The sequence below is a fragment of the Cupriavidus sp. UBA2010 genome, assembly GCF_002335265.1.
GTDB classification, from domain to species: domain Bacteria; phylum Pseudomonadota; class Gammaproteobacteria; order Burkholderiales; family Burkholderiaceae; genus Cupriavidus; species Cupriavidus metallidurans.
The window spans coordinates 78,015-193,357 of record NZ_DDCI01000020.1 but is presented as its reverse complement, the minus strand read 5'-3'; the positions used below and the strand labels follow the sequence as shown (position 1 = coordinate 193,357).

Below are 115,343 nucleotides of genomic sequence, written 5' to 3'. Positions count from 1 at the left end.
ACCTCGCCGAGACCCAGCGTCAGGTCGGCGATCAGGTGGCGTGCTTCGACGATTTCAAGAACCGGAAGATCGGCAACCGGTGCGAGGGCATGGGGAGATAACTGCAGTGACGAGGGACCGGTCCAGGCCCCTTTCATCGTGATGTTTTCGAGGTAGTAGCGCACCAGTTCGCAGACGCGAGGGGAGCCGTCCACGTGAGGCACCACTTTCAGCAGGAAGTTCGGCATGGCAAGCCGCCTGGCCTGTTCCGCAAGATCGAGCTCGCGGTGCTTGTAGCCCATCGTGCCGGTGGCAATCCGGACCGGGCCGTAATCGAGTGTGCCAACGAGGGTGTCGATATGCGTTTCGAGGGCTGGCGAAGCCAGCTTCTTGGGAAACCCCCAGAGTTCCCGGCCGCCCGCAATCGGCGGATGATCATTCAGGTACATCGCATGGGTGTAACTGCCTGCCACGCCTTCGTACTCGACGGGGATGACCTGGCCACTTTCCGTGTAGTTGCCAAAGCCGGTCGAATCCGGCATCCGGATGAACTCGTAGCTCACCAGGGGCGAGGTGACTTTCAAGGGTTCGGGGACAGCCTCGCGCAACCGATCCATGTCCGTGCGATAGGTCACGATAAAGAACTCCCGATTCACGAAGCGATACGGCCCCATCGGGAACGCTGGGCTCGTGATTGGCATGGCAAACGCACGCGAAGCTACGGAGTCTATTTTCATGACATTCCTGTGTTCAGATCACATCGGGATGATTTGGATGATCAGGCCACCACGCACCATCACGGCAAACGGTGAATGCACTGTCAGGCTGCGAGCCGGAAGGTTTTGAATCGTCGCCGAACCGCGTGGCTGTACGCAAGGGGGAGCGGTGTTAGCGGTCACGCGCGCGGCGCAGAGCAGGGGATTGAAGCAAGCGAGCCACAGTCAAGGCGGACAGGCCAATGGCGCAGAGGAGGGGGAGGGTGAAAGTAAAAGCAGAAAGGAGGAATTCCATTGCTGTGCCGTTCTCTGAAACCTGGCAAGAACTTGCGGTGGGTTGCGCATGGCTTCCAGTGTAGGTTTCAAGATGCATCGTAAAAAGGGAGAGGTCGCCGACATACTGTTCAGTAATACGAACAGTTGTTTGGAAACTCTCCTGTCTGGTGTCCGACGACACGTATGCCGATCTGACAACGGGCCTCTGGTTTGATTCATTTTTTTCTTAAAAAGAAGGCGCGGAACTCTTATGCAAATCTGCGCTTGATCAATGAAGCTTTCGTGAAACCGTGGCGAAGGCTGCCTGGCCTTGCATCACTGGTCTGCCTTTCCACCGCGCGTCAGAAAGCGCACAAGAATGCTCTTGGGTTCAAGTAGCACTACACAGCGATACGCAGAATCCAGATCCACGCGCCAACCAGATTCCATTCCCACGTTTTCACGTAAACCCCAATTTTCGATGTTGATGTACCACATGGTACATTTCACGTCATCGCGGCCGATGGTGGCGGCGAGAGAACTCATCGGGAAGCAACATGGATTTGCGAAAGCTATTGGGAAGGATGGCCAGCATGGCCGTGGCGATGGCGCTGCCACTGATCGGACAGGCGCAGACATTTCCGACGAAACCAGTCCGGCTGGTGGTGCCGCAGGCCGGCGGCACGGGGAATGACGTACTGGCGCGCGCGCTGGCTGAAAAGCTCAGCCAGGCGTGGAAGCAGCCAGTAGTCGTGGAGAACAAGCCGGGCGCGAATGGGACGCTGGCGATTTCCTACGTACTGGGGCAGCCGGCCGATGGATACACGCTGTTCTTCGCGGGTGTTTCCAACCTCAGCTTCAACCCGTACCTCTATCCCAAGCTGCCCTATCAGCCGGCCAAGGACCTGACCGGCGTGGCAATGCTGGCGAACTCGCCATTCGTGTTCGTCGCATCGCCGTCACTGCATGTGCAGACCTTGCAGGACTTCGTGCGCCTTGCCAAGGCGCGACCCGGCGAGATCAGCTTCGCGTCGGGCGGTATCGGCAATTCCACGCATCTGGCGATGGAACTGGTGGCGGAGCGCACTGGCATCACGATGCAGCATGTGCCGTTCAATGGCACGGGTGGCTCGACAAGCCTGATGAACGGGCAGACGCCGGTGATGATGAACGTGGTGGCCGGCGTGCAACCGTTTATCGCGGGCAAGAAGCTGGTGCCGCTGGCGGTCACTGGCGATCGGCGACTGGCGGCATTGCCCTCGGTGCCTACCTTCAAGGAACTCGGTTACGACGTCCAAGTGCCGGGTTGGTATGCCATCGTCGCCCGCGCGGGCACGCCGCCAGCCGTGGTGCAGCAGATCAATGCCGATATCAACCATATCCAGGACGATCCGCAGTTCAAGGAGAAGCTGGGCTTCCAGTTCCTCGATGCGATCAAGGGACCGCCTTCGGAGGTGGAGCGCTACATGAAGCGCGACGCCGATGCCTGGGGGCCCGTCATTCGCCGTCTCAACATTTCTCTCTGACTACCCTGACCGCTCTGATAAGAAAACCATGCCACATCTGACCAAAGCCGTGCATGACTATCGCCTGGCCGCGATGCATCGCCTGATGGACCGCCTGCGCGTGGATGCGCTGGTATTCGGCTCGCCGGACTTTTTCCAGTACGCGACCAATTTCCAGCTTGACGTGTGGCCATGGGAGCGTCCCGTGTTCGTCGTCGTGCCGCGCAACGGCGAGACGTTTGCCGTAATGAACGAGCTATCGACCAACCACATGCGGTTTGCCGCGGAGAAGGGCACGGTGTGGCTCTCGGACGTGACGTACTACGCCGAGCATCCCCGCGTGGCCAACCGGTTGGCCCTGCCGTCGCAACTGCCCGAAGTCGTGGCCGCATTGCTGGCCGCGAAGGGCCTCGGGATGTCGCGCATCGCCGTCGACGTTCAGCATCCGATCCTGACCGGCGCGCAGCGCTATCTTCCCGAGATGACGTTGCGTCCGGCGATGGCCGAGATGCGCAGCCTGCGATGGGTCAAGCACGCCGAGGAGCTGCAGACCATGCGAGACCTCGCGGCCTTGACGGACTGGGTTCAGGATCGCTACCGAGAGAACATTCGTCCCGGCCGGCTAGTGCAGGAGCTCGATCACGCCATGGCGGCGCTGATGGTGGAAGAGGCTGCGCGACGTTTCGCGGGAGAGGACTTCGAGATCATGAAATGCTGGACGCTCACCGGCCCTGCCTCGGCGTCCCCGCATGGCGACGGCGCGGCGTGCGGCTCGCGCATCGCGAAGGGCGACACCATCGTCAACCTTGTATTGCCGAGATTGAACGGCCTCTACGTGGAGAACGAGCGCACATGGTTCTGCGGTCAGCCCAGCGATGAGCAGGCCAGGTTCTACAGCGTTGCGGCGCTGGCCACGGACGCTGCCGTGGCTGCGGCGGTGGTGGGCCGGCGTGTCTGCGACATGGACGCCGCCGCGCAGGCGGTGATCGAAAGCGCGGGGTGTGGCGATTACGTGTTCCACCGGACGGGCCATGCCGTGGGTCTGATGCTGCACGAATATCCCGAGGATATGGCGTTCAACACCCGGCCGCTGCTCGCCGGCGAAGTCTATTCGTCCGAGCCCGGACTGTATGTGTACGGCCTGGGTGGCTTCCGCCTGGACGATACCGTCGTCGTTGGCGAGGTGCCGGAAGTCATGGTCAAGACGCCGAAGACGCTGAGCTACGCCACCGTGAGCCTGTAATGGGCGCTGGCCGGGCGGCCATGACGACTGCCCATCGCCTGCATGGTGCCTTAGCGCCGGTCCACGTCGAGCACCGCCTGCGCGAACGCGGCGGGCGCTTCCTGCGGCAGGTTATGGCCGATCCCGCCGGTCACGTTGCGGTGTTCGTACCGGCCCGTGAACTTGCTGGCATAAGCGCTTGGCTCGGGGTGAGGCGCGCCGTTGGCGTCGCCTTCCATGGTGATGGTGGGCACGCTGATGGTGGGCGCGGTGGCGAGCCGTTTCTCGATATCGTCGAACCGGGCTTCTCCGGTGGCCAGCCCTTGCCGCCAGCGATAGTTGTGCACCGTGATGTCGACGTGATCGGGGTTGCCGAACGCGGCGGCACTACGTTCGAACGTGGCGTCATCGAAATCCCACTTCGGTGATGCCAGTTTCCAGATGAGCCTGGCGAACTGGTGGGTGTACTTCTGATAGCCGGCGCGGCCACGGTCCGTGGCGAAGTAGAACTGGTACCACCACTGCAGCTCGGCCTCGGGCGGCAGGGGGACCTTGCCGCCGGCCTGGCTGCCGATCAGGTAGCCGCTGACCGAGACCAGCCCCCGGCAGCGGTCTGGCCACAGTGCGGCCATGATGTCGGCGGTGCGCGCGCCCCAGTCGAAGCCGGCCACCACGGCGTTCTGGATGCCGAGCGCATCCAGCAGCGCGATCATGTCGGCGGCAATCGCCGAGGGCTGACCATTTCGCATGGTGTCGGAAGACAGAAAGCTGGTGGATCCGTAGCCGCGCAGGTAGGGAATGATCACGCGATAGCCGCGCGCCGCCAGTAGCGGCGCTACGTCGACGAAGCTGTAGATGTCATACGGCCAGCCGTGCAGCAGCAGCGCGACGGGCCCGTTGGTCGGGCCGGCCTCCGCGTAGCCGACGTTCAGCACGCCGGCCTTGATCTGCTTGATCGGCGCAAAGCTCGTATGAGTGCCTGGCCGGGGTGAGGGCAGTGGCGTTGCGTGCGGCTGGCTGGTCTGGGCCCGGGCCGTCTGTGCCCCCCCGAATTGCGCCGCGGCCAGCGTCGCCGCAACAACTCCCATAAAGCCCCGTCGAGGCAAATTGACGATCTCCGGCATCTCTCGCTCCTGTGTGTGATCAACCTGTGCATGACTTTAGGTGGCGCAAGTAACCGGCATGTAGCGGCGGGCGGGGGGATTTGTATCGCAATGTATATGCCCCGGGGATTCCGGACAGGCCGATACACGCCTGCACCAGCTACGGCGTCCACGGCGGGCCGACCGGGGGAGATGGGCAAAACGGTCGCACTTGTCATCGTCAATCTTGGTGATGCGCCCCCGGCCGTTGCCACGTACGCTCGCCGGCACAAAACAAGACAACAGCCGGAAGGGAAGATCGAGCCATGACAAAGACCAGGAGATTCGCCGCAGCCACGCTATTCGGCATCCTTGCCGTGACCATCGCCGCGTGCGGGGGCGGCGGCGACGCAGCGGGGACGGGCAGCGCCACCGACGCCACGCCCGCCGCATCGTGCACGGTTGCCAAGCCGCAGTGCACGGTGTCGAGTTCGCCCGCGACATCGGCGGACAACCCGGTGCCGGCGGGGACGAACGTTGTGTTGACCGCGAAATGCGATACGTCCGTGACGCAGGCGGACTGGTTCACGAATGCCAAGACCTTCGCGAGTGGCATGAACGTCACGGTGAATCCCAGCGCGACCACCAGCTATGGCTTCGCCTACAAGAATTGCGCCGGTGGCGACGCGACGGGTCTGTGGGTGTATGTCGGCAGTGGGTCGAGCAGCGGAGGCAGCTCGGGAACGTCAACCGGCACGGGCGGAAGCGCCACGGTCGACAGCGGCGCGTCCGGGTCTGGCGGCCTCAAGTCCGGCGTCAGTGCCATGAACTGCGTGCGGATGGGCCACAACGCATCGGGTAGCACGACGATCACCAATACGTGCGGCGGGACGATTTCCTATACGTTCTGCAACCTCTACGCCGCTCCGGCCGGCGACACGGGCACGCTGTTCGTTTGCAAGGGCCAGCGCGCCACCTACAGCCCGAGCGGCTACGTCTATGAGCAGGGCTCCGATGGCCTGGGCGCCGGCAACACCCAGGTCATCCTGGGGACCCGCGTCAACAATCAGGTCACGTGGGTCATCGCCTGCGCAACCGGGCTGCCCCACATCACGAATTTCGACACGAGCACCATCGGCCCGAACTCGAAGGCCACTGGGATCTGCCTGCTCTGAGTCGGATCGAGAGTATTTTTTCAATACAGACAGCACGGAAGGGGAAATATGAAGCTCACGCCCATTGCGCTTTGCATCGCAGTGCTTGCCCTGTCGGCATGCGGTGGTGGTGGCGATTCTTCAACGGGGGGGACTACGACCACGACCACGCCACCGGGCACCACTGCGCCCACCAAGCAGGTCGTCAGCGGCGTTGCGGCGACCGGCGCGGCGATGCAAGGTGCCACGGTGACGCTGACGGACGCCTCGGGCAAGTCGGCAAGCTGTCCTGCCGATGCCACCACTGGTTCGTTCCAGTGCGACGTGACCGGTCTGACTGCGCCGTTCGTGCTGGCCGCCACGGGCAATGTAGCCGACTCGCAGGCCACGCTGATCAGCCTGAGCGCGACAGCTGGTACTCAGACGATCAACATCACGCCGCTCACCAACGCGATTGCAGCGACGATCATTGGCGACAACCCGACCAAGTTGCTGGCCGATACCAGTCTCCTGCAGTCCAAGGTCACGGCATCGTCGATCAGCACCACGGTGAAAGCGTACTCGGACGCGCTGGCCGCTCTGCTGGCCGCCACCGGCAACACCGGCGTGGATCTGATCTCCGGTCCGTTGACGGCCGGTGCGCCCGGGCTGGACCGTCTGCTCGATCAGGTAAAGGTCAACGTGCTGCCCAATGGCGGCGTGCAACTGACATCGGTGGCGGGCGCATCGAGCGATACGCCGACAATGCTCCAGCTTGCGCCCGGTGTTGCGCCGACGGCGGCCGACACCGCAAGCCTGCCAAGCGTGGCGACGATCGGCGGCCAACCGGTTTCCAGCTTGCCCAGCGCCAGCGATCTTGCCGGGCTGCAGGCGGCATTCAATCAGTGCTTCGCGGCGTCGACAACCGCTTCCGCCCGGTTGAGCGGAAGCGTGGCCGCCTGTGAGCAGATCATCGTCGATGATGTCGCGCCGGGCGCGCTGATGGCGGGTGTGCCCAGCAGCTACCTTAGCAACGGCGCGAATGCCGAGCAGGATCTGGGCTCCAGCATCGTCGGCGACGACGGCATGACTGGCGCGGTCTTCAGCCTGCCGGAGATCATTCGGGTCCAGTCGACCGACAAGGTCTGGATCAAGGTGTCCTGGACACGCGCCGATGGCATCCGCGATGGCATGCAGCAGATCGCGCAGATCGCGTTGCAGCCGTCGGCTCGGACGACCAGCGACAATGGCTGGCGTCTGGTCGGCAACCAGCGTCACGTGCTGAGCAAGGTCACGGGCAATGCGCAGCGCTGGGACTGGTTGAACGCCCCCAAAGCGACCACCGGCACCAATGCCTTCGTCAGTTCGCTGAGTTTGCAGGTAGGTATCACGGACGACCAGAACGTGCCGGTCGACTTCGCCGTGGTGACAGGTCCGGGGCTGCGTGCAGGGGTGCTCCTCAAGCCGAGCACCGGTGCGTGCGACACGCTCAATATCCACGCGCAGCTTGTGCCGGGTGACATGCAAGGTGTGGACGCCAGCGCGATTCCGGGCAAGTACTCGAGCAAGCTGAACAGCTGCCGCAACAGCTACCGTCTGGCCGGCGTTGCCCAGGATCCGGCCGCGCAGGCGCAGTTCAAATGGCCGGGCAGCAACGCCGCGTTCTCGAATCCGCAGTTGAGCGCCACGGAACTCGCGAACGTGACGCCGTTCGGTGTCTACACTTTCGCGATCTACCAGAAAGACAATGCGGCGGCCCCGGCCTACAGCTACGCGGTGCGTTTGCGCACACCGCCGCCGTCGCCAGATACGCTGCGCCAGTATGCGTGGCAGGAAGTCAGCAAGACCGCGCGTGATGCCCTGACGCCGGGTTCGGGCTCGGAGTTCGCTGGTGGGGCCACATTCCCGATGAGCTGGACCTCTGCATCGGGCGTGCCGTTCGTGAAGAAGACCAACGTGCAGATCCGATCGACCATCGGTGGCGCCCCGCAGGTATTCGTGAGCGGCAATGCGCGTGCCAGGCCGGCGGCCGCTAATACGGTGGTCAACGTGTCGGTGCCGGGCGATCAGGGGGCGGCGTTCCCGGCAGTTGCCGGGGCGACTGGCACAAGCGATATGTCGTTCGCGAACCTTAGCTGGTCTGATACGTTCGATCTGAGTTTCAGTACCAGCGTGGAGTACGACCACTAAAGTACGACGACTAAAGTACGACGACTAAAGTACGACCACCAGGCCAATCCCGGCGCGCCAGCCGCCGGCCACGGACCCCGCGTCTCGCAGTCGAGGCGCGGGGTTTCTTGCGTCGGCAGGCCGGGTATTTCCATGCCCGGCTTTACCCCACGCGAGGAGCGAGTACCAATAGCCCGGCATTTGCGATAATGCTGGCAATTGTCTAATCATGTATAGGTGCGCGAATCGATCAACGCTTCGCGCTTTATCCTTGCCCGGAGCTGGAGAACCCCAAGAATGCCGCGTCAAACGCCTGAGCTGACGATGGACAGCAGTGCCGAGGACGCGCCAATGCCGCTCTATCTGCGCCTGAAGCAGATGATCACCCGACAGATCGATACGGGCGCATGGCCGGCACATCATCGTGTGCCGTCCGAAAACGAACTGGTGGAACAGTTCGGCGCCAGCCGGATGACGATCAACCGCGCATTGCGCGAACTCACCGCCGAAGGCCGGCTCGTGCGAATGCAGGGCGTGGGCACGTTCGTGGCGGAGCCGAAGATGCAGTCTTCGCTGCTCGAGGTCAACAACATCGCGGACGAGATCGCGGAGCGTGGACATCGCCATCATTCCGAGGTGATCCTGGTGCGCGAGGAGCCCGCCGGCCCCGAGCGCGCGGTGGCGATGGATCTGCGCGAAGGCGAGAAGATCTTCCATTCCATCATCGTTCACTACCAGGACAACGTGCCGGTGCAGATCGAGGACCGCTACGTCAATCCGGGCCTGGCTCCCGACTACCTGAAGCAGGACTTCAGCGTCGACACGCCGAATGCCTATCTGCAAAGCCTTGCTCCCCTGACGGCGGGCGAGCATATCGTCGAGGCCGTTGTCGCCACCGCCGACGAGGCAAAACTCCTGCAGATCCCGCGCGCCGAACCGTGCCTGCTGATCCGACGCCGCACATGGTCGGGCAAGCGCGTCGTGACGTTCGCCCGCCTGCTGCATCCGGGGTCGCGTCACCGCCTGGAAGGGCGGTTCGGCCCCGGCGCCTGACGCCCCCTTTCGTTATTTCCTTGCTCCGCTGAGCCTCTGACCTTGCCGCGCCACTGTGCGGCAAGGTCCACTCCCGTCCTCTTGTCGCGCTATCCGCTCCCCCTGAAAACGGGGTAAACCCCAGTACAAATCAACTTGTCTATACAATACTGTACAACCCCATCGGATGGCGCTGTGGCGTCATCGCCGTCGTGAACAAACCGTGGATGAGGAACAACCGTGAGCACCCCCAATCGTTACCGTGACGTAGAGATCCGCGCGCGGCGCGGCAATCAGCTTCAGGCCAGGAGCTGGCTGACCGAGGCGCCGCTGCGCATGCTGATGAACAACCTCGACCCGGAAGTGGCGGAGAACCCCAAGGAACTGGTGGTCTATGGTGGCATCGGCCGCGCTGCGCGCAACTGGGAGTGCTACGACAAGATCGTCGAGTCGCTTGTGACGCTGGGCGACGACGAAACACTGCTGGTGCAGTCGGGCAAGCCGGTGGGCGTGTTCAAGACGCATGCCGATGCGCCGCGCGTGCTGATCGCCAACTCCAACCTGGTGCCGCATTGGGCTAGCTGGGAGCACTTCAACGAGCTGGATGCCAAGGGTCTGGCGATGTACGGTCAGATGACGGCAGGTTCCTGGATCTATATCGGCAGCCAGGGCATCGTGCAGGGCACCTACGAGACCTTCGTCGAGGCAGGCCGCCAGCACTATGACGGCAACCTGACCGGACGCTGGGTGCTGACCGCGGGCCTGGGCGGCATGGGCGGCGCCCAGCCGCTGGCCGCGACGCTGGCCGGCGCATGTTCGCTGAACATCGAATGCCAGCAAAGCCGTATCGACTTCCGTCTGCGTACGCGCTACGTCGACGAGCAAGCCACGGATCTGGATGACGCGCTGGCCCGTATCGCGAAGTACACCGGGGAAGGCAAGGCCATCTCCATCGCGCTGTGCGGCAATGCGGCCGAGATCCTGCCGGAACTCGTGCGTCGCGGCGTGCGCCCGGACATGGTGACCGACCAGACCAGCGCCCACGATCCGCTCAATGGTTACCTGCCGATCGGCTGGACCTGGGACAAGTACCGCGACCTCGCGCAGACGAAGCCGGCCGAGGTGGTGAAGGCCGCCAAGCAGTCGATGGCCAAGCACGTCGAGGCGATGCTGGCCTTCCAGAAGATGGGCGTGCCCACCTTCGACTACGGCAACAACATCCGCCAGATGGCCAAGGAAGAGGGCGTGTCGAACGCCTTCGATTTCCCGGGCTTCGTGCCGGCCTATATCCGTCCGCTGTTTTGCCGCGGCATTGGCCCGTTCCGCTGGGCCGCGTTGTCCGGTGATCCGCAGGACATCTACAAGACCGATGCCAAGGTCAAGGAACTGATCCCCGACGACGCGCACCTGCACCGCTGGCTGGACATGGCGAAGGAGCGCATCAGCTTCCAGGGCCTGCCGGCGCGGATCTGCTGGGTTGGCCTGGGCCTGCGTGCCAAGCTGGGCCTGGCCTTCAACGAAATGGTGCGTTCGGGCGAACTGTCCGCGCCCGTGGTGATCGGCCGTGACCATCTGGACTCGGGCTCGGTGTCGAGCCCGAACCGCGAGACCGAATCCATGAAGGACGGCTCGGACGCCGTGTCTGACTGGCCGCTGCTCAACGCGCTGCTGAATACCGCCAGTGGCGCCACCTGGGTGTCGCTGCACCACGGCGGCGGCGTCGGCATGGGCTTCTCCCAGCACTCTGGCGTGGTGATTGTCTGCGATGGCACCGATGCCGCCGCCGCCCGTATCGCCCGCGTGCTGAACAACGATCCGGCGACCGGCGTGATGCGCCACGCCGATGCCGGCTACGAGATCGCCATCGATTGCGCCCGCGAAAACGGCCTGAACCTGCCGATGCTCGGCACCTCCAAGTAACTCCGGATTTGAACCATGTCGTACCAAGAAAATCAGCCAGTCTTCGCCCTGCATCTGCAACCCGGTGAGCTCACGCTCGCGCAACTGCGTGCCGTGCATCAGCAGCCCGTCAAGATCACGCTCGACGAGCGCGCCTTCCCCGCCATCGACCGCAGCGTGGCGTGCGTCGAAAACATCATCGCCGAGGGCCGTACGGCCTACGGCATCAACACCGGATTCGGCCTGCTGGCGCAGACCCGCATTGCCCGCGAGGATCTGGAGAACCTGCAGCGTTCGCTGGTGCTTTCCCACGCTGCAGGCGTGGGCGAGCCGATCGACGACGCGCTGGTGCGCCTGATCATGGTGCTCAAGATCAACAGCCTGGCGCGTGGCCTGTCCGGCATCCGCCGCAAGGTGATCAACGCGCTGATCGCGCTGGTGAACGCCGAGGTGTACCCGTGCATCCCGTTGAAGGGCTCCGTTGGCGCGTCGGGCGATCTGGCGCCGCTGGCCCATATGTCGTTGCTGCTGCTGGGCGAAGGCCGGGCACGACATCGCGGCGAATGGCTGTCCGCTCGCGAAGCGCTGGCCATTGCCGATTTGCAGCCGCTTACGCTCGCCGCCAAGGAAGGGCTGGCGCTGCTGAACGGCACGCAGGTTTCCACCGCGTATGCGCTGCAGGGTTTGTTCCAGGCGGAAGACCTGTACGCGGCGGCCAGCGTGTGCGGCGCGCTGACCGTCGAGGCAACGCTTGGCTCGCGCGCTCCGTTCGATCCGCGCATTCACGCTGCCCGTGGCCAGCGCGGCCAGATCGACGCGGCGGCGGTCTATCGTCACCTGCTGGGGGAGACCAGCCAGCTCGGCCAATCGCACGCGCATTGCGACAAGGTGCAGGACCCGTACTCGCTGCGCTGCCAACCCCAGGTCATGGGCGCCTGCCTGACGCAGATCCGCAATGCGGCGGATGTGCTGGGTGTCGAGGCGAACTCGGTTTCCGACAATCCGCTGGTATTCGCGCAGGAAGGCGATATCATCTCGGGCGGCAATTTCCACGCGGAACCGGTGGCAATGGCCGCGGACAACCTCGCGCTGGCCCTGGCCGAGATCGGCTCGCTCTCCGAGCGGCGTGTGTCGCTGATGATGGACCAGCACCTGTCGCAGTTGCCGCCGTTCCTGGTCGCCAATGGCGGCGTGAACTCCGGCTTCATGATCGCGCAGGTCACGGCCGCCGCGCTGGCATCGGATAACAAGGCGCTCGCGCATCCGGCCAGTGTCGACAGCCTGCCTACGTCGGCGAACCAGGAAGACCATGTGTCGATGGCGCCCAACGCTGGCAAACGTCTCTGGGAGATGGCCAGCAACGTCAAGGGCATCGTGGCGATCGAATGGCTGGCGGCCTGCCAGGGCATGGACTTCCGTGAAGGCGGCAAGACCACCGAAGCGCTGGAGCGCGCGCGCGGCCTGCTGCGTCAGTCGGTGCCGTTCTACGACAAGGACCGGTACTTCGCGCCGGATATCGAAGACGCCAGCGTGCTGATCGCCGAGCGTCACCTTACGGCCTTGCTGCCTGCAGGCATCCTGCCGAGCGTCTGACGGACGCTCGCGCCGGCGCCAAGCGGGCAAAGATCCGCGCGCCATGGGCCTTCGGTCCCAATCTAGACATCCTCCTGGAGACAGCTTGAAAAACCTGCAACGCAATCTGAGCGCGCGGCATATCCGCTTTCTCGCGCTCGGCTCGGCCATCGGCACGGGCCTGTTCTACGGTTCGGCATCGGCGATCCAGCTGGCCGGCCCGGCCGTTATCCTGGCGTACATCGTGGGCGGCGCGGCGGTCTACATGGTCATGCGCGCGCTGGGCGAGATGGCCGTGCGCGAGCCGGTGACCGGCTCGTTCGGCCGCTACGCCAGCGAGTACCTGGGGCCGCTCGCGGGCTTTCTTACCGGATGGACCTACATCCTCGAGATGATCATCGTCTGTCTGGCGGACGTGACCGCATTCGGTATCTATATGGGATTCTGGTTCCCCGAAGTGCCGCAATGGATATGGGTGCTCGGCATCGTCATGCTGATCTGCGGGCTGAACCTGTGCAATGTGAAGGTGTTCGGCGAGCTCGAGTTCTGGCTGGCGCTGGTGAAGATCCTGGCCATCGCGGCGATGATCATCGGCGGCACGCTGATCCTGTTCCTCGGCGTGAAGATGAATGGCGAGCATTCGCCGGGCCTGACCAATCTGTGGGCGCATGGCGGCTTCCTGCCGCACGGCGCGGGCGGGTTGATCGCGTCTCTGGCGGTGGTGATGTTTGCTTACGGCGGCATCGAGATCATCGGCATCACCGGCGGTGAAGCCCAGAATCCGGAGAAGGTGATTCCGCGCGCGATCAACGCCGTGCCGGCCCGCATCCTGCTGTTCTACGTGCTGACGATGACCGTGCTGATGGCCATCTTCCCGTGGACCGGCATCGGTAGCCAGGGCAGCCCGTTCGTGCAGATCTTCTCCGGGCTGGGGATCAAGTCGGCAGCGGCGGTGCTTAACCTGATCGTCATCTCGGCCGCCATCTCGGCAATCAACAGCAATATTTTTGGCGCTGGCCGCATGATGTACGGCATGGCGGAGCAGGGCCAGGCGCCGCGCCTGTTCGCCACTACCTCGCGTCATGGCGTGCCCTGGGTGACGGTGCTGGCGATGGCTGCTGCCTTGCTCGGCGGTGTGGTGCTGAACTACCTGATCCCCGAACAGGTGTTCGTGATCATTGCGTCGATCGCGACCTTCGCCACCGTGTGGGTCTGGCTGATGATCCTGCTGTCGCAGGTTGCCATGCGACGCCGCCTGTCGGCCGAAGAGGTCCGCGCCCTCAAGTTCAAGGTACCGCTGTGGCCGGTCGGTCCGGCGCTGGCGATCGCCTTCATGCTGTTCGTGATCGGCGTGCTGGGGTATGTCGAGGACACGCGCGTGGCACTGTACGTTGGCGCGGGCTGGGTCGTGCTGCTGTCGTTGGCCTGGTTCCTGCGGGCCAAGCCGAAGGCGGACGCGCTGCTCGCCCGGGAAACCCGTGTTTCGTGAAACGGACGCACGGCAAATGACGGCATTGACGCAAGCCGAGGCCCCTGATGCGGTCTGGCAGGGGCGCGCCGATACCGGCGAGCGCGGGGATACGCGGCGGCTGTTCAATATCGTCCAGCCGCTGGCCGTAGCGGCTACCGACGATCTGGCCGGCGCTGCCGTGCTGGTTGGCTTCGCGTGCGACGCAGGCGTCAGGCGTAACCAGGGCCGTGTTGGTGCGGCCGATGGCCCGCGCGGCATTCGACGCGCCCTGGCCAGCCTGCCGGTTCATGACGTGGCCGCGCTCTACGATGCAGGCGACGTGCGCTGCGAGGGCGATGCGCTCGAAGATGCGCAGCGGGCGCTCGGTGAAGTCGTCAGGGCGCAACTGGACCGTGGCGCGCTGCCCATCGTGCTCGGTGGCGGGCACGAAGTGGCCTGGGGCACCTGGCAGGGCCTCAGGGCGCATCTGGATGCGGCGGGCGACGCGGGCCGCGTCCTGATCCTCAATCTCGATGCGCATTTCGATTTGCGGACTGCGCGGCCCGGCAGTTCCGGCACGCCGTTCGACCAAATTGCGGAGGCGTGCCGTGCCGCAGGCCAGCCGTTCGACTATGTGTGTCTCGGCGTCAGCCGGCTCGGCAACACTGCATCGCTATTTGCCCACGCGCAGGCGCTGGGCGTGCGCTACGTTGAAGACACCGAGATGCAGGAGCGCCATCTCGACCACAGACTGGCCGAGGTCGACGCGATGCTGGCGCAGGCCGCGCATGTCTACCTGACGATCGATCTCGACGTGCTTCCGGCAGCCGTCATGCCCGGTGTCTCCGCGCCTGCGGCGTATGGCGTGCCGATCAGCGTGATCGAGGCCATCGTCACGCACGTGCGCGGTAGCGGCAAGCTGCGCGCGGCAGACCTTGCGGAGTTCAATCCGCAGTTCGACCGTGACGGTCAGAGCGCCCGCGTTGCCGCGCGGCTGGCGTATCGACTGATCCGCTGATCCGCTGATCCGTTGATCGGTTGCATGGCCGGCGTGTGCCGCGCCGAGTAACCAGGCGTGGTGCGATGCTTGCGTCGCAAAGTCTGTGGAGCGCAGACAACATCGGTGAAACTTCTGTCCCTTCGTCGTGTCGGTTACTTGGTAACCGGCATCACGCCTCCCCTGATGAAGGACGCCGATGAATCTTCCTCTTCTTCTCGATCACCCCTGGTTTGGCACGTGGACGGCGGCCCTGGTTGCGGTCGTTATCGTGCTGCTGGCACATCGCATCGGCAGCCTGCTGCTACTGCGGATCACGCGTTCCGCCCAGGTACTCCATCCCACGGTCGTCAAGGCGCGGGTCCCGTCGAAGGTGGTTCTGCTGCTGCTCGCGTTGCAGACCGTCTGGCAGGCCGCTCCGGACGAACTGCGCTGGATCGACAATGTGCGGCATGTCAATGGCCTGCTGTTGATCGCCGCCATGACATGGCTCGTGGCGCGGGTTATTGCCGGCTTCGCGCAGGGCGTGCTGGACCGGCACCCCGTGGATGTCGAGGACAACATGAATGCCCGCCGCATCCATACCCAGACACGCGTGCTCTCGCGCATTGCGATGGCGTTGGTGGTGGTGATCGGGGCGGCGATGTTGCTGATGACGTTTCCCGGCGCGCGGCAGGTCGGCGCCAGCCTGCTGGCCTCGGCAGGTGTGGTCGGGCTGGTCGCCGGCCTGGCTGGCAAGACGGTGTTCAGCAATATGATCGCGGGGTTGCAGCTTGCCTTGACGCAGCCGATCCGGCTCGACGATGTGCTGATCGTCGAAGGCGAGTGGGGCCGAGTCGAGGAAATCACGGCGACGTACGTGGTGCTGCGGATCTGGGACGAGCGCCGCCTGATCATCCCGCTGCAGTACTTCATCGAGAAGCCATTTCAGAACTGGACTCGCAACAACTCCCAGCTATTGGGCTCGGTGTTCTTCCATGTCGACTACGGGATGCCGCTGGCGCCGCTGCGCAAGGAGCTGGAGCGCATCGTGAACAACGCGCCCCAGTGGGATCGGCGGTTTTTCAACCTGGTGGTCACCGACGCAACGGAACGCACGATGCAGATTCGCGTGCTGTGCACCGCCGCATCCTCGGGTCTGGCGTGGGATCTTCGCTGCGTCGTGCGCGAGGGGCTGATCGACTTCATGCAGCGCGAGTATCCGCAGTTTCTGCCGCGGATGCGCATTGATGGCGAGGCGGGACGAACGGGAGGCAATGGCGCGCAGGACTAGGTGCCTGCCACCAGTCGGTTCTCCGTATAGATGCCGTATTCCAGATCGATCAGACGTTGACGCTTCCAGGCCTGCGGACCCGGCCGGTCAGGCCGGGTTTCGCCGCCAGGAGGTTACTTGCCGCCTGGCTTCATCAGGCTTTTCGCTTCCGCGATACTCTGCTCGGCACGTTTGGTGATCACGGCCAGTGCCTCGGCTTGCGATTTCTGCGCCATTTCCGCCAGTTCGCGCATGTTGTTGAAGGCTGTCTGCAAGCCTTGCTGCACGAGTTCGCCCTGTCTGGTCATGGCCTCTGCGGGATTGCCGCTCGTGGCCATCTTCTGGGCCGTGGCCTGAATCTCCTGCATGCTCTTGCTCAGGATTTCGGTCTGCTTCTGCACGAGTGCCTGCATGCCCTCGTAGGCGATCCTGTTGGCCTCCGCGAGGGCTTCAATATCCTTGCGCCGCGCTTCGATGATCGAAGTCATGTCGACGCCGGGGAGCTTGTACTGTTCCAGCAGTTTGGTGATGTCGGTGAACGGATTGGGCGCGGTAGCCATGACGGATCTCCTTGTTGGGATAGAGCAAGCAGAAGTCGAGCGGCGCTGGCACACGGGTGAAGTCGCCCGATCGCCACGCGGCAGGCTAAGTGTAATGCGTGCCGCAAGGGAACTGGGGAATGAATAGGGGGGGTATCGCCTGGGCGCGCCGAGCGGCTGACACGGCACTTGGGTCCGCGTGTCGTCCAGGCCGGGCAAGCGGCCTGATAGCCGGGCCCGATCCCGTTGCATAATGCCCTCCGGCGCGAACGCCGCCAACACTATGGAAATACGACATGACGATGAAGACCGAAGAGCAGGTGCAAGCCGAGATTGCTGCCCTGAAGGCGCTGCAGCCGCAACTGCCGGAGCGCGCCCGCAAGGCCGTTGACGCCGCGTTGATGGTGTTGGAGAAGGGGCTGTCGCACGACAACGTCTACGACATGTTCGAGGAAGGTACCGAGGAATTCGAGGACGCCTTTGCGGCGCGCATGTGGCGCGAAGGCGCTCCCGGTAGCGAATCGCTGTCAGTGCTGTATCGCGAGCTGATCTGACAGGCAGGAGGTTTCTGCCAGGCAGATCAAGGATTGAGGATTCTTGCCGGCTGCCAGGCCGTAATAGGAGACAATGGCGCACATTCAATGACCGCCGGGCCGACTGGTCGCCCACGCGCTTATGTCCGAAGCAGACGTCGAAATGAGTTTCGCTGTTGATCCGGTTCGGGTCGAGTTCTCGGATCCGGGGCTCGAGCGGGAGTTTCAGCAACACCATCTGCGGACCACGCGCGCGTCGTTGCGCGTCACCTTGGTGTTCTGTTCGCTGTTTTATCTGGCCTTTTCCCTGACTGATCTCGCCGCGCTGGGCTTTGGGACGTCGTTGCTCGTGCTGTTGCTGGGGAGAATCGCCGTCGCGCTGACTGCCTGCGGCGGTCTGTATCTGATTCGCCGGAAAACCGAGTCGGTGCTGGCCCACCGGGCGGTGGCCAGCGCGGCGGAGGTCGTCGGGATGGCGATCTTCATGCTGGTCGTCTGGTTCCGTCCCGGCGAGTTGCCCTGGCACGCGATGTCGCTCTGCATCATGCTGATCGTCATCTACGTCTTTATCCCGAATCGGCTCATCACCGCAATTGGCATCGCCCTTGGCGCGACGGCGGCCTTCATCGCGCTGGCCGTGATGAGGGGGGAGTCGAGATTCTCCGACGAGGTCACGATGGCGATGCTTCTGCTGCTGACCAACAGCTTCGGCATCATCGCGGCGCGCCGCTATCACCGGCTGTGGCGCGACGAGTATCGGGCGCTCAGTACATTGAAGGCGCTATCCATCCGCGACCATCTCACAGCCTGCTTCAACCGTCGCCATCTGCACACGACGCTGCTGCCGCAGGTGCTGGAGCGGGCTCGCGCCGAGCGTCGCTGGCTGACGCTGATGGTTTGCGATATCGACCATTTCAAGCGCGTCAACGACAACCACGGCCATCAGGGTGGCGATGCCGTGCTGATGCACGTCGCCATGCTGCTGCAGGACCGCATCCGCGAGCCACGGGACAGCGTCGTTCGCTACGGCGGGGAAGAGTTTCTACTCGTCATGCCGCAGATGGACTTCGAGTCGGCCGCCAGCCTGGCCGAGGATATGCGCGCCGCGGTGGCGGACAGCGAGGTGCCCGGCCCCGATGGCAAGCGCATGCGCGCCACGGTCAGCATCGGGGTGCTCTCCGTCGATTTCTCGGCCAGCGATACCGAGGTCACCGAAAGCGCGTTGATTGCCGCTGCCGATATGCTGCTCTATGAAGCCAAACGGGCCGGACGGAACAGCATCCGGACCCGGCTTTGGGCGGATATGGTGTCCACCCACGCTGTCTTGAGTATGCGAACGGCCTGATTGAGCGCCGAACGCATGGGCCGGCATCCATCCGCTTCAATCGGCTTCAGTCCGCTTCTCCCTCCAGATAGACGCGCGCCAGGCCCTTCTTGATGGCGTCGACGATCTGCTCGCGGCGTAGCGCGATATGCGAGGTCAGGTGGGCCTCCGCGCGTTGCCAGTCGTGCGCCTTCAACGCGTCGACAATATCGGCGTGCTCGCTCTGGGTGGAATCGCGCCCCACGTTCTCCATGTCGATCCAGCGGATGAAGCGAATGCGTTCGTTCAGGCTGGCCAGCATCCGGCGCAACTCCGCATTGCCGGACAACTCCGCGATACGCAAATGAAAGCCCTCGTCCAGTTCAACGAGTTGCTGTGCCGGCGTATCGGGCGAGACCGAACGGCTGTGTTCCAGGTATCGGGCCAATTCCTCGACCCCCTCCGCTGACGCACGCTCGAACGCAAGCCGCAGGCATTCGCGTTCGACGGCGACGCGCGCCTCATACAGGTCCTGCATCTCGCGGATGTCGAGCGGCCGGCGGACGTAGCCACGGCTCGACTCCTCCAGGAAGCCATGCGTGGCCAGCCGCGCCAGTGCCTCGCGCACCGGCGTGCGGCTCACGCCAAGTTGCTCCGCCAGTTCGATTTCGTTGAGACGCTCGCCCGGTTTCAGCGCGTAGGAGATGGCCATGTCGCGCAGCGTCTGGAACACGTCGGAACCGCGCTTGCGCCGAGTCGTGGAAATAGGCGAATTCATGCTTGTTTCTGCCCGATGGGATTCTTGAATCGCACGGATCATACCGCGCGCGCTACCAGATGCCCTTGTCAGCACCCGGCATCGGCAATTGCTGTCCGGATTCTTGCATACGTTTCAGTATACTTAAAAGTATTCTTTCGAGTATGCTCCATCGGACGCCGGCGCTCCCTTCACCCGGCCGATCAATGGAGATCAAGCGGATGACCAAGATGAACGGCGCCGAAGCGATGGTGCGTATGCTCCAGCTCAACGGTGTGAAGCACATTTTTGGCTTGTGTGGCGATACCAGCCTGCCTTTTTACGATGCTCTGGCCCGCCTGGACCACGGCATGGATCACGTGCTGGCGCGCGACGAGCGCAGCGCCGCCTACATGGCGGATGCCTACGCCCGCGTCACGGGCAAGGTCGGCGTGTGCGAGGGTCCGAGTGGCGGTGGCGCTACATATCTGTTGCCGGGGCTGGTGGAGGCCAACGAATCGTCGGTGCCGGTGCTGGGCATTACGTCCGATGTATCCGTCAACTCGCGCGGCAAGTACCCCCTGACCGAGCTGGACCAGGAAGCCCTGTATCGACCACTGACCAAGTGGAACACCACGATCGACCGTGCCGATCAGATTCCGGACGCCGTGCGCGCAGCCTTCCGCGCCATGACGACCGGCAAGCCGGGCTCGGCGCATCTGTGCCTCCCCTACGACGTTCAGAAGCATGATGTGGACCCGGCCGGGATCTGGGCCCAGGCCGGTCACGATCGTTTCCCGGCGCTGCGCTACGCGCCGGACCCCGACGAGGTGGATCGCGCCGCGCGCCGTCTGACCGAAGCGCGCGCGCCGCTGATCATCTGCGGCGGTGGCGTGGTGATTTCGGGCGCCTGCGGTGAGTTGGACACGCTCGCGACTTCGCTCAACGCGCCGGTGTGCACTACGGTCAGCGGCCAGGGCAGTCTGGCCGATACGCACCCGCTCAACGCCGGCGTGGTAGGCGCCAATGGCGGCATCCTGGCCACCCGCGATCTGGTGGCCAATGCCGATGTCGTGCTGTTCATCGGTTGCCGCGCCGGCTCCACCACTACCGAGCACTGGCGCTTCCCCGGCCGCAACGTGCCGATCCTGCATATCGACATCGATCCAATGGTGATCGCGGCCAACTACAACACCGACGTCGGCATGGTGGGCGATGCCTTGCTGGCCCTGCGCATGTTGAACGCCGCGGTGCGTGACCGACTGCCGACGCGCCGCGCCGACACCGCCGACGGGCGCGCGCTGGTGGAAGTCGCGCGCGCGGCCAAGCGTGCGGGCTTCGCACCGCTGGCGGCCTCGCTGGAGCGGCCGATCAAGCCCGAGCGCGTGGTCGACACGCTCAACCGCCTCTTGCCCGAGGACGCCATCGTGGTGGCGGACCCCGGCACGCCTTGCCCGTATTTCTCCGCCTATCACGAGAGCCGACACGCCGGCAGGCAGTTCATCACCAATCGCGCGCATGGCGCGCTGGGCTTCTCGCTGGCGGCCGGTATTGGCGCATCGCTGGGTCGCCCCGGCACCACGGTTGTCTCCGTGATGGGGGATGGCAGTTTCGGCTTTACCTGCGGCGAGATGGAAACGCTGGTACGCCGCCGCATCCCGCTGAAGATGATCGTGTTCTCGAACTCGGTGTTCGGCTGGATCAAGGCGAGCCAGAAGGCCGGCTACGACCGCCGCTACTTCTCGGTGGATTTCAGCCGCACCGATCACGCGCGCGTGGCCGAGGCCTTTGGCGTGCGCGCGTGGCGCGTGGAAGATCCCGCGATGCTCGACGCGGCCATTCGCGCCGCGCTGGAGCATGACGGTCCCGCGTTGGTGGACGTCATCACGCAGGAGTTGCAGGACGCCGCGGCACCGGTCAGCCAGTGGATGGGCTGAGTCGATATCTGCTTTGCATCTGGATGACAGGAGGGCCGTACCATGCTGTTCCCTTGTTTTTCCTCGCGCCGGCAAACCACGCCGGCCGCTTCTGGCGGGATGCCGCGCGCGCAATGCGGCAGGCTTGCCGTCATCGCCGCGCTGTCCGCGCTGTGTCTGCCCGGTGGCATGTTGCCGACTTCCGCCTGGGCGGATAGTGGAACGCCATTGAAGCTCGTCGTCACCTTCCCGCCCGGGGGCAGCACGGATATCGCCGCGCGCATCGTGCAGCCCAAGCTGGCGGAGGTGTTGGGGCGTCCCGTGGTGGTGGAGAACCGTCCCGGCGCCGCGAGTCAGGTCGCGACGCAGTACGTGGCGCGCTCCGCGCCGGACGGCAACACCTTGCTGATCAGCTTCGATACCCATGCGATCAATCCCATCGCGAAATCCCGGCTGCCGTATGACACCTTCAAGGATTTCTCCGGTGTCACGCTGGCGCTGCGTTTCCCACTGGTGATCGGTGCCAATCCGTCGGTGCCCGGCAAGGACCTGCGCGGATTCCTGGATGCCGCGCGGCGCGCGCCCAATCAGTACAGCTACGCGTCCACGGGTCTTGGTTCGATGAACCATCTTGTCGCCGAGGACTTGAAGCGTCAGGCCGGGGTGGAACTGCTACACGTGCCTTACGCCGGCGGGGGGCCGGCTGTGCAGGCCGTGCTGGGGAACGTGTCGAGCCTGACTCTGCTGAGCTACGCCGCGCTCAAGGGCCAGATCGCGGCGGGGCGCATCAAGCCCCTCGCTGTCACCGGCGCCACGCGACTGCCTGATCTGCCCGATGTGCCGACGGTGGCGGAGTCCGGATTCCCGGGCTTCGAGGCGTACTCGTGGATTGGCGTGTTCGCACCGTCCGGCACACCGCCGGCCGTGGCGCGTAAGCTGACCAGCGACTTCCAGGCTGCCCTCAATGATCCGGAGACCCACCGCAAGCTGACGCAGGCAGGGTTCGAGGTGATGGCCACCGACGGTCCGGCGCTTGATCGTTACGCGCGCGAGCAGTATGAGCGCTGGAAAGCCTTCGTCGCGAAGACGGGGCTGAAGCTGGAGGAGTAGGAGAGTAGGGGAGCGGGGACGCTCCGGCTCGCCAGGCGGTTTCCATGCCACAATCCTGCGCACACGACAACGCACAAAAGGAGACGGCACGGTGACACCCGCCAACGCAAACTTCGTGGAAGCTGTCCAGGCGAGCTTTCAATCCCAGAACGTCATGCATCTGATCCGCGCCACGCTGCCCGTGGTGGAGGCGGGCAGAACCGAGATTCATGTGCCGCACTGGGACGGCATCGAACAGCAGCATGGTTACGTTCACGGTGGCGTGGTCGGTACCATCGCCGACTCGGCAGGCGGTTACGCCGCGATGTCGCTTGTGCCGGCGGGCGCGTCGGTCCTGACGGTCGAGTACAAGCTGAATCTTCTAGCGCCCGCCAATGGCGACAAGCTGATTGCCCGGGGCAGCGTCGTCCGCGCGGGACGCACGCTGATCGTGACGCAGGCCGAAGTGTTTGCCGTTGAAGGATCGAAGGAGACGCTTTGCGCGCTGATGCAGCAGACCATCATGGTCATGCATGGCAAGGCGGAAAAATAGCGCCTGTATCCATACTCGACATTGCCTGATTGCATCCCTGATCGAAGCCGATAGTGGTCTGCGACAGTGGCCCGTTTTCGTGCTGACGGTCCAGTCGGTTCGCATGGCGCCGTGACGGACGCACCCCTTCTCGCAGAATAGGAAAACGTCCTACATCGCTGCCCGCGGATACCGAGTAGAACTTATTCATACCCACTTCTACCGGATCATGCATGTCGACATCTATCGTGAAGGTGCTGGTCACCCAGGACAACCACTGGGCCGTGGAATCCGAAGGCCAGCTGAATGCATACGCGTCTCGTGGCGCCGCGATTGCCGCGGGGGTACACAAGGCCATTAAAGAACGTGCAATGTTGATGATCTATGAGCGCGAAGCCCACGCAAGCGAGCCGATCGAGCCGATCGAACCAATCGAGTCAAGCGACGTGGGTGTGCTTGCCAGGGTGCCGGCATAGCGCCATAGAAGTCAACGGAGACGCAGCATGTCAGGCGACATTCATGTGCTCCCTCACGGCAGTGAGTGGGCCATCGCAATCGAAGGGACGGGAACCCGCACGCGATACCAGACACGAGAGGCAGCCATCGACATCGCCACGCAACTGGCGAAGCGGACAAGGGCTGAGTTGCTGATACACGGGCGCGACGGCCAGATCCACGAACGGAGCACGTTCGGTCACGGATCGCCTGACACCAGGGGATAACGAAAGTCCGAGGACTCCTTCTTTCGAACAAGCCCCCTTTTCGGCCGCGACCGCGATGGTCGCGGCGACTTTTTTTTGCCGGGATGGCAAGCCATCCCGGTCGTCGGCGCGGCTCGATCGCGCTATTTGCGCAAGTCGGTGACCGTGATTTTTCCGTCCACGTTGTCGAACGTTGCCGACACCTTGTCGCCTTCCTTCAGGTTCGCCAGCATCGCCGGGTCCTTGACCGGGAATGCCATCGTCATCGGGGGCATGCCCAGGTTCATGATCGGGCCGTGCTTGAGCGTGACCTTGCCGGCTGCGGGATCGACTTTCCGGACTTCGGCGGAGACGGGCTGTGGCGTCTTCATTGCCTTGGCGGCGGGCTTCATGTCCATACTGCCGTCCATTCCGGCTGCGAACGTTGGAGGAATCAGGCCAACGGCGAGCGCGAAGACGGCTGCATGGAGAGAGGTGAGAGAGGTGAGAGAGGTTTTCATGCTTGCTCCTTGATGGGCGTGTGAGTGAATGATGGGGAAGTCTTCGTTTCGCGACGGCGGATCAACAGGTACACGGCGGGCACCACGAACAGCGACAGCAGAGGCGCCGTGACCATGCCGCCAACCATCGGCGCGGCAATGCGCTGCATGACTTCGGAGCCGGTGCCGTGTGACCACATGATCGGGATCAGGCCTGCCAGGATGACGGCGACGGTCATCGCCTTGGGCCGCACGCGCTGCACGGCGCCTTCCTGGATGGCGGCGAGCAGGGCATTGATGTCGGTGATGCCGCGTGCCTGGCTATCCTCCCAGGCGTGCTTGAGATAAAGCAGCATGATCACGCCGAACTCCGCGGCCACACCGGCCAGCGCGATGAAACCGACCACGCCGGCTACCGACAGGTTGTAGCCGAGCAGATAAAGCAGCCAGAAGCCGCCGATCAGCGCCAGCGGAAGCGTGCCCATGATCAGCAGTGCCTCGTCGAGCCGACCGAAGACCAGATAGAGCAGCACGAAGATGATCAGCAGCGTGAACGGCACCACTACCTTCATCTTCGCGGTGGCACGTTCCAGATACTCGAACTGACCGGACCAGCTCAGCGAATAGCCTGCAGGCATCGGCACTGCCTTGCTCACGGCCGCCTGCATATCGTGCACCGCGGAGCGCAGGTCGCGCCCACGGATGTCGACGTAGATCCACCCCGACAGCCGCGCGTTCTCGCTGCGCAGCATCGACGGGCCCTGTTCCACTCGGATGCGGGCGACGTCGGAAAGCACGATCTGCTGGCCGCGGTCGGTCACGATGGGCAGGCTCCGCAGCTGTTCGACCGAATCGCGATAGTCGCGCGGGTAGCGCAGGTTGATGGGATAGCGGGCCAGCCCGTCGACCACTTCGCCGATGTTGTCGCCACCAATCGCCGAGGAGACGATGGCCTGCACATCGCCGATATTGAGCCCGTATCGGCCAGCGGCCGCGCGGTCGATGTCAACGTCGATATAGCGCCCGCCGGTCAGGCGTTCCGCCAGCGCCGACGTGACACCGGGAACGGTCTTCACGGTTTCTTCGATGCGGGTGGCTAGCCGGTCGATCTCCTTCAGGTCGGTGCCCGCCACCTTGATGCCAACCGGGCTCTTGATCCCGGTGGCCAGCATGTCGATGCGGTTGCGGATCGGTGGCACCCAGATGTTGGAAAGTCCCGGAACCTTCACCACGCGATCAAGCTCCTCGACGAGTTTGTCGGGTGTCATGCCCGGGCGCCACTGGTCGCGTGGCTTGAACTGGATCGTGGTTTCGAACATCTCCAGCGGGGCCGGGTCGGTGGCCGAATCGGCGCGACCGGCTTTGCCCTGCACCGTGTCGACTTCCGGCACCGACTTGATCAGCCGATCGGTCTGCTGCAGCAATTGCGCCGCCTTGCCAGCGGAAAGGCCGGGCAAAGCCGAGGGCATGTAGAGCAGATCGCCTTCGTCGAGCGGGGGCATGAACTCGCCGCCAATCCGCATGATCGGCCAGGCAGTGGCCACCAGCGCGACAACCGCCAGTGCGATGGTCGCGCGCGGATAGGCCAGCACGCGGGTCAGGATTGGCTGGTAGGCGCGGATGAGCCAGCGGTTCAGCGGGTTGGCCTGCTCGGCGGGAATGCGGCCGCGAATCAGGTAACCCATCAGCACCGGCACCAGTGTCACCGAGAGGCCTGCCGCAGCCGCCATCGAGTAGGTCTTCGTGAAGGCCAGCGGCGAGAACATCTTGCCTTCCTGTGCTTCCAGCGTGAACACCGGGATGAAAGACAGCGTGATGATCAACAGCGAGAAAAACAGCGCGGGACCGACTTCGGCTGCGGATGCGCCAATCACGCGCCAGCGGTCTTCGCCGGAGAGTGGCCGCCCGGGGTGATCGACATGCCAGCGTTCCAGGTGCTTGTGCGCGTTCTCGATCATTACCACTGCGGCGTCGACCATGGCGCCGACTGCAATGGCGATGCCGCCGAGCGACATGATGTTGGCGTTGACGCCCTGATACCGCATGACGAGGAAGGCAGCCAGCACGCCTAGCGGCAGCGATACGATGGCCACCAGCGCGGAGCGCAGGTGGAACAGGAAGATCAGGCAGACCAGCGCGACGACCACGAACTCTTCGGCCAGCTTGTACGAAAGGTTGTTCACCGCGCGATGAATCAGCGCGGAGCGGTCGTAGGTCGTGACGATCTCGACGCCGGCGGGCAGGCTCTTTTTCAGCACTGCAAGCTTGGCCTTGACGGCGTCGATCGTCTCCAGCGCATTCTTGCCCAAGCGCATTACGATGACGCCGCCCGTCACTTCGCCTTCGCCATTGAGATCGGAGATGCCACGTCGCATCTCGGGCCCGAGCTGGATCGTCGCGACGTCGCCAAGGCGCACAGGAACACCGGCCGCGCTGGTCTCGATTGGAATCTGCCGGAAATCCTCGAGTGTCTTCAGGTAGCCCGATGCCCTGACCATATACTCGGCTTCGCCTAGCTCCAGCACCGAGCCGCCTGCCTCCTGGTTGGCGCCTCGAATCGCGGCGATCACCTTCGATTGCGGGAGGTTGTAGGCGCGTAGGCGGTCAGGCTTCAGCACCACCTGGTATTGCCGCACCATGCCGCCCAGCGAGGCCACCTCGGAGACGTTCGGCAGCGACTTCAGCTCGAAGCGCAGGAACCAGTCCTGCAACGCGCGCAACTGGCTCAGGTCATGCTTGCCGGTGCGATCGACCAGCGCGTACTCATAGACCCATCCCACACCGGTGGCGTCGGGCCCCAGTGCGGGCCTGGCGGCCGCCGGCAGACGCGACTGCACCTGATTCAGGTACTCCAGCACGCGGGAGCGGGCCCAGTATGGGTCGGTCCCGTCCTCGAACAGCACGTAGACAAAGGAATCACCGAAGAAGGAATAGCCGCGCACGGTCTTGGCCCCCGGCACGGACAACATCGTCGTGGTGAGCGGGTAGGTGACCTGGTTCTCGACGATCTGCGGCGCCTGGCCCGGGAACGGGGTGCGGATGATGACCTGCGTATCGGAAAGATCCGGCAACGCGTCGAGCGGCGTGGTGCGGACTGCCCACAGCCCCCAGGCCGTCAGCATGACCGTGGCCAGCAGCACCAGGAAGCGGTTGCGGATCGACGCGAGGATGATGCGCGCAATCATTGCTGACCTCCTTCGGCGCCTGCGGGCTGCACCGACGACAGCATGGCCGTGCCGTCTTCGGCCAGATGAAAGCGGAAGCGGATACGGTCACCCGGTTTCAGTCCCTTGAGCTGGGCGCCATCATGTGCGGCGAAATCCATGCTCATGGCGCCCCACTGCGCCGAGGGCACTGGGCTATGGGAGATCGTCAGGCTGTCGGCGTTCACGGCTTCGATGCGACCCGTGGCTTCGTGTTCCTGTGTGGTCGCCGATGGTGCCGATGGTGCCGATGGTGCCGATGGTGCCGATGGTGCAGATGTTGCCGACGGCGCAGAAGCTGCCACCGGGGTTTCCAGCCGCTCCGACGTGCCGCGCAGGCTGGCTTCGGAATCGATCAGAAACTGGCCGGACGTTACGACGCGCTGTCCGGCGCGCAGTCCGGCGGTCACCTCGGTCATGCCGTCGACCTCGCGTCCGGTGCGGATCTCGGTAGAGGCATAGCCCCGCTGGCCGGCATCGACCATGACGAGAGTCCGTTGGCCCGTGCGGATCACCGCCTCTGTCGGGATCTGCAGCACGTCTTGCCGGTCGCCACTCTCGAAGCGGACGCTGGCGAACATGCCGGGCACAAGGCGACGCTGCTTGTTCGGCAGCACGATGCGGACCTTGATGGTGCGCGTGGCAGGGTCAACGTCGGGCAGAATCGCGTCGACCTTGCCTTGCACGGGATCCGGCGCGGCGGTGGCAGACACCGTCACGGTCTGGCCCGGTGCGATGCTGCGCGCCTGGGCTTCCGGCACTTCGGCAATCACCCAGACCTGGGCAAGATCGGCCAGGCGGAACAGCGTCATGCCCGGGCTGATCGTCATCCCTTCGCGTACCGCGATTTCGGTGACCAGGCCATCCAGCGGACTGGCGATGCTCTGTGCCGATTGCAGCTTGCCGGTGCGGGTGACCGCATCGGCCTGGCCCTGCGTCATGCCCGACTGCAGCATCCGCGCCTTGGCGGCGCTCGCCAGATCGTTCTGAAGGCTGGCGGGCAAGCGCATCACCGCCAGGTACTCTTCTTGCGCGGCGACCCAGTCTGGCGCGTAGAAAGTGACCAGCGTCTGGCCCTGCCGTACCGGATCTAGGGTGGCGCGCACACCAACGTGCTGCACGAAGGCGGTGGTGCGAGCCTGGATCACGCGGATGCTGCGCTCGTCGATCGCCACGTTGCCGGGTGCCTCAACCACTGCGCCCATATGGGCGGATTTCACTTCCGCCGTGCGGATGCCAAGGTTCTGTGCGACGCGGCTGTCGATGCTGACGCCGCCCTTATTCACGCCATTCCCTGCGTCATCGCCGTCGGCATAGACCGGCACCAGCGGCATATCCATGAAGGGTGACTTGCCGGGTTTGTCGAATCGCTGGCCGGGGACCATGGGATCGTGCCAGTAGAGAATGTTCCTGTCGCCTTGCGTGGCGGACGTTGCCGGCATGGTGTGCGATGCGCCAAGGCGATAGCCGCTGTAGCCGGCCACACCAATCAGGACCAGGCAAGTCGCTGTGATGGTCAGTCGTGCCTTCATGGAAGATCCTTGTTGGCGGGTTCGGTTTGCGCGGTAGGCAGCGGCATCAGGAAGGTGAGTTCGGCCCAGAGTCGGGTCGTGCGTTGTTCCAGCGATAGCCGCTCCAACGAGGTATCGATGACACGGTGATTGGCATCGGCCACGGCTTGCAGGGACCCGGCATTGGCGCGATAGGCCGTCAACGCGGCCTCCGCCTGGGCATTGGTAAGCGGCAGCGTGGCGTCGTCGTAGCGTTTCAGGCGTTCCAGGTTGCGGCGCAACTCGGCGAGCCTGGCGCCGACCACAGCATCGGTGTCGCGCCGGATCATCTCCGCTTTCGCACGTGCCGCCGTGGCCTGCGCGAGCCGGGCAGCGACTTCGCGGTCCTGCCGGTTGGCGCGATCCCAGGGCAAGGGGATGCTCACATTGATCGAGGCGAGGTTTGAATAGGCCGAGCCGCGCTGGCTATACATCAGTTCCAGGGAGACGTCAGGCTTGCGGGCCTCGTCCGCCACGCGGATCTCGGACTCCGCGAGTGCGACGTCGCGCTGGGCCGCAGCAACCTCGGGGACACCGTCGAAATGGTTCTGGGCAAGTTGCGCGACGCGATCTGGAACCGCCAGCGTGGGGGGATCACCCAGGGGACGGCTCGCATCGGTGCCGATCCAGCGGGTGAGATTCACGTTGGCGGTGTCGAGGGCTGCCTGGTTTTCGTTCTCGCGGTCGCGCAGCTTTTGTACTTCGAGTTGCGCGGACAACACGTCGGCGCGGGTGCCGCGGCCGCTGCGGTAGGCGGCGTTGGCCGCTTCCAGCGTCAGGCTCAGGGGTTGCTCATGACTGGCAAGGAGTGCCGCCGCCCGTTCGGCGTACCAGCGGTCGATCCATGCCGCCACGGCGCTGCGCTGGACATTGGTCATGCCGACCATGCGTTGGGCGTCGGCCGAGGCGGCCTCGGCCTCGAAGCGTGCCGAACGGGCCCGGCGTTTGTCCGAGCGCGTGAACTCCTGCATCACGCTGATCGACCGCATGGTCATGCTCTCGCGGGTCAGCGAGAACTTGTCGGGGCCATCGGTTGGGACATTGTTCAGTCCAACTTTCAGGACGGGATCGGGCAACTCCCCGGCCGCCACGGCCATCTGCACGGCAGCGTCTACGGCGCCGCGCGTGTTTTCTGCGTCGTGCGCATGTGTCGTGGCAAGAGCAGCGGCCTCTTCAAGCGACAGGGAAGGGGCGGCGTGTGGTGACGCGGCGTGCGACACCGACATGCCGAGGGCGGACGCGCAAAGGAGCGCCAGCCTCAGGCGAAGCGGGAATGACATAAAGCCTCCGGAAACAACGGCCACCGCGCCCGAGGTTTCGGGGGCGGAACGGATTTTGCGTTGCTTCGGAGGCTACGTACGGAAACAGCAGTGAAGAATGGCGTGCGGCGGAGGCGGGGCGCGTGGCTGGCTCTGCGCGCGCTCGGCAAGCCTTGGTGCGTCGTCCAGTACGGCGGGCTCGACGACGATGCTGACGAGGAACGGGATAAATGCCGGAATCTGCGGCGTGGCGTGGTCGGCGTGCTTCGCGTTGGCCTGGCAATGGCTCATGCAAAGCGCCTTCTGGCCGTCGTTCTGCGCGGCATCCTGCTCGGCCATGTCGGCGCAGGACATTGTCGCTTCCATCGACGGATGTTCATCCGTCGAGTTCATCCCCATCGTGCAGGCATAGGCTGCGGTCGCCAGTTGCACCGACAGGAACAAGATCAGAAGGAATCCGGCAATCCATGAATGCCGGCGGGCCAGATGACGCACGATCTACGAGGATGTCAAAACAGCGCCAAGCATAACGGCTTTTTCATTGAAAGCAATAGCGGGATTTGATTGGCATTCAGGATGCTTGAACGTTCCCACGGCAGGAACGTTCAAACGGCATGTGACTGGAGCATGTGTTGCATCAACGCTTGTGCCGGCAACTCGTGTAAAGGGCGGCCGCCGCGGCGTTTCGCCGCAGCGGGATCTCACGCCTCGCGGGCTGCGCATCACTCGAATGCTGTTGTCATGCCTGCATTCGCCGCGCGCAGGGCGACGTGGTCAAGGACTGAGGGGCAGTTGCACGGAGGGATCGCTCCCGGTCACTGCGGTACCTCCATTTCCTCCCACTCTGCCAGCAACTTCACGTACTTGAGCAAGCTGGCTTTCGGCAACGTCTGGGTTCCCCAGACATCGCTACGGCCCGCGTATTCGCCCATCAGCCAAAACTGCCGTACCGCGACAAAGAGCCCAATGGCGGCAAAGTCTGCTGGCCCGATTGGCCGAACGCTGCGATAGCCTGCGATGTAGTGCTCCCATCGTTCCCGGGACTGGGCATCCAGTCCCGCACCTTCCGTTCGCGGCAGCATGGCCCAGAGGCAGACCGCCAGTTCATAGGCAAGCCAGCCGGGTCCAGCGTCGTCGAAGTCGAAGAACGAGGCGATACGAGTGTCTGCGGGGCCATCGGTCACGAAGTTGTTGGCACCATGGCAGTCGCCGTGGCAGTACACGCGGGTCATGCCGGTGATTGCAGCGATGCGGTCGTCCAGTCTGCGGGCGATGGCGGAGAACGTCGCGCGTAGTGCATCGTCCAATGTCGGCGCGGAGCACAGGCGGTCCAGCGATGCGTGCAGCAATTGCGGAAGCTCCAGCGTGTAGCGGCTGGGTGGGCCATCGTAGCCATGAGCGGCGTCGTGCAGCAGTGCCAGGCCGCGTCCGGTTGCCTCGAAGTCGGGCAGTGAATCCGGCAGGTCTCCATCGAGATGTTCGAACAGCATCAGTGTGCGACTGCCTTCGGGCAGTGCCATTTCCGTCGCCACTTCACCGTTAGCGGTCGGCAGCGACGCGGCGACCTGCGCGCCGGCCGCCTTCAGGTGACCGAGCAGCGCGGCCTCATACATGCTGTTCGGTGCGCCGCGCGGGCGGTCCGCGCACAGTCGTGCCACAGCCCGTCGCCCATCGAGGAAGCGGAGGCCATAGACGTGATTGAACCCGCGTCGCAGCAACTCGCATTGCGTGACGTCGCCAAGCGCGTACGCCTGGCGGATTCTGTTTGCGATGGCATGACTGGTGGGGGTGGTTTGGGCGATGTCGGTGCCGCGGATCATGGCTGGAAGGTGTCTCCCGTTACGTCACGCCGGCCCCGTACCGGAATGACTGTCGTGAGAATAGCGCAGTGCCGCTGCCAGCCGCTGTTCCTCGGCACCGGATCGCAGAGGAGTCAATTACTGCGCTAACAGATTGTCGGGTGGAGATTCATGGGCCGAAAGTCTGAGTTCCGGATCCGATATCCGCGACAGAGGTAATTCAAAAGATGGATGCGAAATTAGGCCCTCTGGCGGAGTGCCGCCGTGCTCACTTCATGCAAATAATTAAAAAAAAGAAAGGAGAACGGGATGAAATCAAAACTTGCTGCTTTGTCGATGGCCCTGGCGGTCGGACTCGTATCTGGCTGCGGAGGTGGTGGTGGGGATGGAACAACGCAGGCGTCGGGCGGCAGCTCCGGCACCGCGAGCCCGGCAGCACCGGTCACCACGCCATCGACGCCGGTAACGCCACCGACCACTACCAATCCGCCGGCGACGGTGACGGAGTTGCAGACCACCAAGGCGCTGCTCAAATCGGCCCTGGCGGATGGCGGGGCGCCAACCACCATGACGTCGCCACCGATCATTACGGCTGGCACGGCCAACATGCCGTCGACGATCACGGATAGCACGCTGGTGCCACCAAACGATCCGTCGCTGCGATACATCGGCGCCATGGAAACGGCCGGCACCGCTTTCCCGGACAATCTGCTCGTCAAGAATACGGCAGTGAACTATGGCGGATTGGGCCGTGATTCCAACGTCTACTACATCGAGTTCGTCACCGATGCGCCAACGTTCGAGATCCTGGTGAAGGGCAACTACCAGATATCGGCGCACCGGATTCTGGTGGATGGGCAGTATGCCTCCACCACACCGGTTGCGTACCCGGACGACGGCAACCTGTACCTCACGCGCGTCGATTTCCAGGGGGTGAGGAAGTCCAGAAAGATCCGTATCGAGACGCCTAACATGCGATTTGGCGGACTGCGGATCGCCCCCGGGGATTCCGTCACGGCGCCACCGGTGGTGCCGAAGGTGCGGGCTGTGATACTGGGCGACTCCATCACGGAGGGGATGTCCGGACTAGGTTACAGCTTCGACAATTACGCGGCCAAGCTTGGCTATCTGGTGGGCTGGAACGACATGTATCAGTCCGGTGTAGGCGCCACCGGCTATCTGGCCGCGCCAGCGCCGAAACTCAAGTTCCGCGACCGTGTCGCCACCGATATCTATCCGTTCAAGCCGCACGTGGTCGTCATCGCCGGCGGGGTCAATGATGCCTGCTCACCGACGGACGAGTTCCAGGCGGAAGCCACCGCCCTGTTCGATGATGTGCAGAAGAACCTGCCCAACACCGTGGTGTTCGTTGTGGGGCCGTGGACGCCCGGTTGCGAGCTTCAGGCGCATCAGGACGCCATCAAGGCGGCCGTTGGCACCCGGCCCAACTTCTACTTCATCGACAACATGGCGGAGCAGTGGCAGACCGGCACGGGGACCGTTGCCAACCCGAAGGGGGATGGCAATAGCGATATCTACATGTCCGCCGATGGGGTGCATCCGACTCCCGCGGGCCATATCTACCTGGCGGGCAAGATGGCAGACGCGGTGAGGAAGGTGGTGGAGACGTTCTGACGTTTGTCACGCTCACGAAAAAAGCCCCGGCCGCAAACGAACGGCCGGGGCTTTTTCATTGGTGCCGACGCCTGCGCACGACGGTTAGTCATGACTGGTGCCGGCACGCTTCAGATCAACAGCGTGCCTATTACTGCAGGTTACCGGCCACGGCGATGGTCTGGCCCGTGATGTAGTTCGAATCCGGCGAGCAGAACAGGTAGACGCCGCCAGCGGCTTCTTCCGGCGTGCCGCCCCGGCCGAGCGGATTGCGCTGGGCGTGCGACTTGAGCATCTCCGGATTCAGACCAACGCGAATTTCGCGGCCTTCGATGTTCACGGTGGCGCCTGCATTCGCATCGGCCGAGGTCATACGCGTATGGATCAGGCCGAATGCCACGGCGTTCACGTTGACGTTGAAGCGGCCCCACTCGCGTGCCATAGCGCGCGTCATGCCAATCACGCCGGCCTTGGCGCCCGAGTAGTTGATCTGCCCGGCATTGCCGTTCAGCGCCGATGTCGACGAGATGTTGACGATCTTGCGATAGACCTCGCGGCCCGCTTCCTTGTCAGCGGCGTGCAGCGCCTTGAGGTGCGGATACGCGGCCCGCAGGATACGGAACGGGGCCGTCATGTGGCAGTCGAGAATCGCATACCACTGCTCGTCGCTCATCTTCTGCACCACGTCGTCCCAGGTGAACCCGGCATTGTTGACGATGATGTCGATGCCCTTGAACTCGGACATTGCCGTACCGATAAAGCGGTCGGCGAAGTCGGGCGCCGTCACGTTGCCTACGCAGGCCACCGCTTCCACGCCCATCTTGCGCAACGCTTCCACGGTGGCGTGGGCGGGCTCCGCGTCCAGATCATTGATGACCAGGCGAGCGCCTTCGCGCGCCAGGCGTTGTGCGATGGCGTTGCCGATGCCGCGGCCGGAACCGGTGACCAGTGCCACCTTGCCTTCGAGTGCTCCCATGTCTTGACTCCTTTGGTGATGATGAGTGGCTTGAACAGCTTGTTACAGGGCGACGACGGCGTCGCCCAGGATCCTCGTTTCGTCGTACTGGTTCGCGGTGCGCAGTTCGACCTTCACGCGGCGCTCGCCGTCGGCTTCGAACTTCTCGACCACGTGGCCCGTGCAGGTGATGCGATGGCCCAGATGGGTGATGCCGACGAAGCGCACGCCAAAATTGCGGATCTGGCGCTGGTCAACCCAAAGGGTCAGCAACCGGCCCAGGTACGCCATCGACAGCATCCCGTGTGCGAACACGTCCGGCATGCCTGCCATGCGGGCGTAGTCGATGTCGATATGGATCGCGTTGTGGTCGTTCGACGCGCCGGCGAACAACGCCAGCGTGGTGCGGTTGATCGGCTCCAGCGTCAGGGGCGGCAGCGTGTCGCCCACCTGGATCTGTTCAAAATTCGGAATACTCATGGAACCCCTCCGCTTATCCGTTGCGCTGTACCAGCACGCCGCGCAGGTCCGCCACGTGCTCGTTGTCCTGGTTGGTGACACGGGTCTCGCGCACCACGAAGTCCAGGGCGCCATTCCGCTTGTCGTAGATGTCGGTGATGGTGGTGCGGAAGTGCAGCACATCGCCGGCGTAGGCCATGCGGTGATACGTGAACGATTGCTCGCCGTGCAGGATGCGCTCGGTGCGAATGCCCAGTTCCTCGCGCCAGCCGCTCGGCGGGTTCACCAGTTCCAGCGAGAACAGGAACGTCGGCGGCAACGGCAGGCCGCGATGGCCGGCGTCGCGTGCGGCTGCCTCGTTCGTGTAGATCGCGCGCGTCTCGCCGGTGGCCTTGGCGAAGAAGCGCAACTGGCTCGCGGGCGCCGACGTGCGGAAGTCCGCGATGACCTTGCCGATATGCTTCTTGTCGATCATGGGGGGCTCCTTCAGTCGTGTTTCTGGTAGAGCGTCACCACGCAGGCGCCGCCCAGGCCAAGGTTGTGCGCGAGCGCGTTGCGTGCGCCGGCCACCTGGCGCTGATCGGCATTGCCGCGCAGCTGCTGGACCATCTCGTAGCATTGCGCCAGACCCGTGGCGCCAAGCGGATGGCCCTTGGAGAGCAGGCCGCCGGACGGGTTGACCACCCACTTGCCGCCGTAGGTGTTGTCGCCGTCATTGACCAGCTTCTCAGCGCCGCCTTCGTCGCACAGGCCGAGACCTTCGTAGGTCAGCAGTTCGTTCTGCGCAAAGCAGTCGTGCAGCTCGATCACGTCGACGTCCTGCGGACCGATGCCGGCTTGCTCGTAGACCTGGCGCGCGCCTTCACGCGTCATGTCGAAGCCCACCAGACGGATCATGTCGCTCTCGAAGCTGCTGGCGCGATCGGTCGTCAGCGACTGGGCGGCGATCAGCACATCAGTGCGCAGCCCATGCTTGCGGGCGAAGTCTTCCGATACGACGATGGCAGCGGCCGCGCCACAGGTCGGCGGACAGGCCATCAGGCGAGTCAGCACGCCATCCCAAAGCATCGGGGCGTTCATCACGTCTTCGGTGCTGACCACAGTGCGGAATACCGCCAGCGGGTTGTTCGCGGCATGGCGGCTGGCCTTGGCGCGGATCTTCGCGAACGTTTCCAGTTTGGTGCCGTACTTGCGCATGTGCGTCTGGCCGGCGCCGGCGAACTGGCGGATGGCATTGCTCATGCCTTCGGTCTTGCCGACCAGCTTGTCGGTCAGATTGAGCGCGCGCTCGAGCGCGCTGGCTCGGTCGGTCCAGACCGACTTCAGCGCGCCGGGGCCCATGTACTCGAAGCCGAGCGCCAGCGCGCATTCCACGGCACCGCTTGCCACGGCCTGGCGGGCCAGGAACAGTGCCGACGAACCCGTGGCGCAGTTGTTATTGACGTTGATCACCGGAATACCGCTCATGCCAACGTCGTAAAGCGCCTTCTGGCCGCAGGTGGAATCGCCGTAGACGTAGCCGACGTAGGCCTGCTGCACGAGGTTGTAGTCGACGCCGGCATCGGCCAGCGCCTGGCGCGTGGCGGTGGCGCCCATCACGTCATAGGTGTCGCTGGTGCCCGGCTTCTTGAACGGGATCATGCCGGCGCCGGCAACAAAAACCTTGCGAGTCATGGAGAGTCTCCTGTCAGGTGTATGGCTTTAGGGTTGTCTTGGGGGGAGGGGTTCAGAGCTTGCGGGAGATGAGGTCGCGCATCACTTCGCTGGTGCCGCCGTAGATGCGGGTGACACGCGAATCGGCGAACGCGCGCGCCACCGGGTACTCGAGCATGTAGCCGTAGCCGCCGTGCAGCTGCACCATTTCGTCGAGCGCCTTGCCCAGCGCTTCGGTTGCGTAGAGCTTCGCAATGGCGGCTTCTTCAAGGGAGAGGCGGCGGCGGATATGCTCGCTGAGGTAGTAATCCACCATCACGCGCACGGCAACGGCCTGTGCCTTGATGTCGGCGAGCTTGAACTTGGTGTTCTGGAAATCCCACACGGTCTGGTTGAAGGCCTTGCGCTCCTTCACGTAGGCGATCGTGTGTTCGAGGCACGCCTCGAGCTTGGCGGCGGCGCTGACGGCGATCGACAGACGTTCCTGCGGCAGTTCGCCCATCAGATAGGCGAAGCCCTTGCCTTCCTCGCCCAGCAGGTTCGCCACCGGCACGCGCACGTTGTCGAAGAACAGCTCGGCCGTATCCTGGGCGTGCTGGCCCACTTTCTCCAGCTTGCGGCCACGGCGGAAACCCTCTCGGTCGGCTTCCACCATGATCAGGCTCACGCCGCGCGAGCCGGCCGCCGGATCGGTCTTGCAGACCATGATGATCAGGTCGCAGGTCAGGCCGTTCGAGATGAAGGTCTTGCTGCCGTTGATCACGTACTCGTCGCCGTCGCGAATGGCCGTGGTGCGTACGGCCTTCAGATCGCTGCCGGTGCCCGGTTCGGTCATGCCGATGGCGAGAATGGCCTCGCCCGAGCACACCTTGGGCAGCCAGCGTTGCTTCTGCTCTTCGTTGGCGATGCGTGCGATGTACGGGGCGATGATGTCCGAATGCACGCCGAAGCCCAGGCCGCTGACACCGACGCGCGCCAGTTCTTCATTGAACACAGCCGAGTGGCCGAAGTCACCGCCACCACCACCGTACTCCGTGGGCAGCGTCACGCACAGCAGACCTTCGCGACCGGCCTTGAGCCAGGTTTCGCGATCCACCTTGCCAGCCTTGTCCCAGGCGGCCTGCTTGGGCAGGCACTCGCGCTCCAGGAAGCGGCGGGCGGTTTCGCGGAACATCTCGTGATCTTCACGGTAAACGTTACGTTGGACTTGCATGACAGTCTCCTCTTGAGTTGTTGTCGTGTGTGCGGACTTACCGCGCGCAGGCAATGTGGCTTTCGGGTTCGGGATGGAACAGGGCTTCGACCAGATGGGCGCGGCGCGCCCGCGTGGCGGCCTGATTCACGTAGCCCTTGTCGGCGATTTCGTTCGCGTCCATCGACGGTGGTTCCGCCATCAGCATCACGCGACGCACGGACAAACTTGCGCCGTTGCCGCCCGCCGGTGCTTGCAGCCGCGCGCGAATGGCCTCGACGACGACGGGGTGCCGGACCAGCGCTTCGGCATCGAGCGCCGCCAGTTCGGGCGCAAGGCTCCGGCAGGCTGCGACATTGGGCCAGGCCAGCGCCGCCAGGTAGTCGTGGTCGTGGCCGCAGATCACCGCGTCGTTGAGCAGCGGCGCGCATCGTTCGACCAGCGTAAGGCGCACCGCGCCGGTACGGACCCAGGTGCCGTTGGTAAGCTTGAAGTCCTCGGCCACACGGCCGGCGAACGACAGGCCGCGTGCGGGATCGGATGGGTCCTGCAGGCGCACCGCGTCTCCCATCTTGAAGAAGCCCTCTTCATCGAACGCGGCAGCAGTCAAGTCGGGGCGCTGCACGTAACCCTTGAACACGCTGGGGCCTTTGATGCGGATCTCGTAGCGGCCATCGCCGCCTTCGAGCGGGACGAGCTTCGCGGAAACGCCGGGCATGGGCACACCGATGTTCCCTGTGGTCTCGCTCGGCCACGTGCAGTAGAGGCCCACACCGCTCGACTCGGTGCAAGCGAGGCCCGAGCAGAACGCCACGCGCTCGCCGATCGTGCGTTCGGACAGCGCGTGGATGCGGTCCCAGACATCGCGCGGCAGGCTGGCGCCGCCGTAGGAGAAGTTCACCGCCTCGGAAAACAGGTTGCGCGCGACTTCCGGATCGCGCTCGGCCGCAGTCACCAACATCGTCCAGGCGGCTGGCACGGCGGTGAACACGGTCGAAGCGACATCGCGCATATTGCGCACGGTGCGCTCGAACTGACCCGGCAGCGGGCGTCCATCGTCGATATAGTGGCTGCCGCCCAGCGTGACCACGCGCGTCATGTTCAGCACGCCACCCAGGCCGTGGTGCCATGGCAGCCAGTCGAGGTAGCGGGACGGGCGTTCCAGCAGCGGCCGATAGCTCTCCAGGTAGTAAGCGGCCACGGCGCGGAGATTGCCGTGTGACAGCGCCACGCCCTTGGGCACACCGGTGGATCCGGACGTGAACAGCACGCGGCCCAGGTCGTCTTCGCGGATGGCATCGTGCGCGGCCTGCACCGCCGCGCGGCGTGCAGGCGTCACGGTGGTGGCGACCAGCGAGGCCCAGTCGTGCTGGCCGTCGCGCGCGCCGTGTACCGCGATGACGGGCACATTGGGCTTGCCGATGACGTCGAGGGCGCGGGCGAAGGCGGCGGCATCCTGCGCGAAGATCGCACCCGGTGGCACCAGGCTTACCACGTCGCGGAGTCGCGCGAAATCCTTGCTCACCAGCGAATAAGCGGGCGATACCGGCGCCATGGGCACGCCGACGTGCTCGGCTGCCAGGGCCAGTACGGCGTGTTCGATCGAGTTGCCGGAGAGGATCAGCAGCGGACGGTCGGCGCCCAGGCCCATCTCGAGCAGGGCGGCGCCCACGGCCTGGATCTGCTGCCACATCTCGGCCCAGGTGATCATGCGCCACGGGGCGTCCGGACTGGTCGATTCGCGCTCGGCGAACGCGCAGGTGTCGCCGCGTTGAACCGCCCAGTGGGCGGCAAACTCGCCGAGTCCGCGCTGTGCGGGGTCGGCCGGCGGGGTGGCGCAGCGCAGGAGGATGGTGCCGTCGGCGCGCTGTTCGACGAGCGTAGGGCGCGGCGGGAATACCGTTGGCCGGAACTTGGGCACGGTGTCGCTGCGGACAGCGGACGTAGCGGTCATGGAACGCGTCTCCTCGGTCAGCGGCACACGGGTGCCGCAGGGCGTTTGTCGCCTGCCGATCCAGCGGGATCGGACGTGCGATCGAATGACGCTAAGTTACGCCGGGGGAGGGGGCGGCCACTACCACCCATGTCAGGTGGCGCGGCCGCTTGTAGTGGTCAACTCTTGCGAGGGAGCGAGCGCCGGGATCAGCTCGGGCGGGAGAGGTCGCGCACACGCGCGACCGCTTCGTCGCGCGATGTTACGCCAAGCTTGCGGAAGATGTTGCGGAGGTGCCACTTCACGGTCTCGGGCGAGAGGCCGAGCGTGCGGGCGATCTTCTTGTTGGGCAGGGCCTGTCCGAGCAATTCGACCACATCGGCTTCGCGTTCGCTCAGTGGCTCTGCAAGCGTGCGCAGCGTGGCTGGCGCCGCAGCGCCGGCTGATGCCACCGGGTTGGCAGCACCGGTCGCGCGCAGGCGGCTGATGTAGAACGCGAGCAGCGGATCGGGCGCTTCACCGGGCTGCTGCGCTAGTGCAGCAATCTCGTCGAACGCGCCCGGGTCGACATCGAGCAGGCTGCGCACCAGGCCGAGCCGGTGGCTCGCGCGCAACGCAGCCAGCACGCGCTCGCGCACGGACGCAGCGTTGCCGAGTCGATGGTCGGCCAGTGCCGCCATCCACTGTATTTGCGCGAGATGGCGTTGCCATCCGCGTCGTTGACACTGGTCGATCAGCGGGCCGACGGCAGCGGCCGCCTTCGCGGGATCACCGTCCAGCAGGTATCCCATGACGCGCGCGCGGCCTGCCACCAGAAGGATCTCGTCCACGGTGCCAGGGCCCGCGCCGCGGTGGCGTTCGGCGATGGCCTCGAGCCGCGACCGGCAGGCATCCGCTGCGGCACGGTCGCCGGCTCGCCGATGCAGCCGGACCTGGCCGGCAAGGCTGTGCGCGAGCAAACGATCGAGCTTGCGTCGCGCGGCATGTTCTTCCAGCCGTTCGAGGTAGGCAAAGGCATCCAGATGGTGACCACGGACGGCATGGCACTTCGCGAGCGTCATGATGACGCGCAAAACCGAATCGGGAATCGAGATGCGCTCCAGCACGTCCACCCGGGGTTCCAGCATGGCCAGCGCGGCTTCGATCTGGTTTTGCTCGTAGAGCACCTCGCCAAGCATGGCTGCCGCAAAGTACTCGGGCTCGGTCCCGAATGCGCCGACCTGTTCGGTTTCGCGTAGCACGTCACGGCAAATGCGCTCCACCTGCGTGATCTTGCCTTCGATCGCGTAGCTGAAGGCGGCCATGCATCGGCCGTTGAGCATGCCGGCCGCGCTGCCGAGCAGCGGCGCGCCCTCGACGATCAGTGGCGCGTTGTCAGACTGGATGGCGCGGGCGCGCTCGTAGTTGCCCTGATGCATGTAGAGCCACGTCAACAGGTTGTTACGCGCGCCCACCAGCAAGCCGCCGACGTCGCCCGGCATGGATTCGAGCAGCGGCTGCAGCCGCTGCGCACTCTCGGCGTCGTCGGTCAGCACCATCCGCATCATCTGGAGTTGCCTGAGGCGCTGGCGCAGCTCCCCTTCGGCTGGCAGTTCGCCATCGAGCGCGTCGAGCTCGGCCCGCGCGGCATCGACTTCGTGCGCATAGAGTTGCATCTGCACCGTGAGCAGGCGCAACGCCAGCCGGGCACGGACCTCGGGTTTGGGAAGCTGCTGCAGCAGACCCGCCACCTTACGCACCTCGCCACGTCCGATCAGGGTCGATGCGTAGCGTTCGACCAGATCGGCGGCGGTACCGGATTCGCCGGCCAGCACCGCGTGCCTGACCGCTTCGACGAGCAGCCGGTGATCGCGGAACCACTGCCAGGCCGCCATATGGACCTGATGCCGCACCGATTCGCTGCGCTGGCGGAACCGCTCCGCCAGCGTTTCGCGCAGGAGCGGATGCAGCCGGTACCACGGTGCCCGGTCGGGCCCCTGTACCGGTTCGATAAACAGGTTCTCGTTGTCGAGCCGCGCCAGCAGCGCCGAAACCACGGGTTCCGAATCGGCGCGCCCCCCGGTCAGGGCGACACATAGCGATGCGCAGAAGCGCTCGCAGGCGGCCGCGTGCACCAGCAACTCGGCTTCGTCCGGGGCCAGGCGTGACAGCACCTCGCGCTCGAAATAGGCCGAGAAGGCGCCCGCATTCAGCACATTGGCCCGCACGAAGTCGTTGGCGAACGACAGGCTGTTGGCGTCCTGCTTCTTGCGCTTCCAGTGCGTGGCGAACAGTTGCAGGCCGGCCACCCATCCGTCGGTCAGCTCGTGTAGTACCCGCGCATCGCGCGCGTCAATCCCGGTCAACTGCGTGGCCAGAAAGCGCCGCGATTCGTCGGCGGTCAGCCGCAGGTCGCGCTGGTCGAGTTCAAGCACGAGGTCCTGGTCGCGCAGGCGTCCCAGCGAGAGCGGCACCTGGCTGCGCGAGGCCAGCACCACGTGCAGGTTTGGCGGCGCGTAGTCCAGCAGCCACTGCATGGCTTCCAGCACGCGGGGGTTGGTCAGGCGATGCAGTTCGTCGATCACCAGCACGATCTCGCGCGGGCACGCCGCGATGCCGCCCACCAGCGCGATCACGGTGCGCTCGATGGCCTCGCTTTCCAAGTCGCCCAGACCGCCGAGCAGGGCGGCCTCGCGCGTGATGGCGGGGCTGACCTGCGCCAGGCTCGACAGCACGTGGTCGAGCCAGTGGGTCATGTCGTTGTCGTCGTCGGCCAGCGTCACCCAGGCCATGTCGAAGCCCAGGGCGCGCAGGTCTAGCCGCCAGGCCACCAGCACGGCCGTTTTGCCGAAGCCGGCGGGTCCCTGGATCACGATGCAGCGGCGGCGGCGAGCCTCGGTGAGCTGGGCAAGCAGCCGTTCGCGCGCCACCACGCGCGCCGTGCCGCGCGGATGCGCGCGCGCAGCCGATAGCGGCGAAACGTCAGGAGAAACGTCGGGAGAGATATCCGCGAAGACGTCGGTCGATGCGGATTCAGCCGGCGCGGGAAAAGGCTGGGACATGGGTTTGACCAGCGCCGGATGCGGCGGCGCGCAGGAGGGGCAAGGCCCGATGCCAAGCGATTCTACTCGCCCCCCCGGTGGCGCGGGACGACCAAAAGCGCACGACCGTGCGCTTTGCGTCGTTCCCACCCGCTTCAGGTGGGCCAGGGTGGCTGTCGGCCGCAACGCGCGCGTGCGGGCATATCCTGCTGGTCATACGGTCTGCGAGCGGTCTGCGAGTGTGGGCCGGCAGGTACGGAGCGGATGTCCATGGATTGCAGTGTGCCTTCCCACAAGCTCATGCCGCCAAGGCTGGGCGGCGGCATCGCCATGCGCGATGCGCTGCTGGCGCGGCTGCATGAGGCGCGCCATGCGGCGCTGGTGGTGCTGGCCGCCAGCCCGGGGTATGGCAAGACCACGCTGTTGGCGCAGTGGCGCCAGCAACTCGTGGGGGCGCGCGCGCGCGTGGGCTGGCTCTCGCTCGGCCCGGAGCTTGACGCGCCGGCCCGGCTTTGCGCGGCCATCGAGGCAAGCGTGGCCAGCGTGGCCAGCGTGGCCAGTGTTATACAGGGCGACGTGTCGCCATCACCCCGGCACGACTCGACCGAAGCCCTGATCGCGGCGCTGGCCGCCGTGCCCGACGAACTCTATCTGATGCTCGATGGCGCGGAGTACCTGCGCGACACGGGCGCATGGGCCGTGTTGCAGGCCTTGATCGACGCGCGCCTGCCGCGCCTGCATCTGGCGCTGGCCACGCGCTGCCGTCCGGCCCTGCGTCTTGGCCAGCTTGGGGCGGAGGGCGTGGTGGTCGAACTCGACGACGAATCGCTGGCCTTTACCCTGGCCGAAACCCGCGCGTGCCTGCCGCCCGAATCGGGCCAAGCCGCGAGCGTGCGGTTGCTGGAGGCTACGCGCGGCTGGCCGGCGGGTGTGCGAATGCTGGCTGGGGGGCGCGCGGCGGACGAATCGCGCGCGGCGCTCGACGCGTACTGGACCGAAGTGGTCGCGCCAGGGCTGAGCGCGGGACAGGCGCGGCTATTGCGCTGGCTCGCATGGCTCGACCGCTGGACGCCGGAACTTGCCGCCGATGTCACGGGTGTGCCGCGCGCCGCCGAATGCGCGCGGAGTTTGGTCGGGCAGGGCATCTTCATCGGCCCAGCCCGGGCGCACGCTGGCTGGCATACGCTCCATCCGCTGTTTGCCGACTGGCTGCGGCGGTCGATGCCGCTCGCCGGTGCCGACCGGCTGGCGCTGCACCGGCGAGCCGTCGCCGCATGGGTGCGGGTGGGTAGCAGCGGCGAGGCGCTGGACCACGCCATGCGTGCCGACGATGCCGGGCTCGTGGCGCACGTCGTGCGCGAAGCCATGCCGGCGATGCCGGCGCTGAGTCAACTTCGCGCGTTACCGGTCTGGATCGATCAGGCTGGCATCGAACGTGTGGTCGACGAGCCCGCCATGCTGCTGGCGGCGGCCTGGGCTTGCACCGTTGCGGCACGCCTGGACGATGCGGAGCGCTGGTTGGCCATGCTCGCCGGGCGCGACGATGTTGCCGCGCAGGTCGTGCTGATCCGCGCGAGCATCGCATTCCAGAAGGATGACCCTGCCGCCATGGATGTGTGGCTGGCCCGGCTCGGAGGCCATGCACTGCCGCATCCGTCGCTGGAGCACATTCGCGCCGCGCTGGCGGTGCGATGCGGGGCCATGCTGCATCGGCCCGAGTTCCCGTCGGTGCCAAGGCTGGAAGCGGCACCTCCTGATGAACTGGTGGCGATGGCGCATGGCGCGGCCGCGCTGACCATGCTGATGCGCGGGGATGCGCGCAGGGCTCAGGCTATCGGGATGCCGGCGGCACGCATGGCGCAGCAGATTCACGGCAGGCGTTCGGTGAGCGCTTGCGTATGCGCGGTGCCGGTCGCGGCCGCCCTGCTCGAACAGGATCGCGCCGAAGAAGCTGCCGAGATGCTGGCCTGCTGGCTCGACCTGGCCCATCACTCCTCGCCGGACGTGATGATCGTGGCCACGCTGTGCCAGGCGCGGCTGCAGTGGCTGGCCGGTGACCAGCATGGCGCACGCGCGACCCTGATAGAAGCGCAGGCCCGAGCGGCGGGGCGGGGGCTGATACGGGTGCAGGTGCGTTTGCTGGCGCAGCGGGTGTTATTCGCCATTCAGGCCGGGGACTTGCGGCATGCTGGCCTGCTGCAGGACGAGCTCGAGGCGCTGGCCGCCACGCTGGATGCATCGGACATGCGCGCCCGGGAGGTTGGCACGATCGCGGCGTTGTCGCGCGTGCGCGTGGCGCTGAGTGCCGGCAATCCGGTCGGGGCGCTGGCCGCGCTGGAGCCGGTTCGCTCCGACAACGCCGGCGCGCTGGTCCTGATCGATCTGCTGTTCGCGCGTGTGAATGCCGCCCTGGACCGACCACACCTCGTGGTTCGCCATCTTGAATCGGCGCTGGCGGCGGGGCTGCGGCTTGGCCTGTTGCGCATGTTGCGCGACGAGCCGGGCATTCCGGCGCTGCTCGACTGCGTGCAGCCATCGGGCGACGCGGTGCGCGACAACTGGCTGGGCCGTGTGCGCGCCGCGAAAGATCAGCTCCAGCAGCCCGCCACGTGCCTGCCAATGGTTCGGCGGCGCAGGCGTGACGGCGATCCGGAGCATCTGACCCCGCGCGAGCGCGATATCGTCGCGCTGCTCGAGCAGTCGATGTCGAACAAGCGCATCGCGCTGGTATTGAACCTGAGTGTCGATACGGTCAAGTGGAACCTGCGCCAGATCTACGCCAAGCTGGGCGTCTCCACGCGCTACGAAGTCATACTGGCCGTGCGCAACCGGGCGCTGCGCACGGGTACCGCCTGACGATGGAAGGCCGTGACGGCCGGGTCCAGACTGGAGCGGACCAGACCGGGCTGGACTAAGCAGCGACTACAGAGAACACCGCTGTCGTCTGCAGCACCATCCGGTCCCCCACATACACATCGCAACTGCCATTCACGAGCCGCTTGCCGATCTTGTGCAGCGTGACGCGTGCCTCCACGAAGTCGCCCTCGCGCACGGCGCCAAGGTAGCTGACGCTCAGTTGCGCCGTGCGGGGGATCAGTTCGGGGTTGGTGCGCCGCAGGACCACGCCGTACGCGGAATCGGCGAGCGTGGCCAGAAAGCCGCCGTGGACGATGTCCTGCGCGTTCAGGTGGGCAGTCGTGATGCGCGTGGCCAGGATTGGCTCGCTCTCGTGGACATAGAACTCGCCGCAGGTCGTCATAAAGCCCGGGCTGGACCGCACGCGTCTGAAGCCGTGCGGCGTGTCCGAGGTGGCTGGCAACAGGACCAGCATCGGCGCGCTCATGGCTGCTCCTCGGCAAAGCCGAGGCCCTGCGCGCGCAACTGGGCAATCGCGGCGTCGTCGAACCCCCATTCGCGCAGCGCGGCGCCGCCATGCTGGCCACGTGCCGGGGCTGCGCGGCGGACTTCGGACGGGGTGCCGAGAAAACGCGGCGCCGGGCCGGGCTGCACCACGCCGTCCACTTCGATGAAGCTGCCGCGCGCGCGGTGCTGCGGGTGGTCCGGCGCTTCGGAAAAGCCCAGCACCGGGGCCACGCATGCATCGCTGCCGTCGAAGATCGCGCACCATTCATCGCGCGTGCGGGTCAGGAATACTTCGGTGAAGCGGCGGCGCAGGATGGGCCAGCCGGCGCGGTCGTGCTGGCCGGGCAGGGTCTCGCCGGCCAGGCCAAGCTTCTCGATCAGTTCCGCGTAGAAGCGCGACTCCACGGCGCCCACCGACATGTACTGGCCATCCTGGGTGCAATAGCTGTCGTACCAGGGAGTGCCGCCATCGAGGAAGTTGCTGCCACGCGACTCGCGCCAGTTGCCCGAGGCAATCAGGCCCCAGATCACCGCGCCGAGCTGCGCGGCGCCTTCGATCATCGCCGCATCCACCACCTGGCCCTTGCCGCCGCGATGCACGTTGAGCAAGGCGGATACCACGCCAAGCGCCAGCAACATGCCGCCGCCACCGTAGTCGCCCACCAGGTTCAGCGGCGGAACCGGGGCCTCGCCGGCACGGCCGATGCCCGACAGCACGCCCGACAGCGCAACGTAGTTGAGGTCGTGTCCCGCGCGTTCGGCCAGCGGACCGGTCTGGCCCCAGCCGGTCATGCGGCCGTAGATCAGGCGTGGATTGCGCGCCAGTGCGATGGCGGGGCCCAGCCCAAGGCGCTCCATGGTGCCGGGGCGGAATCCCTCGATGACCACATCGGCCTTGGCGATCAGTTCCAGCGCGGCCTGCTGGCCTTCCGGCTGCTTGAGGTCGATGGTGACCGAGCGGCGGCCGCGCCCCGTGACGTCGATGCGCTTGCCGGGGCCGCGCTTCGGGCCCAGGTCCGTGGGGGCCACGGGCCGGTCGATGCGGAGCACGTCGGCGCCCATGTCGGCCAGAAGCATGGCGCCGAACGGCCCGGGGCCGATGGCTTCGAATTCGATGACGCGGATACCGCTGAGGACGCCCATGGTTGTCTCCCGAAGTTGGTTTTGTCTGCCTGCCAGTAGACCAAAATCCGGCATGGGGCGAAGCCACCCGTATCAGGTTGGACGTGTCGGGTTTGCGCGGTGGCGGCGAATCGCGTTCCTATAATCGGCTGACTATATCGAGGAGACATCATGCCCGGCGCGCAGCGTATTGCCCAAACCACCCCCGACGCCGGCGATCTTCGCCGCGAGGTACGCGCCCTGACGCAACGCGCGCATCGCATGGCCCTGGCGCAGGCAAGTGCCACGGAAGCCTACGAGGACCGACTGGCTGCACTGTTCGACGCATGGATGGCAACCGGCGATGGGCGGCAGCGCGTGGTCTGCTTTGCCACGGCGGCGCAGTTCGGTCTGGATGTGAGGCGGTACGCCGAGTCATGTCGTCAGGCCGCCACCTGCGACGGTGGCGAGGCCGTGCGGATGCTTTACCTGGCCGCCGCGCGCCGATTGCGTAGCCGCTGGGGCGAGGCCGCGCGCCGGCTCGATATCGGCGATGCCACGGTGGCCGCCGCGCGCGTCCGCGCCATGCCGGCCACAGGCGAATCGCCGCTGTGTACGCACTGCGAGCGGCTACGTCACGACAGCCGTCGCGCGGGCGGCCACGGGGCGTTGCGTCCCGCGGGCGATCTGCAGTGGCGCAGCCTGGGCGGTAGCGCCATGTGCGAAACGCGCGCGCATCAGTGCATGTTGTGCCGGACGGACTGGATGCGGCATCGCACTGGCGCGGACCCGTTCGTGGGATGGACGATCAGCCGGCGTCCTCGATGACCCAGGAACGAAAAAGGGAGCGGCGCCGTCGCTCCCTTTCCGTTTTCTTCCTTATCGATTTCTTCCTTGTCGGGTACGGTCAGACCGTCACGGCCTTGACTTCGAGATACTCGGCCAGCCCGTGCGCCCCGTTCTCACGGCCATTGCCGGATGCGCGGTACCCACCGAACGGCATCGACAGGTCGACCTGGCCGCCGTTGATGCGGACCGAACCTGCACGCAGACGCGCCGCTACGCGCCGCGCGCGGGCAGGGTCGCCCGATGCCACATACGCGGCGAGCCCGTATGGCGTGTCATTGGCGATGTCGATCCCCTGTGCTTCGTCGTCGTACGGAATCATGACCAGCACCGGTCCGAAGATCTCCTCGCGCGCAATCGTCATGCTGTTGTCGACGTCGGCGAAGATGGTCGGCCGCGCATAGAAACCACGGGTCAACCCGTCCGGCCGGCCCGGTCCACCCGCCACGACCCGGGCGCCTTCCTCGATGCCGGTGCCGATCATGCGCTGGACCTTTTCGTACTGCGCCTTGTTGGAGATGGGGCCGATACGCGTGCCCGGCTCGGCGGGGTCGCCCACCTGCAATGCATTGCAGGTGGCGGCCGCCACGCGCACGGCTTCGTCATAGCGATCGCGCGGCACCAGCATCCGGGTGGGCGCGATGCAGGTCTGCCCGGAGTTCAGCATCACGTGCCCCACGCCCTGGGCAACGGCGGCCTGCAGGTCGGCGTCGTCCAGAATCAGCAGCGGCGACTTGCCGCCAAGCTCCTGGTGCACGCGCTTGACCGTGGCGGCTGCGGCCTGCGCCACGGCAATGCCCGCGCGGGTGGAGCCAGTGATCGAGATCACATCCACGTCGGGGTGGGCGGCAAGCCGCGCGCCCACTTCCTGACCATCGCCGAACACCATGTTGAATACGCCGGCAGGGGTGCCTGCCTCGTGCATCACCTCGGCGAACAGGGCCGCGTCGAGCGGCGCGATTTCCGATGGCTTGAGGACGATGGTGCAGCCGGCGGCCAGCGCGGCGGCCACCTTGGCGCAGATCAGGCTCAGTGGCCAGTTCCAGGCCGTGATCAGCGCGGCCACACCGATCGGTTCATGGCGCACGTAGTTGTTGCCGTGGGCGGTTTCGAACTGGAAGGCGCGCAGCGTTTCGGTGGCGGCGCCCAGATGGGCGAGTCCGATCGGGGCCTGCAGCGTATTACAGAGGCTGACCGGCGCGCCGATTTCGGTACGCACTGCCTCTGCGAAATCGCCCAAGCGTGCCTTGTACAACGCGGTGATCCGTTCCAGTAACGCCAGACGTTCTTCACGGCTGGTCTCGGACCATGCGGGGAACGCGGCACGCGCCGCGGCCACGGCGCGGTCGACATCCTCCGCGCTGCCAAGCGTGACGTGACCGGCAACCTCTTCCGTGGCCGGATTGACGATGGGCATGCTGCGGGCTGCGGCGGCTGGCGGAACCCATTGGCCGTCGATGTAGAACCTGTCGAGTGTCTTCATGCATGTCTCCTTGTCGTTGTCGGGTGTTGGATCACTGGCGTTGCGCCGTGGTCACGGCATCCCCGGTCACGCGCTTCATCCGGGAGGTGTCCAGTCGCACCAGCCCGAATGCGCCGCTATAGAAGATGTGGCCCTCGGCATCGACCTTGACGGGCGAGTACAGCCCGTTGAAGGTCGGATCGGTGCCGGTGCGGATCGTCATCACGGTCTTGCCGGTGTCCAGATCCATGCCGATGTGATAGCGGTCGTTCCAGCGGTTCGTGAAGTAGCCGTCGACGATCGCCATGCGGCCGCCGCCGCTGATCATCGGCACCACCGATATCGACGACACATCCGTGCGCACCCATTGCATCTTCCAGTTGTGGGTGCGCTGCTGCCACTTGAGCATGGCCACGCCGCTCGGGCCCGGGCGCGTGGCGCCGTTGATCAGGCTCGTGAAGCCGCCGCCGCGCTCGATCTGGGGCGAATCGTTGGTCGGGATGTTGTTGACCACGAACGCGTAGTCGCCAAAAGCCGACACCGATTGCTCGGACTGGACCGATTCGAGCTTGGGACCCATGTCCACCGCCAGCTGGTCCGCGATGCGCGGCGACTGCGTGCCCGGTTTGGCCTTCCAGCCGGCGGGGATGTTGTCGCGCCAGAAGGCCACCATGCGCATCTTGCGCGCGCCGTCGGTGATGACCACGAGCTTGTCCTCGTCCGGGCCAAAACCCATCAGCGTCGGCGTGGAGCCGGTGCCGTCGGCGATCTTGGGCGCGGGCATTACTACGCCACGGTCGTAGTTGGCGTGCCACGCGCCACTGGCCTCGTCGTCGTGGATCTTGCCGTGGATATCCACCACCAGACGGTACATCGTGGTGTTGGACGCCACGTAGACCGCGCCGCCACCGGCCTCGGGGCCCGTGGCGAAGCTGTTCATGAACATCTCGTCGGCGCCGGATACGGTGTAGCTGTCGATGACCTGCAGCGAATTGCGGTCGAGCGTAACGACCTTGCCACCGAGCGTGTTGACGACCAGGTAGCCGTTGTAGGTCATGCCCATGCCGAAGAGGATATCGGCGGGCAGGCGGGTCTTGCCGCGCTTGATCTTCTCGTTGTCGAACAGGCTGGCCGGCAGCGTGGCGGCGCGCAGCGGCGTCATGCCCGACGCGGGCGATTTCGGGTCGAGCTGGTCGATACGGAAGATCTGGCGGCCGCTGCAGCCGTAGAACGTATCGTCGCGGCCCAGCACCGCGTAGACCGCGCCGTTGGCGACCTGGTCCTCGGCGAACGACACCATCCGGTTCGGCTGCGACTTCATGTAGGCGAGCAGGCCAGCCTCGTCGCGGGCCGCCAGGAACGCCTTGACCTTCTCGGCCTGTGCCTGGCGCTCCGTCGGCGTCACGGGGGTGTAGTTCGGCAGGCGCACGGGGATATCGGTACGCGCGATCTCGGTCAGCTTGCCGTTCTCGACCGTTACCTTGCGCAGCGAGAAGCCGGCCCACCACCAGTAGATGTCCTTGCCGCCCACGTGGTCCATGACCAGCGGGAGACTGACGGACTCGTTCGGAATGACCTGGACCGATTCCGGCGTAATCTCGAAGTTGCCACGCGGCACGGTGAATCCGACGCTGTCCGTGGCGGCGTCATTCCAGTGAGTCTGGTTGTTGTACGACTGGGCCAGGAACGGATTCGGCGCCGGGCCGGAGGCGGCGACAGGGCCAACAGCGGGGCCGGCAGCGGTGCCAACAGCGGGGCCATTAGCGCAGGCGGTCGTGGCAATCAGGCTGGCCGCGATGGCGGTCAGTGCGAAGCGGGTGGAACAGCGCATCAAATGCTCCAGGTGGGAAGAGGTGGTGGTCATCAGGCGCCCGAGCGGATCAGGTCGGCGGCCTTCTCGCCGATCATCATGGCGGGTGCATTGGTGTTGCCGCCGATCAGCGTCGGCATGATCGAGGCATCGACTACGCGCAGGCCTTCCACGCCGTGCACGCGCAGGGACGGGTCGACCACGGCCATCGCATCCACGCCCATCTTGCAGGTGCCGATCGGGTGGAAGACCGAATCCGCATGACGGCGCACATACGCGCGGATGGCGGCTTCGTCGCCGTCGCCGGGGCCGATCTCCTCGGTGAGCAGTTCACGGCCTTGCGCGGAAGCCAGCGCCGGCTGCGCGAAGATGCGGCGCATCAGGCGGAAGCAGGCGACCATGCCCGCCATGTCCGATTCGGCGGAAAGGAAGCGCGGATCGATCAGCGGCGCGTCGCGGGTGTCGGCACTGTTCAGCCGCACGTGACCGCGGCTTTCGGGGCGCAGCAGGCAGGCCAGGCCGGTGAAGCCATGCTTGAGATCGCGGCGTCGCATGCCGGTGTGCGTCGGGGAAAGCCCCGGCACGAAGTGGAACTGCAGGTCGGGCTCGGCCAGGTCCCGCCGGCTGCGCAGGAAGGCGCCTGCTTCGGCAAGGTTGGAACTGAACATGCCGGTGCGGTCGCGTCGATACTGGCGCCACTGGCCCAGCATCCTGGCCGCGCCGCGCAGCGAGTATCCGAAAAGCTGCGGCGATGACACCTGACGGCAAACGGCGATGTCGAGGTGGTCCTGCAGGTTTTCGCCCACGCCGGGCAGGTCGTGCACGACGTCGATGCCGAGATCGCGCAGATGGGCAGCCGGGCCGATGCCGGATGCGAGCAGAAGCTGCGGCGAATTGAAGGCGCCGCCGCTGACGATCACTTCGCGGCGCGCGCGCAGCACCTGCGTGACGCCGGCGCGCGTGATGCTGACGCCGACCGCGCGGCGACCTTCGAACACGATGCGCTGCACCTGCGTGTCGGGCCAGACTGTCAGGTTGCGGCGGCCGCCGCTGAAGGTGCCATCGTTGGCATCGCCATGGTGCAGGTAGGCGCGCGCGCTGTTCCAGCGCTCGCCGTTGCGCTGCGTGACCTGGTAGTAGCCGGCGCCGTCCTGTTCCGCGCCGTTGAAGTCGCGGTTGAACGGGATGCCGGCCTGCATCGCGGCCTCGATGAAGCGCGCGGAAAACGGGTTGGGCGTGCGCAGCTCGTTGACGTGCAGCGGGCCGTCCTTGCCGTGGTGCCGGTCATCGAGCGCATGGTTGGTTTCGCTGCGACGGAAATAGGGGAGCACATCGTCATAGCCCCAACCATGGCAGCCCAGTTGCGCCCAGGTGTCGTAGTCCCTGCGGTGGCCACGGATATAGACCATGCCATTGATCGACGAACTGCCGCCCAGGCCGCGCCCGCGCGGCTGGTAGGACTGCCGGCCGTCGAGTCCCGGCTGCGGTACGGTGCGATAGGCGTAGTTGCGCGGACCGGCTTTCGGGACGATCGCGGCAACGGCCACCGGCGTCCAGACGCTGAAGTGATGATCGGTCGGGCCAGCTTCGAGCAGGGCCACGGTCACGCCAGCATCCTCGGCCAGCCGCGCCGCTACGGCGCACCCGGCCGATCCTGCGCCGATGATGATGTAGTCGAAGGCCGCCACCGCCGGCGTGTCGCCGGCGAGCTTTTCATTTTGGGTCACATCTGTCTCCTGTATGCGGCTTGTTGGGTCGCCGAGCCGGCGCGCACGCGCGAAAAGCTCATGGCCGGTGCGCAGTACATCAAATTGCGTTCAAGAGAACAGCCACCCATATGGGGTTGGGTGGGTGGGGAAATGGAGTGGGTGTCACAAGTGGCAAAGCAGGCACTGGGGCCGCCAGCCTTGTTGTGGTGGTGGGAGCAGTGGCGGGGGGTGGTGAAACCGGGCCGGCGAGCGAGGCGTGGACCCTAGGGGAATGACCTGGCTCGGGATCAGCGAGCCAATCTGGGAGCGGATTGGGGGATCAAGATGGGATCAGGACGGGATCAGGTGCCTAGGCGGGGACAGGTGGACGCTCCCGCTGGAATAGCGCGTGAAGCCGGCGTGCCGGTTGGTCCAGTGACGTGTCCTCGGCTGCGTCGATATTCGCCAGGATGTGTTCCGGCCGCCTCGACGAGAACAGGATCACGCTGGCCGGGTTCATGACCAGCGCGGCCTTGAGCATGAGTTGCGCCAGCACGCGGGCATTGGCGAGATCGGCGCCGACCTCGGTGGACCAGCGCAGGCAGGTGGCCGGGCTGGCCTGCAGCCACGCCACAAGCAACGGCAGGTGCTGGTTCAGCGCCCGGTGATGGATACGCGGATAGGGGGTATCGGGAATGGCCGGATCGAATACCGACCATTCGAACTGCGCCACGCGGCAGAAGGCGGGTTGGGTGCGGACCAGTTCGGGAATCTGGTCGCGATGGGAGCCAGCGCCGAACGTGCCGATCTTGCCGTCGCGCACGGCGTCTTCCATGACACGCAGGAGCTCGTGGTTGCCGTCGCGCGCCGTCAGGTCTTGGGCGGTGACTTCATGCAGCAGCCACAGGTCGATATGGTCGGTGCCGAGGGTGGCGAGGCTGGCTTCCAGCGATTCACGCGCCTGGCGTGCGGTGAAGATGGGATTCGGTTCGGAGGGGGTGACCGGAGAGAAGGATGTGCCAGGTATCGGTATCACGGTCTTGCGCAGCATCTGCTTGAGGCCCGGAAACGTCTGCAGCACCGGCCGCGCTACCACGCGCGCCAGGCGCGTGACGGCGTTGCTGTCCGGAGGCGGGATGCCGAACTTGGTCGTGATGGTCACCTGGCCGCGTACCTCCCGCAGGAACTCGCCGAGGCAGCTTTCTGCCTCGCCATAGCCATACATCGGCGCCGTATCGAAATGGCGGACACCGGCGTCGTAGGCCGCCCGGAGCATGGACAGCGACTGGCGGCGGTCCAGCGCGCCCATGATGCCTGAGCCGCCAAAGCCGAGCCGGGTGGTCTGGCGGCCGGTGTTGGCGAACGGGATGATTTCCATCGACAAGTCCTTGGAGGTTGATCGGTTGCGGTGGCGTGATGGAGACGCCAGATCCATGTCAGCGACGCCCGATATGCTCGGCCAGCCGTACGGCCAGTGCCAGTACGGTGTGCGTCGGATTGGAGAAACTCGAGGTCGGGAATACCGCGCCGGAGCATACATAGCCGTTGTCCATGCCATGCAGCTTGAGGTCGAGGTCGACGATGCCGTCACTGGCGCTGGCCGACATGCGCATCCCGCCCATGTGATGGTTCATGTCGTCGCAGGTGGCCCGGATACTGTCATCGGGGGCCTCTGACAGACTCGGGTCGGACACGCGCGCGATGCCCGCCAGCGAGTCCTGCGCGACCTTCGCGAAGGCCCGGATCGTATCCACCTCGTGATTGGAGATGCGCCAGTCGAGCCTTGTGCGGCAGAGGCCCAGGCTGTCGCGCGAGTTCGACAGGCGGATCGCGCTGTCCGTGCGTGGCGACTGCTCGCACTGGATCTGCAGCCCGATGCGGGCGTCCGGCGGCACATACGCGCGGCGCGCCACCGCGTAGCTCCAGCTCTGACGCGCCAGCAGTGGCGCATGGCGGACGAGCCGGCCAATCTCGCCGCCCGTGACTTCGCCAACGCGGCCGCGCAACAGCTTCTTGGCCGTTGTCTTGATCTGTGCCTGGATCTCGCCGGACTCGCTTTCGAAGGAGATCTGCGCGGCGACGTTGAGCGTGCGATAGCGCTGCTGCAGCGAGCGCGAAAGCCGGATCTTGGGCTGGTACTTGTAGCCCCGACTGAACACGTTGCCGAACACGTCCAGGAACTTGCGCCGGTTCGTCACGTCGAGCCATGTATGCCAGACCACGTGGTCCTGGAAATGCCTGCCCAGCAGCGCGTTGCGTTGCCACGGCATTTGCGTCAGCTCCGGCTGCAGAAAGAACCGCGAGCTTTCGATGCCACCCATGCACCAGACGAAGCGGTCCGCGCGGAACGTGCTTTCCTTGCCTTGCAGCGTCCTGCATCGGACGCCGCGAACATGGGTGCCTTCCACGATGGGGGATACGGCATTGGCATGTAGCCACACGGTCACCAGTGGATGGTTGCGCAGGGTACTGGCGTGGAGGTTCGAGAAGTTCGTTTCCGGGCACCAGCGGGTCAGGAACGTGTCGAGATTCGAAAACACCGGTTGCGCCAGTCCCAGTTCGCGCCAGACGGTCGCGTCCTCAAGCGACGCGCTGGCGAGTCCTTCCAGTTCGATCGCGCGCTGATAGTACGGGGCCAGTTCCCGCTTGGAGATGGGCCAGCCGCTCCCTTCCACCCAGGGGCGCTGCTCGAAGTCGATGGCATCGAACTCCAGAATCTGGCCACCCCATCGCGTGGTGGAGCCGCCGATGGCGCGAAAGCGGCCATCGTGAATGCCATGGTGGCGAAGGCCGGCGATCTCGCTGCGATAGGTGTCCTGCGAGGCCTGCTCGATGTCTTCGCCGCCGCCTTCCAGCATCACCACGCGCCGGCCATGGCGGGCCAGTTCCACGGCAAGCAGGATGCCGGCCGCGCCGGCGCCGACGATGCATACGTCGGCACGATCGCCCGGGGCGGGGGTGGACTCGATCAGGTCGCGAATCATGTGCTGGCGGCTCCAGGAAAGCGGCATAGGTCTCCTCCGGGAATTTATGGGGAGTTGCCTTGCCGGACAATGGCCTAGAGGGCCAGATATGAGCGGCGCCGCACATGCGGCGCCGGCAGGTTGCGGGGTCAGGGCCGCCAGGCGGCCGCGGATTCAAGTCAGCATTCAGGGCAGCAGATGGGTATCGCCGGCGGCCTGAGGCGGCAGCTTGATGGCCAAGGCCTTGAACTCGCCGCTGGATGCGATCGAGCCCGCATGCGCGGTGCCCTTGGGAATCACGATCAGGTCACCGGGGCCGACCTCGCGCTTTTCATCGCCCAGCCAGAAGACGCCCTTGCCAGAGATGATGTACTGAATCTCGTCGGCGCTGTTGTGGTAGTGCTTGGGGACATTGCCCGACTGCACGGCGATGGTTCCGGAAGGCGTGTTGACCAGCCCCTTGGTGCGCAGTGTGCCCATGTTGGGCACTTGCGGGCCGATGGCCTCGTCGCTCATGGCCGCCAGGTTGACGATCAGGGGCGCCAGCGCGGCCGGCGGGGTTTGGGCGTGGGCATGCGGCAGGTCGATGTGGGCGACAAGATAGCCGCAAGCAAAAGCGACCGGGACGGCGGAAAAAACGGCAAGACGACGCATATTCTTCTCCCTTGGGTTGGCCTGCGATCATTGCCTCGCCGCGACGCCTGCTTCGGGCGATCAGGCTGGATTGTCGCACCGCGCTTCATACCCAAGATTGAGGGGAAACCCGGAAGCGGGCGGCACTTGGCCGCTGCAACGCGGCCGGCGAACGTCTGGATCGTCCACTATGCTCGGATCTGGCTTCCGGGAATCATCGGGCACGCGCGGTCCTGGCGCTGGCGGCCCGGGTGATGTCGCGGAGGCGCCCATTTTCGTGGTTCGCCCGGTGGCGAGCACGGTACCCGGCAAGGAGAATCGTGATGGCTCAGAGATTGGACGCGATCATCATTGGCACCGGACAGGCCGGCCCCGCACTCGCGGCGCGGCTGGCCGGCGCGGGCAAGAAGCTGGCGGTTATCGAGCGCGGGCGGTTTGGCGGTACCTGCGTGAACACCGGTTGCATCCCTACCAAGGCGCTGATCGCCAGTGCGTACGCCGCGCAACTGGCGCGGCGGGCTGCCGAGTACGGCGTGACCATCGGTGGGCCGGTCGCGGTCGACATGAGGCAGGTAAAGGCACGCAAGGACGAAATCTCGGGCAGGTCCAGCCAGGGCGTGGAGCAGTGGATGCGCGGGCTGGACAACGTCACCGTCCATCAGGGGCACGCCCGCTTCGAGCACGCGCGCGGCGTGCGGGTCAATGGGGAGTTGCTGGAGGCCGACCAGATCTTCATCAACGTCGGCGGCCGGGCGCTGATTCCACCGATGCCAGGGCTGGATCAGGTGTCATACCTGACCAACTCAAGCATGATGGAAGTCGACTTCCTGCCGGAGCATCTGATCATCGTTGGCGGCAGCTACATCGGCCTTGAATTCGGCCAGATGTACCGGCGGTTCGGGGCCAGGGTGACCATCGTCGAGAAAGGCCCGAGGCTGATTCAGCGGGAAGACGAGGACGTGTCGCAAGCCGTGCGGGAGATCCTCGAACGCGAGGGCATCGAGGTCCGGCTCGACGCCAACTGTCTGAGCGCGCGCAAGGACGGTGACCATATTGCCGTCGGGCTCGATTGCGCGGGCGGGGCGCCTGAAGTTCACGGCTCGCACCTGTTGATGGCCGTCGGGCGCGTGCCCAATACGGACGATCTGGGGCTCGACAAGGCAGGTATCGAGACGGATGCCCGGGGCTACATCAAGGTGGACGATCAACTGCGCACCAGCGTCCCCGGCATCTGGGCGCTTGGCGACTGCAACGGCCGGGGCGCTTTCACGCATACGTCCTACAACGACTACGAGATCGTCGCGGCCGATCTGCTCGATAACGATCCGCGCGCGGTGACGGATCGCATTCCGGCCTATGCCTTGTTTACCGACCCGCCGTTGGGCCGCATCGGCATGACGGAGCGGGAAGCGCGGCAGTCAACGCGCAAGGTGCTGGTGGGCACGCGGCCCATGAGCCGTGTCGGGCGGGCCGTGGAGAAGGGCGAAAGCCAGGGCTTCATGAAGATACTCGTCGACGCCGACACGCGGCTGTTGCTGGGCGCTGCGATCCTCGGCCTGAACGGCGACGAGGTGGTGCACTCACTGCTCGACGTGATGTACGCCGGGGCTCCCTACACGACCATCAGTCGCGCGGTGCATATCCACCCCACGGTGTCCGAACTGGTGCCGACGGTGTTGCAGGGTTTGCGGGCGCTGACCTAGCGTTGCCCTGGTGCCGCCGTCGGGATTAGGGATGGATCTTCTCCCCCTTGTTCAACATCTCGATGAACTGGGCAATCTTTCTGGCGCGCGTTTCGGCTTTCTTCACGTTCTGGATTCTGAACAGAATGGCGAAGCGGTTCTGGCTGTTCAGGGTGGCGAAGAATTTCCTGGCCTTGGGGTTGGCGTCGAGGGCCTGCTGCAGATCGTCGGGCACGGTCGCCTTGCTCGGGGATGCATAGGCGGCCTCCCAGCGTCCGTCGCGTCTGGCCTGCTCGACGGCACGAAGCCCGGCTGGACGCATTCGCCCGGCGGCGATCAGCGCTTCGGCCTTTTCCTTGTTGATCCTGGACCAGATACTCCTTGCAGTCCTCGGCGTGAAGCGCTGGAGCCAATAGTGTTCGCTCTCGGCCTGCTTCTGCCCGTCGATCCACCCGTGGCAAAGGGCGCTTTCAATCGCCTGCGCATAGGACACCGTGGCTTCCCCGGCCGATCGCTTGGCGATGCGGAGCCAGACGCCGGATGCGGTGCCTCCATTGGCTTCGAGCCAGACTTCCCATGCTTGCTGATCGGCGAACGTGAGTGTTGGACTGTCCATGTGATGCCTGACGGAATTGTGCGGCGGACGAAGGGAATCGACGGTACCACAGCCCGGGAGCAGGCGGCGAGCGCGGACGGATCGCCGCTGGCGTGGCTACGCTTATAATTCGCCAGCCCTCCGTCATCCACGATTCCATGCCCGCTGTTCCTGCCCAAGAACCCATCCGCCACGATGGCGCCATTGTCATTGGCGGGGGACCTGCCGGTCTCATGGCCGCCGAGATGCTGGCCGGGCAAGGCCTGCCGGTGGACGTCTACGACGCCATGCCATCGGTCGGTCGCAAGTTCCTGATGGCCGGCAAGGGCGGGATGAACATCACCCACTCCGAGGCGGCGGAAGCCTTCCTGCGCCGCTATGGCGCACGCGCGGACCGGATCGGGCCGATGCTCGACAGCTTCGACGCCGACAAACTGCGTGCCTGGGTGCACGGGCTGGGCATCGACACTTTTGTCGGCAGTTCGGGGCGCGTATTTCCCACTGACATGAAAGCCGCGCCGCTGTTGCGGGCATGGCTCCATCGCTTGCGCGAATCCGGGGTGCGCATTCACGTGCGGCACCGCTGGATCGGTTTTGGCGCGCCCATCGACGGCTGGCATGTGCTGCGCTTTGCCACGCGGGACGGCGAGATCGAGGTGGCGGCACGTGCGGTTGTGCTCGCGCTCGGCGGCGGTAGCTGGGCGCGTCTTGGTTCCGATGGCGCATGGCTGCCGATGCTGGCGGCGCGTGGCGTTGACGTGGCGCCGCTGCGGCCCGCCAACTGCGGCTTCGATATCGCCTGGAGCGAAGTGTTCCGCGCGCAACATGCGGGTGAGCCAGTGAAGTCGGTGGCCATCGGCGTCACGACGGTCGATGGCACGGCATTGCAGCGGCAGGGCGAGTTCGTCATCAGCGAGACCGGCATCGAAGGCAGTCTGGTATACGCGCTGTCCGCGCCGATTCGCGATCTGATCGACACGCACGGGTTCGCAATCATCACGGTGGACCTGGCGCCGGGGCGCTCCCCGGAGGATGTCGCGGCCGAAGTAAGCCGGCCGCGCGGCTCGCGTTCGGTATCGAGCCATCTGCAGAGCCGGCTGGGTATTACCGGCGTCAAGGCGCGCATGTTGCGTGAGGTCCTGACGAAGGAAGCGATGCACGACCCCGTGACGCTGGCGGCAGCCATCAAGGCATTGCCGCTGCGGCTCGTTCGCGCGCGGCCGATCGACGAAGTCATCAGCACGGCGGGCGGTGTCCGCTTCGAGGCGATGGATGACCGACTGATGCTGACCGCATTGCCGGGCGTGTTTTGCGCGGGGGAGATGCTGGACTGGGAAGCGCCGACCGGCGGCTATCTGCTGACGGCCTGTTTTGCGAGCGGGCGCGTGGCCGGGTCGGGGGCCGTGGCGTATTTGCGCGGCTGACGTGTCCGGCCATCTCTTGCTCCGGGACGGCCAACCTTCACTACGGCGCCGTTAGAGGCGCTATCAAAATGAAGCGAAGCGGTTCTGGCTAGGCGCGGGGCCGCAGACAGTACAAGTGGTACGGCAAGGCCGCGCAACGACGCCAGAATCATTTTGATAGTGCCTCTTAGCGTAGATGTCCGCCGAACAACCCGAGCAGACCGATCACGATGAGGTAGATGGCGACGATGTAGTTGAGCAGTCGCGGCATGATCAGAATGAGGATGCCAGCGATCAACGATATGAGGGGTCCCGCACTGGTAACCATGGTCATGGTGACTCCCGGAAACAGGCGTGCCCGGGTGGCACGCCCTTCTTTCTTGCAAGCGATGGGTTACCAGTGGACGTCACGCTCCCATGCCTTCAGCTCATCCTCGGCCTTTTCCTTGGTGCAGCCATAACGTTCCTGGATGCGGCCGAGAAGCTGGTCCCGCTTACCGCGGATCTGCGTGATATCGCTGTCAGTGAGCTTGCCCCACTGTTCCTTGACCTTGCCCTTGGCCTGTTCCCACTTACCTTCGATCTGATCCCAGTTCATATCTGACTCCTTGAGTGAAGTTCCTGGTGCGGACATACGGACGCCGCCCCGGGAACACGCCAGCAATTGGCGGAGGTGATGATTGACGGTTGATTACTTGCCGAACTTGGCGGCGACATCGGCCTGGCACTGGCTCCTGGCGTCGCCGGACATCGCATCGCAACGTTCCTTGCGAGCCTCGTATGCCGCGTCAAGGTTGTCCTTCTGGGCAGCACGGCGCGCTTGCGCGACTTCCTCGGGGCTGCCGGTGGCTGCGGCCTTCTCGATCTTCGCGCTGCCCACGGCCCGCTCATGCGCGGCCTTGGCATCCTTCACGCAGACGTCCTTCTCGTTGCCCTTCTTGTCGTCACACATTTCCTTCGCCACGTCGTAGTCTCGATCGGCCTTGGTTTTCATGGCCTTGGCGTGGGCCTTTTCGGTACCTTCGTGGCGCGCATCCGCGTCAGCCCTGGCCACGTCACGATCTCGCTTGGCCTCCAGCTTGCACACGTCCTTCGCGTTGTCCTTCATGCCGTCACATCTCGCGGATGCTGCCTTGTAGTCGGCATCCGCCTGCTTGATTGCAGCTTCGTGATCGGCCTTCGATCCTGCCGGGGCTTGCGCCAGTGCCATGCCTGCGGGCGTGGCAACCAGCATCGAACACACTACTGCCGAGAGCCATTTACTCATCACGTTCGAGCTCCTGTTCAAAGTGGATTCAATCGGATCCGCCGGGCCCTCCCGTTGCTGCCCGGCGGCGGGGGCAGGGCTGTGCGCCCATGCATCAAGGTTAGGTTCGCGGTGGGGGAGGGAAGCAGAAGGGCGGCTCCGAAAGGTGCGTCAGACGATTCCGACGATGGATCGAAGGAAGTGCCACTGACGCACGGCAGGCGCACGGCAGGCGCACAGCAGGCGCACAGCAGGCGCACAGCAGGCGCACGGCAGGCGCACGGCGCACATCGTTGCGCGGCCTTGATGGGATACAGTACGCAGAATTTCGCGAAGGCCCAGACGCTTCAGGAGCGCCAATGTTTGATCACGTCAAATTCGGCGTCAGCGATGAATCGCGCGGCATAGGGCGCTGGCAGCAAGGACAACGGTGCCCTTGGTCCACGCCCGCGCTACCATGCGAACCACTACGCGAACTACCACGCGAACTACCACGCGAACTAACAAGCGGCGTTCGTCATTGGTCCCGACGGGCGCAGCATCGAAGCGGTTTGCCATCAACCCGAGGCCAGAAAGGATGATCATGCAGATTCCGGTAATCGAGCCTGCGCGAACCGCGCTGGTGGTCATGCATTACCAGACCGATATTCTGGAGTTGTTCCCGTCCGTCGCGCCGGCTCTGCTGTCGAATACACGCAGGCTGTGCGATGCCGCACGAGCGGTGGGCGTCGGCGTCTATTTCGCCAAGATTCATTTCAGCGCGGGGTATCCGGAAGTCAGTCCGTTGAACCGGAACGGGCAGGTCATCAAGCAGCTTGGCCTGTTCGTCAATGACCAGATCTCGCCGGAACTCGGCCAGCGGGCCGACGAACCGCTGATCCTCGCGCATCGCGCCAGCGTGTTCTTCGGCACTGACCTGGAGGTGCGGCTTTCCGCCCGGGGGATCGACACGCTGATCATGGTTGGCATCGCGTCGACGGGGGTGGTGCTGTCGTCGGTGGCGCATGCGAGCGATGCGGACTTCCGGCTGTTCACGGTGAAGGACTGCTGCTACGACCCGGATCCGGTCGTCCACGATCATCTATTTGCCACGGCATTCGAATCGCGTACGACGGTGCTCTCACTCACCGATGCCTTGGCGTTACTGGCTCAGCCTTCCTTGTAAACTGAGGGGTGTGCCTGATTCGGCACGTGCAGGGGTCACTTGTCGCGCGTCACGCTCACGCCGGCATCCACGGTGCCGTACACGGTGACGCTTGATTCCCGGCCTCCCGGGGCGCTTGACGACGCGCATCCCTGAATGGCGCCAAGCAGAAGTACCAGTCCAATTGCGCTGAAAACTACCCGATGCATGATGATTGTCCGATGTCTTCCAAAAAGCATTGGACGGCGCGGGGCTTCAGGAGTTTCATCCGGGATGGCGACGACCCTGGAATCGGGTCGTCGACGCAATCATGGACGTTCGCCGGATCGTAGTCGATCAGATTGAGGACAGGCGCAGTACGTTGGGCGGGCCATCCATGAACGCGCCCATTGCTTTGCCGATGGAGCGGAAGTGCTCCGATTTCCGATGCGCGTCGACCGCATCGGCATCGCGATATTTCTCGGTGAATGCGTAAAGCCCGGTTTCAGCGGTCCGCCAGAGCGTGTACTCAAGGCATCCTTCCTCCTGCCGGGATGCCGCCACCAGTTCGGCTGCGACCTTTTCGAACTCAGCCTCGGCACCGGGTTTCACTTTGATCTGCGCAACAACAGCCAGCATCGTCTCCTCCTCTTCAAGTGGGTAATTTTCCGAAAATCCTAGCCTGACCGGACCGCTCAGTCTAGATGCATGGGCCCAACAAAACGTTCGGTATTCGCCCTTGCTGGTCTTTCCGGGGCATTGCGCGCGCTGGCGTTCTGCATGGCAGTTGACGTCCCATTGCTGGCAGCCTGAGGCGCGATTTGACCTGTCCCAGTTAGGAAGGTAACCTTGCAAGGTAACCTTTCTAGTTGCATGCCATGAGCAAGAGTCCTCCTTCAGCAAGTGACGCTTTGGCGCACGCCACGGCCGAAGACCTGCGCGCCCTGATTGGCACGCTGCGCCGAAGGTTGCGCGAAGAGGCGAGGGCCGGTGATTTCACGCCTTCGCAGATCCAGGTGCTGCATCTGCTCGAGCGCGATGGCCCGGCAACGGTTGCCGGACTCGCCCGCGCCCTGGATGTGCGTCCGCAATCGATGGGCGAGACGCTGACAGTCCTGAAGGCCGCGGGTGCCGTCAGCGGCGCGCCCGATCCAAACGACGGTCGGCAAACTGTTCTCTCGCTGACCCCGGCCTTCCGCCAGAAAGTCAAAGCCAGCCGCGCGGCGCGCGAGGACTGGCTCTACCGCGCCATCCAGAGTCGTTTCACCGCTGCCGAACAGCAGCAACTCGCAACCGGCATCGAGCTTCTCAAGCGGCTGGTCGCGCCGTGACGTCAACACGATAGATTCATAGGGAACACGTCCGTGGCTCGTACATTCCGTTCGCTGCGCAACTTCAACTACCGGGTGTGGGCGAGTGGCGCGATCGTGTCCAACATCGGCACGTGGATGCAGCGCACGGCGCAGGACTGGCTCGTGCTCACCGAACTCACGCATCACAACGCGACTGCCGTCGGGATCGTGATGTCGCTGCAGTTTGGCCCCCAGATGCTGCTGTTGCCGCTTACCGGCTATGCGGCCGATCACTTCAACCGCCGCAAACTGCTGTTCATCACGCAGACAGCCATGGGTTTGCTGGCGCTTGGGCTGGGCCTGATGACCGTCACTGGCCTGGTGCGACTGTGGCATGTCTATGTGTTCGCATTGCTGCTCGGATGCGTCACCGCGTTCGACGCCCCAGCGCGGCAGACCTTTGTCTCCGATCTGGTCGGCGAGGAGGACCTGCCCAATGCCGTTGCGCTGAACTCCACTTCGTTCAATGGGGCGCGGATGATTGGCCCTGCGATCACGGGTCTGCTCATTGCATCGATTGGCACGGGATGGGTATTCCTGATCAATGCGCTGTCGTTTGTCCCGGTGATCGGCGCGCTGCGCATGTTGCGTCAGCACGAGCTGCACCTGAAGCCGCCCGCGCAGCGCTCACGCGGCAGCTTTCTGGAAGGCTTCAGGTACGTGTGGAAACGCCCCGACCTGAAGGCGGCGCTGTTCATGCTGTTCCTGATCGGCACCTTCGGCCTGAACTTCCCGATCTTCATTTCGACGATGTCGGTCAGTGCATTTCATGCCGGTGCGGGACAGTACGGCTTGCTGAGTTCGACCATGGCGATAGGGTCCGTTACCGGCACGCTGCTGGCCGCGCGCCGGGCACGCCCGCGCATGGCGATCCTGGTCGGTGCCGCAACCATCTTTGGCGTGGGCTGCATGTTTGGCGCATTGATGCCGAATGCGGTGTTGTTCGGCCTGACGCTGGCGGTGATCGGTGCATCGACACAGACGTTCACCACGTCCACCAATAGCCTCGTGCAGATCTCGACCGAGCCGGCGATGCGTGGCCGGGTAATCGCCATCCTGCTGGCCATTGCACTGGGCACCACGCCGCTTGGCGCGCCGGTGGTGGGGTGGGTGGCGGACCGCTTTGGTCCGCGCTGGGCGCTGGGTGTTGGAGCGGCTTCGGGTTTTGCCGCGGCGCTCGTCGGCCTGTTCTATCTGATGAAAAATCGCAACCTGCGCTTCTATATCGAGACGGGGCGCCTGCGCTACAGCATCGACAAGCCGCGCCAGGCGGCGTTCGTGACTGCTCCCGCCGCGGCAGTGCCAAATGTGGTGATGAGCAAGGCGGAAGACGAGTGAGCGGCAGCGTCGGCATCGCGCCGGCGTGCGGACAGACTCCTGTCCATGGCATTGGCCTTGCCATCCGCGCGAGGTAACGGCCCCTCAAGGATTTCGCGGCGGACCACGTGACTCACGTGCTGCACTATCCGCCGAAGATCCTGGATAGCATGAAACTGCTGGACTCCGAATGAGTGGACCCTGGATAGGGCGAGGGCCGGTAAGGGGCGTCAGAAAGAAGGCTTATCGCCAACTTCCGGGGAGGGCAGAGTTCGGCCATTTTGAGTCATTGGCCTTTTCAATCTCGATGGCCGGTTTAGTTGTGACTCCGGTCGTCTGCTAAACGAAGTTCAACCGGCAGAGATGGGTCGGTAGAAGCCTCTAGCGCCTGGAAGCCTAGGCGCGGATAGGCTGAGGGCGGAAACCGGCCCAAAGCTGCCATCTGAATAGTCAGGCTGAGTTTCCCCTCCAGACAGTAGCCGGCCAACGACGGCGTTTTGAGCGGGCGCCCCTTGGTCGGTAGCAACGTTGGCTCTTACGCGTGTGACGACCAATCTGTCGGTAAAACGCCCCATACGTCGACGACGACGTTGCGGCGATCTAGCCAACTGATCGCGGCATCGAACGAAAAGCGGCTGGCCGTTGCCGAGCGAAAGCGATGTGGCGTAGGCGTTTGCCAGCGCATCCGCATATGCGCGTCGCCATGCCGTACTGTTTCTGCTTTGAAGTAGTGGCGGGCTCGCCGGCCGCTGGCTCCGCGATGTCGCCAGCGACCGACTGCTCCGAAAGAACTCCGCCAGCACGGCAGCTGATTAGTGCTTGTCCTGCATGCAAGGCACCGCGATCTCGAAGGCCGAGGTCGACATGTAGCGGCCCGCCGGGTAATAGTCGCCCATGACTTTGCGTTCATCGCCCGGCTTCGAAATGGCCTGTACCGCGTGGGGAAAGTCTGTCGTCCCAAGCATGTGCCGCAGTTGCACCACCGTGACATCAGCGTCTTCGGCGCCATCTCCGTCATCCGCCATCGGCAGCCAGGCAATGCCGCACTGTGTCGTTGCGTTGCGTGGACGGTCTTCCTTCCGGCTCACTACTATCGTGTAGAAGCCATCCGGACCAACCGGAACCTGCTCGTCGTAGACGCAGCCATTGACGCGGGTATTGGCAAAGCCCTGATTTGAGCACATGGACCAGTACCTAAGCTCGCCCGTGCCCATCACGGCATCACCGTTGGCTGTGCGAGGCGTTGTCGGCGCCTCGGCGCGGATGACGAACACCTTGCCAAGCTTGCGGTTGACAATAGTGCGGATGTACTGGTTGTCGAGGTTCGGATAGAAGCCCCCGGTGCTCTTCTTCGGGCTGGTCAGTGGCTTCCCGGTGTATAGGCTGTACAGATATTCTCGGTCGTACTGGATAAACCAAGTAGGGGGGCTGGTTGCCGGAAACGCAGGCTGGTGCTTCTCCTTGCCTACCTCGCGGGCGGTGGCAACAAGCTCGTGGTACTTCTCCATCGGGACCGCGAGCGCTGCCGGATCGATCTGCAGCGGCTGCCGGGTGCGCAATGCGGGACACGCCGCATCCCCCCTGAGTACCCGGCCATCTGCGAGTGTTAGCACGGGAACAGGCAGTCCGACGCCTCCTGTCTCGTCCACTCCTTTGTCTCGCGCATAGATGCGATAGAGAACCTGCTGTTGGCCGGGTCCGTACTTCGGAGCATGCAATATCGAGCGCTGCTGCCCAAGCAAGTTCATGCCCACAGGCTGGTCGGCCGGAGGCGCTGCGTCGAGGACATCCAGCGAGTAGCCTCGCGCCTTTGCGTTGCGATTTGCCCCGGGCAGGAAAGGATTCACCGCACCCGTTGCGGGCTTGATCAGATAGTCGGCGACGGATTCGACGGGAACGCCGGCGCCGTCATAGCTGATCAGCGACATATACCGCGAGTGCGGAAAATTGCCTTCCATGGAAAGCCTCGCGCCCTCAGGAATCGAGAACGTCGCGCCCCAGTAAAACGTGCCGGCATCGGGATATGCGATATTGATGTACGGATCGGCACTGACCGGGCCACGCGACCAGAAGCAATTGCGCGGGCCGGGAATCGGGTCCCTGATAGCATCGACGACTGCAGTCCCGCCAGACTTCGATTGCTGCGACTGCGGCGACTGCGCGGCTGCCGTGCCAACTGTGCCACACGCAGCGGCGAACGCCAGTGCCATCGCGATTCGGCGGCGGAATGGATGGCACGCGGTCGACCTGACCGATCCCGAACCAGAATGTTGCTTCACGACTCGTCTCCTTGCTGTAGTAGAGCGTCCCGGCCCGCACGGCCAGCATGCGAGGGCATGCTACATTTGAAGCGCCCTGGCACTTGTCGCCCGGACGACAACTCATCTCGTTTTTCCATGCCCGCTACCGGTGACGCCACTGATCAGGAACTCCGACGCATCCTTGTGAGCAATGCGTGGTTTGCGAGTCTGCCCGCAGCCTTGCAGGACAAGATCATTTCCCGCGGTACGGTGCGCACCTTCCCAAGGAAGGCGGTGGTTTCCGCACAGGGAAGTACACCCAAAGCGATGAGTGCAGTATTGGAGGGCCACGTCCGCGTTACGCGCGTGCTGGTCGGCGGCGAGGAGAACCTCTATCACGTAGGAGACCCCGGTTTCTGGTTTGGCCCATTGGCCCTGGTCACCAACGAGAAGACCACCGTGGCAGTGATCGCCGACACGGACGTCCGGATATTCACGCTTTCCAAGGCGCAATTCGAGCGAATCGCAAAGGAAGATCCGAGTTTCTACCGCTACCTTGCGCTGTTCATCGCGGAGCGATATGCCGGCTTGCTGCGCCACGTCTCGGATTCAAGACTGATTTCTCCGGAAGAGCGTGTTTGTGCAAAGCTGGCGGCATTGCTGCGGATACAGCGTCCGGACCAGCAACATGCCGGTCCTGTCACGGTCAAGGTGTCCCAGGTGGACCTGGCTGCCATGGTCGGTGTCTCGCGCCAGACATTGAACGAGCTTCTGAAGAAACTGGAGAGACGCGGCTTGATCGAGATTGCGTTTCGAAGCATCCGGGTGGTGAATCCGGCGCTGTTGCGGGACAACGGCGACTACTGATGTCCGCGTGTCCATCCTGCCCTACGGCACCTTGCGCCGCGGCAAACAGCGCGGCCATCCCGCCCTTCACGGGGAGACTGAGACTGACTTGAAAAGCAGATGCCAGGCCGCAAGTCGGTGTTGGCCGATGTGCGGCCGGCCATTGGTCTGGTCGACGATGGCCGCTCTGGAGTCGGGAACGGCCCTCGATCCTATGAAACCGAACAGCAGAAAACTGGCCGACTCGGCCTTTCGGCGCTGTGAAGCTGACTGGCCGAGAAGGGGCGGTAGCCGCCGTCGGCGCCAGTAACCCCTTTCCTGGATAGACGGAAGGCCGAGACGGGCCAGAAGCCGACCTTCGACGCTCCGTGGACGGCGTCCCAAAAGCCGACTTTTACGACTCAATGTCAAACGGCCGCTTTAGGCTAATTCTCCATGGAAGCCATCCCTATCCCGCCGGCGCCCTTCTGTGAAGGCGGGTAGTCTTTCATGCTCTTCTGAAACGCTTCGATATACGGTGCCATGATTGGAATGATCCAGCTCCGCTGCTGTTGCCAGCGGAAATGGTCGCCGGTTTCGGGAGAGCGCTCGTACGGGTCGACCTTGATGTCGATCACGAGCCCGCCGGGGATCTCCTTGGCTGCCTCCATCCACTTGTCCTTGATGGCCGTGTGTATCTTCCATTGGTCCACGCGAACCGCGTTCATGCTGGTTTCGGCGAAGTAGAAGAATTCATGCCGTTGGGACTTGCCATCGGGCTTTGTCAGCATATCGAGCTGATTGTAGCCATCGAGGTGATTCTTGAATGTCCTGCCGCCGACGGAAAGGCCAGTTAGTAGCTGGGATTTCACGTCCGGTTTGCCGACGGCAGCCATCAGAGTGGGTAGCCAGTCTTCGGATGTCATGAACTCTCCGGTCCAGGTATCAGGCTTGATGTGATCGGGCCAGCGGACCAGCATTGGCACACGGAAGCCGCCATCCCAGGTCAGCCCCTTCTCGCCGCGAAACGACGCAGCGCCAGAGTCCGGCCAATGCGAGAGGTTCACGCCATTGTCGGAGGTGAACAGGACGATAGTGTTCTTGCTTAACCCCTCCTGATCGAGTGAATCCAGCAATTTGCCAACCAGCGAGTCGAGCTGCATCACGGCATCGGTGTATTCGGTGTGCCCGCTCTTGCCCAACCACTGATTGCTGACGTGAATCTTCTGGTGCATGCGCGAAGGGTTGAACCACAGGAAGAACGGCTTGTTGGCTGCCTTCTGCTTCTTGATCCAGTCGATCGACATGTCGGTGAAGGTGTCGTCGATGGTCTTCATCCGTTCGATCGTGAGCGGTCCTTCGTCCGTGATCTTCTGCTTGCCCACACGCCCCCAGCGCGGGTCGTCAGTGGTGTCATTCAAGCTGGTAGCGACCGCGTGAATCATGTTGCGGGGAATGCCGGGGAACTTCGGGTCTTTCGGGAAGTTAGTCATTTCAGCGATCTCCATCACGTTGAGGTGATAGAGAAAGCCGTAGAACTCATCGAACCCGTGTACTGTCGGCAGGTACTCATTGCGGTCGCCGACGTGCGATTTGCCAAACATGCCGGTCGCGTACCCCTCGGCCTTCAACAACTGGGCCATGGTGACGTCGGAGTCCTGCAGGCCGACTTTCGCGCCAGGCTGCCCGACTGCCGTGAGTCCGGTACGGATCGGATATTGTCCAGTGATGAGCGCCGCGCGGCCCGCAGTACAGCTCGGTTGGGCGTAATAATCGGAGATCATTAGCCCCTCTTTTGCGATGCGGTCGATATTCGGCGTGGTAACGGCGCCGAGCCCGCGGTTGTAGGCTGACACGTCCATCGGTGCCATGTCATCGACCATGATGACCACGATGTTGGGTCTCTCCGCCGCTTCCGCCAACCCAATGGATACCGAGCCCAAGACAAGGCTTAACAACAGGCTTCTCACAGTGAGCATGACCCTACCTATATCGGTGAAAAAGCTACTTTATGAAATCTAAACGTGTCGCAGACAAGCACTACGGCAATTCCGAGGAGCTGCCTATCCTCCGGCTACTACCGCTCGCGGAAAGCATGGTGCCGCAATCGTCGCAGTTTGGAGCGTTCCATCAAAGTATTCATGCCATCGTTTAAATATTTAAAGACTCCGTGTTTTCGTCTGGTCCTCCTACCGTGACGAATTGGAAGAAAAGTCCCTCACCCTCGTGCCAGCAGCTTTGGACGTCGAGGCTGCAGGTACCACGCACCGAGAAGTAAGCGGCACTTGTGCCACCAACGGCGGGAGTGCAGATAACGCGAGTTCAACAAGTCCGGCCGTGCATCGAGATTTTGGCGGCCTGCAGACTCCTCGGTTCGGCCAGAAGCTACTGCGCGGTTCAGCGTCCGTTTTTGCTCGAATAGGGGACGCAGACTTCGAACGGATAAAGGACCGCTCCGGGTCGGCAGTTGCCTCTGGCGCCAGCCCGCCTGTGGGCGGGCGGACCGACATCAGAGTTCGTCGGAGACGGACGCTCGGCATCGACAATGCAAATGTCCGCCGAGGTTCCCAACGGTCATGCCGGAGGCTGCCAGGGCGAAGCCGTCAGGTTTTACCACCGTCACGAGCGAATTCGCCCGCTACACGAGCTGCTCGATGCGCTGACGACGCCAGCCCCATCGGAAGTACATCGACTGGAGCAGCAGCATGGCCCCGAATCCCACGGTGTAAGCCCACCATATCCCGGAAATTCCGATGCGACTGTGCAGCCAATAGGCGAACGGAACCTCCACTCCCAGGATCGATACCATGCCAAGCATCGCGGGCCACAAAACCGTACCGCTAGCGCGCATCGCGCCGACAACGACGTTGGCTGCACCCAGTATCACGACACTCCAGGCAACTGTGCGCAGCAAATCCTGAGCGAGGGAGGCAGTGGGGCCATCCGTCAAGAACAGCGAAATGACCGCGGGAGCCATGAAGTACACGATGGAAACTACGGCACCTGTGACCACGATGTTCAGCCAGAGGCCGGCCCGCACAATGTCGAGGACACGCTGGTTGCGACCTGCGCCGATTGCATGCGCCGACAGAACCGTAGCAGTGATGCCCAGGGACATCGCGGGCAACTGAATCCAGCTCATGACCTGGTTCACGGCACCATAGGCCGCAGTTGCGTTGTAGCCATGGCCATTGACGAGGCCAAGCAGCACGATCTCGGCCAATGCCGCCGTGAACATTTGAAGCGACGACGGAATGCCGATACGCAACATGCGCTGTACCGTGGGCAAGTCGAAGCGGATCTGGCAAAGCAGTTCGACATTTGGTGCCAGTGGATGCGAAGCGCGAAGCCAGCGGCGAGCCATCCACGCTAGCGCCAGCGCAAACGCGACCAGCGTCGAGACGGCCGCACTGGCCACCCCCAATCGAGGCATGCCACCCCAGCCGCAAATCAGGGCTGGTGTACATATCATGGTGATGATGGTTGCCACGGCCAATGTCCACAATGGCGAGACGGCATCACCAACTCCCCGACTCATCGAAGTCATCAGCCACAGCAGAATGATGAGTGGTGAGCCAACAAACATGATGCGTGCATACAGCGTGGCCTCGGGCAGGATGTCTGGCGACGTTCCCAGCCGCTGCAGCAACGATGAAGCGAACACGCCGCCCGCGACGCTGACGACAATGCCTGTGGTCAGTGCCAATGCAATGGCGGTTCCTGCAATGGAGCGCACCTTCTCCGGGTTGCGTGCCCCCCATGCCTGGCCGATCAGCACCGTGGCACCCGTACTCAATCCTATGATGATCGCCAGGAGCATGAAGAACGCCGGAAAGAAGGCCGAGACGGCCGCTATGGCCTGAACGCCGAGCATCTGCCCCAGGTAGATGCCATCTATGGTTCCGGCTGCAACCTGCAGCGTGTTTGTCAGAATCATTGGTAGCAGGATGGCCAGGTATGTACGCCACAGCGGGCGGGAGGTCGCTGGAGCAGCGGGTGCGATTGACGAACTGGAGGTCATTTTCTCTTTCTGGACAAAGGGCTCCCCGCCCGGATTGACAGCAGACCGTCCGAGAAAGGGCACTAGCGGGTTTTTGGAGTGACGCGGTGTCTATGCCGAAGGGCTGTCCCCGACTCCCGAAAACGGCAGCAGCCGCGAGTCGTCGATCGCCGCCGGGCGGTGGCCTGTACCCCGCGAGACAACCCTTGCGAGACACAAAAGCGAGGTCGACTCTACGATGCTCGGACGAACAGGCCTGGTGGTAACACGGCGGTTGCCACCGGAACACGTGAGGGAGTTGGACTTGTCTGGTGACATGGTGGCGAGGTGAGATTTGATGATCCGAATTATACCCGGATAAAAATCGCCGTCAATATTACCCGGGTAAAAAATATTGGGAAAAGGTGGACCTGGTTTGGGGCCCCTTCCTGCGGAGCCTCCCCACGACGTTCCTCTACGGCTCATCGTCCCGTGCTCAGTAGTCCCAGCCGTTCTTCGATCACCGGCTTTCAAGGCACCGTCAGCTCCCCAAGCTCTAATCAGAGCTAGCGCGAAGCTGACAGCATCGGCAGCAATCGAGCCAATCGCAGTCGCTCAGCCTCGCGTCCCAAGCCCTTGCGTGGGCGGGCCGAAGGCTGAGACCGGCCAAAAGGGGACATTCGCAGCGGCCACCCAATGTTCCGGGCATTTGCTGGGCCTACCCGCTCATGGCAAGAACACCGGGACCGTCTTGGCCCCGGTGTTCTTGCTGCCCATGTACTCCGTCTGGTCCAGAAGCATGTCCGGCAACGCAGCAGGAACGAGACCGCCGTGCGCTCCGGACAACGGGAGCCCGAGCAAAGGCGAGGGCGCCCACGCTCCAGCCGTTGCAGCCGCCGGCTGCTCAGTCCCGTGGCTGTGGAGCGCTTAAGGCGCAGGTCGGGCGGCGACCCGAGTGCCGGCAGATCGGCGGCCACGGCCTTCCCAGGCGCCTGTCAGGGTCGTAGCATCTACCTTTCCCGCAATCTCGCGGCCCCGCGCCTTCGCCTCCTATGCCAGATCCCCGAGCGGCCTCCGCCGCCCACAGAGAATCCGCCCCCATGCCGCAGAGCATCGGCGCACATCTCGACGACCTGCTTCTCTTCATCCACGTGGTCGATGCCGGCGGATTCAGCGCCGCCGAGCGGCAGACCGGCATCGCCAAGTCGCGGCTGTCCCGCCGGGTGGCGACACTTGAGCGTGCGCTCGGCGTGCGACTGCTGCACCGGGCGGGGCAGGTCTTCGGCCTCACGCCGGTTGGTGAGGCGGTGCTCGCGCACGCACTGGAGGCGGCCGCGCACGTCGACAAGATCGGCGCCCTCACGCGCAGCGCCGTGGCGGAGCCATCGGGCGTGATCCACCTCCATACCTCCGTGCTGATCGCCGAGACCACGCTCCCTCCGATCCTGGCCGAGTTTGCGCGCGCCCACCCGGGCGTGCAGGTGCAACTGACGCTCTCGAATCGCTTTGTCGACCTGGCCGAAGAGCGACTGGACCTTGTCATCCGCGCGGCAGTTGTGCCGCTCGCCTCGGAGGACGTGATCGCCACGCCGGTGGCGACGTCGGCGTCGATCGTCGTGGCCCATCCGTCGTTGCTGGAAGCCGACGGCCCGCCCGCGCGCCTCGACGAGTTGGCTGACTACCCCTGCCTCGCGCAGGGCACACTGGCAAATCCGCGGCCATGGCAGTTCGTCGACGCAGACGACAAGCCGATCGATATCGCTGTCACGCCGGGCATTGCCGTGGATAACCTGCTGGCCATCCGCGAACTCGCGCTGCGCGGCGCCGGTATGGCGCAGTTGCCGGCCTATCTTTGCCAGGACGCCATCGATGCCGGTACGCTGGTGCCCGTGCTGCAAGCCGTGCGCTCGCGCCCAGCCACGCTGTACGCGATGTACCCGAGCCGGCGCGGCATGACGTCCGCCGTGCGTGTGTTCCTCGAGTTGGTGCGCGCAAGGTGGCCGTCCGATCAGGCCATCGCCTGATCCCTCCTGTCCGGCGGGCCCGTTCCAGTTCCGCAACGCCCCGTTGCAATCTGCCAGCTTCCTTCCAACGGGGCGAGCCGATAACGTTCTCCGTATCGACGGGCCTCATTCTCGCCCGCACCTTACCGGAGCACTTTCGTGTCCCTGAAAGACAAAGTCGCCGTCGTATCCGGCGCCTCCCGCGGCATCGGCCGCGCCACCGCAATCGCGCTCGCCGCTCGCGGTGCCAGCGTCGCTGTCGTCTACCGCGAGCAGCGCGAGACGGCGCAGACCGTGATCGATGAGATCCGGGGCGCCGGCGGCCGCGCTCATGCGTTCCAGGCGGACGTCAGCCGCGCCGACTCTGTCCACGCACTGGCCGACGCCATCGCGAACGAGCGTGGCCGCATAGACATCCTCGTCAACAACGCGGGCGTGTACGGCGCGCGGCCGATCGGCGAGTTGGATGCCGCATTCTTCGACGAACAGTTCCACCACAACGCACTCAGCGTGATGCTGATGACGCAGGCGTTCGCACCGCTGTTCGGCGCGGCGGGCGGCAGCATTGTCAATGTGTCGAGCAATCTTGCCCGTGCACCCACGGCCGAGGCCGGCGTCTACTCGGCCAGCAAGGCGGCGGTGGACGCGCTCACCCGCGCATTTGCGCTCGAACTCGGGCCGCGGAGGATCCGCGTCAATGCCGTGGCGCCCTTCATCACGCGCACCGATATGACCGCCGGCATTCCCCAAGCGCATCTGGATCAGGCGCGCGAAAGGACGCCGCTGGGCCGGCTGGCCGATCCCGAAGATATTGCCAATGTCATCGCGGCGCTGGTCTCGCCAGATATGGCCTGGGTCACCGGCCGTTCGCTGTTGACGGATGGTGGCTTCACCGACTGAGCGAGGCGGCCCGCCCATGCTCCTGCCTATCCTGCTGCTGACCTCGCCCGCTTTACGGGTGCCACGGCCGCGGTCATCGCGATGCTCTCCTGCGCGCCGGTGATCTGGCTGATGGCGCCGCGCCGGCCGGCCGTCCGTGCGGCAGTGATGTGCGATGGAAGTACAGCACGCTTGTCCGGTCGCGCCGCAGGCCGAAAGAGGTCCAGTCGAATACCTTCTTTCACTGTTTGCCCGAAAGATGCCATGGCAATCGCTTCATGGCTTACATCAACAACGGAAGTTCAAATATCGCTCAAATACAGGACTCCAGATCATGAACAAGCAGATTTTCATCAACCTGCCGGTGACAGACCTGCCGCGATCCAAGGCCTTCTACGAAGCCATTGGCGCGGTCAACAATCCCGCGTTCACTGATGAAACCGCGGCATGCATGGTGATCTCCGAGACGATCTACGCCATGCTGCTTACGCACGACAAATGGCGGCAGTTCACGGGGAAGCGAATCGTCGACGCGCACGCGGAGGCGCAGGTATTGCTGTGTCTGTCAGCGGGCGGACGAGTAGAGGTGTCTGACCTCGTGCAGAAGGCGACTGACGCCGGCGGCAAGGCGGACCCCACGCCTGTCCAGGATTTCGGCTTCATGTACGGACGCAGCTTCGAGGATCCGGACGGCCATATCTGGGAGGTGATGTGGATGGACCCGGAAGCCGTTCCGCCCCACGGTTAAAGGGCTGACGGCCCGCCCGCCGAACCCTCACGCGGGCGCGTCTTCCAGCGTCGTCTGGTATTGCTCCAGACAAGCCATCCCATTCATCCGGCGCTCGACATCAGAGCCACGCGTCAAGACGCGGCGGAGATTCTGGTAGGCACGGTCGCCTACCCGGATGCCTACAACCTGGACAAGAACCTCTTTACCGACGACGGCCAGAAGCTTCTGGCAGCTTCGCATCAGAACTGCGTGGTTACCCTGTTTGGCTGCAGTAGCAGCAGCCGGTCCTGCTGTGACATCCAACGTCACAGATAATCCGGGGTGGATAGATGCACTACGTCGAAACAATGCTGGGCTCAAGCGTTCCGAAACGCCGGTCTTGGTCATACAAGGACTTAAGGACACGATTGTGGCTCCGGCAAGCTCAAAGGCGTACGCAGAACGCGCAACCGCAGTTGGCACAGACGTCACTGTCGAATGGGTGGAGGACGCTGGGCATCGCGAACTCTTTGCCAAGAAGGCCGACATTGTCGCCAGGGTAGTAGCTGGCTTCGAGGCCAGCGGAAAGTAAGCCGCTCAAGCGGACGACGACGAGCTCGCGCTGAAGGTGGTGGCACCGGCAGCATTACGCGTCTCGTTGGTAGCGGCCACTATGAGAATGGGTCTAAAGCATTGCTGAACCCAGAGACCATGATCTGCCGCTGGGCGTGGCCGATCTCCATCGGCACTACGACTGCGGCGGCCGCAAGTGGCCTGCCCAGGGGAAATTCGAGTATCGAGGCCGTCGCGTGACGGTCTCTATTTCTGTGGGCGGCCAATGTCATGGTTCAACGGGCGACGCTGCGTTCGAACGGTGAATTTGCCCATCGGGATGTCCGCTCTGGAGCAATGTCAGGGACCGCCAAGGGTCGGCCACAGCCCGTCGTCGCCGACAGGTCGGCCGCCGACTCGATCGGGCTCTTCCCGGCCAGGCTGCGACGTTCCGCCGGCTTGCGTGTACGTCCGCTGCACCATGACAAAAGAACCTTCAGCGGCCAATGTCTTACGCCTGTAGGGTTTAGGCGAGCAATAGCGCGCCACAACTCAACACCACTATAAAGCGGACCTTGACATGGTTGCGTATCGCAACTATGTTGGTTGCGATGCGCAACTTATTTGAGCCCGCACATGGACCTTGTCGATCTTCCAGCCAAATCCCGAGAGACAACGATTCTCGAGCTCCGGGACTTTTCCCGAAAACTGGTTCGCGAATTAGGCTTCATGCGAACGACCTTGGCTGACAGTGATCTTGCACCTTCGGCTGTTCACGCGATCATCGAAATCGGGGCAACGCCAGGGATCAGTGCAAAGGACTTAGGCAACATCTTGCGCCTCGACAAATCAAATACAAGTCGACAGGTTGCAAAACTGGAGGCTGGCGGACTCGTGAACCGCAAGGTTGCAAACGAGGATGCGCGCTCGTCTGAGCTGTATTTAACAGAGGCAGGGCAGAAGCTCCGGAGAAAAATTGACCGATTCGCGACAGATCAGGTGTCCAGTGCGCTTCGACGTATGGTTCCTGCCGACCAGCAACTCCTGGTTCGTTCTCTCGCGCTGTACGCCGACGCGCTCGCGCAAGACAACTCAACCGAAGCGGCCCCCGGACGCGTCATAGCCACGCAGATTCAGGAGGGCTATCAACCCGGCTGCATCGGTGACATAGCAAGCTTGCACGCCCGGTTCTACGCAGAGCACTGGGGCTTCGGCGCGTTCTTCGAGCAGAAGGTGGCGAGAGAGCTTGCCGAGTTCGCTGGCACCTTGCCAGCCGATGGCAAGGCGCTATGGCTCTACGCCGAAAATGGTCGCTCTCTCGCCTCTGTGGCAATCGATGGGGATGATGAAACGGGCATCGCTCACTTGCGATGGTTTATCGTGGACGATTCGTTGCGTGGTTCCGGTGTCGGGCGGCAATTGATGTCACGCGCGATGAGATTTGTCGACGAGCGATTTAGTGAGACCTACCTTTGGACGTTCAAGGGTCTAGATGCAGCGCGCCACTTATATGAATCATTTGATTTTCAATTGACCAGCGAATCAGAGGGGACGCAATGGGGGACCAACGTTGTCGAACAACGGTTTAGTCGCTGCTCTGTCCGAACTCAGCCGTGATCTTATATAGGCCTTAGCGAGCGGCGATTGAGAGCGACCCGTTGCGCTTATGCTTAGAGGTAGTCTGTTCACGAAACGTAACCAGATGAATCCGGGCCGTCGGCAATTCAGGGGACTGTTCGTCTGGAACGGTATCCGACAGGGCAGCCAATTGCGAGCGCTCTATAATCTCTGCCGAATGCACAGTCGACGATCAACGCGCCACTACTACGAGGCCTCTCATGAATATCGTGATCAAAGCATTTTTGCTCGGCGTGGTCCTTTCCCCGATGGTATGCGCCGCTCAAACTGACGGTTGTGATGCGAAGCGCCAGTCGATAGAGCGAGAAATCACTTACGCGAAAGCACACGGTAATGCGAAGCGCGTAGATGGCCTCGAAGCAGCGCTTGCTCAAATGAATGCCAATTGCACCGATGCTGTGCTGCGCAGCGACGCACAACGCAAGGTGGTCGCGGCGCAAAAGAAACTGGCTGAACGCGAGCGTGACCTGCAGGAAGCAAAGGCCAACGGCAAGAGCGCGAAGAAAATCGCCGATCGTCAACGCAAAGTCGACGAAGCGCATGTCGAGCTTGAAAATGCACAGATGGACGTACCGCAGTAACTGAGCATGGCCGAAAGCGACTACGAATATGGCCAGGCATCGTCGGATATTTGCACCGTTGGCGAATGGCCGCCTTGGAGAATTGCGACCGTCCCTTGTGGGTCGTTCTGAGTCCATTCCCACATCCCGCAAATCGACGAAGAGCCCCAAAAAAAGAACGGTGGCCGCCGTCGGCCACCGCAAGGGCTGAGACAAGGAATAGGGTTCCAGGTCAGAAGATCTGCCGGATGCCTACCGTCACCCCGACCATGTTCTGCTGTCCGGTCATGGTCGGGTACTTGAAGGCATAGGCCGTGGCGGCGCCGTCGAAGCTGAGACCACCGTTGTGCGCCCAGCCGGCCGACAGATAGACGTCCGTGCGCTTGCTGAAGTTGTAGTCGGCGATGAAGCTGACCTGATGCATGTTGGGCGGATTGCTTGTCGGGGTGTTCGCCGCCGCGCTGGCCTGTTTGACGTTGGCGAAGTAGTAGGCCAGGGACAGTCCCAGTGCCGGCGTGGCCTGATAGTTCACGCCTGCCCACCAGTAGTCGTCGCGCAGCAGCGTGCCGCCGTTCGAGAATTCTCCCTTGTTGTAGCGATAGCCGGCCGTGAACTTGAGCGGCCCGGTGTTGTAGAGAGCCGCCGCACCGAGCTTGGTCATCTTGCCCGGCTGGCCGGTGACTGCTGCCGGACGCCATTCATCCGCCGCGAGGGAGAATCCCAGGCCGTTGCTCAGGTACATCAGCGAGCCGCCGTAGCCGGTGTTGTCGGAGAAGTGCCCCGGCACTTCGCCGGCGCCGCCATTGGCCAGCAGGATGGTGGCGTTCTGCACGGCCACGCCGGTGCCGAACGAGAAGTGCGCCACGGCCTGGAACGGTCCGAACTGGCCCGTGTACTTGACCATGTTGTCTTCGCGGTAGTTCAGGCCCATCCACCAGATGCCCGGCTCATAGGTGGCCGCAAAGCGAAGCGGGGCGAAGTTGGCCATGCCGTCGAAGAACGACGTGTACTGACGGCCGAACGAGAACTTGCCGACGGTGGCGTTCTGGATGCCGAGGTACGACTGGCGGTTGAACAAGGGGGCGCTTTGCAGCGCGCCGGTGTCCCATTGAAAGCCGGACTCCAGCACGAACAGCGCCTGGTTGCCGCCGCCCAGATCCTCGACGCCGCGCAGGCCCCAGCGCGACGCCGACAGGCCGCCCACGCTGGGCATGCCGAAGCGGCTGCCACCCTGGTTGGGCGTGGCGGCGGACGACGCCACGCGATTGACGTATTCGATCGACCCGTCGATGACTCCGTAAAGCGTGACGCTCGATTGCGCGTGTGCTGTGACACTGGCCGCGGCGAGAGCCACCAGCGCGATAGCCTGCTTCCTCATGCTCTGTCTTCTCCGTATTGGTCTTGTGTTGTGATCGCCCACCGTTTGCCGGTGCCTGGGAGGACATGGAGGTGGGCTGATGCGCATTAGATCGCGCGGCCCGAGGCGGAACCCCCTCCGGGAGGGGTGGGGCGGCCTGCCAATGTGGAGCAAGAGGGGGGAGGATTTATCCCTATGGCGAAGGGCGCCGTCGCGGTCAGCGGCGACGGCGTGCCATGGGAGGCCGTCGGTCAGGCCGGCAAGCAGACCGACTTCAATGCAGGGGTAGATTGGCCGAGGAAGGGTCTGGCCGGTCCAGTCGGAGACCCGCCGTGGGCCCTGCTCAATCGAGCGCGCGGTCCTTCGATTCCACGTTGACGATGCCGATCGCGAAGGCGCCGGCCAGCAACATGCTGGAGATCAACGCGAGGGCCAGGGTGAAATGCGTGGCCATCACCGGCGCGATGATGGCGGGTGCGAATAGGCCGCCGAAACGCGCCACCGCACCGGCCGCGCCCATTCCAGTGGCTCTCAGGTCGGTCGGGTAGACCTCCGGTGTGAACGCATACAGCGCGCCCCAAGTACCCAGCAGCGCGAAGCTCATCAGCAACGTGGAGCCGACGACGACCGTGGGAGACGTGCCCAGGCTATACAGCATGCAGCCGACCGCGCTGAGCAGCAGAAATCCGATCAGCGTGGGTTTGCGGCCCCAGCGCTCGACGCCGTACGCGGACAAGGCGAAGCCGGGGAGCTGGACGATGGCGAGGACGACCAGAAAGACCTGCCCGCGCATGAAGGCGAAGCCCTCCGCGCCGAGCTTGATCGGCAGATAGACGAACACACCGTAGTACGCGATCGAGATCAGCGCCCACGCGGCAAACAGCGCGAAGCTGCGGCGGCGGAACGTTCCGGAGAACAGCGTGAAGACCGACTTCGGCGCGACGACTTCGGATTGCAGGGCCGGGATTTCGACGTTTCGGCCGTTTGCTTTCGCTACCCGTTCCAGTACCTTGCGGGCCTCGTCCGATCGCCCGCTACGGTTCAGGTACATCGGCGATTCCGGAATGTAGAAGCGCAGGACAACGCCAATCAGCGCGGGAATGCCCGTGACCAGGAAGATGACGCGCCAGGCCTGATCGCCATGGGACAGCGCCACGAGCGCCAGTACCGCCAGGCAGATCGTGCCAATCGCCCAGAACGATTCGAGCAGGACCAGCCAGCGGCCGCGACGGTCGCTGGGCAGGAATTCGGCCATCATGGTGTAGTCGACCGGCAGCGTGCCGCCGACACCGACGCCCGTCAGGAAGCGCAACACGAGCAGCCAGGACAGTTCTGGCGCGAAGGCCGATGCGATGCCGGAGAGCGCGTCGATGACGATGGCGATCATCAGCACGGGGCGGCGGCCAATGCGGTCGGCCAGGCGGCCGAAGACGATCGCGCCCACCAGCATCCCGACGAAGAAGAGCGTGCCGGTCTGCAGCGCCTGGGGCATCGTGATGCCAAACGTCCTGGCGATGGACGGCGCGCTGAAGCCGATCGACAGCACCTGCATGGCATCGGCAAGCCAGACCAGGCCGAAGATGACGAAGAGGCGATACTGAAACTTGCCGACACCGGCCAACCGGATGCCGGTCTCGAACGGCACCTTTGCGCCGTTGCGGGAGGTGGCCCCGGCATGGCCGTTCGGCACGGGTTGCCCGCCAACGACTGCGATGGGTGGAGTGGCTGGCGTCATGGTGTCTGGTGTGCCGGAATGAACGGCCGAGGGCGTGGGATGCACGGAGTATAGCGGCACGCGGTTTTGCCCGCGTGCGGGCAGTATGCATCTGCTATGCTGATTTCGTCGCGCCCGACGCGCCCCCCACGCGTCGTGACCGGCCAGTGCCCGCATCCGTCCAACGGTCAGAACGGTGGTCGCCCCCCATGCCAAGCAAGCCCTTGCTGAGCCAGCATCCGGAGTTGTCCGCAGTGCGGGTCTACATGATCGGCCTGGCCCTCGGCTGCTCGACGGGAGTCGACTTCTGGGCGTCCGCGATGATGGGCGTGGCCGGCACTCACATTCGCGGTGGCGTGCACGCATCCCCCGAGGACTTTCTCTGGACACTGACGTCGTATGCGGCGGCCGCGGTGGTGGCCAATCTGATGCTGCGGCGTCTCGCGCACGACATCAGCTACCGTGGCTTCACCATGGCGGGGCTGGTTATCGCCGCCGCTGGCGCGGCGCTATGCGCCCTGAGCCGCAATCCGCTCGAGCTTGCGCTGGCCCGCGCGGTGCAGGGCTTCGGCGCGGGCGGGCTGTTCGCAGCGTCGCGCATCATCATCCAGCTTGCTGCCGCGCGTGAGGAGCGCCGGCCATTGTTCATTGGATTCAATATCGGCAGCATGGGTTTGCCGGCGGCGGCACCGTGGATCACGGCGCAACTGGTCGAGAACGCCGAATGGCAGATGGTGTTCGTGCTCCAGGCGGGGATCGCGCTGGCCACGCTGCTGTTTGTCGTGCTCACCTATCCCCCCCGGCTGACGGTCACGGTGGCGCCGTGGGACGTCGACTATCACGCGATGGACTGGGTGACGGTGATCCTGTTCGGGGCGGGCGCGCTGACGCTGCTGCATGGCCTGGGAGACCTGCGGTTCTACGAGCTGGCGAACTCGCCCTCGGTGGCGTTCACGCCGATGGCCGGCATCGCGCTCTTCGCAGCGGGCATGGTGTATCTGCGCCGGCATCCGGACCCGTGGCTCAACCCGAAGCTGCTGCTGGGGCGGCGCTTCCTGATCGGGCTGTCGTTCTACGCCATCTATTACCTGCTGAACGGGCTGTGGACCTATGTCATCTCCACGATGCTGCAGAACGGCATGGGGTTCACCTTCCAGACCACCGGCACGGTGCTCACCACCACGTCGTTGCTGGGCTTCGCAGCGGCGGCCGCGTTCACGTTCTGGGGCACATCGCTGCCCGGCTCGCGGCGGTATATCGCGCTGGGCTATCTTATTTTCGCCATGGCCGCGTGGCTGCTCTCGCAACGGATGATGCCCGGCGCCTCGCTCGAAGTCATCCTGCCGGTGCTTGTGCTGCAGAACCTGACGCTGCCTTTCGTGCTGATGCTGGTGGCTGGCCTGACGTGGGCGGAGTTCAGCGTGGACGACTTCGCTCATGGCTATCAGTTCAAGAACATCGTGCGCCAGATCGCATCGGCGGCGGGGACTGGGCTGGCCAGCCTGTGGCTGCAATATGACGAGGCGATCGCGCGTACGCAACTGGTTGCGCATGTGACGCCGTTTGAATTCCAGCAGGGTATCGACCCGGCCGAACTGGCACGCCTGTCACGGTTGATCGACCAGCAGGCGACGCTGATCGGCACCGCCAATCTGCTGATGTTGCTGGCGGGCGCGTGTTGTGTCATTGCGATCGTCGCGGTTTCGCAACGTGCGTTGAAGTAGTTCGGCAAAACGTGGCAAAACGCGCGTTCAACACATACGCTTGGTTCAGGCAGGCACGTCGGTGGCCTGGCGAACATCCGCAGTGTGGGCAGTACCGGAAGATTGTCTGGAGAGATTCCATCATGGCTGGGAGCGCCATCGGTGGAGGGGGGCGTTTGCTGTCCGGATAAAGAAGAACAACAAGCGGAGGGGCTCAAGATGCAGCGGAAGTATCTTGCAGTGGCAATCCTATGCACCGGCGCCAGTGTCGGGCACGCCCAGTCGACCGTGACGCTCTACGGCGTCGTCGATGCGAACCTCGAATTCGCCAACCATCTGGGCGCCGTGCCGGTTGCCGCGAATGGCTTCAACCCTGGCCCGTCGAACAACGTCTTCCGCATGGATTCCGGCGGTGTGTCGGGTTCGCGCTGGGGCCTGCGCGGCTCGGAAGGGTTGGGGGGCGGCCTGAAGGCCGTCTTCGTGCTGGAGAGCGGCTTCAACCTTGATACCGGCACCTCGCAGCAGAGCGGCCGCCTGTTTGGCCGGCAGGCGTTCGTGGGCTTGCAGAGCGATTATGGCCAGCTTTCGCTGGGCCGGCAGTACACCTCCATGTTCGAAGCGCTGGCGAACTTCGCGCCAGCCGCGTACGCGACGCAGTACGAGCCCGTCGTGGTCATGGCGGGCGCGAATTTCCGTGAGGACAACACGATCAAGTACACGGGAAGCTTTGGGCCGATCACGGCGCTGGGGCACTTTTCGTTCGGTACGGGCCTGGCCTTGCCGCCCACGGTGGGCGCCCCGTTCATCCTCGGCGGCAACGGCGAGGTACCGGGACAGTTCCGGCGTGATACGGCCTACGGCGCGGCACTGGTATATGCCACCGGACCACTTGGCGTGGTGGTGGGCTACGACCAGTTCAATCCGACTATCGCGCCCACCGCGCAGCCGACCAATGCTGGTACCGGCACCTTCAAGAAGGCCACGGTCGGCGCCAGCTACGCGATTGGGCCGGCGAAGGTCATGGCGGGATACCGGTGGGGCCAGAACAAGAACCAGCAGGGCGCCGAGTTCCTGCGCGATGACTTCTACTGGATCGGCGGCACGTACCAGATCACGACGGCCATCGGGCTGACGCTCGAGTACAACTACGACAACGTCAAGAATCAGTTCGGCGATGCGCACCTGGCCAACCCGTGGCAGATCTCGGCTATCTCCAACTATGCGTTCTCCAAGCGGACTGACGTCTACGTGACGGCGGCCTACACCAAGAACGCCGGTCTGGCGATGGAGTCCGCCGCGATTTTCTATGCCAACAGCCTGTCGCTTGGCAACAGCTATGCCCTGGCCAACGGGCAGAGCTCAATGTTCGGCATCGCGGTGGGGCTGCGTCACAAGTTCTGAGCGTTTGACGGGTCCGACAGGCAGACGGTCCAGACGCATCAGGGGCAGGAAGAGGATTGCCGCCCCACTTGCCAGCCCGGCGAGATGGGCGGCGGCCAGCGGTGGCGCGCCCAGCCATGCGGCATCCGCCGCGCCCCCACCGCCCAGCCACTGCCAGAGCGCACGGACAATCAGCACGCCGAGCACCAGCGCGGCGGTTGCTTCCGCGCGGGCACGCGGCAGCAGTGCCAGCGCGGCCAGGCCGTAGTTGACGCCCGAGAACCCGGCATAGTGCTGCAGACCGGGCAAGGTGGCGAACAGAGCCAGACCAATGATCGTGGCCAGCAGCAGGCAACAGCGCCACGCACACAGCGGCGCGGGCAGGATTGCCGCCAGCGCCACCACGCCCCCGACGTTAAGCAGGCAGTGCGTCCAGCCCAGATGCACGAAGTGGCCGGACACCAGTCGCCAGACTTCTCCGCTGGCGATGGCCGACCGTTCGTACCGTAACGCATCGGCCATCGTGGCGCCGCCCGCCTGCAGCGCGAGCATCAGCAGGGCGACGGCGAGGAAGCCCGGATGGACCGGGCTTCGCCACCGCCAGTCAGGCCTGCGGCGCGCCAGGGCGTTCAGACTGCCCACGAGCGCCACGAGCGGCGGCGTGCCAGCGCTGCCACGCCAGCGGCCAGCGTCAGCCACGTGAACGGGTCCATCGAGCCGGCGCCGGAGTTGCCGGAATCGGCCGATCCGCTGGAGCCACCGGAACCCGCCGTACCGCTGGTACCACCAGTGCCACCTGTGCCCGAGGTGCCGCCAGACGAGCCACCATTGCCGCCTGTGCCACCACCGGTCGACTGCGTGTTCAGGGCCAGATCGACCAGCACCGGATCATGGTCCGACGAACGGTAAGGGTCGGCCGCATAGAACGTCTGTTGCTGCTCGGCGCTCTTGTACGCGAACGAGTATTCAAGCGCGATCGGTTCGTCTGCGTTGATGTGCCATTCATGCACGGCACGCACGCGGTCTGCCAGTGCGGAAGTGGCCAGTGCGTGGTCGATGTAGCCTGATTCACCGCCGAACACGTAGCTGTACGCATCCTTGCCTACGAACTTTGCCACCATGTCGGCGTAACCCTTTTCGGCGAACAGTAGTACCGGATCTTCCTTGGCGTAGCTGTTGAGGTCACCGATCAGCAGCTTGCCCACGTCGGCCACGCCGGTCGGGGAGGTAGCCAGCCAGTCTGCGATCAGGCCCGCCGCGCGCAGGCGGGTGGGGTTCCAGCAGCTCTGGCCGTCGCCCTGGTCGGCGTCCTTGCCGGTGGCGCCGGTGCAGCCCTTGGACTTCAGGTGGTTCACCACCACCGTGAAGTTCTGCGTGCCGCCCAGGCGGCGGAACGTGCGGGCCAGCGGCTGGCGGTTCTTGTCGTCGATGGCCAGCGTGGCGGGCACGCCCACCGGTTCCACGTTGCGGCTGTTGTAGATGATCGCCACGGTGATCGCGTCGCCGCCCAGCTTGGGCAGGCCTGGATCGACGTAGCGCCAGTCGGCGCCGAGCTGGCTCGTCAGGCGGCGAATGGCGCTCAGGTCGCCGTAGCCGTCGTTCTCGATTTCCATCAGGCCGACCACATCGGCGTCGATCGCGCGGATGGCGGCAACGATCTTGGCTTCCTGCCGTTCGAACTCGGCTTGCGACTTGGCGCCACGGTTGTTCGGGTCGTCGAAGCCAGCGCCCTTGCCGTCGCCGTTGAAGTAGTTCAGCACGTTGAACGAGGCCACGCGCACGTCAGCCTGGGCATGGCGCGTGGGCGCGCCCGTGCGCGGATTGCTGGCGGCGTTGAACGCGGGGGCGGCGGCACCCGGTACCGGCTGCAGGCGCCAGGCGTTGTAGCGGATCTCGAGCACACCCTGCACGCCGCTGACCGTGTAGCCGGCACGCACCGGATTGGCCGCGGACAGGCCCGGGGCGGGGTAGGGCACAGTGGCGGGGTTCTGCAGATTCGAGCCGTCGTCCAGCACCAGGCGATTGAGCGCGTTGGCGGCAGCTTGCGCAGCGGCGCCGTTCGCGGCCGGGGCCACGTTGGTCGGCAGTGGCAGGCGGCCGTTGCTGAGCAGCACGCTGCCATAGCGGCCAAGCTCGTAGGTTTCGCTGACCGTCAGCGTCTGGGGCAGGCGCACCAGCATCCCTTCATAGGCCGACAGCGACTTGGCGTCAGCCAGCGGCAGCGTGACATCGACTGCCGTCACCTTGTTGCCGCTGGAGCAGCTGGCCAGGCCGTTCGCAGCCAGCGTCAGTTGCGTCTGGCCGTACTTCTCCTCGACCTTGCCCACCAGGTGGACCAGGTCGCCGGCGCGCGCGGTTACGCCGGGCGCATAGACGAAGATACCTTCGGAGACACCGGGCAGCTTGCGGCGCTGTGCGTCGGGCTGCTGCACGAAGAATCCGCTGAAACCGCCGGTGCCGCTGTAGTCGGCGGTGACCACGGCCTCGATCTCGACGTTCTGGCCGGCCAGCGGCGAGGTCGATGTCGCGCCCTGGACGTCCGCGAGGTGTGTCGCCGGCGCGCCACACACTGCTGCGACCGGCGGCGGCGTGACGGTGCCCGCGCCGTTGTACAGGCCCAGGTCCGAGAAGTCGTCGACGTTGAACGAATCCCACTGCACAGCCGGATCAAAGGCCGCGGTGATATCCGTGTCGCCCTGCGTCACCGAAGCCTTGCGGCGTAGCGTGTGGTCCTTGGTGCCGGCAGTGGCCGTACCCCAGAAACCTGACGGGGGCTGGAAGCCGACCTGTCCGATATGGTCCACCACGGTACCTGAGCGCGTGAGCGTGAGGGCGTCGTCGCCATTGAACGTGAACGTCGCGGTCTGGTTGACCTTGGAGCCGAGCACCGCGGCCAGCGTGCTGTGCGCCAGGACGTAGACCGACCCCGGCGCGAGCTTGCCGGTGAGCTGGAATGTGGCATTCGGCGCGGTGACGCCGTTGTTGTACTGCTCGATCTTGTAGAGCGACAGGTCGGCCTCGGTGGCATCGGGGTTGTAGATCTCGATGGCCTTGTTGTTCGAGGTACCCTCGACGTACTCACTGATGATCAGCTCGGCATGGGCGGGTAGCGCCATGAGGAGCACGGCTGGAAGTGTGTAATGCAAACGCATGGATTGGCTCGGATGGAATCGCGCGACTTGGGCACGGGGTGTTGTGGGGACTGCGAAGCGCGAGATGCTATGCGGCGTCGATGACGCGCCAATGACTGGCTGGCATACATTTGACCGGTGCTATGCCGGGTCGCGCTTGTTTCCATCCGCAGGCTCGCCTTTTGGTGGCGAGGGCCTGATCCTCCGGGACGTTTTACCTGTGTTGCGTGACGCGAAGATGGCTACGTGCCTGGCGGACACGGGCCGTTGGCAAGAAGGCGGCGTTACTTCTGCCCATCCGTGGCGACGATGCCGGGCGCGCTTCGCAGTACCTCGTCCTTGAACCTTGGCATGTCATGGGGCAGGTCCGAAAACGCTTCCAGAATATGGCGGTACGAGCCCCGCCCGGCTGACCCCGAAGGTAACGACAAAGGGAAAAACATCCGGGTCATCGTCTCTGGATGCCGAAAGCGGCAGGTCATCCCTGACGATCGGCCTCCAGGCATCCCTGAAGAGCCGGGCTGGCTGACCAGCCCGACACGTGCCACATCAACGTTGATATGCCGGCGCAACGAATCCCGCGAAACGTTGCTGCGTGACCTGCTTGAATGCCTGTGAACGATAGGCATCGCGGATGTCCGCGACATAAGGCCGGTTCAGATCGCTGGTCCTGACGGCGACCAGGTTCATGTAGTAGTCAGGAATCTTTTCAAGCGCCAGCGCGGTGGTGAGTTTCAGGCCGGCAGCCAGCGCGAAATTTCCGTTCACGAAGGCATAGTCCACATCGTCCAGCGAACGCGGCAACTGCGCTGCCTCCAGTTGAATCAGCTTGAGCTTGTGCGGGTTGCCGTCGATGTCGCGCTCGGAGGCGCGCACGGCATCAGTGCCGGGTTTGAGCGTGACCCAGCCGATCTGCTGCAGGATCGCGATGGCCCGCGCCAGGTTGGTGGGGTCATTGGGCAGCGATACGGTGGCGCCGGTCTTCACCTCGGCCAGCGACTTGTGCTTGCGGCTATAGATGCCGATCGGCGCGGTGGGAACCTGGACGATTTCGGAGAGCGCCAGCTTGCGGTCGCTCGAGAATTTCTTCAGATAGACCACATGCTGGAACGCATTGGCGTCGATGGCGCCGTCGGCCAGCGCCAGATTCGGTTGGACGTAGTCGCTGAACTCGATGATGGTGACCTTGTAGCCCTGCTGTTCGAGGATTGGCTTGACCCCGTAGCGGATCTGGTCGGCATAGGGGCCGGCGGTGGCGCCGAAGCGGATCTCCTTCTTGTCGGGGTCCGCTGCTCCTGCAGCCTGCATCACCGTTACCGCAAGCAGCGCGGTGAACAGACGTAGTCCCTTGCCCAGCTTCATCGTCTTCTCCCTTCTGGCCCTGTTGTTCTTGATGGATGTCGTCGCGGCATGTGCCATGGCGTCGGGCCATTGTATGGCCGACCCGTCTCAGGGAGAACGATCAAGCAGACATACGCTTATGCGTCAGGCGTATATGGACGGCGGTGTGGGCGTCGGTGTGGGCGTCGGTGCGTGCGATAGCGTGCGCCGCGGGGACCATTCAGGCCGGGTCTGTCTCGGGCCGCGGCATGGCGGTATCCGTCCAGCGATCCGGACGCAGCAGCAGGCGCACGGCCGTGCCATGGGGCGACGATTCGATCTGCAGTTCGCCGCCGATGCTGGCTGCGCGGCTGTGCATGTTGGCCAACCCATGACCTTGCGAAGCAGCCGTGGTATCGAACCCCGGTCCGCTGTCGCGAATCTCGATGACGATCGCTTCGGCATCGTCGGCATCGTCGGTCAGGCTGCGCGCGATGACCCGGATCACGCCGCCCGGCGCGTATTGCATGGCGTTCGAGAACGCTTCGAGCAGCAGGTACTGCAATTCCCGCACGATCTGGGGCGTGAGTCCTTTCAGTTCTGGCAGGCGGTCCACCTGCCAGTCCACTGTCATGCCCGCCGCTTCGAGCCGTTCACGCAGGCGGTAGCGCAGCGTGCCGAGCACGGCTGCCAGGTCTCCACCGGTGTCCTGCATCGCGTCGACCGAGAGCTTCAGCGCGTCGAGGGCCTGCTGCAGGTGCTTCTGCATGACCGGCGACGAACTCTGCCCCGAGCGGACCAGGCTGAGGGCGCCAACCAGCGTGCTGCCGAGCCCATCGTGCATGTCGCGCATGATGCGGCCACGTTCCTTCATCGCGGCCTGTTCGCGTTCGATCTCGCGCGATCGGGCGTAGAGCTGCCGCAGTTCGTCTTCCTTCTGCGCCACCTTCCGATCCAGATCGCGGTTGAGGTCCGCCAGCATCCGGCTGGTACCGGTGAAGCGTTCCACCAGCAGCCATGCCATCGCCAGACTGAACAGCAACGACACGTACTTCGTCAGGGCGGTTTCCCAGTAGAAGTCGCCGATCATGGTGATCCGGATAAAGTCCGCCAGCGTGAGTGCCGTGGCAAGCCCGAGCGCGCCGGCCAGCACGATGCGCTCGCGATTGGGGCGACGCCATGCCGACCACACCAGCGCGCCGCCGACGCAGCAGGCCATCACCACGTTGACCGCCCAGTCGGCCAGCTTCAGGTAGGGCATGCTGAGTACGCTGGCCATCAGCAGGATCAATGGCAGCTTGAGCCACAGATACCCGTTGACCAGCCAGCCCGGCCAGCGCGCGCGCACGTCGATGACGATGAATGCGAACTTCGCGGTGGCCAGCATGAAGACGGCGCGGCCGGAGAGGATGATGACCTGCCAGAGACCACGCGGTAGCGGCGCGTCGGTCAGGAAGAACTCGGCCAGGCTGATGGCCCAGGCGATCTCCGCCAGCGCATAGAGCCCGAACAGCGGATCGCGCTGGCGCCACCAGATCATCAGCGAGATGCCGGCCAGCACCAGGCTGACAGCCGCAATCACCAGCGGGCCGATCACGCGGAACCAGAGCGCGCGGTCATAGTGCGCGCGCGTCACGCTGTCGGGCCCGAATTCGATCGCCGACAGACCGCCACGCGCGTCCGCCCGGGCGGAGATCGTGACCAACAGTTCGTTGTCGGGCTGCAGCATGGCCTGCGGCACGGGCACATGGAGCGGACGCTGTCCGCCATACAGGGCCGGCGCGCAAAGGTCGCCGGCAGTGGCCAGCAGCTTGCCGTTCAGACGCATCTCGAAGCTGTTGGCCGCGCGTGCGAGGTAGAACCCCAGACCTTCGCGGCCGCCAGCCTCATGGGGAAAGCGGATACGGAAAGTGGCCGTGCCACTCTGGCGCGGCAATTCGCGGTCCCAGTAGTACGGCAGCGAGACCGGTGCGGATGGCGAGCCAGTGCTGCCAGCGGCGTTGTCGTGTGCGTGTGCGTGTGCGCCGCCGCTGCAGTGGATCGCGCCGAATGTGGCATCGGCTTGCCTGAAGATCTGTGTGGAGGCGTTGGTGGCGTCTTCGCGCTTGTCTTCGTGCTTGTCGTCGCCGACGGACGAGCACGCGGCCAGCATCAGCGCGGCCAGGGTGACGAACCCGAACAGCAAGGCGATCCATCGCGAGGAGCGCGGGGCGGAAGCGAGGCGCGCGATCACCGTGCGGCTCACATGGATTTCAGCAGACCAAGCTTGTGGGCTTCGAAAACCGCCTCGGAGCGCGAGTTCACGGCCAGCTTGCCGTAGATGTTGCGAATGTGGGCCGCCACCGTATTCACGCTGATCGACAGGTGCCGGGCGATTTCCGCATAGGTGTAGCCGCGCGCGACGAGGTCGAGAATCTCGGACTCGCGCGCGGAGAGCGCAACGGCGGCTTCTGGTAACAACGGCGTAGCCGGTTCCGCACGGACGGCGCGCGGGGCAGGGACGTTCGCATCGCGCAACCGGTTGATGACGCGGCGGGCGATCACGGGACTCATCGGAGAGCCGCCCGCGCGAAGTTCGCGCACGGAAGCGCGCAGGTCTTCGTCGGAAGCGTCCTTGAGCAGATAGCCGGTGGCCCCGGCCGAGATGCTGGCCAGCACATTGGCCTCGTCACCGAACATGGTGATGACCATGCACTCGCAGTGTGGGTGCCGGTGCCGGGCAAAGCGGATCACATCAATGCCGGAGCCATCGGGCAGGCCCAGGTCGCACAGCACTACATCGGGCGTATTGACGGTCAGCCACTCGCAGGCGCTGACGCGGTTGTGGCAGGTTGCCATCACATGGATGCCGGGCACGCTGGCAAGCGCGGAAGTCAGGCGGGCACTGGTGGCCGGGTCGTCTTCTACAAGCATCACGCGGATATCCGCGTCCATCGCCGGGGGCTGGTGGGTCATGGTCTGGTCGATCGGCCACTTCGGTTGCGCAGTCCGGCCTGCGGCGCCGTTTGCCGCGCCGGCCAGGCAGGGGCTGGCGCCGGCCTATCCTAGCGACGGCGACCCGCACGGTCAATGCCACGCAGGGGTTGTGGCGGATCGCATACGGTCACCGGTGGGAGGCAATACCCCGCCCCGCCTTGCAGCGCGGGGCTCCGCACGGCTCCGCCGTCACTCTGCAATGCGGAATTGCGCGAATCGGCAGAATCTTGGCCGCCAGCCGTGCATCTAACCGGTCTACTCAATGCTCGTCCCGCAATAGTGCCGGAAGAGCCGCCAGCGCCCTCAGCCAACTCCCCATCCGCATCAGGAGCCCAACCTTGGACGTTGCCATTGAACTGACTACGCGAGTCGGCGTGCTGCTGTTCCTCATCGCCATTTGCCATGTCATCGCACAGCGCGTGCGATTGCCCGACCCGATCATCCTGACCGCCGCCGGCGTTACCTTCGGCTTCGGCTATGTGGCGCTAGAGCACGTCGCGCCTGCATTCGCGGCCAACACCATCGCGCCGTTCCTGGCGCCGGCCATGCCGCCCGAGGCCTATCTCTGGATCTTCCTGCCGCCAATCCTGTTTCAGGCGGCAATCGAGGTCGACAGTTCAGGGTTCGTCGCCGACCTCGGCCCAATCCTGCTGCTGGCCATCGGCGCCGTGGTCGCGGCAACGCTGAGCGTCGGCGCGGTGGCTTACCTGACCAGCGGGCAGGGGCTGATCGCCTGCCTCTTGCTCGGTGCGATCGTCAGCACCACCGATCCGTCCACGGTCATCGGCCTGTTCCAGAGCAGTGGCGCGCCGGCGCGGCTGATTCGGCTGGTCGAAGGCGAGAGCCTGTTCAACGATGCCGCCGCGATTGCGATCACGACCTTGCTGACCGGTGTGATTTCCGTGATGCCGACACACGATGCCGCGCATTTTCCGCTGGCGCAGTTTCTTCTCTCGCTGCTGGGGGGGTGCGCGGTGGGCTGGCTCGTGGGCGTGGTGTTCGTGTTCGTGTCCGGCGTGATGCGCAGCCCGCCGTTCGCCGAGTACGCGCTGTCGCTCGCGTTGCCTAACCTGATCTATCCGTTCGCGGAGCGCGTGCTGCATGTGTCGGGCGTGGCGGCGGTGGTGTGCGCGGGGCTCGTGGTCGGGCGGATCATGCTTTCGCGGCGACCCGCATCGCACGTCAAGCTGTTTCGGCAGTTGTGGCTCTATCAGGCCACCATTGCCAGCGCCGGTGTGCTGCTGCTGGCGACGGCACATGTGCCGTCGCTGCTCGACGACCTGCGCATGATCGACATCGTCATCCTGCTGCTTGTGCTGGTCGCGGCAGTGGCGAGCCGGTTCGGCATCTTGTCCGTGAGCATGCCGATGATGAGCCGGATAGGCATCTGCAAACCGTTGCCGATCTCGCACCAGTTGTTGATTGCCTGGGGTGGCGTGCGTGGCCCCGTGACGCTGACGCTGGCCATCTGCCTGGCCCGGAATCAGGACCTGGCGCCAGACACCCGCCATTTCGCGGCGGCCATGGCGGCGGGCTTCGTGCTGCTGAACCTGTTCTTCAATGGGCTGACGCTCAAGCTCTTCGCCCGTTGGCTCGGCGTCACGACGCCGGGTGGACGAAGGCCGGCCGTCATTGAAGTCGATTGACCGCTGTCAGGCGGACGGCTTGCGCGCGGCCGACGGCAGGCGCTTGCGCCACGACCATCCCATCGTCATGCCCGCGGCGGCCAGCAGGATCAGCGTGGCGCCGGCGATCTGCGACGGGTGCAGGTGATGGCCGAACGCGAGCCGGTCCACCAGGATGGCCACGATCGGATAGATGAACGACAACGCGCCAGTCAGCGAGGTGGAGAGTTTCTGGATGGCGCCATACAGCAGGATGTACATCACGCCGGTATGCACGAAGCCGAGGGTGACCAGCGTCGTCCATGTCGCCGCACCGGTGGGCCAGTCCGCTTGCAGGCTCATCGGGAGCAGCGTCACCGTGCCGACGATCACGTGAATCAGCGCGATCAGGTGTGGCGGGACATCCTTGAGCTTCTTGGCGATCAGCGCGGCCAGCGCGTAGCAGAACGCGGCGCCCAGTGCCAGCAGGATCCCCACGAGATAGCGCCCATCCATGGCGCCCGCATCGGGCCCCGCACGCACGATCAGCAGCATGCCGCCGAACGCCAACACGAGCCATCCGAACCTGGCGAGCGTCAGGCGCTCGCCAAGGAACAACGCGCCAAGGCCAACGAGCATGAACGGCTGCGTGTTGTAGACCGCCGTGGCGATGGAAATGGACGCGCCGGAGTAGGCCGAGAAGAGCAACAGCCAGTTGGCGACGATGGCCAGGCCGCCAGCGACGGCCAGCGCCAGTTGCCGCCGGCTGATTCTGCCGGGACGGAGATAGCCTTTGGCCGCGCAGACCGGCAACAGCACGAGCGCGCCGAACGCGCAGCGCCAGAACACCACCTGGGTGACCGGTCGCCCGGATATCACCACCAGCCAGCCGATGGTGCCCGAGATCACCATCGCCGCAACCATCTCCATCATTCCGCGTGTCTTGTTGTCCACCGCGTTCCCTCCACAAGTCTCTTTGGCCTCTCTGGCATTCAGGGCTTGAATTCTAGGGGGTAAGACGGCGCTCGGGGATATCGGATTGCAGGCGAATGGACTATATTTCCGTCGTTTCCAAAGCTAAGACGGGAAATTCCTTATGTCCCTCGATGACATCGACCGTCGCATCCTGACACTGCTGCAGCAGGACGCGCGAATGCCGGTCAAGGCGCTGGCCGAGCAGATCGGGCTGTCGGCGCCGGGCGCGTCGGAGCGCCTGCGCAGGTTGGAGGACCGGGGCGTCATCCGGGGCTTCACAGTCGATGTCGAGCCCCGCACACTGGGCTTCTCGATGCAGGCCATCGTGCGGATCAAGCCACTGCCGGGCAAGCTGCAGGCGGTGCAACGATTGATCGAAGGTATTCCGGAATTCGCCGAGTGTGACAAGGTGACGGGCGACGACTGCTTCATCGGCCGGCTCTACCTGCGCTCGATCGAACATCTCGATCACATACTCGAAAGAATCACGGACCTGGCCGAAACGAGTTCGGCCATCGTGAAGTCACAGCCCGTCAAGCGCCGGTTGCCGCCGCTATAGTCGGGTTGCCGGATTACTCGGAGACATCATGCGCAAGGGATACTGGATTGCCGCAGTTGATATCGCCAACATGGATGGCTATCGCGGGTACATCACCGCCAACAAGGCCGTGTTCGACAAGTACGGCGCGCGCTTCCTGGTAAGGGGTGGCGAGCGGACCGTGGTCGAGGGTCATTGCCGGGACCGCATCGTCGTGATCGAGTTCGAGAGCTATCAGCGCGCACTGGAGTGCTACCGTTCGCCCGAATATCAGGCGCTGGTGGCGGTTCGATCGCCGCACTCGCAGGCGGACATCGTGGTGATCGAAGGTTACGGCGAAGAGGGCTGAGCACGCCGGGTGCGTATACGCAATGCGGCCTCGCTGGGTTTGAAACGAGGCCGGATGTGTGGTGGGTATGCGTGCGTATACGTGCGCAAACGTGGTGGGTAAACGGTGGTGAGTAAACGGTGGTGAGTAAACGGTGGTGAGTAAACGGTGGTGAGTAAACGCGGCCGAATGGCCTCCGGCCTTATCCACAGAAACTGTGGATAACATCGACATCGCCGCGCCAGGCCGCCTGCAATCAGGCGTTCGAGCTGGGCTGCTCAAGAAATGGGCAACCCGCGCCATCATCGACGGTTGCATTCCTGCCTGCCACTTCGCACGCAGGCATGCAACCTGCAACGGGCTACTTCATGTCGTGCGCATCCGGCTTCGTTGGCTTGCCTTCGTTCGGATGCTTGGCCGCGGCATGCTCCTCCTTGTGTCGCTTGACAGTTTGCTCGCTGGGCGGAAACTCCGCGTTGCCCCGCGCATAGGTGCCATCATGCTTCGCCTCGATCAGTTCCTGTCTCACCTGCGCGGTGGTGCGCTTGCTGCCGGTATCGCTCGTGCCCTGTGTGCCCTGTGTGCCTTGGGCGAATGCAGTGGCTGACGCGAGCGCCGGAATCAGCATCAACAGATAAGCGGTTTGCATCGTCTTGCCCTCCTTGTCATCAATGGCCCGTGCTGCTGCGCGGGCGGGTTGTTGTCAGGGACAAGAATGCTTCCGCGCCATGGTCACAGGCATGACGCAGGGGTGACATGTGCGCAATGTGCGGGGTGGCGCTGCCTGCGCCTCATGTGCGTCATGTGCTTCAGCGCCCGTTGAGCGCGCGGGTCGGCGGTGGCAATGCGCTCCAGTCGAGCAGTGCGATGAAGCCGTCGCGTGCCGCTACCACGAGGCTGCGCCGATAGTGGTGCACGACAGTGCCCGGCAGGTAGTCGTGTGTCTCGGGCCATCCCGCCGCATGACGAACATACAGCGCGATGGCGCCGACGTGCGCGATGCACTCGTGCTGTCCGAATGCCCGACAGAGGCGCAGAATCTCGGCCACCGGACCCGTGAAATCGAGCGTGCGGTCCGCATCGGTCAGCTTCGGCCAGTAGCTGCCGCCGGATTGTGGCTGGCTGGTATTCCACATTGAGCGGAAGTCGCTGGCCACGCGTGTGGCCAGCTTGCGTGCGGCAAGCTGCAGCTTCAACTGCAACGTCTCATGGCACTCGTCCGTCGTCAGCAAGACAGGTTCCGCGGCGAGGATATCGCCTGCGTCGAATGCGGGCGACACGCGATGACATGTCACCGCCCAGTCGCGGCGATCTTCCATGACTGCGCGGAACAGCGGGTAAGGCCCGCGCCCTTCCGGCAGCGGTGATGGATGAAAGTTGATCGCGTGATGCAGGTCGTGCGTCCAGTCGGGAATTTTCCAGCCGTGCCCGGCCACGACCAGTACCTCGCACTGCTGGTCGCGCAGCGCGCGCAGGTCCTCGGTGCGGATCGGCGACATGTGCACCGGAATGCCGAGCGATTGCGCCCGCGATACCACCTGCTCGTTGAAGTCATGCTGGTTGTCCACGGGCATCGTGAACAACGCCAGCGGCTGCCAGCCTTGCGCGACGAAGGCATCGAACACACCGCACCAAAGGTCGAACCCGGCAAAGGCAAAACGCATTCGGGTCTCCTGCTTACTTGATGGCCAAGGCCCGAATGCTAGTTGCCGCATCGGGCCTGCATCCGCGAAGCAGGAACCGGTTTACCCCGCATTTAACGGGCCGTAATCATTGGTATGCGCCCGGAATCACAAGATTACCGCAGGTATCCGCGAACCCGGGCTTGGCGTACATGGCGGATACAAGACTCAGTGGTCGGACCCGCGCGCGTCCAGGCGATCGAGCCGCAGGCGGTGTCGTTCGTCGGTCAGCCGCCATACCGCGAGCCATGCGGCAAGGAACGCGGCCAGCAGACAGCCGCCCGCCAGCAGGAACATCAGCAGGATCTGGTAACGGGCGGCGTCGATCGGGTCCATGCCAGCCAGGATCTGGCCGGTCATGATGCCCGGCAGCGTGATGATGCCGGCCGCGCCCATGACGTTCAGCGTCGGCAGCATCCCGCTGCGCACGGCCTGGCGCAGGATCGGGCCCAGTGCCGTGCGACGGTCGTCACCCAGGGCGATCCGTGCCTCGATGGCGCCGCGCTGGAGCCAGGCCGCATTGAATGCCGTGTGCAACGTCAGGCTGGCCGAACTCATGGCGTTACCGAGGATGATGCCGGCCAGCGGGATCGCGTGGCGCGCGTCGTACCACGGCGAGGGACGCAGCGCCGTGGTCAGCGCCAGCACGGTGATCGTCAGCGTCGGCACGCTGACCGTGGTCAGGCCGATCATCCACTGCCACGGGCCCCGCAGGCGCCGTTGCTGTCGGCTGCCAACTTCGCGCGCGGCCGCCACGACCATCAGCAGCAACACCAGCAGCGTGATCCACGGCGATGACAGCGCGAACACGGTTCGCAGCACCAGGCCCACGAGCAAGAGCTGCACGACCATGCGGAGCGCCATCCACAGCAAGGTGCGGTGGATATTCAGTGACGTCGCCACCGACAGCCCCGCGCCCAGGATGATCAGCAGGCTGGCCAGCGCCAGGTCGCCAGTGGTCAGGATGATCGGACTCATGCGGAATGCATCTCCAGCGTCTTCAGCCCCGACGAGCTCATGACGTACTGCGCGTCACGCAGGCGTGCGGCTTGCGCCGGGTTGTGCGACACCATGAGCAGGCCGATACCGCCAGCCATGACCCGGCGCAGTACCGCCTCCACGGCAAGGGTGGTGTCCTGGTCCAGCGCGGAGGTCGGTTCGTCGAGCAGCAGGAATCGGGGGTGACGTGCCAGCGCGCGCATCAGCGTCAGCCGTTGCCGCTCGCCAGTGGAAAGCTGGCTGACCTGTGCCGACAGGATGTCCGGGCGCAGGCCAAGCTGATGCGCCAACCGATCGAACTCGGGCCGGTTGTGCGCGAAATCGTCGAAATGGGCGCTCACGTCATCGGCCCACCAGCCCGCGTCGGCGGCCACGTAGATGACCTGACGCCGCCACGCCGGGCCGCTTATCGCATTGCGTGAGGTGGCACCGAGGCGGACATCGCCGGTATTCGGATCGAGATCGGCGATCATGCGCAGCAGCAGGCTTTTGCCGCTGCCGGACGGGCCCGACAGGATCGTGCACTTGCCGGCGGGAATCACCAGCGAGTAAGGTCCACCACCATGGCCGCGATCATGGCCGCGCAGGTTTTCCACGTGGAGCGCGTCGTCTCCGGATGGCCGCCCATCATGCTGAAGCGCGGCCGCCGGCCCGGGCGCGGCAGCCGGCCCGGCCATGTTGGCCATGCGATCAGCCCTCTCGGTGAATCGTGAGCGGACCGAAGGTCTGGGTCACCGGCATCAGTTCCACGAAGTTGATGTTGACGCGCGCGGGCAGCGTGCCGGCCCAGAACACGGTCTCGGCGATATCGTCGGGTGTCAGCGCATCGGCGCCTTCATACACCTTCTGCACGCGGTTCTCGTCGCCGCCGAAACGCACCGACGAGAACTCGGTGCCACCTACCAGGCCCGGCGCCACGTCGGTGACGCGCACGCGCGTTCCCTGCAGGTCCGCGCGCAGGTTCAGCGAGAACTGGCGCACAAATGCCTTGGTCGCGCCATAGACGTTGCCGCCCGGATAGGCGTACGCCCCGGCCGTCGAGCCGATGTTGATCACATGACCGCGATTGCGCGCGACCATGCCGGGCAGCACCGCGCGCGTCACATACATCAGGCCCTTGATGTTGGTGTCGACCATGTTGTCCCAGTTGTCGAGGTCGGCAGCCTGAGCGGCTTCCAGACCCAGCGCCAGGCCCGCGTTGTTGACCAGCAGGTCGATCTCCGCGAAATCGGCCGGCAGGCTTGCGATGGCCTTGGCCACGGCCTCGCGGTCGCGCACGTCCAGGATCAGGGGCAGGACCTTGTCACGGCCGATTTCGTCGGCCAGCGCCTCGAGCCGGTCTGCGCGGCGGCCGGCGGCGATGATGTGGTGGCCCGCGGCGGCAAAGCGTCGTGCGATGGCGGCACCGAACCCGGCACTGGCACCGGTGACAAGTACGTTCATGGTGTTTCTCCAACGAGTAGAAGCAAATCTGGCAACGGATACTACACCGTCGGCTCGGGCGGTGTCTCCACCAGAAAGCGGACCCGCGATGGGCAGATGGAGGCGTGTTCCGTTGCGGACGCGCCCCGATTGATTACGAATGGTCAATAGTGTGTTGAACGCACGCCGATACCCGACGACCGGTTTGTCCAGTACGCTTCGAGCCATATGCGCCACGTGCCGCGCGCCACGCCAGAATCCCTGCCGGAAACCATGACCCATACCCGCACGACGGACCTGCTGCTGACCGCGCTTGCCCCCGCAATCTGGGGCAGCACCTATCTGGTGACCACGAACTGGCTGCCGCAGGGCTATCCGCTGACGGTGGCGATGCTGCGTGCCTTGCCGGCGGGCATCCTGCTGTGGCTGCTTGGCCGCCAATGGCCGGGCCGGGGCTGGTGGCCGCGTCTGCTGGTGCTTGGCGCGCTCAATTTCTCGTTCTTCTGGGCCATGTTGTTCGTCTCGGCATATCGCCTGCCGGGCGGCGTGGCCGCGACGCTTGGCGCCATCCAGCCGTTGATCGTGCTGGGGCTGTCGCGCGTATTGCTTGGGTCGGCAATCCGCGTGGCCGCGATCGTGGCGGCCCTGGCCGGTCTTGCAGGCGTGGCGCTGCTGGTATTGACGCCGAAGGCGACGCTCGATGCGGTGGGCGTGGTGGCGGGGCTGGCCGGCGCGGTGTCGATGGCGCTTGGCACGGTGCTGACGCGCCGCTGGCAGCCACCCGTGCCGGCGTTGACGTTCACGGCCTGGCAACTGACGGCGGGCGGCCTGCTGCTGGTACCGTTCGCGTGGTGGCTGGAGCCGCCGCTGCCGGCGCTGACCCTGCCGAACGTGCTTGGCATGGCATGGCTCAGCCTGATCGGGGCGGCGCTGACCTACGTGCTGTGGTTCCGCGGCATTGCCCGGTTGGGGCCGGGCGCCGTAGCCACGCTGGGGTTCCTGAGTCCGCTGACGGCGGTGGTGCTCGGCTGGATCGCGCTGGGTCAGACGCTGAGCACGGCACAGCTCGCAGGCATGGTGCTCGTGCTCGGCGGGGTCTGGCTCAGTCAGCGGGCCCAGCGATCCGTGGCAGCACCCGTCCCGGGTTCAGCAGGTTCTTCGGATCGAGCGCGCGTTTGACCTGCCACATCAGCTCCAGCTCCACCGTGGACTTGTAGCGCGTCAGGTCGTCGCGCTTGGCCACACCAATGCCGTGCTCGGCCGAGATCGAGCCGTTCTCCGCGTGCGCGAGACCATCGACCAGATCGGATACGGGCTTGTACCACTGGGCCAGGAAGTCCCTGGCCGGGCGATCCTTCGGCCGCAGCGGGTTGAAGTGCACGTTGCCATCGCCCATGTGCCCGTAGATCACCATCCGCGTGGCCGGCTCCAGTGCCAGCACGCCTGCGGAAGCCTTGCCGATGAAGTCCGCGATACGCGATACCGGTACCGAGATATCGCACTTGATGCTGCCGCCGGTGCGCGTCTGGGCGTCGGAGATCTCCTCGCGGATGCGCCAGAATTTCTGCGCGTCGGTCAGGCTCGACGCCACGGCCGCATCCACCACCCATCCCTGGCCGAGGCCGGCTTCCAGGATCTCCATCAGCGTCGTGTTCAGGCTTTCCTCGTCGGCGCCCGATGTCAGTTCGATCAGCACCATCCAGTCATGCCGGCCTTCTAGCGGCGACGGTTCGTTGCCGAGATATTCGAGCACGAGGTCCAGCGCCGGCGCCGAGATTAGTTCGAAGGCCGTCACGGCCTGGCCGGACAGCGCCCGCGCTTCGCCCAGCAGCTTCACGGCTGCCTCGGGGCTTTGCACGGCCACGAATGCCACGGCCGACGAGCGCGGCTGCGGCATCAGCTTGAGTACCGCACCCGTGATGATGCCGAGCGTGCCTTCCGCGCCGATGAACAGGTGCTTGAGGTCGTAGCCGGTGTTGTCCTTGCGCAGGCCGCGCAGCGACGAGAACACGCGACCATCGGGCAGCACCGCTTCGATGCCAAGCACCAGATCGCGCATGTTGCCGTAGCGCAGCACCGCCGTGCCGCCCGCATTGGTGGACAGGTTGCCGCCGATCTGGCACGAGCCCTCGGAGCCGATGCGCAGCGGGAACAGGCGCTTGCTGTCTTCGGCGGCCTGCCGCGCGGCGGAGAGCGTGACGCCGGCTTCGACGGTCATCGTATCGTTGACGGTGTCGATCGCCAGCACGCGATGCATCTTGCGCAGGCTGATGACTACGGCTGTGCCGCTGTCGTCGGGCACCGCACCACCCATCAGCGAGGTGTTGCCGCCTTGCGGCACTACCGGCACGTCGTGCTGGTAGCACCAGGTCATCACCTGGCTGACCTGTTCGGTGGTCGACGGCATGACCACGACGGGCGACTTGCCGACGTAGATGCGCCGGTAGTCGGTGACAAACGGTTCGGTATCGGCTGCGGCGGTCAGGCAGCCATGCGGGCCGACAATGGCCTGCATGGCCTGAAGCAGAACGTCTTGGGAGGGCAGGGCGGTCATCGTGCGAATCAGTAGGCGGCGCCCGGCGCGCTGATCTGGCCGGCGCGGTCGGGCAGGAATTCGGCGGCCAGCTTGCGGGCCGCGTTGGCGTACACCAGCACGTCCACGCCGGTGGCGACGAACGTGCAGCCGAGTTCGAGATATCGGCGTGCCAGGGCAGGGTCTGAAGTCAGCGTGCCGGCAGCCTTGCCGCTGGCGACGATGGTGCGCATGGCGGTCTCGATCTGGGCCTGCACGTCCGGGTGGCCGGGTTTGCCGCGATGGCCCATCGATGCCGCCAGATCGGCCGGGCCGATGAACACACCGTCGACGCCATCGACGGCGCAGATCGCTTCCAGGTTCTGCATGGCGGTCACGGTCTCTGCCTGCACCAGCAGGCAGACCTCGTCGTCGGCCACGTCAAGGTAGTCGGTGCGCGCGCTCCATTGCGACACGCGGGCCACCGCGCTGCCCACGCCGCGCACGCCGAACGGCGGGTAGCGCGTGGCGCGTACCAGTTCGGCTGCCTGCTCGGCGGTGTCGACCATCGGCACCAGCAGCGAGCGCGCGCCGATATCGAGCAGTTGCTTGATCAGCGCGGTCTCGCCGGCGACGGCGCGCACCACTGGCTGCGAGCGGTAGGGGCCGAGCACCTGCAGCGTCTGCAGGATCGTGCGCACGTCGTTGGGTGCGTGTTCCCCGTCGATCAGCAGCCAGTCGAAGCCGGCCGTGGCGGTGACTTCGGCGAAGTAGGGCGCGGCGCCGGACATCCAGAGTCCGATTTGCGCCTGGCGCGCGGTCAGCGCGGCCTTGAAGGGGTTGTGTGCGGGCATGATGTCTCCTGTCGGGCCTTCGTTGTCAGACGGATTTCAGAGCAATTGGCCCTGGCAGAGATACTTGGTATGCATGTAATCGTCAAGTCCGTGGCGCGAGCCCTCGCGCCCGTAGCCGGATTCCTTGACACCGCCGAACGGGGCGGCCTCCGAGGCCAGCGCCCCCTCGTTGATGCCGACGATGCCGGTCTCCAGCGCCTGCGCCACGCGCCAGATGCGGCGCACGTCGTTCGAATAGAAATACGCGGCCAGGCCGAACGGGGTGTCGTTGGCGTGGCGCACGACCTCGTCTTCGTGCCGGAAGCGGAACACCGGCGCCACCGGGCCGAACGTTTCCTCGTGCGCCAGCGCCATGGCCGGCGTAGCGTCCACCAGCACGGTGGGCGCGTAATAGTGCGGGCCGTCGCCGGTACGCACGCGCTCCCCGCCGGTCACCACGCGGGCGCCCTTGTCGACGGCGTCGCGCACGTGGCGGTCGATCTTGTCGACGGCACGCGCATTGATCATCGGGCCGATCTGCGCGGCGGATTCGGTGGCGGGCCCCACGTGCAATGCGGCCACGCGTGCCGCCAGCCGTTCGACGAACGCGTCATGCACGCCATCCTGGACATAGACGCGGTTCGGGCACACGCAGGTCTGGCCGCCGTTGCGGAACTTGGCAGCCATCAGGCCATCGACGGCGGCGTCGAGATCGGCATCGTCGAACACGATGAACGGCGCGTTGCCGCCGAGTTCGAGTGACAGTTTCTTGAGCGTGCCGGCCGATTCGCGCGCCAGATGTTTGCCGACCGGCGTGGAGCCGGTGAACGTGATCTTGCGCACGCGGGGATCGGCCAGCCAGGCATCGACGACGGCCGGCGTATTGGCGCGGGAGGCAGTAACGATATTGAGCACGCCTGGCGGCAGCCCTGCCTGCTGCGCGAGCCATACGAGGGCGAGGGCGGTCAGTGGCGTGTCCTCGGCCGGCTTGGCCACCACGGTGCAGCCAGCGGCCAGCGCTGGCGCGATCTTGCGCGCGATCATCGCCAGGGGAAAGTTCCACGGCGTGATCGCGGCCACCACACCCACGGGCTCCTTCAGCACGATCATCTTGCGGCCCGGCACCGCTTCTGCCACCACATCGCCGCAGATGCGCGTGGCTTCTTCGGCGAACCATTCGACATACGACGCGCCATAGCGGACTTCGCCCAGGCTCTCGTGCGTCGGCTTGCCCTGCTCGGCGGAGATGATGCGCGCCAGGTCCTGCTCGTGAGCGAGGATCAGCGCGTGCCAGCGCTTGATCAGTTGCGCGCGTTCGCGAGCGGTGCGGTGGCTCCAGTCCGGGAACGCTGCTGCGGCCGCATCGGCGGCGCGCTGCGCGTCGGCGGCATTGCTATCGGGCACTTCGGCAATGACGTGACCGGTGGCGGGGTCGGTGACCGGTAGCCGGACGTGGGCGTCGCACCAGTGCTGGGCGATCAGGTTCCGGGTGCGGAGGAGGTCAGGGTTGGCGAGGGTGGTCAGCATAGGGAAGTGGGTGATGTCTGGCACGGCCGGGGGAGAGGGCTAACGTAGGAAGCACCAAAGGCGCTAGCTCACGATCCCCACGTGCCAGGGCACGAATTCATGGTCGCCAAGCCCAAGCAACTCGCTCTTGGTGGGCTCGCCCGACGCGGCGCGCAGGATGTGTTCGAAGATCCGTTCGCCCATCTGCGCCACGCTGAGTTCGCCGTCGAGCACCAGACCACAGTTGATATCCATGTCTTCCTCGAGCCGCCGATACATGGGCGAGTTCGACGCCAGCTTGATCGTCGGCGCGGGTTTGGACCCGAACATCGAACCGCGCCCCGTAGTGAAACAGATCAGGTTGGCGCCGCTGGCGATCTGGCCGGTGGCGGCGACGGGGTCGTAGCCGGGTGAATCCATGAACACGAAGCCGGCCTTGTCGATCGGCTCCGCGTACTCGTAGACGGCCTGTAGCGGCGTGGTGCCGCCTTTCATGGCCGAGCCGAGCGATTTCTCGAAGATATTGGCCAGTCCGCCCTGCTGGTTGCCGTGACCCACCACGCCGTTGAACTGCGCGTTCTGCCCGGCCGTATAGCGTTCCCACCAGGCCAGTCGGTCCAGCAGTTTCTGGCCGACCTCGGGCGTGACCGCGCGGCGCGTCAGCATGTATTCCACGCCGTGGATCTCGGGCGTCTCCGACAGGATTGCCGTGCCGCCGTGTCGCACCAGGATGTCCATCGCCGCGCCGAGCGCGGGGTTCGCGGTGATGCCCGAAAAGCCATCCGAACCGCCGCATTCCAGGCCGATCTTGAGGTGGCTGGCGCTGACACGCTGCCGTGTGAAGGCGTTGGCGGCGGGCAGCATCCGCTCCACGGCTTGTACGCCTGCCGCGATGGTCGCCCGGGTACCGCCGGTGTCCTGCATGACCAGCGTGTGGAGGTTCTCTCCGGGGACCAGTCCTTGCGATTCCACCAGCGAGGCCACCTGGTTGCGCTCGCAGCCCAGGCCGACGATCAGCACGCCAGCAAGGTTTGCATGGCGCGCGTAGCCGGCCAGCGTGCGGCGCAGCAGATCGAAGTGCTCGCTCGGTGACGACATGCCGCAACCGCTGCTCTGCGCGAACGCCACCACGCCATCGACATTGGGGTAGGCGGCCAGACGCTCGGGCGTGAAGTGCGCGGCAATGTGCTTGATCACCGTGGCCGAACAGTTCACCGACGACAGGATGCCGATGAAGTTGCGTGTGCCCACGCGCCCGTCGGGACGCACATAGCCCATGAACGTGGCGCGCTCGGCTTCGGGCACGTAGTCGATCGGGCGGACGTCGCTGCAGAAGGACGGGTCGCGATAGAAGTCCACCAGCCGGAGGTTGTGGCTGTGCACGTGGTCGCCCGGACCGATATCGCGGTCGGCTACGCCGATGACGGTGTCGTACTTGCGTACCTGTTCGCCGCGCGCAATCGCGCGCGCGGCAATCTTGTGGCCGGCGGGGACCTGCGCGCGCACGCGCAGGTCGAGGTCCGGCAGATGCTGGCCCAGCGTCAGGTCGCCACGGGCGATCAGGACGTTGTCGTTGGCGTGCAGGCGAATGACGGGGTTTGAGGTCACGATGGTTTTGCTTCGATCAGCCCTGTTGCAGCATTTCCTTGAGCTTCAGGCGCTGGATCAGTTGGGTTTCCTGGTCATAGACGGCGGCCACGTACTTCTTGTAGTCGGGGCCGTCCAGGTACATCACCGGCGCGTCGATGCGTGCAGCCACCGACTTGAATTCGGTGCTGGCCACGGCCGCGCGGAAGGCCTCGCGCAGCTTCATCTCCACGGCAGGCGGCAGCCCCTTGGGCGCGCCGATGCCGTTGGGCGCTTCCACCACGACGTTGTAGCCGAGCTCCTTGAGCGTGGGCGTGTCCTTGAAGCGCGGCGTGCGCTGCTCGCCCCAGGTGGCCAGCAGTCGTGCCTTGCCGGCTTCCACGTGCGGCGCCCACGAGCTGGAGTCGGCCAGCAGGTCCACCTGCCCGGCCAGCACGTCCTGCAGGGCTGCGGAGCCGCCCTTGTAGGCGATGGCGTTGAACTTGACGCCCGCGACCATGGCGAATTGCTCCATGCCCACGTGCGTGGCGCCGCCAATGCCGGCGTGCGCGTAGGTGACGTGGCCCGGGCGTGCCTTGGCTTCGGCAATCACGTCGGCCAGCGTCTTGAAGCGCGAGTTCGTCGGCACGGCGATCCCGAATGTCTGGCCGGAAGTCCGCGCCAGATAGGTCAGTTCGGTGCGCGGGTCGAGTTGCAGAAGCCCGAGTTGCGAGAAGCGCGTGACCGAGATCGGAATCTGGCCGATCGTGTAGCCGTCGGGCGTGGCACGGGCCAGCGCCTTGGTGCCGATCATGCCCGACGCGCCGGCGCGGTTTTCCACCACGATCGACTGCTTGAGGATGCCGGACGCCACCTGGCAAAGCGCACGCATCGACTGGTCCGCCGTGCCGCCGACGGGCCACGGGCAGATGAAGGTGATGGGACGTTCGGGATACTCGGCCGCGGCGCGTGCCGTGGCCGGCACGATCAGGCCGGCGGTGCCGGTGGCGGCAGCGGCGGTGGCCGCGGCGCTGCCCAGCAGCAGGCGGCGGCGCATGAGGCTGGTGGGGTTGCCTTGCGTCATGATGTCTCCGGTGTTGTTCGATGCGGCTGGTGCTCTGCCAGTCGCCATGCCGGCGATTGTGGTGGCGCGGATCATAACAATCCAATCAAAAAATGGCATTGCTTCATAACCAAAAGGTTAGGTAGACTCGCCAGCATGGCCCACATCGACCGCGCGTTGCGCTCCAACATCAAACTACGCCACCTGCAGATGCTGGTGGCGCTGGACGAATTTCGCCACCTGGGCCGCACTGCCGAGTTCCTGGCAGTCAGCCAGCCGGCGGTGTCAAAGGTGCTGGTGGAAGTCGAAAAGATGATGGGTATGGCGCTGTTCACGCGCTCCACGCGCGGGACCGAGCCGACGCCGGCCGGTGAGGCGCTGGTGCGCTTTGCCCGTTCCGTGCTGGCCCAGTACGAAGTCACGCGTGACGAGATCGAGGCCGAGGCCAGCGGTGCGTCAGGCCGTGTGCGCGTGGGGTCGATGGGGGCGACGCTGCCGGTGTTGCTGGCCGGCGCGGTGGAGCGTCTCAAGCAGCAGTCGGCGCGCGCCACGGTGCTGATCGAAGAGGGCGATCTCACGCACCTGCTGCCACGGTTGCGGCTGTCGGAGCTCGACGTGATCGTCGGGCGGCTGGAGCCAGCCTATGCGGCGCCGGATCTTGTGACCGAACCGCTCTATGACGAACCGATGGTTGCCATCGTCGCCGCTGACCACCCGCTGGCGCGCAAGAAGCGCCCCGGCTGGGCGGATCTGGCGCGCGGCCCGCTGGTGCTGCCGCCGCCCTGGGCTTCACTGCGAGTCAAGATCGAGCAGGCGTTCTTCCGGCATGGATTCGAACCCCCGGTGGATCGGGTGGAGTCGTCTTCGTATCTGGCGGTGACCACGTTCGTGGTGCGGCGGCAGGCGGTCGGCTTTGTCGCGCGGACCGTAGGCCGCCAGCTCGAGGCCGAAGGGCGCTTCCGCGTGCTGGCGATGCCGGTGGAGGTGGATTTGCCCCCGGTCGGCCTGATCACGCTGCGGGACCGGCGACTGGCGCCGGGCGCCACGCAACTGATGGCGTGCCTGCGTGCCGAAGCCGGGGAGATCGCGCAGGCTGGCGCCGATCAGGTTTGAGTCGCCGGGCTCAGGCCCATTCACGCATGCGGCACCCAGAACCCGATATGCGGTGCTGCCGCTTCGTCTTCCAGCATCGGTCCAAGCACGATGACCTGACGCTGTCCGCGCGCGAATACCTCGCGGCATGGCAATGAGAACGTTGGATTCTCCGGATGATCGCCGGTCAGGCCCAGCAGAGCATGTTCCGACAGCGCGTAGACCACGCGCCCGATGCCGGTCCAGTAGATCGCGCCCGCACACATGCAGCAGGGCTCGGCGCTGGTGTAGAGCGTGCAATCCGCGAGCTGGGCTGGTGTGAGCAGCTTTGCCGCGCGGGCAGCGGCCACCAGTTCGGCATGCTGGGTGGGGTCGCCTTCGGGCGGCATCGAGTTGTTGCCGGCCGTGACGATGACATTGCCCTGGGCATCGGCCACCAGCGCCGCGAACGGATGGCGGCCACGCTGCTTCGAATCTTCGGACAGGGCAATCGACTGGCGCAGCAGCGCGAGATCGAGTGGCGAGGGCGAGGAAGTGCTCAGGGTGGCGGTCGGGGCGGACATCGGGGTGGACATGGGGGCGAAGATCTCCGGAAGCGGTGCGTGTTGCGATGCGGCAGGCACCCGCCATCATCCGCGCAAGTTGCGGGCGTCGCAAGTCGGCGGGCGTCGCAAGTCGCGCCGGCCAGCGGCCATTGGCGCCGCCTTTCCGTTCATCCGCGAGACGTCCGATGCCTTCCGGCGGGTGCCGGTGGTAACCTCGCAGCATTCCGCGTCCCCGACCATCCGAATCGTCCATTCAACCGTGCGCCCCGCAGACCCCGAACTCTGGCGAACCGCCTCCGAGCAGCGCGCCTACAACGATGCGCGCCGTCGCGTGCGCTCGCTGCGCTTCTTCTACATGCACGCACTGGTCTACGTGACGGTCAATGCGATGCTGATCACCATCAACCTTGTGACGTCGCCACATCGGCCGTGGTCAGGCGGGCCGCTGATGGGCTGGGGGATCGCGCTGGCCATACACGGCATGATGACGTGGAGCCGCGTGGGTTTGCTCGGCCGTAGCTGGGAAGAACGAAAGATCGCCGAGTTCATGGCGCGCGAGCAGGTGCGCACGATCTCCACGGAAAAGCAGCTCGTGGAAGCGCAGATGCGCCTGCTGCAGGCCCAGATCGAGCCGCACTTCCTGTTCAATACACTGGCCAACGTGGTCAGCCTGATCGAGCCGGCGCCGCAGAAAGCCACGCTGATGCTCGAGCATTTCATTGCCTACTTGCGCGCGTCGCTGGCGGCCAGCCGCGCCACGCAAGGCACGGTGGCGCAGGAGGCCAAGCTGCTGCGCGATTACCTGGCGCTGCTGAAGATCCGCATGGGCGACCGGCTGCAGTACACGATCGAGGTCGATCCCTCGCTCGACACCGCGCCGCTGGCGCCGATGCTGCTGCAGCCCGTGGTGGAGAACGCCATCAAGCATGGGCTGGAACCGAAGATCGAAGGTGGCCATCTGCGGATCACGCTGGAGTCGCGCGGGCCGCGCATGTTGGCGACGATCGAGGACGACGGCATGGGCTTTCATCCCAAGGCCGGGTCCGGCGTGGGCCTGTCGAACCTGCGCGAGCGGCTGGCGGTGCTGTATGACGGTGACGCCCACGTGCGTATCGAGGAGCGGTCACCTGGGACCGCCGTACTGATCGAGATCCCGCTGCCCCGCGCATTCCGAACCGGAGACACCGCATGATGTCCACCGCCCCTACGGCGTTGATCGCAGACGACGAGGAACACCTGCGCGCCCACCTGCGCGGCAAGCTGGCCCGGCTGTGGCCGGAACTGCAAATCGTGGGAGAGGCCGCGAACGGCGTGGAGGCGGCGGCGTCGATCGCGCGTCTGGCGCCCGATGTCGCCTTTCTCGATATCAAGATGCCGGGCATGTCCGGGCTGGAGGTGGCGCAGGGTATCGAAACCGATACGCGGCTGGTGTTCGTCACCGCATACGACGAGTTCGCGCTCGATGCTTTCGATCGCGCGGCGGTCGACTATCTGGTCAAGCCGGTGACGGACGAGCGCCTGGCCCGCACCGTGGAGCGGCTGCGCAAGGCCTTCCAGGATGCAGCGCCGATGCCGGAACTGGCGCAGCTGCTGAGCCAGCTCACGCGCGGCCAGCCACGCGCCGAGGGTGGCGGCCTGCTGCGCTGGGTGCGCGCCAGCCGCGGCAACACCACGAGCCATGTGCCGATCCAGGACGTGATGTACTTCCACAGCGACGACAAGTACGTGGTGGTGCATACGCGGGACGGCGAGCACTTGATCCGCACACCGTTGGCGGAACTGGCCGAGGGCCTGGACCCCGACGTGTTCTGGCAGGTCCACCGCTCGACCATCGTCAATATGGAATGCGTCGCCGGGACGCGCCGCGACGAGAGCGGCCGGCTGTTCGTGCGGATGCGCGACAGCGATACCGAACTGCCGGTATCGCGCGCGTATGTGCACCGCTTCAGGCAGATGTAGCGTCTGCCTTGAAGCCGGGGCTCAGTGGCGATCCATGAACTCCTGGATCTTGCGCGCTTCCCAGTCGCGGCCCCAGCGCGACAGCCGCATCCACACCAGCCCGCCGTGGATCGCCAGCGCCAGCCCCCATCCGAGCGTGGTGCTCAGCGGCCAGGGCCAGCCCGTGGTCTGATAGTGCGACCACGACGGCGAGCCGAAGTAGTAGAAGCGGAACCACAGCCAGCCATTGACCAGCACATAGACCAGCAGGTGGATATACCAGCCGCGCAGCGCCCGCACCATGCGGCGGGCGCGCCAATAGGCCCAGGCGTTGTCGTCGGCGGGAGGGAAGGGCGGGCGCATGGATTCCTGACGCATGAGTGACCTCGCTATGTGGAGTGTGCGGGTTGTGTTGGTGCGTCATGTATAGGCCACTGCACGCGCCAGTGCCATGGGCATGGGCCGAATCGACGGAATCTGGGGGCGAATGACGGGGAATCGGCGCGAACGGGGGGCCTCCGTCCGGCCCGATCCTGATCCCTCCCTCTTAGCCCAGCACTGCCTTCAACCCGCTCAGCCGCTCCAGCGTTGCTTTCAGTTCCGCCGTCAACGTGGCAACCAGTTCCGCCGCAGGCATCGCCCTGGCCAGGGGCACTGCCTGGCCGGCCCACTGCGCGGCATAGTCGCTGTTGCCACTGGCCTTGGCCGCGGCGTGCAGCGCCTTGCCGGCGTCGTAGGTCATGGGGTAGCCGGCGGCTGCCGGCGCGCCGGCAGCGGCGCCCAGCGCGGTAAGCCGGTTCGCGAAGCCGCGGGCGGTGCGGCCCGAGATGGCCTGCGTGAAGGTGGTCGGGCGCGGCTGTTCGGCGGTAAGTGCGGCAGCCAATGCGGCGCGATAAGCGGCATCGGCGGACGATTCCTGGGTGCCGACGAATGCCGTGCCAAGTTGCGCGGCCTGTGCGCCCAGCGCCAGTACCGCCGCGATGCCCGCGCCGTCCATGATGCCGCCCGCCGCAATGATGGGCAGACTGGTGCGCTCGACCAGCACGCGCACCAGTGCCAGTGTCCCCAGTCCCTCGTCGTCGCCGTATGCATCGAATACGCCGCGATGGCCGCCGGCTTCGATACCTTGCGCCACGATCGCATCGATGCCCGCCGCTTCGATCAGTCGCGCCTCCCGCAACGATGTGGCGCTGGCCAGCAGCACGATGCCCGCCGCGCGTAGCGCGTCGATCTTCTCCTGCGCGGGAAGCCCGAAGTGGAAGCTCACCACGGCGGGCTTTTCCTCGAGCAGCATCTGGAACATGGCCTCATCGGTCAGGAATGTCTTGTAGATCTCGTTCAGGCTGGCAGGCGCGGCGGCGCCGAACTTCTTGAATTCCGGCGCGAGGTATTCGAGCCAGGCGCGCTCGCGCGCCGCATCGGGCGCGTCGGGGACATGGCAGAACAGGTTGATGTTGAACGGCTTGCTGGTCAGCGCGCGGGTTTCGCGGATCGCCTTGCGCGCGCCGTCCACGTTCATCGCGCCGACACCCAGCGAGCCCAGGCCGCCCGCTTCGGAAACGGCGGCCGCCATGGCCGGTGTGCTGACGCCGGCCATGGGCGCCTGAATGATCGGTGTGGAGAGGTTGAGCCGCGCGAGCAGGTTCTGGCGCGGGCTGCGGGAGGTGGTGTTCATGGCGGATTCCCCGGTTGGCGTGTCGAGCTTACGAATGGGTCTGGTGGGTCTGGCCGGTTTGGCCAGTCGAGCGGATCTCGCAGATGCCGGCGGCGATCAGCAGGGCGGCGGAGGCGATCTCCATCGCGCCGTTGAAGCTGCCGCCGTGAGACATCAGGGCTGAGGCCATCAGCGGCCCCGCGATCTGGCCCACGCCGTAGGCGGCGGTCATTGCCGCCACCAGATTGAAGCGGACCAGATGCGCCGCGTGTCGGGCGGCGGGTACGGCGATGGTCACGGTGCCGACGAACGTGCCGCCAACCAGCACCGCGCTCGCCAGATAGGCGGCCGCAGAGTGATTGATGGCCGGCAGCGCCACACCTACCGCCTGGACCACGAGGTTCCATTGCATGGCGCGCCGCGTGCCCAGCCGTTCGTGCACCGAGTGCCACAGGAAGCAGGAGGGCACCGCTGCCAGCCCGAACATGGCCCAGATGTGAAGTGGATTGACGTCGTGGAGCGCGCCGTGGATCAGCAGCGGCAGATAGGTTGCGGTGATGATGTAGCCAAGACCTGCCAGGCCATAGCTGGCGACCAGCGGCCACGCGCCCAGCGCGTGCCGGGGCCGATGCTGGTGCGCCGCCGAAGCCGTGGCGGCTTGTGCCGAAGGCTGGCGGATCGGCCGCCATGCCAGTACCGACAGCGCTAGCGCGCCGACTGTCAGCACCAGCCATAGCACGCTGCTACCCGGTGTCGACAGATTGCCGATCGCGATCAGCTCGGCCGAAACCGCGATGCCCGTGCCCACGCCAGCAAAGAGCAGCGGGGCGCCATTGTGCCGGCCCACGACGTGCAATAGCCAGACCGAGGCGCAGACAAGGCCCACGGCGCTGGCCACGCCTGCAAGAAAGCGCAGCGCCACGAAAACGGTGGGCGGAATGGGCGCGGCGAGCGCGAGGATGCACAGGACCGTGGCAACGAGCGCGGCGCGCGTCCAGTCGCTGGCCGTGCGCGCCGGGATCTTCGTGGCAAGCAGCGCGCCGGCCAGATAGCCCGCGTAGTTGGCGGAGGCCGCGAGCGAGCCGGTGCCAACGGACATGGCTCCTTCCTGGACCATCAGCGGATACATGCCGGTGAACGCGAAGCGGCCGAAGCCCATGACCACGGCTAGCGCCAGCGCGGCGGCGACGGGTTCTTGCCACGATGCCGGCGTGGCGTGGCTACTGCCGCGCGCAACCGAAGACGGGTGCGGGGAATGCAGGCAATCAGACATGACGCAACTCCCGCTGGAATGCTTCAAAGGCGGACGTGGTGAATCCGGCGCGCTTGACCAGAAACGTGTGCGCAGGCCTGACCGGTACGGTCTGGAATTCGGCATGGTCGGGATGCAATGCCAGCAACGCGCGAGGCACGATCCCTACCGCCGACCCGGCTGCCACGGACGCGAGGATCGCGTGGTAGGACGGCATCTCCATGACCGACAGCGTGCGGCGTACCTCGTCGCCGCCTTCCTCCAGCCATTCCTCGGCGCAGCGGCGGTATGTGCAGCCACGCGCGAACGCGGCGAGGTGGCGCAACGTTACGTCCTGCGGACCGCGCACCTTTGGATGCGTGGCCGGCAGCACCAGCACCAGTTCCTCGGTCCGGATGAACGTGCCTTCCAGTCCTGCGCCCATCTCAGCGATATCGAGATCGCGCGCGGCGCCCTTGCCAGGGTGCGCGACCACCGCGCAGTCCAGACGGCGATCCAGCACGGCGTCGACAAGGCTCTGCGTGGTGCCCGTCGTCAGATCGAGTTCGACGTCGGGCCAGGCGGCGTGATAGCGCCCGAGTGGCTTCGGCAGCAGGGTGGCGGCGGAACTCTCCATGGACCCCACGCGAAGCGTGCCGCTCGGCGTATCGGCCCGCATCGATTGGCGGGCTTCCTCGGCCAGCGCGAGCATCTGTTCGGCATAGCCAAGCAGCCGCTGGCCTTCAGGCGTCAAGGTCATCTTCTTGCTGTCACGCTGGAACAGCGCGACGCCGAGGCTTTCCTCGAGCTGCTTCACGCGCGTGGTGACGTTGGATTGCACCCTGTCCAGCACGCGCGCCGCCCGGGTGATGCTCTGTTCCCGGGCCACCGCGCGAAAGATCTCCAGTTCGGCCAGTTCCACGTTGCCTTCACATCGCACGCGCGATGTTCTCCTTTTGAGAATAAATATGAGATAAGTATTGTAAAAAGAGAATGACGTGTCAAGGTCTGCTTTTGGTGCCCAGTGACGAGGAAGCCAGTTCGTGCAGGCGCCTCGACCCACAGAATCGGATAGGCAAGCGGCACCTTTGGAGCCAGGGCGACGATATCCATCGCCTGCGCGTCACATTTCCACATGGTTTTGTATCGCTGTGTATCTGGCGCCGGCGCAGATACGTGCGGTCACTGAAACCCCACATTTGCGCTACGGGCGCGATACATCGGTCTCCTTGAATACGTTGCGTGGCCCACGGCGAACCGCAACGAAGCGATCCCGGGGCACGCAGTTACCAACCCGATCCCGCTACTTCAAGGAGCATCATCATGACTTCGACCACCACCAAGCGTTTTGTTTTCGCGATCGCCCTGGCCGCTGCCGCCGCAGGCGCCCAGGCAGCAGGGCTTTCCCATGCCGGCGCGCGCGACCCGTTCACGGACGGTGCCCGTTCCGTGCAAGACGCGCGTGACGTGTACAGCGAGGGCGCGCACGGCGTGCAGGACCCGCGCAGCCCGTACACCGACGGCGCCCGCAATGTCGACACTTTCACCGACGGTGCCCGCACGCTGGCAGGTCTGGA

Annotated in this window: 98 protein-coding genes and 1 pseudogene (1 of these 99 only partly in view); 41 read left to right on the top strand and 58 right to left on the bottom strand. The window is 65.0% G+C overall.

Annotation, left to right across the window (positions count from 1 at the left end; genetic code table 11):
* Positions 1-716, bottom strand: partial view of an acetoacetate decarboxylase gene (locus B2246_RS15485; RefSeq protein WP_035883897.1) — the 5' portion only. It extends 25 nt beyond the left edge of the window; only the first 716 of its 741 coding nucleotides appear in the window; it begins with the start codon at positions 714-716; the stop codon falls past the left edge of the window.
* An 827-nt stretch (positions 717-1,543) separates the two neighbouring features.
* On the opposite strand from B2246_RS15485, the gene B2246_RS15480 reads away from it, so the two are divergent.
* Positions 1,544-2,476 (top strand): Bug family tripartite tricarboxylate transporter substrate binding protein, encoded by a 933-nt coding sequence (locus B2246_RS15480; RefSeq protein ID WP_286881951.1) that lies wholly within the window; start codon positions 1,544-1,546, stop codon positions 2,474-2,476.
* Between the two features lie 28 nt (positions 2,477-2,504).
* The gene (locus B2246_RS15475; RefSeq protein WP_008651983.1) at positions 2,505-3,698 is read left to right on the top strand and encodes a M24 family metallopeptidase; all 1,194 of its coding nucleotides are present in this window, start codon (positions 2,505-2,507) and stop codon (positions 3,696-3,698) included.
* 50 nt (positions 3,699-3,748) lie between these two features.
* Here B2246_RS15475 and B2246_RS15470 read toward each other — a convergent pair whose 3' ends face one another.
* Positions 3,749-4,801 carry an alpha/beta fold hydrolase gene (locus B2246_RS15470; protein ID WP_286881952.1) on the bottom strand — a complete coding sequence of 351 codons (1,053 nt, stop codon included), beginning with the start codon at positions 4,799-4,801 and terminating at the stop codon, positions 3,749-3,751.
* 284 nt (positions 4,802-5,085) lie between these two features.
* Here B2246_RS15470 and B2246_RS15465 point away from each other — a divergent pair, with 284 nt between their 5' ends.
* The 8 genes from B2246_RS15465 to B2246_RS15430 all read left to right on the top strand — a co-directional run bounded on the left by B2246_RS15465 (position 5,086) and on the right by B2246_RS15430 (position 16,284).
* Positions 5,086-5,934: a hypothetical protein gene (locus B2246_RS15465; protein WP_035883894.1), complete on the top strand. Its 849-nt coding sequence runs from the start codon at positions 5,086-5,088 to the stop codon at positions 5,932-5,934.
* 48 nt (positions 5,935-5,982) lie between these two features.
* Positions 5,983-8,082, top strand: a complete 2,100-nt coding sequence (locus B2246_RS15460) for a hypothetical protein (RefSeq protein WP_035883893.1) — start codon at positions 5,983-5,985, stop codon at positions 8,080-8,082.
* Positions 8,083-8,358: 276 nt separating this feature from the next.
* Positions 8,359-9,114 carry a histidine utilization repressor gene (gene hutC / locus B2246_RS15455; RefSeq protein WP_008651975.1) on the top strand — a complete coding sequence of 252 codons (756 nt, stop codon included), beginning with the start codon at positions 8,359-8,361 and terminating at the stop codon, positions 9,112-9,114.
* A 219-nt stretch (positions 9,115-9,333) separates the two neighbouring features.
* Complete coding sequence (gene hutU, locus B2246_RS15450) at positions 9,334-11,013, top strand: urocanate hydratase (protein ID WP_035883892.1); 1,680 nt, start codon at positions 9,334-9,336, stop codon at positions 11,011-11,013.
* A gap of 15 nt (positions 11,014-11,028) precedes the next feature.
* On the top strand, positions 11,029-12,585 hold the full coding sequence (gene hutH / locus B2246_RS15445) for a histidine ammonia-lyase (RefSeq protein ID WP_008651972.1): 1,557 nt from the start codon (positions 11,029-11,031) through the stop codon (positions 12,583-12,585).
* Positions 12,586-12,670: 85 nt separating this feature from the next.
* On the top strand, positions 12,671-14,053 hold the full coding sequence (locus B2246_RS15440; RefSeq protein ID WP_017514162.1) for an amino acid permease: 1,383 nt from the start codon (positions 12,671-12,673) through the stop codon (positions 14,051-14,053).
* A 16-nt stretch (positions 14,054-14,069) separates the two neighbouring features.
* Entirely contained in the window at positions 14,070-15,032 is a 963-nt protein-coding gene (gene hutG / locus B2246_RS15435) for a formimidoylglutamase (RefSeq protein ID WP_286881953.1), read from the top strand.
* A gap of 178 nt (positions 15,033-15,210) precedes the next feature.
* Positions 15,211-16,284, top strand: a complete 1,074-nt coding sequence (locus tag B2246_RS15430; RefSeq protein ID WP_286881954.1) for a mechanosensitive ion channel family protein — start codon at positions 15,211-15,213, stop codon at positions 16,282-16,284.
* Between the two features lie 113 nt (positions 16,285-16,397).
* Here the strand turns inward: B2246_RS15430 and B2246_RS15425 are convergent, their stop codons facing one another.
* The gene (locus B2246_RS15425; protein ID WP_008651961.1) at positions 16,398-16,823 is read right to left on the bottom strand and encodes a phasin family protein; all 426 of its coding nucleotides are present in this window, start codon (positions 16,821-16,823) and stop codon (positions 16,398-16,400) included.
* Between the two features lie 275 nt (positions 16,824-17,098).
* Here B2246_RS15425 and B2246_RS15420 point away from each other — a divergent pair, with 275 nt between their 5' ends.
* Both B2246_RS15420 and B2246_RS15415 read left to right on the top strand, forming a co-directional pair.
* A complete protein-coding gene (locus tag B2246_RS15420) occupies positions 17,099-17,356 on the top strand; it encodes a hypothetical protein (protein ID WP_008651960.1) in 258 nt (85 codons plus the stop codon).
* A gap of 142 nt (positions 17,357-17,498) precedes the next feature.
* Complete coding sequence (locus tag B2246_RS15415; RefSeq protein WP_008651958.1) at positions 17,499-18,680, top strand: GGDEF domain-containing protein; 1,182 nt, start codon at positions 17,499-17,501, stop codon at positions 18,678-18,680.
* Positions 18,681-18,726: 46 nt separating this feature from the next.
* Here the strand turns inward: B2246_RS15415 and B2246_RS15410 are convergent, their stop codons facing one another.
* The gene (locus tag B2246_RS15410; protein ID WP_035883887.1) at positions 18,727-19,416 is read right to left on the bottom strand and encodes a GntR family transcriptional regulator; all 690 of its coding nucleotides are present in this window, start codon (positions 19,414-19,416) and stop codon (positions 18,727-18,729) included.
* Between the two features lie 200 nt (positions 19,417-19,616).
* Between B2246_RS15410 and B2246_RS15405 the strand changes: the two genes are divergently transcribed.
* From B2246_RS15405 to B2246_RS15385, 5 genes are all read left to right on the top strand, one after another.
* Positions 19,617-21,311 carry a thiamine pyrophosphate-binding protein gene (locus B2246_RS15405; RefSeq protein WP_286881955.1) on the top strand — a complete coding sequence of 565 codons (1,695 nt, stop codon included), beginning with the start codon at positions 19,617-19,619 and terminating at the stop codon, positions 21,309-21,311.
* Between the two features lie 42 nt (positions 21,312-21,353).
* Positions 21,354-22,400, top strand: a complete 1,047-nt coding sequence (locus tag B2246_RS15400) for a tripartite tricarboxylate transporter substrate binding protein (RefSeq protein ID WP_008647370.1) — start codon at positions 21,354-21,356, stop codon at positions 22,398-22,400.
* Positions 22,401-22,491: 91 nt separating this feature from the next.
* The gene (locus tag B2246_RS15395; RefSeq protein WP_008647369.1) at positions 22,492-22,932 is read left to right on the top strand and encodes a PaaI family thioesterase; all 441 of its coding nucleotides are present in this window, start codon (positions 22,492-22,494) and stop codon (positions 22,930-22,932) included.
* Positions 22,933-23,144: 212 nt separating this feature from the next.
* Positions 23,145-23,387: a hypothetical protein gene (locus B2246_RS15390; RefSeq protein WP_286881956.1), complete on the top strand. Its 243-nt coding sequence runs from the start codon at positions 23,145-23,147 to the stop codon at positions 23,385-23,387.
* 27 nt (positions 23,388-23,414) lie between these two features.
* Positions 23,415-23,633: a DUF2188 domain-containing protein gene (locus B2246_RS15385; protein WP_008647358.1), complete on the top strand. Its 219-nt coding sequence runs from the start codon at positions 23,415-23,417 to the stop codon at positions 23,631-23,633.
* A gap of 122 nt (positions 23,634-23,755) precedes the next feature.
* Here the strand turns inward: B2246_RS15385 and B2246_RS15380 are convergent, their stop codons facing one another.
* The 6 genes from B2246_RS15380 to B2246_RS15355 all read right to left on the bottom strand — a co-directional run bounded on the left by B2246_RS15380 (position 23,756) and on the right by B2246_RS15355 (position 31,923).
* Positions 23,756-24,112: a copper-binding protein gene (locus tag B2246_RS15380; RefSeq protein ID WP_286881958.1), complete on the bottom strand. Its 357-nt coding sequence runs from the start codon at positions 24,110-24,112 to the stop codon at positions 23,756-23,758.
* Positions 24,109-27,276 (bottom strand): efflux RND transporter permease subunit, encoded by a 3,168-nt coding sequence (locus B2246_RS15375; protein WP_286881959.1) that lies wholly within the window; start codon positions 27,274-27,276, stop codon positions 24,109-24,111. Before B2246_RS15375 ends, B2246_RS15380 begins: the two co-directional genes overlap by 4 nt.
* The gene (locus B2246_RS15370; RefSeq protein WP_286881960.1) at positions 27,273-28,826 is read right to left on the bottom strand and encodes an efflux RND transporter periplasmic adaptor subunit; all 1,554 of its coding nucleotides are present in this window, start codon (positions 28,824-28,826) and stop codon (positions 27,273-27,275) included. The genes B2246_RS15375 and B2246_RS15370 overlap by 4 nt, the downstream gene beginning before the upstream one ends.
* The gene (locus B2246_RS15365; protein WP_286881961.1) at positions 28,823-30,124 is read right to left on the bottom strand and encodes a TolC family protein; all 1,302 of its coding nucleotides are present in this window, start codon (positions 30,122-30,124) and stop codon (positions 28,823-28,825) included. The genes B2246_RS15370 and B2246_RS15365 overlap by 4 nt, the downstream gene beginning before the upstream one ends.
* A gap of 72 nt (positions 30,125-30,196) precedes the next feature.
* On the bottom strand, positions 30,197-30,598 hold the full coding sequence (locus B2246_RS15360; protein WP_008647341.1) for a hypothetical protein: 402 nt from the start codon (positions 30,596-30,598) through the stop codon (positions 30,197-30,199).
* A 320-nt stretch (positions 30,599-30,918) separates the two neighbouring features.
* Positions 30,919-31,923 carry a phosphotransferase enzyme family protein gene (locus tag B2246_RS15355; protein ID WP_008647339.1) on the bottom strand — a complete coding sequence of 335 codons (1,005 nt, stop codon included), beginning with the start codon at positions 31,921-31,923 and terminating at the stop codon, positions 30,919-30,921.
* 288 nt (positions 31,924-32,211) lie between these two features.
* On the opposite strand from B2246_RS15355, the gene B2246_RS15350 reads away from it, so the two are divergent.
* Entirely contained in the window at positions 32,212-33,537 is a 1,326-nt protein-coding gene (locus B2246_RS15350; protein WP_008647337.1) for an SGNH/GDSL hydrolase family protein, read from the top strand.
* Between the two features lie 130 nt (positions 33,538-33,667).
* Here the strand turns inward: B2246_RS15350 and B2246_RS15345 are convergent, their stop codons facing one another.
* The 7 genes from B2246_RS15345 to B2246_RS15315 all read right to left on the bottom strand — a co-directional run bounded on the left by B2246_RS15345 (position 33,668) and on the right by B2246_RS15315 (position 42,749).
* Positions 33,668-34,492, bottom strand: a complete 825-nt coding sequence (locus B2246_RS15345) for an SDR family NAD(P)-dependent oxidoreductase (RefSeq protein WP_008647335.1) — start codon at positions 34,490-34,492, stop codon at positions 33,668-33,670.
* A 42-nt stretch (positions 34,493-34,534) separates the two neighbouring features.
* Positions 34,535-34,951 carry a MaoC family dehydratase gene (locus tag B2246_RS15340; RefSeq protein ID WP_286881963.1) on the bottom strand — a complete coding sequence of 139 codons (417 nt, stop codon included), beginning with the start codon at positions 34,949-34,951 and terminating at the stop codon, positions 34,535-34,537.
* Positions 34,952-34,964: 13 nt separating this feature from the next.
* Positions 34,965-35,405, bottom strand: a complete 441-nt coding sequence (locus B2246_RS15335; protein WP_035883881.1) for a MaoC family dehydratase N-terminal domain-containing protein — start codon at positions 35,403-35,405, stop codon at positions 34,965-34,967.
* A gap of 11 nt (positions 35,406-35,416) precedes the next feature.
* A complete protein-coding gene (locus B2246_RS15330; RefSeq protein WP_035883880.1) occupies positions 35,417-36,604 on the bottom strand; it encodes a lipid-transfer protein in 1,188 nt (395 codons plus the stop codon).
* A 52-nt stretch (positions 36,605-36,656) separates the two neighbouring features.
* Complete coding sequence (locus tag B2246_RS15325; protein WP_008647327.1) at positions 36,657-37,796, bottom strand: acyl-CoA dehydrogenase family protein; 1,140 nt, start codon at positions 37,794-37,796, stop codon at positions 36,657-36,659.
* Positions 37,797-37,833: 37 nt separating this feature from the next.
* Positions 37,834-39,729: a feruloyl-CoA synthase gene (locus tag B2246_RS15320; RefSeq protein ID WP_008647325.1), complete on the bottom strand. Its 1,896-nt coding sequence runs from the start codon at positions 39,727-39,729 to the stop codon at positions 37,834-37,836.
* A gap of 188 nt (positions 39,730-39,917) precedes the next feature.
* A complete protein-coding gene (locus B2246_RS15315) occupies positions 39,918-42,749 on the bottom strand; it encodes a LuxR C-terminal-related transcriptional regulator (protein ID WP_286881964.1) in 2,832 nt (943 codons plus the stop codon).
* A gap of 261 nt (positions 42,750-43,010) precedes the next feature.
* Here B2246_RS15315 and B2246_RS15310 point away from each other — a divergent pair, with 261 nt between their 5' ends.
* The gene (locus B2246_RS15310) at positions 43,011-45,584 is read left to right on the top strand and encodes a LuxR C-terminal-related transcriptional regulator (RefSeq protein WP_286881965.1); all 2,574 of its coding nucleotides are present in this window, start codon (positions 43,011-43,013) and stop codon (positions 45,582-45,584) included.
* A 55-nt stretch (positions 45,585-45,639) separates the two neighbouring features.
* On the opposite strand, the gene B2246_RS15305 is transcribed toward B2246_RS15310, so the two are convergent.
* Positions 45,640-46,071, bottom strand: coding sequence for a PaaI family thioesterase (locus B2246_RS15305; protein ID WP_008648730.1), 432 nt, complete (start codon positions 46,069-46,071; stop codon positions 45,640-45,642).
* Positions 46,068-47,234, bottom strand: coding sequence for a CaiB/BaiF CoA transferase family protein (locus B2246_RS15300; RefSeq protein WP_286881966.1), 1,167 nt, complete (start codon positions 47,232-47,234; stop codon positions 46,068-46,070). Before B2246_RS15300 ends, B2246_RS15305 begins: the two co-directional genes overlap by 4 nt.
* A gap of 150 nt (positions 47,235-47,384) precedes the next feature.
* Here B2246_RS15300 and B2246_RS15295 point away from each other — a divergent pair, with 150 nt between their 5' ends.
* Positions 47,385-48,020 carry a hypothetical protein gene (locus B2246_RS15295; protein ID WP_035883875.1) on the top strand — a complete coding sequence of 212 codons (636 nt, stop codon included), beginning with the start codon at positions 47,385-47,387 and terminating at the stop codon, positions 48,018-48,020.
* Positions 48,021-48,099: 79 nt separating this feature from the next.
* On the opposite strand, the gene B2246_RS15290 is transcribed toward B2246_RS15295, so the two are convergent.
* From B2246_RS15290 to B2246_RS15265, 6 genes are all read right to left on the bottom strand, one after another.
* Entirely contained in the window at positions 48,100-49,521 is a 1,422-nt protein-coding gene (locus B2246_RS15290; RefSeq protein ID WP_186426696.1) for an aldehyde dehydrogenase family protein, read from the bottom strand.
* A 31-nt stretch (positions 49,522-49,552) separates the two neighbouring features.
* Positions 49,553-51,331 carry a hypothetical protein gene (locus B2246_RS15285; RefSeq protein WP_286881967.1) on the bottom strand — a complete coding sequence of 593 codons (1,779 nt, stop codon included), beginning with the start codon at positions 51,329-51,331 and terminating at the stop codon, positions 49,553-49,555.
* A gap of 32 nt (positions 51,332-51,363) precedes the next feature.
* Positions 51,364-53,037: a GMC family oxidoreductase gene (locus B2246_RS15280; protein ID WP_286881968.1), complete on the bottom strand. Its 1,674-nt coding sequence runs from the start codon at positions 53,035-53,037 to the stop codon at positions 51,364-51,366.
* Positions 53,038-53,368: 331 nt separating this feature from the next.
* Positions 53,369-54,376, bottom strand: coding sequence for an aldo/keto reductase (locus B2246_RS15275; protein WP_008649216.1), 1,008 nt, complete (start codon positions 54,374-54,376; stop codon positions 53,369-53,371).
* Positions 54,377-54,434: 58 nt separating this feature from the next.
* Positions 54,435-56,009, bottom strand: coding sequence for an FAD-dependent oxidoreductase (locus B2246_RS15270; RefSeq protein WP_186426700.1), 1,575 nt, complete (start codon positions 56,007-56,009; stop codon positions 54,435-54,437).
* Between the two features lie 138 nt (positions 56,010-56,147).
* Positions 56,148-56,615 carry a cupin domain-containing protein gene (locus B2246_RS15265; protein ID WP_008649220.1) on the bottom strand — a complete coding sequence of 156 codons (468 nt, stop codon included), beginning with the start codon at positions 56,613-56,615 and terminating at the stop codon, positions 56,148-56,150.
* Positions 56,616-56,917: 302 nt separating this feature from the next.
* On the opposite strand from B2246_RS15265, the gene B2246_RS15260 reads away from it, so the two are divergent.
* On the top strand, positions 56,918-58,297 hold the full coding sequence (locus B2246_RS15260) for an FAD-containing oxidoreductase (RefSeq protein ID WP_286881969.1): 1,380 nt from the start codon (positions 56,918-56,920) through the stop codon (positions 58,295-58,297).
* A gap of 25 nt (positions 58,298-58,322) precedes the next feature.
* On the opposite strand, the gene B2246_RS15255 is transcribed toward B2246_RS15260, so the two are convergent.
* On the bottom strand, positions 58,323-58,892 hold the full coding sequence (locus tag B2246_RS15255) for a YdeI/OmpD-associated family protein (RefSeq protein ID WP_286881970.1): 570 nt from the start codon (positions 58,890-58,892) through the stop codon (positions 58,323-58,325).
* Between the two features lie 137 nt (positions 58,893-59,029).
* Between B2246_RS15255 and B2246_RS15250 the strand changes: the two genes are divergently transcribed.
* Positions 59,030-60,295, top strand: a complete 1,266-nt coding sequence (locus B2246_RS15250) for a TIGR03862 family flavoprotein (RefSeq protein ID WP_286881971.1) — start codon at positions 59,030-59,032, stop codon at positions 60,293-60,295.
* A 166-nt stretch (positions 60,296-60,461) separates the two neighbouring features.
* Here the strand turns inward: B2246_RS15250 and B2246_RS15245 are convergent, their stop codons facing one another.
* The 3 genes from B2246_RS15245 to B2246_RS15235 form a co-directional block, all read right to left on the bottom strand.
* Positions 60,462-60,608, bottom strand: a complete 147-nt coding sequence (locus tag B2246_RS15245) for a DUF3096 domain-containing protein (protein WP_008649224.1) — start codon at positions 60,606-60,608, stop codon at positions 60,462-60,464.
* 60 nt (positions 60,609-60,668) lie between these two features.
* Positions 60,669-60,872 (bottom strand): CsbD family protein, encoded by a 204-nt coding sequence (locus tag B2246_RS15240; protein ID WP_008649225.1) that lies wholly within the window; start codon positions 60,870-60,872, stop codon positions 60,669-60,671.
* Positions 60,873-60,965: 93 nt separating this feature from the next.
* Positions 60,966-61,544, bottom strand: a complete 579-nt coding sequence (locus B2246_RS15235) for a hypothetical protein (protein WP_286881972.1) — start codon at positions 61,542-61,544, stop codon at positions 60,966-60,968.
* 559 nt (positions 61,545-62,103) lie between these two features.
* Between B2246_RS15235 and B2246_RS15225 the strand changes: the two genes are divergently transcribed.
* On the top strand, positions 62,104-62,685 hold the full coding sequence (locus B2246_RS15225) for an isochorismatase family cysteine hydrolase (RefSeq protein ID WP_286882033.1): 582 nt from the start codon (positions 62,104-62,106) through the stop codon (positions 62,683-62,685).
* Positions 62,686-62,720: 35 nt separating this feature from the next.
* Here the strand turns inward: B2246_RS15225 and B2246_RS15220 are convergent, their stop codons facing one another.
* Together B2246_RS15220 and B2246_RS15215 are read right to left on the bottom strand one after the other, a co-directional pair.
* Complete coding sequence (locus B2246_RS15220) at positions 62,721-62,873, bottom strand: hypothetical protein (protein ID WP_017511327.1); 153 nt, start codon at positions 62,871-62,873, stop codon at positions 62,721-62,723.
* Between the two features lie 127 nt (positions 62,874-63,000).
* A complete protein-coding gene (locus tag B2246_RS15215; RefSeq protein ID WP_008649234.1) occupies positions 63,001-63,282 on the bottom strand; it encodes a putative quinol monooxygenase in 282 nt (93 codons plus the stop codon).
* A gap of 239 nt (positions 63,283-63,521) precedes the next feature.
* On the opposite strand from B2246_RS15215, the gene B2246_RS15210 reads away from it, so the two are divergent.
* The gene (locus B2246_RS15210; protein ID WP_286882034.1) at positions 63,522-63,974 is read left to right on the top strand and encodes a MarR family winged helix-turn-helix transcriptional regulator; all 453 of its coding nucleotides are present in this window, start codon (positions 63,522-63,524) and stop codon (positions 63,972-63,974) included.
* Positions 63,975-64,007: 33 nt separating this feature from the next.
* Complete coding sequence (locus B2246_RS15205) at positions 64,008-65,333, top strand: MFS transporter (protein WP_035883864.1); 1,326 nt, start codon at positions 64,008-64,010, stop codon at positions 65,331-65,333.
* A 791-nt stretch (positions 65,334-66,124) separates the two neighbouring features.
* Here the strand turns inward: B2246_RS15205 and B2246_RS15200 are convergent.
* Positions 66,125-67,270, bottom strand: a complete 1,146-nt coding sequence (locus B2246_RS15200) for a hypothetical protein (protein WP_286881973.1) — start codon at positions 67,268-67,270, stop codon at positions 66,125-66,127.
* 378 nt (positions 67,271-67,648) lie between these two features.
* Between B2246_RS15200 and B2246_RS15195 the strand changes: the two genes are divergently transcribed.
* Entirely contained in the window at positions 67,649-68,419 is a 771-nt protein-coding gene (locus B2246_RS15195; protein WP_241227922.1) for a Crp/Fnr family transcriptional regulator, read from the top strand.
* A 404-nt stretch (positions 68,420-68,823) separates the two neighbouring features.
* Here B2246_RS15195 and B2246_RS15190 read toward each other — a convergent pair whose 3' ends face one another.
* Both B2246_RS15190 and B2246_RS15185 read right to left on the bottom strand, forming a co-directional pair.
* The gene (locus B2246_RS15190) at positions 68,824-70,356 is read right to left on the bottom strand and encodes an arylsulfatase (RefSeq protein ID WP_286881975.1); all 1,533 of its coding nucleotides are present in this window, start codon (positions 70,354-70,356) and stop codon (positions 68,824-68,826) included.
* Positions 70,357-71,015: 659 nt separating this feature from the next.
* A complete protein-coding gene (locus B2246_RS15185; RefSeq protein WP_286881976.1) occupies positions 71,016-72,398 on the bottom strand; it encodes an MATE family efflux transporter in 1,383 nt (460 codons plus the stop codon).
* A gap of 1,058 nt (positions 72,399-73,456) precedes the next feature.
* Here B2246_RS15185 and B2246_RS15180 point away from each other — a divergent pair.
* The 3 genes from B2246_RS15180 to B2246_RS15170 all read left to right on the top strand — a co-directional run bounded on the left by B2246_RS15180 (position 73,457) and on the right by B2246_RS15170 (position 75,986).
* Positions 73,457-74,380 (top strand): LysR family transcriptional regulator, encoded by a 924-nt coding sequence (locus B2246_RS15180; RefSeq protein ID WP_008649242.1) that lies wholly within the window; start codon positions 73,457-73,459, stop codon positions 74,378-74,380.
* A 138-nt stretch (positions 74,381-74,518) separates the two neighbouring features.
* Positions 74,519-75,259 carry an SDR family NAD(P)-dependent oxidoreductase gene (locus B2246_RS15175; protein ID WP_008649243.1) on the top strand — a complete coding sequence of 247 codons (741 nt, stop codon included), beginning with the start codon at positions 74,519-74,521 and terminating at the stop codon, positions 75,257-75,259.
* 313 nt (positions 75,260-75,572) lie between these two features.
* Positions 75,573-75,986 (top strand): VOC family protein, encoded by a 414-nt coding sequence (locus tag B2246_RS15170; RefSeq protein ID WP_008649245.1) that lies wholly within the window; start codon positions 75,573-75,575, stop codon positions 75,984-75,986.
* A gap of 27 nt (positions 75,987-76,013) precedes the next feature.
* Here the strand turns inward: B2246_RS15170 and B2246_RS15165 are convergent, their stop codons facing one another.
* Positions 76,014-76,355: a hypothetical protein gene (locus tag B2246_RS15165; protein ID WP_152415043.1), complete on the bottom strand. Its 342-nt coding sequence runs from the start codon at positions 76,353-76,355 to the stop codon at positions 76,014-76,016.
* A 780-nt stretch (positions 76,356-77,135) separates the two neighbouring features.
* Between B2246_RS15165 and B2246_RS15160 the strand changes: the two genes are divergently transcribed.
* Entirely contained in the window at positions 77,136-78,116 is a 981-nt protein-coding gene (locus tag B2246_RS15160) for a bifunctional helix-turn-helix transcriptional regulator/GNAT family N-acetyltransferase (RefSeq protein WP_286881977.1), read from the top strand.
* A gap of 221 nt (positions 78,117-78,337) precedes the next feature.
* The gene (locus B2246_RS15155; RefSeq protein WP_035883858.1) at positions 78,338-78,718 is read left to right on the top strand and encodes a DUF1090 domain-containing protein; all 381 of its coding nucleotides are present in this window, start codon (positions 78,338-78,340) and stop codon (positions 78,716-78,718) included.
* A gap of 211 nt (positions 78,719-78,929) precedes the next feature.
* On the opposite strand, the gene B2246_RS15150 is transcribed toward B2246_RS15155, so the two are convergent.
* Entirely contained in the window at positions 78,930-80,075 is a 1,146-nt protein-coding gene (locus tag B2246_RS15150) for a porin (protein ID WP_286881978.1), read from the bottom strand.
* Between the two features lie 322 nt (positions 80,076-80,397).
* The gene (locus B2246_RS15145; protein ID WP_286881979.1) at positions 80,398-81,789 is read right to left on the bottom strand and encodes an MFS transporter; all 1,392 of its coding nucleotides are present in this window, start codon (positions 81,787-81,789) and stop codon (positions 80,398-80,400) included.
* A gap of 188 nt (positions 81,790-81,977) precedes the next feature.
* Between B2246_RS15145 and B2246_RS15140 the strand changes: the two genes are divergently transcribed.
* Both B2246_RS15140 and B2246_RS15135 read left to right on the top strand, forming a co-directional pair.
* Complete coding sequence (locus B2246_RS15140; protein ID WP_186425855.1) at positions 81,978-83,492, top strand: MFS transporter; 1,515 nt, start codon at positions 81,978-81,980, stop codon at positions 83,490-83,492.
* A gap of 198 nt (positions 83,493-83,690) precedes the next feature.
* Positions 83,691-84,872, top strand: a complete 1,182-nt coding sequence (locus B2246_RS15135) for a porin (protein WP_008649262.1) — start codon at positions 83,691-83,693, stop codon at positions 84,870-84,872.
* On the opposite strand, the gene rrtA is transcribed toward B2246_RS15135, so the two are convergent.
* The 5 genes from rrtA to B2246_RS15110 all read right to left on the bottom strand — a co-directional run bounded on the left by rrtA (position 84,831) and on the right by B2246_RS15110 (position 92,257).
* Entirely contained in the window at positions 84,831-85,550 is a 720-nt protein-coding gene (gene rrtA / locus B2246_RS15130) for a rhombosortase (RefSeq protein ID WP_234707055.1), read from the bottom strand. The two genes, B2246_RS15135 and rrtA, sit on opposite strands and share 42 nt — an antisense overlap.
* Positions 85,481-88,003: an ExeM/NucH family extracellular endonuclease gene (locus B2246_RS15125; protein ID WP_286881981.1), complete on the bottom strand. Its 2,523-nt coding sequence runs from the start codon at positions 88,001-88,003 to the stop codon at positions 85,481-85,483. Before B2246_RS15125 ends, rrtA begins: the two co-directional genes overlap by 70 nt.
* A gap of 528 nt (positions 88,004-88,531) precedes the next feature.
* Complete coding sequence (locus tag B2246_RS15120) at positions 88,532-89,344, bottom strand: MetQ/NlpA family ABC transporter substrate-binding protein (RefSeq protein ID WP_008642460.1); 813 nt, start codon at positions 89,342-89,344, stop codon at positions 88,532-88,534.
* 199 nt (positions 89,345-89,543) lie between these two features.
* Entirely contained in the window at positions 89,544-91,547 is a 2,004-nt protein-coding gene (locus B2246_RS15115) for a sensor histidine kinase (RefSeq protein WP_286881983.1), read from the bottom strand.
* Complete coding sequence (locus tag B2246_RS15110; protein WP_286881984.1) at positions 91,544-92,257, bottom strand: response regulator transcription factor; 714 nt, start codon at positions 92,255-92,257, stop codon at positions 91,544-91,546. The genes B2246_RS15115 and B2246_RS15110 overlap by 4 nt, the downstream gene beginning before the upstream one ends.
* A 359-nt stretch (positions 92,258-92,616) precedes the next feature.
* Between B2246_RS15110 and B2246_RS15105 the strand changes: the two genes are divergently transcribed.
* On the top strand, positions 92,617-93,924 hold the full coding sequence (locus B2246_RS15105; protein ID WP_008642464.1) for a cation:proton antiporter: 1,308 nt from the start codon (positions 92,617-92,619) through the stop codon (positions 93,922-93,924).
* A 6-nt stretch (positions 93,925-93,930) separates the two neighbouring features.
* On the opposite strand, the gene B2246_RS15100 is transcribed toward B2246_RS15105, so the two are convergent.
* A complete protein-coding gene (locus B2246_RS15100) occupies positions 93,931-94,815 on the bottom strand; it encodes a DMT family transporter (RefSeq protein WP_008642466.1) in 885 nt (294 codons plus the stop codon).
* Positions 94,816-94,978: 163 nt separating this feature from the next.
* Between B2246_RS15100 and B2246_RS15095 the strand changes: the two genes are divergently transcribed.
* Together B2246_RS15095 and B2246_RS15090 are read left to right on the top strand one after the other, a co-directional pair.
* Complete coding sequence (locus tag B2246_RS15095) at positions 94,979-95,416, top strand: Lrp/AsnC family transcriptional regulator (RefSeq protein ID WP_008642468.1); 438 nt, start codon at positions 94,979-94,981, stop codon at positions 95,414-95,416.
* A 28-nt stretch (positions 95,417-95,444) separates the two neighbouring features.
* Positions 95,445-95,744, top strand: coding sequence for a DUF1330 domain-containing protein (locus tag B2246_RS15090; RefSeq protein ID WP_008642472.1), 300 nt, complete (start codon positions 95,445-95,447; stop codon positions 95,742-95,744).
* Between the two features lie 340 nt (positions 95,745-96,084).
* Here the strand turns inward: B2246_RS15090 and B2246_RS15085 are convergent, their stop codons facing one another.
* From B2246_RS15085 to B2246_RS15065, 5 genes are all read right to left on the bottom strand, one after another.
* A complete protein-coding gene (locus tag B2246_RS15085; protein ID WP_186425859.1) occupies positions 96,085-96,372 on the bottom strand; it encodes a DUF4148 domain-containing protein in 288 nt (95 codons plus the stop codon).
* A gap of 160 nt (positions 96,373-96,532) precedes the next feature.
* Positions 96,533-97,387 (bottom strand): methionyl-tRNA formyltransferase, encoded by an 855-nt coding sequence (locus B2246_RS15080; protein ID WP_008642476.1) that lies wholly within the window; start codon positions 97,385-97,387, stop codon positions 96,533-96,535.
* 186 nt (positions 97,388-97,573) lie between these two features.
* On the bottom strand, positions 97,574-98,383 hold the full coding sequence (locus B2246_RS15075) for an ABC transporter permease (protein ID WP_008642477.1): 810 nt from the start codon (positions 98,381-98,383) through the stop codon (positions 97,574-97,576).
* Positions 98,380-99,090: an ABC transporter ATP-binding protein gene (locus tag B2246_RS15070; protein WP_286881985.1), complete on the bottom strand. Its 711-nt coding sequence runs from the start codon at positions 99,088-99,090 to the stop codon at positions 98,380-98,382. Before B2246_RS15070 ends, B2246_RS15075 begins: the two co-directional genes overlap by 4 nt.
* 4 nt (positions 99,091-99,094) lie before the next feature.
* Positions 99,095-99,847, bottom strand: coding sequence for an SDR family NAD(P)-dependent oxidoreductase (locus B2246_RS15065; RefSeq protein WP_008642479.1), 753 nt, complete (start codon positions 99,845-99,847; stop codon positions 99,095-99,097).
* Positions 99,848-100,099: 252 nt separating this feature from the next.
* On the opposite strand from B2246_RS15065, the gene B2246_RS15060 reads away from it, so the two are divergent.
* Positions 100,100-101,005: an EamA family transporter gene (locus B2246_RS15060; protein ID WP_080709861.1), complete on the top strand. Its 906-nt coding sequence runs from the start codon at positions 100,100-100,102 to the stop codon at positions 101,003-101,005.
* On the opposite strand, the gene B2246_RS15055 is transcribed toward B2246_RS15060, so the two are convergent.
* The 5 genes from B2246_RS15055 to B2246_RS15035 form a co-directional block, all read right to left on the bottom strand.
* Complete coding sequence (locus B2246_RS15055) at positions 100,929-102,380, bottom strand: FAD-binding oxidoreductase (protein WP_008648851.1); 1,452 nt, start codon at positions 102,378-102,380, stop codon at positions 100,929-100,931. The two genes, B2246_RS15060 and B2246_RS15055, sit on opposite strands and share 77 nt — an antisense overlap.
* An 8-nt stretch (positions 102,381-102,388) precedes the next feature.
* The gene (gene hpaI, locus B2246_RS15050; protein ID WP_286881986.1) at positions 102,389-103,192 is read right to left on the bottom strand and encodes a 4-hydroxy-2-oxoheptanedioate aldolase; all 804 of its coding nucleotides are present in this window, start codon (positions 103,190-103,192) and stop codon (positions 102,389-102,391) included.
* Between the two features lie 36 nt (positions 103,193-103,228).
* Positions 103,229-104,698 carry an NAD-dependent succinate-semialdehyde dehydrogenase gene (locus B2246_RS15045; protein ID WP_286881987.1) on the bottom strand — a complete coding sequence of 490 codons (1,470 nt, stop codon included), beginning with the start codon at positions 104,696-104,698 and terminating at the stop codon, positions 103,229-103,231.
* 63 nt (positions 104,699-104,761) lie between these two features.
* Entirely contained in the window at positions 104,762-106,285 is a 1,524-nt protein-coding gene (locus tag B2246_RS15040) for a UxaA family hydrolase (protein ID WP_186425865.1), read from the bottom strand.
* Positions 106,286-106,301: 16 nt separating this feature from the next.
* The gene (locus tag B2246_RS15035; RefSeq protein WP_286881988.1) at positions 106,302-107,327 is read right to left on the bottom strand and encodes a tripartite tricarboxylate transporter substrate binding protein; all 1,026 of its coding nucleotides are present in this window, start codon (positions 107,325-107,327) and stop codon (positions 106,302-106,304) included.
* Positions 107,328-107,462: 135 nt separating this feature from the next.
* Between B2246_RS15035 and B2246_RS15030 the strand changes: the two genes are divergently transcribed.
* A complete protein-coding gene (locus tag B2246_RS15030; protein WP_286881989.1) occupies positions 107,463-108,419 on the top strand; it encodes a LysR substrate-binding domain-containing protein in 957 nt (318 codons plus the stop codon).
* A gap of 20 nt (positions 108,420-108,439) precedes the next feature.
* Here the strand turns inward: B2246_RS15030 and B2246_RS15025 are convergent, their stop codons facing one another.
* Positions 108,440-108,973 (bottom strand): nucleoside deaminase, encoded by a 534-nt coding sequence (locus B2246_RS15025; RefSeq protein WP_152564909.1) that lies wholly within the window; start codon positions 108,971-108,973, stop codon positions 108,440-108,442.
* Between B2246_RS15025 and B2246_RS15020 the strand changes: the two genes are divergently transcribed.
* Both B2246_RS15020 and B2246_RS15015 read left to right on the top strand, forming a co-directional pair.
* Positions 108,972-110,135: a sensor histidine kinase gene (locus B2246_RS15020; RefSeq protein WP_286881990.1), complete on the top strand. Its 1,164-nt coding sequence runs from the start codon at positions 108,972-108,974 to the stop codon at positions 110,133-110,135. The two genes, B2246_RS15025 and B2246_RS15020, sit on opposite strands and share 2 nt — an antisense overlap.
* Complete coding sequence (locus B2246_RS15015; RefSeq protein WP_186425868.1) at positions 110,132-110,902, top strand: LytR/AlgR family response regulator transcription factor; 771 nt, start codon at positions 110,132-110,134, stop codon at positions 110,900-110,902. The genes B2246_RS15020 and B2246_RS15015 overlap by 4 nt, the downstream gene beginning before the upstream one ends.
* Positions 110,903-110,923: 21 nt before the next feature.
* On the opposite strand, the gene B2246_RS15010 is transcribed toward B2246_RS15015, so the two are convergent.
* The 4 genes from B2246_RS15010 to B2246_RS14995 form a co-directional block, all read right to left on the bottom strand.
* The gene (locus B2246_RS15010) at positions 110,924-111,244 is read right to left on the bottom strand and encodes a 2TM domain-containing protein (RefSeq protein WP_024570492.1); all 321 of its coding nucleotides are present in this window, start codon (positions 111,242-111,244) and stop codon (positions 110,924-110,926) included.
* Positions 111,245-111,428: 184 nt separating this feature from the next.
* Positions 111,429-112,556: an NAD(P)H-dependent flavin oxidoreductase gene (locus B2246_RS15005; RefSeq protein WP_035883840.1), complete on the bottom strand. Its 1,128-nt coding sequence runs from the start codon at positions 112,554-112,556 to the stop codon at positions 111,429-111,431.
* Between the two features lie 28 nt (positions 112,557-112,584).
* Entirely contained in the window at positions 112,585-113,808 is a 1,224-nt protein-coding gene (locus B2246_RS15000) for a YbfB/YjiJ family MFS transporter (RefSeq protein ID WP_286881991.1), read from the bottom strand.
* Positions 113,801-114,688 carry a LysR substrate-binding domain-containing protein gene (locus B2246_RS14995; protein WP_286882035.1) on the bottom strand — a complete coding sequence of 296 codons (888 nt, stop codon included), beginning with the start codon at positions 114,686-114,688 and terminating at the stop codon, positions 113,801-113,803. Before B2246_RS14995 ends, B2246_RS15000 begins: the two co-directional genes overlap by 8 nt.
* 401 nt (positions 114,689-115,089) lie before the next feature.
* On the opposite strand from B2246_RS14995, the pseudogene B2246_RS14990 reads away from it, so the two are divergent.
* Positions 115,090-115,343 (top strand): annotated as a pseudogene (locus tag B2246_RS14990) (hydroxyquinol 1,2-dioxygenase); the annotation flags it as partial.

Bases quoted from the DNA above. Each gene is read 5' to 3' on its own strand.
- B2246_RS15480 (WP_286881951.1), top strand. From the start codon at position 1,544: ATGGCCGTGGCGATGGCGCTGCCACTGATCGGACAGGCGCAGACATTT.
- B2246_RS15475 (WP_008651983.1), top strand. From the start codon at position 2,505: ATGCCACATCTGACCAAAGCCGTGCATGACTATCGCCTGGCCGCGATG.
- B2246_RS15470 (WP_286881952.1), bottom strand. From the start codon at position 4,801: ATGCCGGAGATCGTCAATTTGCCTCGACGGGGCTTTATGGGAGTTGTT.
- B2246_RS15465 (WP_035883894.1), top strand. From the start codon at position 5,086: ATGACAAAGACCAGGAGATTCGCCGCAGCCACGCTATTCGGCATCCTT.
- B2246_RS15460 (WP_035883893.1), top strand. From the start codon at position 5,983: ATGAAGCTCACGCCCATTGCGCTTTGCATCGCAGTGCTTGCCCTGTCG.
- hutC (WP_008651975.1), top strand. From the start codon at position 8,359: ATGCCGCGTCAAACGCCTGAGCTGACGATGGACAGCAGTGCCGAGGAC.
- hutH (WP_008651972.1), top strand. From the start codon at position 11,029: ATGTCGTACCAAGAAAATCAGCCAGTCTTCGCCCTGCATCTGCAACCC.
- hutG (WP_286881953.1), top strand. From the start codon at position 14,070: ATGACGGCATTGACGCAAGCCGAGGCCCCTGATGCGGTCTGGCAGGGG.
- B2246_RS15430 (WP_286881954.1), top strand. From the start codon at position 15,211: ATGAATCTTCCTCTTCTTCTCGATCACCCCTGGTTTGGCACGTGGACG.
- B2246_RS15425 (WP_008651961.1), bottom strand. From the start codon at position 16,823: ATGGCTACCGCGCCCAATCCGTTCACCGACATCACCAAACTGCTGGAA.
- B2246_RS15420 (WP_008651960.1), top strand. From the start codon at position 17,099: ATGACGATGAAGACCGAAGAGCAGGTGCAAGCCGAGATTGCTGCCCTG.
- B2246_RS15415 (WP_008651958.1), top strand. From the start codon at position 17,499: ATGAGTTTCGCTGTTGATCCGGTTCGGGTCGAGTTCTCGGATCCGGGG.
- B2246_RS15410 (WP_035883887.1), bottom strand. From the start codon at position 19,416: ATGAATTCGCCTATTTCCACGACTCGGCGCAAGCGCGGTTCCGACGTG.
- B2246_RS15405 (WP_286881955.1), top strand. From the start codon at position 19,617: ATGACCAAGATGAACGGCGCCGAAGCGATGGTGCGTATGCTCCAGCTC.
- B2246_RS15400 (WP_008647370.1), top strand. From the start codon at position 21,354: ATGCTGTTCCCTTGTTTTTCCTCGCGCCGGCAAACCACGCCGGCCGCT.
- B2246_RS15390 (WP_286881956.1), top strand. From the start codon at position 23,145: ATGTCGACATCTATCGTGAAGGTGCTGGTCACCCAGGACAACCACTGG.
- B2246_RS15385 (WP_008647358.1), top strand. From the start codon at position 23,415: ATGTCAGGCGACATTCATGTGCTCCCTCACGGCAGTGAGTGGGCCATC.
- B2246_RS15380 (WP_286881958.1), bottom strand. From the start codon at position 24,112: ATGAAAACCTCTCTCACCTCTCTCACCTCTCTCCATGCAGCCGTCTTC.
- B2246_RS15375 (WP_286881959.1), bottom strand. From the start codon at position 27,276: ATGATTGCGCGCATCATCCTCGCGTCGATCCGCAACCGCTTCCTGGTG.
- B2246_RS15370 (WP_286881960.1), bottom strand. From the start codon at position 28,826: ATGAAGGCACGACTGACCATCACAGCGACTTGCCTGGTCCTGATTGGT.
- B2246_RS15365 (WP_286881961.1), bottom strand. From the start codon at position 30,124: ATGTCATTCCCGCTTCGCCTGAGGCTGGCGCTCCTTTGCGCGTCCGCC.
- B2246_RS15355 (WP_008647339.1), bottom strand. From the start codon at position 31,923: ATGATCCGCGGCACCGACATCGCCCAAACCACCCCCACCAGTCATGCC.
- B2246_RS15350 (WP_008647337.1), top strand. From the start codon at position 32,212: ATGAAATCAAAACTTGCTGCTTTGTCGATGGCCCTGGCGGTCGGACTC.
- B2246_RS15345 (WP_008647335.1), bottom strand. From the start codon at position 34,492: ATGGGAGCACTCGAAGGCAAGGTGGCACTGGTCACCGGTTCCGGCCGC.
- B2246_RS15340 (WP_286881963.1), bottom strand. From the start codon at position 34,951: ATGAGTATTCCGAATTTTGAACAGATCCAGGTGGGCGACACGCTGCCG.
- B2246_RS15335 (WP_035883881.1), bottom strand. From the start codon at position 35,405: ATGATCGACAAGAAGCATATCGGCAAGGTCATCGCGGACTTCCGCACG.
- B2246_RS15330 (WP_035883880.1), bottom strand. From the start codon at position 36,604: ATGACTCGCAAGGTTTTTGTTGCCGGCGCCGGCATGATCCCGTTCAAG.
- B2246_RS15325 (WP_008647327.1), bottom strand. From the start codon at position 37,796: ATGCAAGTCCAACGTAACGTTTACCGTGAAGATCACGAGATGTTCCGC.
- B2246_RS15320 (WP_008647325.1), bottom strand. From the start codon at position 39,729: ATGACCGCTACGTCCGCTGTCCGCAGCGACACCGTGCCCAAGTTCCGG.
- B2246_RS15315 (WP_286881964.1), bottom strand. From the start codon at position 42,749: ATGTCCCAGCCTTTTCCCGCGCCGGCTGAATCCGCATCGACCGACGTC.
- B2246_RS15305 (WP_008648730.1), bottom strand. From the start codon at position 46,071: ATGAGCGCGCCGATGCTGGTCCTGTTGCCAGCCACCTCGGACACGCCG.
- B2246_RS15300 (WP_286881966.1), bottom strand. From the start codon at position 47,234: ATGGGCGTCCTCAGCGGTATCCGCGTCATCGAATTCGAAGCCATCGGC.
- B2246_RS15295 (WP_035883875.1), top strand. From the start codon at position 47,385: ATGCCCGGCGCGCAGCGTATTGCCCAAACCACCCCCGACGCCGGCGAT.
- B2246_RS15290 (WP_186426696.1), bottom strand. From the start codon at position 49,521: ATGAAGACACTCGACAGGTTCTACATCGACGGCCAATGGGTTCCGCCA.
- B2246_RS15285 (WP_286881967.1), bottom strand. From the start codon at position 51,331: ATGCGCTGTTCCACCCGCTTCGCACTGACCGCCATCGCGGCCAGCCTG.
- B2246_RS15275 (WP_008649216.1), bottom strand. From the start codon at position 54,376: ATGGAAATCATCCCGTTCGCCAACACCGGCCGCCAGACCACCCGGCTC.
- B2246_RS15270 (WP_186426700.1), bottom strand. From the start codon at position 56,009: ATGCCGCTTTCCTGGAGCCGCCAGCACATGATTCGCGACCTGATCGAG.
- B2246_RS15265 (WP_008649220.1), bottom strand. From the start codon at position 56,615: ATGCGTCGTCTTGCCGTTTTTTCCGCCGTCCCGGTCGCTTTTGCTTGC.
- B2246_RS15260 (WP_286881969.1), top strand. From the start codon at position 56,918: ATGGCTCAGAGATTGGACGCGATCATCATTGGCACCGGACAGGCCGGC.
- B2246_RS15255 (WP_286881970.1), bottom strand. From the start codon at position 58,892: ATGGACAGTCCAACACTCACGTTCGCCGATCAGCAAGCATGGGAAGTC.
- B2246_RS15250 (WP_286881971.1), top strand. From the start codon at position 59,030: ATGCCCGCTGTTCCTGCCCAAGAACCCATCCGCCACGATGGCGCCATT.
- B2246_RS15245 (WP_008649224.1), bottom strand. From the start codon at position 60,608: ATGACCATGGTTACCAGTGCGGGACCCCTCATATCGTTGATCGCTGGC.
- B2246_RS15240 (WP_008649225.1), bottom strand. From the start codon at position 60,872: ATGAACTGGGATCAGATCGAAGGTAAGTGGGAACAGGCCAAGGGCAAG.
- B2246_RS15225 (WP_286882033.1), top strand. From the start codon at position 62,104: ATGCAGATTCCGGTAATCGAGCCTGCGCGAACCGCGCTGGTGGTCATG.
- B2246_RS15220 (WP_017511327.1), bottom strand. From the start codon at position 62,873: ATGCATCGGGTAGTTTTCAGCGCAATTGGACTGGTACTTCTGCTTGGC.
- B2246_RS15215 (WP_008649234.1), bottom strand. From the start codon at position 63,282: ATGCTGGCTGTTGTTGCGCAGATCAAAGTGAAACCCGGTGCCGAGGCT.
- B2246_RS15210 (WP_286882034.1), top strand. From the start codon at position 63,522: ATGAGCAAGAGTCCTCCTTCAGCAAGTGACGCTTTGGCGCACGCCACG.
- B2246_RS15200 (WP_286881973.1), bottom strand. From the start codon at position 67,270: ATGGAAGGCAATTTTCCGCACTCGCGGTATATGTCGCTGATCAGCTAT.
- B2246_RS15195 (WP_241227922.1), top strand. From the start codon at position 67,649: ATGCTACATTTGAAGCGCCCTGGCACTTGTCGCCCGGACGACAACTCA.
- B2246_RS15190 (WP_286881975.1), bottom strand. From the start codon at position 70,356: ATGCTCACTGTGAGAAGCCTGTTGTTAAGCCTTGTCTTGGGCTCGGTA.
- B2246_RS15185 (WP_286881976.1), bottom strand. From the start codon at position 72,398: ATGACCTCCAGTTCGTCAATCGCACCCGCTGCTCCAGCGACCTCCCGC.
- B2246_RS15180 (WP_008649242.1), top strand. From the start codon at position 73,457: ATGCCGCAGAGCATCGGCGCACATCTCGACGACCTGCTTCTCTTCATC.
- B2246_RS15170 (WP_008649245.1), top strand. From the start codon at position 75,573: ATGAACAAGCAGATTTTCATCAACCTGCCGGTGACAGACCTGCCGCGA.
- B2246_RS15165 (WP_152415043.1), bottom strand. From the start codon at position 76,355: ATGACCAAGACCGGCGTTTCGGAACGCTTGAGCCCAGCATTGTTTCGA.
- B2246_RS15160 (WP_286881977.1), top strand. From the start codon at position 77,136: ATGGACCTTGTCGATCTTCCAGCCAAATCCCGAGAGACAACGATTCTC.
- B2246_RS15155 (WP_035883858.1), top strand. From the start codon at position 78,338: ATGAATATCGTGATCAAAGCATTTTTGCTCGGCGTGGTCCTTTCCCCG.
- B2246_RS15150 (WP_286881978.1), bottom strand. From the start codon at position 80,075: ATGAGGAAGCAGGCTATCGCGCTGGTGGCTCTCGCCGCGGCCAGTGTC.
- B2246_RS15145 (WP_286881979.1), bottom strand. From the start codon at position 81,789: ATGACGCCAGCCACTCCACCCATCGCAGTCGTTGGCGGGCAACCCGTG.
- B2246_RS15140 (WP_186425855.1), top strand. From the start codon at position 81,978: ATGCCAAGCAAGCCCTTGCTGAGCCAGCATCCGGAGTTGTCCGCAGTG.
- B2246_RS15135 (WP_008649262.1), top strand. From the start codon at position 83,691: ATGCAGCGGAAGTATCTTGCAGTGGCAATCCTATGCACCGGCGCCAGT.
- B2246_RS15125 (WP_286881981.1), bottom strand. From the start codon at position 88,003: ATGCGTTTGCATTACACACTTCCAGCCGTGCTCCTCATGGCGCTACCC.
- B2246_RS15120 (WP_008642460.1), bottom strand. From the start codon at position 89,344: ATGAAGCTGGGCAAGGGACTACGTCTGTTCACCGCGCTGCTTGCGGTA.
- B2246_RS15110 (WP_286881984.1), bottom strand. From the start codon at position 92,257: ATGACCCACCAGCCCCCGGCGATGGACGCGGATATCCGCGTGATGCTT.
- B2246_RS15100 (WP_008642466.1), bottom strand. From the start codon at position 94,815: ATGATGGAGATGGTTGCGGCGATGGTGATCTCGGGCACCATCGGCTGG.
- B2246_RS15095 (WP_008642468.1), top strand. From the start codon at position 94,979: ATGTCCCTCGATGACATCGACCGTCGCATCCTGACACTGCTGCAGCAG.
- B2246_RS15090 (WP_008642472.1), top strand. From the start codon at position 95,445: ATGCGCAAGGGATACTGGATTGCCGCAGTTGATATCGCCAACATGGAT.
- B2246_RS15085 (WP_186425859.1), bottom strand. From the start codon at position 96,372: ATGCAAACCGCTTATCTGTTGATGCTGATTCCGGCGCTCGCGTCAGCC.
- B2246_RS15080 (WP_008642476.1), bottom strand. From the start codon at position 97,387: ATGCGTTTTGCCTTTGCCGGGTTCGACCTTTGGTGCGGTGTGTTCGAT.
- B2246_RS15075 (WP_008642477.1), bottom strand. From the start codon at position 98,383: ATGAGTCCGATCATCCTGACCACTGGCGACCTGGCGCTGGCCAGCCTG.
- B2246_RS15070 (WP_286881985.1), bottom strand. From the start codon at position 99,090: ATGGCCAACATGGCCGGGCCGGCTGCCGCGCCCGGGCCGGCGGCCGCG.
- B2246_RS15065 (WP_008642479.1), bottom strand. From the start codon at position 99,847: ATGAACGTACTTGTCACCGGTGCCAGTGCCGGGTTCGGTGCCGCCATC.
- B2246_RS15060 (WP_080709861.1), top strand. From the start codon at position 100,100: ATGACCCATACCCGCACGACGGACCTGCTGCTGACCGCGCTTGCCCCC.
- B2246_RS15055 (WP_008648851.1), bottom strand. From the start codon at position 102,380: ATGACCGCCCTGCCCTCCCAAGACGTTCTGCTTCAGGCCATGCAGGCC.
- hpaI (WP_286881986.1), bottom strand. From the start codon at position 103,192: ATGCCCGCACACAACCCCTTCAAGGCCGCGCTGACCGCGCGCCAGGCG.
- B2246_RS15045 (WP_286881987.1), bottom strand. From the start codon at position 104,698: ATGCTGACCACCCTCGCCAACCCTGACCTCCTCCGCACCCGGAACCTG.
- B2246_RS15035 (WP_286881988.1), bottom strand. From the start codon at position 107,327: ATGACGCAAGGCAACCCCACCAGCCTCATGCGCCGCCGCCTGCTGCTG.
- B2246_RS15030 (WP_286881989.1), top strand. From the start codon at position 107,463: ATGGCCCACATCGACCGCGCGTTGCGCTCCAACATCAAACTACGCCAC.
- B2246_RS15020 (WP_286881990.1), top strand. From the start codon at position 108,972: ATGGGGGCGAAGATCTCCGGAAGCGGTGCGTGTTGCGATGCGGCAGGC.
- B2246_RS15025 (WP_152564909.1), bottom strand. From the start codon at position 108,973: ATGTCCACCCCGATGTCCGCCCCGACCGCCACCCTGAGCACTTCCTCG.
- B2246_RS15015 (WP_186425868.1), top strand. From the start codon at position 110,132: ATGATGTCCACCGCCCCTACGGCGTTGATCGCAGACGACGAGGAACAC.
- B2246_RS15010 (WP_024570492.1), bottom strand. From the start codon at position 111,244: ATGCGCCCGCCCTTCCCTCCCGCCGACGACAACGCCTGGGCCTATTGG.
- B2246_RS15005 (WP_035883840.1), bottom strand. From the start codon at position 112,556: ATGAACACCACCTCCCGCAGCCCGCGCCAGAACCTGCTCGCGCGGCTC.
- B2246_RS15000 (WP_286881991.1), bottom strand. From the start codon at position 113,808: ATGTCTGATTGCCTGCATTCCCCGCACCCGTCTTCGGTTGCGCGCGGC.